The sequence below is a fragment of the Paenibacillus taichungensis genome (assembly GCF_003287275.1).
GTDB classification, from domain to species: domain Bacteria; phylum Bacillota; class Bacilli; order Paenibacillales; family Paenibacillaceae; genus Paenibacillus; species Paenibacillus taichungensis_A.
In genome coordinates this window covers 1-115,343 of sequence record NZ_QEVW01000015.1, presented here as the reverse complement: position 1 = coordinate 115,343, position 115,343 = coordinate 1, and the positions used below count along the sequence as shown (strand labels likewise).

The 115,343-nt window shown below is 47.9% G+C and carries 112 protein-coding genes and 1 riboswitch (1 of these 113 running past the window's edge); of the genes, 84 read left to right on the top strand and 28 right to left on the bottom strand.

Annotated elements, in window-relative coordinates; all coding sequences use genetic code 11:
- From DC345_RS22855 to DC345_RS22825, 9 genes are all read left to right on the top strand, one after another.
- Positions 1–245, top strand: the 3' portion of a protein-coding gene (locus tag DC345_RS22855) for an MTH1187 family thiamine-binding protein (protein WP_113055086.1). It extends 82 nt beyond the left edge of the window; 245 of the gene's 327 nt are visible here — the last part of the coding sequence; the start codon falls outside the window, past its left edge; the stop codon is at positions 243–245.
- Between the two features lie 213 nt (positions 246–458).
- Positions 459–827 (top strand): hypothetical protein, encoded by a 369-nt coding sequence (locus DC345_RS22850; protein WP_076290592.1) that lies wholly within the window; start codon positions 459–461, stop codon positions 825–827.
- A 24-nt stretch (positions 828–851) separates the two neighbouring features.
- On the top strand, positions 852–2,084 hold the full coding sequence (locus DC345_RS22845) for a sialidase family protein (protein ID WP_113055085.1): 1,233 nt from the start codon (positions 852–854) through the stop codon (positions 2,082–2,084).
- 102 nt (positions 2,085–2,186) lie between these two features.
- A complete protein-coding gene (locus DC345_RS31985; RefSeq protein ID WP_220095253.1) occupies positions 2,187–2,291 on the top strand; it encodes a YjcZ family sporulation protein in 105 nt (34 codons plus the stop codon).
- A 42-nt stretch (positions 2,292–2,333) separates the two neighbouring features.
- Positions 2,334–2,441 carry a sporulation protein YjcZ gene (locus DC345_RS31980; RefSeq protein ID WP_197521564.1) on the top strand — a complete coding sequence of 36 codons (108 nt, stop codon included), beginning with the start codon at positions 2,334–2,336 and terminating at the stop codon, positions 2,439–2,441.
- A 166-nt stretch (positions 2,442–2,607) separates the two neighbouring features.
- Entirely contained in the window at positions 2,608–2,913 is a 306-nt protein-coding gene (locus tag DC345_RS32520) for a hypothetical protein (RefSeq protein ID WP_425476095.1), read from the top strand.
- A 576-nt stretch (positions 2,914–3,489) separates the two neighbouring features.
- Positions 3,490–4,086, top strand: coding sequence for an RNA polymerase sigma factor (locus DC345_RS22835; RefSeq protein WP_113055084.1), 597 nt, complete (start codon positions 3,490–3,492; stop codon positions 4,084–4,086).
- Positions 4,083–4,985, top strand: a complete 903-nt coding sequence (locus DC345_RS22830; protein WP_113055083.1) for an anti-sigma factor domain-containing protein — start codon at positions 4,083–4,085, stop codon at positions 4,983–4,985. The genes DC345_RS22835 and DC345_RS22830 overlap by 4 nt, the downstream gene beginning before the upstream one ends.
- A 243-nt stretch (positions 4,986–5,228) precedes the next feature.
- Complete coding sequence (locus DC345_RS22825; RefSeq protein WP_113055082.1) at positions 5,229–6,752, top strand: HD-GYP domain-containing protein; 1,524 nt, start codon at positions 5,229–5,231, stop codon at positions 6,750–6,752.
- Here the strand turns inward: DC345_RS22825 and DC345_RS22820 are convergent.
- Positions 6,745–7,398 (bottom strand): phosphatase PAP2 family protein, encoded by a 654-nt coding sequence (locus DC345_RS22820; protein WP_113055081.1) that lies wholly within the window; start codon positions 7,396–7,398, stop codon positions 6,745–6,747. The two genes, DC345_RS22825 and DC345_RS22820, sit on opposite strands and share 8 nt — an antisense overlap.
- A gap of 232 nt (positions 7,399–7,630) precedes the next feature.
- On the opposite strand from DC345_RS22820, the gene DC345_RS22815 reads away from it, so the two are divergent.
- The 4 genes from DC345_RS22815 to DC345_RS22800 all read left to right on the top strand — a co-directional run bounded on the left by DC345_RS22815 (position 7,631) and on the right by DC345_RS22800 (position 11,635).
- Entirely contained in the window at positions 7,631–9,046 is a 1,416-nt protein-coding gene (locus DC345_RS22815; RefSeq protein WP_113055080.1) for a sensor histidine kinase, read from the top strand.
- Positions 9,047–9,254: 208 nt separating this feature from the next.
- Positions 9,255–10,412: an MFS transporter gene (locus DC345_RS22810; RefSeq protein WP_258530777.1), complete on the top strand. Its 1,158-nt coding sequence runs from the start codon at positions 9,255–9,257 to the stop codon at positions 10,410–10,412.
- Between the two features lie 20 nt (positions 10,413–10,432).
- Positions 10,433–11,113 (top strand): oxidoreductase, encoded by a 681-nt coding sequence (locus tag DC345_RS22805; RefSeq protein WP_113055078.1) that lies wholly within the window; start codon positions 10,433–10,435, stop codon positions 11,111–11,113.
- A 147-nt stretch (positions 11,114–11,260) separates the two neighbouring features.
- Positions 11,261–11,635, top strand: a complete 375-nt coding sequence (locus DC345_RS22800) for a RidA family protein (protein WP_113055077.1) — start codon at positions 11,261–11,263, stop codon at positions 11,633–11,635.
- A gap of 100 nt (positions 11,636–11,735) precedes the next feature.
- Here the strand turns inward: DC345_RS22800 and DC345_RS22795 are convergent, their stop codons facing one another.
- On the bottom strand, positions 11,736–12,494 hold the full coding sequence (locus DC345_RS22795) for a tryptophan-rich sensory protein (RefSeq protein WP_113055076.1): 759 nt from the start codon (positions 12,492–12,494) through the stop codon (positions 11,736–11,738).
- A 231-nt stretch (positions 12,495–12,725) separates the two neighbouring features.
- On the opposite strand from DC345_RS22795, the gene DC345_RS22790 reads away from it, so the two are divergent.
- Complete coding sequence (locus DC345_RS22790) at positions 12,726–13,673, top strand: arsenic resistance protein (protein WP_181586713.1); 948 nt, start codon at positions 12,726–12,728, stop codon at positions 13,671–13,673.
- 431 nt (positions 13,674–14,104) lie between these two features.
- Here the strand turns inward: DC345_RS22790 and DC345_RS22785 are convergent, their stop codons facing one another.
- Positions 14,105–15,736, bottom strand: a complete 1,632-nt coding sequence (locus DC345_RS22785; protein ID WP_113055074.1) for a response regulator transcription factor — start codon at positions 15,734–15,736, stop codon at positions 14,105–14,107.
- Between the two features lie 5 nt (positions 15,737–15,741).
- Entirely contained in the window at positions 15,742–17,568 is a 1,827-nt protein-coding gene (locus tag DC345_RS22780) for a cache domain-containing sensor histidine kinase (RefSeq protein ID WP_113055073.1), read from the bottom strand.
- 143 nt (positions 17,569–17,711) lie between these two features.
- Here DC345_RS22780 and DC345_RS22775 point away from each other — a divergent pair, with 143 nt between their 5' ends.
- From DC345_RS22775 to DC345_RS22675, 21 genes are all read left to right on the top strand, one after another.
- Positions 17,712–18,593 (top strand): carbohydrate ABC transporter permease, encoded by an 882-nt coding sequence (locus tag DC345_RS22775; protein WP_063567994.1) that lies wholly within the window; start codon positions 17,712–17,714, stop codon positions 18,591–18,593.
- Positions 18,594–19,430 (top strand): carbohydrate ABC transporter permease, encoded by an 837-nt coding sequence (locus tag DC345_RS22770; protein WP_053779743.1) that lies wholly within the window; start codon positions 18,594–18,596, stop codon positions 19,428–19,430.
- Between the two features lie 632 nt (positions 19,431–20,062).
- Positions 20,063–21,361 carry an ABC transporter substrate-binding protein gene (locus DC345_RS22765; protein ID WP_113055072.1) on the top strand — a complete coding sequence of 433 codons (1,299 nt, stop codon included), beginning with the start codon at positions 20,063–20,065 and terminating at the stop codon, positions 21,359–21,361.
- Between the two features lie 410 nt (positions 21,362–21,771).
- A complete protein-coding gene (locus DC345_RS22760; RefSeq protein WP_113055071.1) occupies positions 21,772–22,392 on the top strand; it encodes a TetR/AcrR family transcriptional regulator in 621 nt (206 codons plus the stop codon).
- Positions 22,393–22,469: 77 nt separating this feature from the next.
- A complete protein-coding gene (locus tag DC345_RS22755; RefSeq protein ID WP_113055070.1) occupies positions 22,470–24,482 on the top strand; it encodes an alpha/beta fold hydrolase in 2,013 nt (670 codons plus the stop codon).
- 240 nt (positions 24,483–24,722) lie between these two features.
- The gene (locus DC345_RS22750) at positions 24,723–25,673 is read left to right on the top strand and encodes a DUF1177 domain-containing protein (RefSeq protein ID WP_072734897.1); all 951 of its coding nucleotides are present in this window, start codon (positions 24,723–24,725) and stop codon (positions 25,671–25,673) included.
- A gap of 97 nt (positions 25,674–25,770) precedes the next feature.
- A complete protein-coding gene (locus DC345_RS22745; RefSeq protein ID WP_113055069.1) occupies positions 25,771–26,442 on the top strand; it encodes an AroM family protein in 672 nt (223 codons plus the stop codon).
- 19 nt (positions 26,443–26,461) lie between these two features.
- Complete coding sequence (locus DC345_RS22740) at positions 26,462–27,412, top strand: aminopeptidase (RefSeq protein WP_113055068.1); 951 nt, start codon at positions 26,462–26,464, stop codon at positions 27,410–27,412.
- Positions 27,413–27,640: 228 nt separating this feature from the next.
- The gene (locus DC345_RS22735; RefSeq protein ID WP_113055067.1) at positions 27,641–28,273 is read left to right on the top strand and encodes an aspartate/glutamate racemase family protein; all 633 of its coding nucleotides are present in this window, start codon (positions 27,641–27,643) and stop codon (positions 28,271–28,273) included.
- 395 nt (positions 28,274–28,668) lie between these two features.
- Positions 28,669–30,201 carry a PucR family transcriptional regulator gene (locus tag DC345_RS22730; RefSeq protein WP_113055066.1) on the top strand — a complete coding sequence of 511 codons (1,533 nt, stop codon included), beginning with the start codon at positions 28,669–28,671 and terminating at the stop codon, positions 30,199–30,201.
- A 312-nt stretch (positions 30,202–30,513) separates the two neighbouring features.
- A complete protein-coding gene (locus DC345_RS22725; RefSeq protein ID WP_170867904.1) occupies positions 30,514–31,524 on the top strand; it encodes an ABC transporter permease in 1,011 nt (336 codons plus the stop codon).
- A gap of 51 nt (positions 31,525–31,575) precedes the next feature.
- Positions 31,576–32,451, top strand: a complete 876-nt coding sequence (locus DC345_RS22720) for an ABC transporter permease (protein ID WP_063568004.1) — start codon at positions 31,576–31,578, stop codon at positions 32,449–32,451.
- A gap of 264 nt (positions 32,452–32,715) precedes the next feature.
- Positions 32,716–34,299, top strand: coding sequence for an ABC transporter substrate-binding protein (locus DC345_RS22715; RefSeq protein WP_113055065.1), 1,584 nt, complete (start codon positions 32,716–32,718; stop codon positions 34,297–34,299).
- Between the two features lie 98 nt (positions 34,300–34,397).
- Positions 34,398–35,735: a M20 family metallopeptidase gene (locus DC345_RS22710; protein WP_258530769.1), complete on the top strand. Its 1,338-nt coding sequence runs from the start codon at positions 34,398–34,400 to the stop codon at positions 35,733–35,735.
- A 58-nt stretch (positions 35,736–35,793) separates the two neighbouring features.
- Complete coding sequence (locus DC345_RS22705; RefSeq protein WP_072734891.1) at positions 35,794–36,771, top strand: ABC transporter ATP-binding protein; 978 nt, start codon at positions 35,794–35,796, stop codon at positions 36,769–36,771.
- Positions 36,768–37,730, top strand: a complete 963-nt coding sequence (locus tag DC345_RS22700) for an ABC transporter ATP-binding protein (protein WP_113055064.1) — start codon at positions 36,768–36,770, stop codon at positions 37,728–37,730. Before DC345_RS22705 ends, DC345_RS22700 begins: the two co-directional genes overlap by 4 nt.
- Before the next feature lie 255 nt (positions 37,731–37,985).
- Positions 37,986–38,438 carry a chemotaxis protein CheW gene (locus DC345_RS22695; RefSeq protein WP_113055063.1) on the top strand — a complete coding sequence of 151 codons (453 nt, stop codon included), beginning with the start codon at positions 37,986–37,988 and terminating at the stop codon, positions 38,436–38,438.
- A gap of 286 nt (positions 38,439–38,724) precedes the next feature.
- The gene (locus DC345_RS22690; RefSeq protein ID WP_113055062.1) at positions 38,725–41,928 is read left to right on the top strand and encodes a DEAD/DEAH box helicase; all 3,204 of its coding nucleotides are present in this window, start codon (positions 38,725–38,727) and stop codon (positions 41,926–41,928) included.
- 179 nt (positions 41,929–42,107) lie between these two features.
- Positions 42,108–42,803, top strand: coding sequence for a hypothetical protein (locus DC345_RS22685; RefSeq protein WP_181586697.1), 696 nt, complete (start codon positions 42,108–42,110; stop codon positions 42,801–42,803).
- A gap of 319 nt (positions 42,804–43,122) precedes the next feature.
- The gene (locus tag DC345_RS22680; RefSeq protein WP_113055060.1) at positions 43,123–44,094 is read left to right on the top strand and encodes a M15 family metallopeptidase; all 972 of its coding nucleotides are present in this window, start codon (positions 43,123–43,125) and stop codon (positions 44,092–44,094) included.
- A gap of 222 nt (positions 44,095–44,316) precedes the next feature.
- On the top strand, positions 44,317–44,733 hold the full coding sequence (locus DC345_RS22675) for a RidA family protein (protein WP_113055059.1): 417 nt from the start codon (positions 44,317–44,319) through the stop codon (positions 44,731–44,733).
- A 160-nt stretch (positions 44,734–44,893) separates the two neighbouring features.
- On the opposite strand, the gene DC345_RS22670 is transcribed toward DC345_RS22675, so the two are convergent.
- Entirely contained in the window at positions 44,894–45,955 is a 1,062-nt protein-coding gene (locus DC345_RS22670) for a copper amine oxidase N-terminal domain-containing protein (RefSeq protein ID WP_181586696.1), read from the bottom strand.
- Positions 45,956–46,251: 296 nt separating this feature from the next.
- On the opposite strand from DC345_RS22670, the gene DC345_RS22665 reads away from it, so the two are divergent.
- Both DC345_RS22665 and DC345_RS22660 read left to right on the top strand, forming a co-directional pair.
- A complete protein-coding gene (locus DC345_RS22665) occupies positions 46,252–46,728 on the top strand; it encodes a GNAT family N-acetyltransferase (RefSeq protein WP_113055057.1) in 477 nt (158 codons plus the stop codon).
- 38 nt (positions 46,729–46,766) lie between these two features.
- Positions 46,767–47,837, top strand: a complete 1,071-nt coding sequence (locus DC345_RS22660; protein WP_113055056.1) for a Gfo/Idh/MocA family protein — start codon at positions 46,767–46,769, stop codon at positions 47,835–47,837.
- Positions 47,838–47,951: 114 nt separating this feature from the next.
- Here the strand turns inward: DC345_RS22660 and DC345_RS22655 are convergent, their stop codons facing one another.
- The 3 genes from DC345_RS22655 to DC345_RS22645 form a co-directional block, all read right to left on the bottom strand.
- A complete protein-coding gene (locus tag DC345_RS22655) occupies positions 47,952–48,992 on the bottom strand; it encodes a zinc-binding alcohol dehydrogenase family protein (protein WP_397333721.1) in 1,041 nt (346 codons plus the stop codon).
- A 206-nt stretch (positions 48,993–49,198) separates the two neighbouring features.
- Positions 49,199–49,567: a hypothetical protein gene (locus DC345_RS22650; RefSeq protein ID WP_113055055.1), complete on the bottom strand. Its 369-nt coding sequence runs from the start codon at positions 49,565–49,567 to the stop codon at positions 49,199–49,201.
- An 85-nt stretch (positions 49,568–49,652) separates the two neighbouring features.
- Positions 49,653–52,310, bottom strand: coding sequence for a UvrD-helicase domain-containing protein (locus DC345_RS22645; protein ID WP_113055054.1), 2,658 nt, complete (start codon positions 52,308–52,310; stop codon positions 49,653–49,655).
- Positions 52,311–52,658: 348 nt separating this feature from the next.
- On the opposite strand from DC345_RS22645, the gene DC345_RS22640 reads away from it, so the two are divergent.
- Both DC345_RS22640 and DC345_RS22635 read left to right on the top strand, forming a co-directional pair.
- Complete coding sequence (locus DC345_RS22640; RefSeq protein ID WP_113055053.1) at positions 52,659–53,450, top strand: zinc ribbon domain-containing protein; 792 nt, start codon at positions 52,659–52,661, stop codon at positions 53,448–53,450.
- A gap of 68 nt (positions 53,451–53,518) precedes the next feature.
- A complete protein-coding gene (locus tag DC345_RS22635) occupies positions 53,519–54,310 on the top strand; it encodes a TrmB family transcriptional regulator (protein WP_113055052.1) in 792 nt (263 codons plus the stop codon).
- Positions 54,311–54,490: 180 nt separating this feature from the next.
- On the opposite strand, the gene DC345_RS22630 is transcribed toward DC345_RS22635, so the two are convergent.
- Positions 54,491–55,186, bottom strand: coding sequence for an NUDIX hydrolase (locus DC345_RS22630; protein WP_113055051.1), 696 nt, complete (start codon positions 55,184–55,186; stop codon positions 54,491–54,493).
- A gap of 79 nt (positions 55,187–55,265) precedes the next feature.
- Here DC345_RS22630 and DC345_RS22625 point away from each other — a divergent pair, with 79 nt between their 5' ends.
- Positions 55,266–55,568, top strand: a complete 303-nt coding sequence (locus DC345_RS22625) for a hypothetical protein (RefSeq protein ID WP_076290555.1) — start codon at positions 55,266–55,268, stop codon at positions 55,566–55,568.
- 286 nt (positions 55,569–55,854) lie between these two features.
- On the opposite strand, the gene mscL is transcribed toward DC345_RS22625, so the two are convergent.
- Complete coding sequence (gene mscL, locus DC345_RS22620) at positions 55,855–56,349, bottom strand: large conductance mechanosensitive channel protein MscL (RefSeq protein WP_113055050.1); 495 nt, start codon at positions 56,347–56,349, stop codon at positions 55,855–55,857.
- A 270-nt stretch (positions 56,350–56,619) separates the two neighbouring features.
- Positions 56,620–56,719: riboswitch (purine riboswitch) on the top strand.
- Positions 56,720–57,019: 300 nt separating this feature from the next.
- Between mscL and DC345_RS22615 the strand changes: the two genes are divergently transcribed.
- A complete protein-coding gene (locus tag DC345_RS22615; RefSeq protein ID WP_063567892.1) occupies positions 57,020–57,607 on the top strand; it encodes a xanthine phosphoribosyltransferase in 588 nt (195 codons plus the stop codon).
- A 1-nt stretch (position 57,608) separates the two neighbouring features.
- A complete protein-coding gene (locus DC345_RS22610; RefSeq protein WP_113055049.1) occupies positions 57,609–58,970 on the top strand; it encodes a nucleobase:cation symporter-2 family protein in 1,362 nt (453 codons plus the stop codon).
- Positions 58,971–59,288: 318 nt separating this feature from the next.
- Here DC345_RS22610 and DC345_RS22605 read toward each other — a convergent pair whose 3' ends face one another.
- On the bottom strand, positions 59,289–59,627 hold the full coding sequence (locus DC345_RS22605; protein WP_099858792.1) for a DUF4870 domain-containing protein: 339 nt from the start codon (positions 59,625–59,627) through the stop codon (positions 59,289–59,291).
- Between the two features lie 154 nt (positions 59,628–59,781).
- A complete protein-coding gene (locus DC345_RS22600; protein WP_113055048.1) occupies positions 59,782–60,063 on the bottom strand; it encodes a transposase in 282 nt (93 codons plus the stop codon).
- A gap of 397 nt (positions 60,064–60,460) precedes the next feature.
- Here DC345_RS22600 and DC345_RS22595 point away from each other — a divergent pair, with 397 nt between their 5' ends.
- Entirely contained in the window at positions 60,461–60,649 is a 189-nt protein-coding gene (locus DC345_RS22595) for a hypothetical protein (RefSeq protein ID WP_017690840.1), read from the top strand.
- A gap of 233 nt (positions 60,650–60,882) precedes the next feature.
- Positions 60,883–61,644 (top strand): type I methionyl aminopeptidase, encoded by a 762-nt coding sequence (gene map, locus DC345_RS22590; RefSeq protein ID WP_076290540.1) that lies wholly within the window; start codon positions 60,883–60,885, stop codon positions 61,642–61,644.
- Positions 61,645–61,698: 54 nt separating this feature from the next.
- On the opposite strand, the gene DC345_RS31825 is transcribed toward map, so the two are convergent.
- The gene (locus DC345_RS31825; RefSeq protein ID WP_181586695.1) at positions 61,699–61,878 is read right to left on the bottom strand and encodes a hypothetical protein; all 180 of its coding nucleotides are present in this window, start codon (positions 61,876–61,878) and stop codon (positions 61,699–61,701) included.
- 346 nt (positions 61,879–62,224) lie between these two features.
- Between DC345_RS31825 and coxB the strand changes: the two genes are divergently transcribed.
- The 7 genes from coxB (at position 62,225) to DC345_RS22555 (ending at position 68,161) form a co-directional block, all read left to right on the top strand.
- Positions 62,225–63,277, top strand: coding sequence for a cytochrome c oxidase subunit II (coxB, locus tag DC345_RS22585; protein ID WP_076290539.1), 1,053 nt, complete (start codon positions 62,225–62,227; stop codon positions 63,275–63,277).
- Between the two features lie 71 nt (positions 63,278–63,348).
- Positions 63,349–65,199 carry a cytochrome c oxidase subunit I gene (gene ctaD / locus DC345_RS22580; protein ID WP_376040367.1) on the top strand — a complete coding sequence of 617 codons (1,851 nt, stop codon included), beginning with the start codon at positions 63,349–63,351 and terminating at the stop codon, positions 65,197–65,199.
- The gene (locus DC345_RS22575; protein WP_053779710.1) at positions 65,196–65,822 is read left to right on the top strand and encodes a cytochrome (ubi)quinol oxidase subunit III; all 627 of its coding nucleotides are present in this window, start codon (positions 65,196–65,198) and stop codon (positions 65,820–65,822) included. The genes ctaD and DC345_RS22575 overlap by 4 nt, the downstream gene beginning before the upstream one ends.
- A 3-nt stretch (positions 65,823–65,825) precedes the next feature.
- On the top strand, positions 65,826–66,146 hold the full coding sequence (locus DC345_RS22570) for a cytochrome C oxidase subunit IV family protein (RefSeq protein ID WP_076290536.1): 321 nt from the start codon (positions 65,826–65,828) through the stop codon (positions 66,144–66,146).
- Between the two features lie 106 nt (positions 66,147–66,252).
- Positions 66,253–67,176, top strand: a complete 924-nt coding sequence (gene ctaG, locus DC345_RS22565) for a cytochrome c oxidase assembly factor CtaG (RefSeq protein WP_113055046.1) — start codon at positions 66,253–66,255, stop codon at positions 67,174–67,176.
- 37 nt (positions 67,177–67,213) lie between these two features.
- Entirely contained in the window at positions 67,214–67,678 is a 465-nt protein-coding gene (locus tag DC345_RS22560; RefSeq protein WP_113055045.1) for a DUF420 domain-containing protein, read from the top strand.
- A 111-nt stretch (positions 67,679–67,789) separates the two neighbouring features.
- Positions 67,790–68,161, top strand: coding sequence for a hypothetical protein (locus tag DC345_RS22555; RefSeq protein WP_113055044.1), 372 nt, complete (start codon positions 67,790–67,792; stop codon positions 68,159–68,161).
- A 106-nt stretch (positions 68,162–68,267) separates the two neighbouring features.
- On the opposite strand, the gene DC345_RS22550 is transcribed toward DC345_RS22555, so the two are convergent.
- A complete protein-coding gene (locus DC345_RS22550; protein WP_113055043.1) occupies positions 68,268–68,600 on the bottom strand; it encodes a hypothetical protein in 333 nt (110 codons plus the stop codon).
- A 230-nt stretch (positions 68,601–68,830) separates the two neighbouring features.
- Between DC345_RS22550 and DC345_RS22545 the strand changes: the two genes are divergently transcribed.
- From DC345_RS22545 to DC345_RS22515, 7 genes are all read left to right on the top strand, one after another.
- On the top strand, positions 68,831–69,571 hold the full coding sequence (locus DC345_RS22545) for a hypothetical protein (protein WP_181586694.1): 741 nt from the start codon (positions 68,831–68,833) through the stop codon (positions 69,569–69,571).
- A 92-nt stretch (positions 69,572–69,663) separates the two neighbouring features.
- Positions 69,664–70,053 (top strand): GntR family transcriptional regulator, encoded by a 390-nt coding sequence (locus tag DC345_RS22540; RefSeq protein WP_079695916.1) that lies wholly within the window; start codon positions 69,664–69,666, stop codon positions 70,051–70,053.
- 15 nt (positions 70,054–70,068) lie between these two features.
- Positions 70,069–70,965, top strand: coding sequence for an ATP-binding cassette domain-containing protein (locus DC345_RS22535; RefSeq protein ID WP_063567903.1), 897 nt, complete (start codon positions 70,069–70,071; stop codon positions 70,963–70,965).
- A 20-nt stretch (positions 70,966–70,985) separates the two neighbouring features.
- Positions 70,986–71,888: an ABC transporter ATP-binding protein gene (locus tag DC345_RS22530; protein ID WP_113055315.1), complete on the top strand. Its 903-nt coding sequence runs from the start codon at positions 70,986–70,988 to the stop codon at positions 71,886–71,888.
- Positions 71,881–73,176 (top strand): ABC transporter permease, encoded by a 1,296-nt coding sequence (locus DC345_RS22525; RefSeq protein WP_113055041.1) that lies wholly within the window; start codon positions 71,881–71,883, stop codon positions 73,174–73,176. Before DC345_RS22530 ends, DC345_RS22525 begins: the two co-directional genes overlap by 8 nt.
- 180 nt (positions 73,177–73,356) lie before the next feature.
- Positions 73,357–74,577: a TraB/GumN family protein gene (locus DC345_RS22520; RefSeq protein ID WP_113055040.1), complete on the top strand. Its 1,221-nt coding sequence runs from the start codon at positions 73,357–73,359 to the stop codon at positions 74,575–74,577.
- Between the two features lie 467 nt (positions 74,578–75,044).
- A complete protein-coding gene (locus tag DC345_RS22515; RefSeq protein ID WP_113055039.1) occupies positions 75,045–76,274 on the top strand; it encodes a family 8 glycosyl hydrolase in 1,230 nt (409 codons plus the stop codon).
- 258 nt (positions 76,275–76,532) lie between these two features.
- Here DC345_RS22515 and DC345_RS22510 read toward each other — a convergent pair whose 3' ends face one another.
- From DC345_RS22510 to DC345_RS22465, 10 genes are all read right to left on the bottom strand, one after another.
- Complete coding sequence (locus DC345_RS22510) at positions 76,533–77,858, bottom strand: 6-phospho-beta-glucosidase (RefSeq protein WP_113055038.1); 1,326 nt, start codon at positions 77,856–77,858, stop codon at positions 76,533–76,535.
- Positions 77,859–77,913: 55 nt separating this feature from the next.
- Positions 77,914–78,906, bottom strand: coding sequence for an N-acetylglucosamine kinase (locus DC345_RS22505; protein WP_113055037.1), 993 nt, complete (start codon positions 78,904–78,906; stop codon positions 77,914–77,916).
- A 33-nt stretch (positions 78,907–78,939) separates the two neighbouring features.
- Positions 78,940–79,947: a LacI family DNA-binding transcriptional regulator gene (locus tag DC345_RS22500; RefSeq protein WP_063567785.1), complete on the bottom strand. Its 1,008-nt coding sequence runs from the start codon at positions 79,945–79,947 to the stop codon at positions 78,940–78,942.
- A 131-nt stretch (positions 79,948–80,078) separates the two neighbouring features.
- Positions 80,079–81,461 (bottom strand): ABC transporter substrate-binding protein, encoded by a 1,383-nt coding sequence (locus tag DC345_RS22495; RefSeq protein WP_113055036.1) that lies wholly within the window; start codon positions 81,459–81,461, stop codon positions 80,079–80,081.
- A 54-nt stretch (positions 81,462–81,515) separates the two neighbouring features.
- Positions 81,516–82,400, bottom strand: coding sequence for a carbohydrate ABC transporter permease (locus DC345_RS22490; protein WP_113055035.1), 885 nt, complete (start codon positions 82,398–82,400; stop codon positions 81,516–81,518).
- Entirely contained in the window at positions 82,397–83,254 is an 858-nt protein-coding gene (locus DC345_RS22485) for a carbohydrate ABC transporter permease (protein ID WP_053779693.1), read from the bottom strand. Before DC345_RS22485 ends, DC345_RS22490 begins: the two co-directional genes overlap by 4 nt.
- A gap of 425 nt (positions 83,255–83,679) precedes the next feature.
- A complete protein-coding gene (locus DC345_RS22480) occupies positions 83,680–84,414 on the bottom strand; it encodes an IclR family transcriptional regulator (RefSeq protein WP_181586693.1) in 735 nt (244 codons plus the stop codon).
- Positions 84,415–84,632: 218 nt separating this feature from the next.
- Positions 84,633–85,091: a heme-binding protein gene (locus DC345_RS22475; protein WP_113055033.1), complete on the bottom strand. Its 459-nt coding sequence runs from the start codon at positions 85,089–85,091 to the stop codon at positions 84,633–84,635.
- The gene (locus DC345_RS22470) at positions 85,092–86,285 is read right to left on the bottom strand and encodes an MFS transporter (RefSeq protein WP_113055032.1); all 1,194 of its coding nucleotides are present in this window, start codon (positions 86,283–86,285) and stop codon (positions 85,092–85,094) included.
- 167 nt (positions 86,286–86,452) lie between these two features.
- Positions 86,453–86,746, bottom strand: a complete 294-nt coding sequence (locus DC345_RS22465; RefSeq protein WP_113055031.1) for a putative quinol monooxygenase — start codon at positions 86,744–86,746, stop codon at positions 86,453–86,455.
- Positions 86,747–87,068: 322 nt separating this feature from the next.
- Between DC345_RS22465 and DC345_RS22460 the strand changes: the two genes are divergently transcribed.
- Positions 87,069–87,425 carry a FlxA-like family protein gene (locus DC345_RS22460; RefSeq protein WP_113055030.1) on the top strand — a complete coding sequence of 119 codons (357 nt, stop codon included), beginning with the start codon at positions 87,069–87,071 and terminating at the stop codon, positions 87,423–87,425.
- Positions 87,426–87,574: 149 nt separating this feature from the next.
- Here DC345_RS22460 and DC345_RS22455 read toward each other — a convergent pair whose 3' ends face one another.
- A complete protein-coding gene (locus tag DC345_RS22455; RefSeq protein ID WP_113055029.1) occupies positions 87,575–88,930 on the bottom strand; it encodes an MATE family efflux transporter in 1,356 nt (451 codons plus the stop codon).
- A 167-nt stretch (positions 88,931–89,097) separates the two neighbouring features.
- Between DC345_RS22455 and DC345_RS22450 the strand changes: the two genes are divergently transcribed.
- The 10 genes from DC345_RS22450 to DC345_RS22405 all read left to right on the top strand — a co-directional run bounded on the left by DC345_RS22450 (position 89,098) and on the right by DC345_RS22405 (position 97,974).
- Positions 89,098–89,832 carry a class I SAM-dependent methyltransferase gene (locus DC345_RS22450; protein WP_113055028.1) on the top strand — a complete coding sequence of 245 codons (735 nt, stop codon included), beginning with the start codon at positions 89,098–89,100 and terminating at the stop codon, positions 89,830–89,832.
- A gap of 174 nt (positions 89,833–90,006) precedes the next feature.
- Positions 90,007–90,585, top strand: a complete 579-nt coding sequence (locus DC345_RS22445; protein WP_113055027.1) for an RNA polymerase sigma factor — start codon at positions 90,007–90,009, stop codon at positions 90,583–90,585.
- Complete coding sequence (locus DC345_RS22440; RefSeq protein WP_113055026.1) at positions 90,582–91,841, top strand: hypothetical protein; 1,260 nt, start codon at positions 90,582–90,584, stop codon at positions 91,839–91,841. The genes DC345_RS22445 and DC345_RS22440 overlap by 4 nt, the downstream gene beginning before the upstream one ends.
- Before the next feature lie 64 nt (positions 91,842–91,905).
- The gene (locus DC345_RS22435; RefSeq protein WP_113055025.1) at positions 91,906–92,364 is read left to right on the top strand and encodes a 2-thiouracil desulfurase family protein; all 459 of its coding nucleotides are present in this window, start codon (positions 91,906–91,908) and stop codon (positions 92,362–92,364) included.
- A gap of 264 nt (positions 92,365–92,628) precedes the next feature.
- A complete protein-coding gene (locus DC345_RS22430; protein WP_113055024.1) occupies positions 92,629–93,306 on the top strand; it encodes an NAD(P)H-dependent oxidoreductase in 678 nt (225 codons plus the stop codon).
- Positions 93,307–93,668: 362 nt separating this feature from the next.
- Positions 93,669–94,112 carry a MarR family winged helix-turn-helix transcriptional regulator gene (locus DC345_RS22425; protein WP_309304345.1) on the top strand — a complete coding sequence of 148 codons (444 nt, stop codon included), beginning with the start codon at positions 93,669–93,671 and terminating at the stop codon, positions 94,110–94,112.
- 182 nt (positions 94,113–94,294) lie between these two features.
- Positions 94,295–94,876, top strand: coding sequence for an NAD(P)H-dependent oxidoreductase (locus DC345_RS22420; RefSeq protein WP_113055023.1), 582 nt, complete (start codon positions 94,295–94,297; stop codon positions 94,874–94,876).
- Positions 94,877–94,969: 93 nt separating this feature from the next.
- Positions 94,970–95,281: an ArsR/SmtB family transcription factor gene (locus DC345_RS22415; RefSeq protein WP_053779673.1), complete on the top strand. Its 312-nt coding sequence runs from the start codon at positions 94,970–94,972 to the stop codon at positions 95,279–95,281.
- A 164-nt stretch (positions 95,282–95,445) separates the two neighbouring features.
- A complete protein-coding gene (locus DC345_RS22410) occupies positions 95,446–96,480 on the top strand; it encodes an LLM class flavin-dependent oxidoreductase (RefSeq protein WP_113055022.1) in 1,035 nt (344 codons plus the stop codon).
- 333 nt (positions 96,481–96,813) lie between these two features.
- The gene (locus DC345_RS22405; protein WP_113055021.1) at positions 96,814–97,974 is read left to right on the top strand and encodes an AI-2E family transporter; all 1,161 of its coding nucleotides are present in this window, start codon (positions 96,814–96,816) and stop codon (positions 97,972–97,974) included.
- A 141-nt stretch (positions 97,975–98,115) separates the two neighbouring features.
- Here the strand turns inward: DC345_RS22405 and DC345_RS22400 are convergent, their stop codons facing one another.
- The gene (locus tag DC345_RS22400) at positions 98,116–98,487 is read right to left on the bottom strand and encodes an ArsR/SmtB family transcription factor (protein ID WP_053779670.1); all 372 of its coding nucleotides are present in this window, start codon (positions 98,485–98,487) and stop codon (positions 98,116–98,118) included.
- 264 nt (positions 98,488–98,751) lie between these two features.
- Here DC345_RS22400 and DC345_RS22390 point away from each other — a divergent pair, with 264 nt between their 5' ends.
- From DC345_RS22390 to DC345_RS22360, 7 genes are all read left to right on the top strand, one after another.
- Positions 98,752–101,115: a heavy metal translocating P-type ATPase gene (locus DC345_RS22390; protein WP_258530768.1), complete on the top strand. Its 2,364-nt coding sequence runs from the start codon at positions 98,752–98,754 to the stop codon at positions 101,113–101,115.
- Between the two features lie 101 nt (positions 101,116–101,216).
- A complete protein-coding gene (locus DC345_RS22385; RefSeq protein ID WP_181586692.1) occupies positions 101,217–101,576 on the top strand; it encodes an SdpI family protein in 360 nt (119 codons plus the stop codon).
- A 249-nt stretch (positions 101,577–101,825) separates the two neighbouring features.
- On the top strand, positions 101,826–102,266 hold the full coding sequence (locus DC345_RS22380; RefSeq protein WP_113055019.1) for a MerR family transcriptional regulator: 441 nt from the start codon (positions 101,826–101,828) through the stop codon (positions 102,264–102,266).
- A gap of 176 nt (positions 102,267–102,442) precedes the next feature.
- Entirely contained in the window at positions 102,443–103,660 is a 1,218-nt protein-coding gene (locus DC345_RS22375; RefSeq protein WP_072734865.1) for an MFS transporter, read from the top strand.
- A gap of 19 nt (positions 103,661–103,679) precedes the next feature.
- Complete coding sequence (locus DC345_RS22370; protein WP_113055018.1) at positions 103,680–104,102, top strand: universal stress protein; 423 nt, start codon at positions 103,680–103,682, stop codon at positions 104,100–104,102.
- Between the two features lie 90 nt (positions 104,103–104,192).
- Positions 104,193–105,617, top strand: a complete 1,425-nt coding sequence (locus tag DC345_RS22365) for an aldehyde dehydrogenase family protein (protein WP_113055017.1) — start codon at positions 104,193–104,195, stop codon at positions 105,615–105,617.
- 379 nt (positions 105,618–105,996) lie between these two features.
- Entirely contained in the window at positions 105,997–106,812 is an 816-nt protein-coding gene (locus DC345_RS22360) for a MerR family transcriptional regulator (protein WP_113055016.1), read from the top strand.
- Positions 106,813–106,967: 155 nt separating this feature from the next.
- Here the strand turns inward: DC345_RS22360 and DC345_RS22355 are convergent, their stop codons facing one another.
- Positions 106,968–107,456, bottom strand: coding sequence for a GAF domain-containing protein (locus tag DC345_RS22355; RefSeq protein ID WP_064642430.1), 489 nt, complete (start codon positions 107,454–107,456; stop codon positions 106,968–106,970).
- 186 nt (positions 107,457–107,642) lie between these two features.
- Here DC345_RS22355 and DC345_RS22350 point away from each other — a divergent pair, with 186 nt between their 5' ends.
- From DC345_RS22350 to DC345_RS22330, 5 genes are all read left to right on the top strand, one after another.
- A complete protein-coding gene (locus DC345_RS22350) occupies positions 107,643–107,939 on the top strand; it encodes a hypothetical protein (RefSeq protein WP_063567811.1) in 297 nt (98 codons plus the stop codon).
- A gap of 196 nt (positions 107,940–108,135) precedes the next feature.
- Positions 108,136–108,708, top strand: coding sequence for a GNAT family N-acetyltransferase (locus DC345_RS22345; protein WP_113055015.1), 573 nt, complete (start codon positions 108,136–108,138; stop codon positions 108,706–108,708).
- 130 nt (positions 108,709–108,838) lie between these two features.
- Positions 108,839–110,347, top strand: coding sequence for an MDR family MFS transporter (locus tag DC345_RS22340; RefSeq protein WP_258530776.1), 1,509 nt, complete (start codon positions 108,839–108,841; stop codon positions 110,345–110,347).
- Positions 110,348–110,464: 117 nt separating this feature from the next.
- Complete coding sequence (locus tag DC345_RS22335) at positions 110,465–110,728, top strand: hypothetical protein (protein WP_113055013.1); 264 nt, start codon at positions 110,465–110,467, stop codon at positions 110,726–110,728.
- A 71-nt stretch (positions 110,729–110,799) separates the two neighbouring features.
- Positions 110,800–110,982, top strand: coding sequence for a hypothetical protein (locus tag DC345_RS22330; protein ID WP_113055012.1), 183 nt, complete (start codon positions 110,800–110,802; stop codon positions 110,980–110,982).
- A 90-nt stretch (positions 110,983–111,072) separates the two neighbouring features.
- Here DC345_RS22330 and DC345_RS22325 read toward each other — a convergent pair whose 3' ends face one another.
- A complete protein-coding gene (locus tag DC345_RS22325) occupies positions 111,073–111,534 on the bottom strand; it encodes a MarR family winged helix-turn-helix transcriptional regulator (RefSeq protein WP_062326256.1) in 462 nt (153 codons plus the stop codon).
- Between the two features lie 367 nt (positions 111,535–111,901).
- Here DC345_RS22325 and DC345_RS22320 point away from each other — a divergent pair, with 367 nt between their 5' ends.
- From DC345_RS22320 to DC345_RS22310, 3 genes are all read left to right on the top strand, one after another.
- Entirely contained in the window at positions 111,902–113,233 is a 1,332-nt protein-coding gene (locus DC345_RS22320; protein WP_113055011.1) for an MFS transporter, read from the top strand.
- A gap of 217 nt (positions 113,234–113,450) precedes the next feature.
- Positions 113,451–114,767 (top strand): hypothetical protein, encoded by a 1,317-nt coding sequence (locus DC345_RS22315; protein ID WP_113055010.1) that lies wholly within the window; start codon positions 113,451–113,453, stop codon positions 114,765–114,767.
- Positions 114,768–114,800: 33 nt separating this feature from the next.
- A partial coding sequence (locus DC345_RS22310) for a hypothetical protein (protein WP_146752152.1) occupies positions 114,801–115,343 on the top strand: 543 nt, incomplete at its 3' end.

Here is a 115,343-nt window from a genome sequence, read left to right as displayed (position 1 = left end):
TATTGGAAAACCAGCGGGGCATTACATATCAGTTGACCTCCATGAGTACCATTATCGAAGGCCCGCTCAATGAAGTATTTACAGCAATTGCGGCTCTGCATGAAACTCCGTTTCTATCGGGAGCTCAGCGTGTCTCCACTTCCGTCAAGATCGACGATCGCCGTGACAAACCTGACGCTTCGAGTGTGCAAAAGTTGCAATCTGTTCAAGACCAACTGGCTTCCCGTCAGGCGCGGCCCAATTAAGCAGCAGCTAGCAGAGAATAAAATAAATTTATAAAAAACTGTAAGTTTCCATTATATGGAGCTTGCAGTTTTTTGCATTTCTTTGAGCTTAATAAGGGCGGATTATTGTAAAGGGGCCGTGAGTTTTGCCGTGGCTGTTAACTTGAAACCACATATTTTATAGTAGACTGTCATGCTTTGTCGGCAGCTGTATTTGGGAAGGGAGGGATAACGATGCCGTACACTACAGGTCTTCTCTTTAACTCTCCCAATGGGAGTGATAGAGCTACTCAATTAATTGTCACCTGTTTGAATGATTCTCTCAATATTCCAGCCAATATTGAGCTTCAGGTCTTTCGCTGGGATACTTCACAGACAACCCGAATCCCCATTGGTCATGATCTGTTTCAACTGACTCCTCAGGCATCTAGAACGTTGTTATATACGCTAAACACAGCAGATTATTTTGAGGTTCAGAGCGATTATTTCAGTGCAACAAGCACGGTTATTCAAGTATTCAGTTTGGACTCCACCGGAAATATCCTGCAGCGTGTGTTGCAATCGGAGATGGTGTGGGTAGACCGATTCACAAATATTCCATAATCAAATATAACGGAGGTGAATGAGATGCCGGTTGTAAATATTACAGGAGCATTGGGTGGAAACCAGTTTGAACCGTCGATTGCAGTAAATGAATTGTTACCCAATATAATGTGTGTTGTGGCAGTCGATACAAGTACTGGGCCAACACTTACTGGATTATATCGCTCAATTGACGGGGGACAGACCTGGTCAACGACTACCTTGCCTCAACCTGTGGGATACGCCGGAGCTGAAGCCCCCACAATTGATTACACATTCCCCAGTACGTTTATTGTAACGGTTCATGTTTTTAATGGAGATAATGACGGGACTATTATTAGCTATACTTCAATGGATGACGGTCTCACATGGGCTCCCCCGGTGTTTGTAAACAGAGGATACGGTCTCATTGTTCACAATGATGAACCGTATATAGCGTGTGATCGTACACCGGGTAGCCCGTACCGCGGCAATGCTTATGTTGGATACACACCATTGGCAACAGCGGCATCATCTATCTTTTTGCAAAGGTCTCTGGATCAGGCTGCGACTTGGCAAACGCCAAGCCGGATTTCCAGTCCGAGAGGCTTTCATGATCGGGCGGCAATCGCAATTGGATTTACGGGTGAGGTCTATGCCGGGTATATAACCACGGGTCCTGACAGCCCTTATGCATTACTAAGAATATCTTACGACGGTGGTGCGACATTTCAGCCTCCAGTAAGTAATCAATCGACCCTAATCTCTTCGGTGGTACCTGCACCTTCTCCCTTGCCTGTACCCGATTATGCGTTCCGTGTTCAAACGAATCTGAGTCTGGGTGCAGATATTTCCAACGGTATTTATAGTGGGACAGTCTATGCGGTCTGGAATGACGCCCGAAATGGATATACGGACGTACTCATGTGTCAATCGCCAGATGGTTTGCTTTGGAGCGAACCGGTAAGTATAACGGGAGCACCTGTAGGATCACAAAATTTCTTTCCTTCGATTTCCGTATCACCATTTACGGGAATAATCCGCGTCATCTATTATTCCAACCAGATAAATGGTTTTTTGTTAGATGTATATGTGGCTGAGTCCTCTAATGGGGGAGCGACATTTACAAACAGGAGACTCACAACGACATCCTTCAACCCAAATGGGAATTCACCCGTACCAACAGTGCTCATTGGTGACTACATCACAGCTTATACACAGTCGCCTGATAATTTGGCCGCCGTTTGGATGGCGACAACACAGCCAACAGGGAAACTGGATGTGTATTTCGGTTCATAGTCATACCTCAATGATAACCTAGCCCATTTTTAACAGGAGCCCGGACTCCCGAGTGACTTTAGCATATAGTGAACTGTACCTCAAATAAAAGGAGGGTTTTGCATGAGTGGAGTTGTAGGTGGATACGGCGGCGCATGGACATCGACTGGTGCCATTTTGGTTCTCTTCATTTTGTTGGTTATCATTTCCAAAGCATTCTTCATCTAATAGACCCTTAACACCTAAACCACTGGTAAAGGAGGAATCTCCATGAGCGAAGTACTTGGAGGCGCAGGATACGGCGGCTGGACATCAACTGGTGCCATCTTGGTTCTGTTCATTCTTCTCGTTATCATCACTAAATCTTTCTGGGTATAATATGTTTGAACTCCGCCGGTTAACCGGTGGGGTTTTTTTGGTTTAAGGACAAGCCTACCAGAATAGTGAAAACGCCTATTTTGTCAAAGTAGGGCCATAGCCCGGTCCAGAGGTAGGCATAATACATAGCTTAGGGGTGTAGGCAAATGTTAAGGAGGAATGAACAATGAGCGAAGTTAAACCGAATTCACCGAACGGACAGGGACACGTATACGGATACGTGGGAGGTTATGAGCATATGCATGGATACACAGGTCATGAAATGCATGGGTACGGGTATGGATGTGGAACAATGCCAATGGGATATGGTTACGGGTATGCTCATCATCCCAATCATGCTCCAATGTTGCACGGTTATCACCAAGGTTGTGGAACTTCTTATGGACACGGCGGAGGAAGCTGGGGATCGATGGGTACAATTCTTGTACTGTTCATCCTGTTGGTTATTATCTCCAAAACAATGTTTATCTAAATTGTTCAACAGAAACTGTATCAGAGAGTTGATCCATACAACTCCGATGAAAGGCGCCGAGATTGTATCGGCGCCTTTTGGCTGTCTGTCCATCTTTTTATTAAAAGTGGACATGGAAAAACACCCGGAACCCAATTCCGGGTGCTTTGTGTATGTTTTCAATCTTCTCAAGAATAAGTGACATCCAAAACAACAAAAGCCCTACCTCTCTTTTGTCCTTGCGGCTCCGATGACCGCGCCAGTGTGAATGGGAACATCTTGTGAAACTCTGTACTACCGGGTTATTGTGATTCAGGTTCTTCAATCTTCATAGGTTAATGTGCATGTTCGCTGCGGTCGCAGCATGAAGAAAATATTCCGGGGTTTAAAGAAGACAGAAAATCATATGAGGTTGTTTAAATACCAACTCTTAGAGTATACCACAGGCTGTAATTTTTTGCAATAAAACGGAAAGTTGGAGCTTTTTTTGAAAACAATTACGAAAACATTTCAGATTTTTTCTTCCATAAGGTAATCCTCTTCAAATGATTCTGCGTAGGTTATAATAAGAGGGATGACACGGAAAGGGGCCCTCGCATGACTGAACCAATAGAGGACAGCAGGTTAATGCGGCAGATTGCAGAGCGAGATGCTTCCGCACTGGAGCTTTTATATGACCGCTATGAGCGGGCGGTGTATTCTTTTGCGTATCGGATCGTTGGTGATCCAATGACAGCAGAAGAGACTGTCCAAGAATTGTTCCTGCGGGTCTGGAACAATGCTGAACGATATGAGGCCTCACAGGGGAAGCTGACCACGTGGATGTTCGCCATTACGCGCAACATTGCAGTGGACATGCTGAGGCGAAAATCCAAAAGCGCAGCTACGACCTCAGTGGAAAATGAAACACTGGCGGCTTATGCCGATGAACATACAAATACAGAAGAAGAAATAGAGCGCAAATGGGAAGGTGTCCGGATCAAGAAGGCCTTGTCCCAGTTGAACGGTGACCAGCAACAGGTCATTGAATCGATCTATTATGCAGGCTTAACGCAACAGGAGGTATCCAGCAGATTCGGGATTCCGCTGGGTACGGTAAAGAGCCGTGTCAGGCTTGCGATGCGGCAGCTTCAGAAGCTGCTCGCCGATGCTGAAATGCATCCGGACGCGGGAAGGGAGGGCATACATCCATGATAGAACGACATGAGGAATGGTCTGATCTGGCACCGGTGTATGTGCTGGGAGGACTCGAAGCGGAGGAAGTGGCAGCATTTGAAGCGCATTTGGCCAATTGCGAGTCTTGTCGCCGGGAGGTGAGGGAATTGCAGGAAGTAACAGGCTTCCTGCCACTCGCGGCGGAACCTGTTGCACCGCCGCCTGGCATGCGAGCACGTGTGCTGAGCAACGTGCTCGGACATGCGCCGCAGCATGAGGCGGCGCAGCCCGGGCAAGGCTTGCAGCCGGAAACGGCGGTGCCTGCAGCCCGGGCAGAAGAGGCTGCACAGGCACAGCCGTGGCAGCCTCAAGGGCGCGCGCGTGCGCGCAGCAGCCGCGCCTGGCGCATAGCGAGCGCAGCCCTCGCGGCAGCGGCGCTCGTGCTCGGCATCTACGCCGGGCAGCTGCAAGGCCAGGTCAATTCGCTGAAGCAGCAAGCTGCAGGCTCATCGGCAGTGCAAGATCAGCTTGCTCAGGCGCAGGCACAAAATGCGCAGCTGCAAGAGCGGCTTGCTTCATCCATGCTGCCTGCACAGGGAATGCAGACAGGCGAAGCCGTCAAGCTTAGTCCTGCGACACAGGACATTGTGGCCCAAGGACTGGCTACCATCGTTATTGACAGCAAAGGCACTCACCTGGTCGTACAGGCGGAGAACTTGCCTACTCTGGAAGGGAATGAGGCGTTTCAGGTTTGGCTGATCAAGGGCGATACACCTCAAAATGCGGGGACATTCCTGAGTCATAATGGAACGGGAGCGGTCTACTATACGTTAGACTCTGCCAACGACTACGATACGGTCGCGATCACACTTGAACCGGATGCGATGGGTGATGAGCCGCGTGGAACAATGATTCTGGCTGCCAAGATTAAAGGATAAGAAATGTCTTGCCATATCAGGCTGTTTCCTACGGGGAGCAGTCTTTTTGGTATGGTTGTACGCGTACATATTAGTTAGATGAGCGATTCGTAGTTAAATACAGGATGGAGGTTTCCCCTCCGTGAAATGAATTAATTTTTTCAGTCCCAGTAACCGATAACAAATAGGAGGCTGTACCTTTAATCTCCCTCTGTCATCATCAATGGGGAGAACGGGTTTGCAGCTAGAGAGTGAGGGGTTAGGGTGGAAGTATACCGTTCATTTATCTTTCGTCTGATGCGAAATTATCTTATCGGTTCAATGGGAGCTGTTTTTGTGGTAGGTACAGTCGTTATGGTGTCTACCTTACAAATACCAAACATTCAATTTGTACGACTCATTATCATTGTGTTAATTTCACTATTGTTTATGCTTGTTGCTGAACTGATTACGTTATGGGCACAACTTGGCCCCATCCGGCAATTCTTTGCCGCCGAGCATCATGAAAAGGCCGAATTGACAAAGATGTATGAGAGCATTCACCGTTTTCCGGGGCAAACGATATATCGCATTCTTGGTCCGCATATGCTTGGGTTTTCCCTGCCTGCTGCCGGATTGACAATATGGATGATTTCTACAGGATGGCTGGAATTTCCGTATGGATATGTTGCAGTTGCAGCTGCGTGTGCCTTATTGATTGCTGTGATGCATGCCCTGATTGAATATTTTTTGACGGTCCGGACCGTGAGACCGCTGCTGCTGGAGGTTCGCCGCAGAGGTAAAGAACAGCATGGCATGGAGCCATCGCTCGGTGGGCGTGTCCTGGTGTCCATTCAGCGTAAATTTCAGTTGAGTACAGCACTGATCGGTTTATTTCCATTATTTCTATTCTTCCTGGCTACATCGATCCGTCTTCAGTATATGGATAGTGAGTTTGCGAAAGAGTATATTTTGTGGGCAGTTCTTATCGTTGTGCTAGGCGGGGGGTTCGCCCTTGTGGGCAGCTGGTTGCTGATCCGGGATGTTCGCGGACCGGTTGCAGAGCTGACTGAGGAGATGAACCGAATTCAAGAGGGTGACTTCGGTAGAAGAACTCCTGATCTATACGCGGATGAGTTTTCTGCACTCATCTCCGGGTTCAATATGATGATTAACCGGCTTGAGATGAGGCAGGAACGCAATCGACAGTTGCTGCAAAGTTATTTTTCCACCCTGGCGGCTGCTTTGGACGCTCGGGACAAATATACGGCCGGTCATTCCATGCGGGTGGCGGAGTATTCCATTATGATTGGCAAGCTGAGTGGCATGAATGAAGAACAAGCAGATCTGCTATACAAATCAGCACTGCTGCACGATATCGGCAAAATCGGCATACCTGATGAAGTGTTATTGAAAGATGGAAAACTCACCGATGAGGAATTCGCGATCATTCGCACACATCCTGTTCTTGGAGAGAGTATTTTGTTACAGATTGAACCGATTGATGCCATGGCAGATTTCCTGCCGGGTGTAAGGTCTCATCACGAAAGATATGATGGCAAAGGATATCCTGATGGTATAGCAGGCGAAGAGATTCCCCTGTTTGGCCGTATCATTGCCGTTGCTGATGCTTTTGATGCCATGACGTCTGATCGTCCATACCGGAACGGGATGAGTCATGAGAAAGCGCTATCTATTTTGGAAGAAGGAAAAGGGACCCAGTGGGATCCCTATTTTGCAAGTTTGTTTATTGATGAGTGGAGACGGCAACAGCATCTCCAGAAATCGTCGGAGCGAGGGGTCAGCTGATCCCCTCTGTCCATTTCGATTCTTTTCTGCGACGACGGTGCAGCGAGAGCCCAGTAATAATCGTGAAGACGCATTCGCCGAGTACAACCGCACCCAGGGCATCATAGATTACATGTTGTTTAATCATTAAAGTAGACAATATAATCAGTGCTGCCCCGGCAGCAACTAACACCTTAACATATTTACGAATGCTTTGAACCGAGAGAACCGCACGCATAACCAGGTAAGAATGAAGGGCATGAATACTTGGAAAGCAATTATATGGACGGTCCTGGCCGTAGAGCCATCCAAGAAGAGATGCGCCGAGACCTGTACCTGTTAACTCGGGACGCGGCACCATGGTCTGAAAATTAAAATAGATCAGGTAACAGATCCAGACACAGATGTTCATGGATAACAGGACGCGATAATAAGTGAGCCGATCTTTGGCACATAAATAAGCCAACACGCCGAAGACAAACGGATACCAACCCAGATAGGGTATGGACATGGATGGTACATAAGGGATGATCCGGTCCAATGGGGAATTCAGCACAGAGAAACCGCGTTCCGGACTATTCAGAATATCATAGAACATCCCCATGACAGCCAAGGAAAGCATCAAGCTTAACGACAGCCAGTAGGATTTGCTTTTTAATACGTGCACAACACCGTTTCTCCTTTCATCCAGGTTCGCAAGGAACTGGATCACAGCAAATAAAATCGAACAACAATATATTCTACTACGTTCAGCGCACAAATTGAATCCTGATTTGTGTATTTTTGTGCATTTTTTTGACGACGAAGGAATGTCGAAGGTTGAATGGGCATGATATGATAGAGATGCATACGGGCTAAGGGTTCTCTGTCAATGAATACACGACAACAGGAGTGAGTGAATGCAGTTTTCAAAAATGTTCGTATTAAATATGGGAATGCTCATAACCATTGCTTACCTTGCTAGTGTGTTCTATAAATACATCGTAATACGAGCTTCATCACGAGTAAAACAGATATGTTCGTTGTTTGTACTTATTTTTGCAGGCTGGATCAGCACGGTATTTGGATTTCAGCTTAATGATGAAGTTGTCTTCGATCTTCGTTTTGTTCCTTTAATTGTTGCCGTTTTGACGTATAGACAACCCTATAGCGTTATTATTGTGGGTGTTGGGATTGGGCTGACCCGGTTAACTTTTGGTATCAATGATGCTACGGTGGCTGCACTGATTAATATGTCCATTTTGGGCGTGGTGTGTGCAGGGTTGAATATATGGATGAGACGCAGTGACTATAGGTTAATTATTAAAGGTGTCATCGTCATATTGATTGTAAATGTGGTCAATAGTGTGAACATAGCTATCGTCGGCGTTATCCCGGCTACATATTTTTTCTCTCATATTATGCCGTATACCCTACCTTTGGGTATTCTGCTTAGTCTTGTTTTTGCTTTTATTTTACGAGACTTTCAGAATGAACAGAATCGGATTTTGCTCATCCAGAGTACCAATCGTTTATTGTCTGTGCAAAAAGAAGAATTGCAGAAGGCTCAGATTGTGCTGGAGGATCGTGCCAAACAGCTGATGATTGCTTCACAGTACAAATCGGAATTTCTGGCGAATATGTCGCATGAATTGCGAACACCGCTGAACAGTGTCATTAACTTTGCCCAGATGATCAGCGAGAACGGAGATACGATGGAACAGGAGGATATCGTACATTTTGCCACAATGATTGAGCATTCGGGTCAGGAGCTGCTAACGTTAATCAATGACATTCTCGATCTGTCCAAAGTGGAAGCGGGCAGACTGGATATCGTCTTGGAGGATATCAGTGTTGCACAACTCACGGAAGATGCCATGACTCATTTCCAGCTGGTTGCCGAGAAAAAGGGAGTAGAGCTGAAGCTGGACAAAAAGCCAGGGCTGCCAGAGACCCTATGGTCTGATCCCCAACGAGTCCAACAGATTTTGCGTAATCTCATGTCCAATGCCATCAAGTTTACGCATCAGGGGAAGGTCACACTGACCGTGAGCACCAAGCAAATGAAGAAGTCAGGCATTCTGAGCCAATGGATTGTGTTCTCGGTACAAGATACGGGAATTGGCATTGCCGAAGATAAACATCAATCCATTTTTGAAGCATTTCAACAGGCTGACGGGTCCATTAGCCGCAAATTTGGGGGAACAGGACTCGGACTGTCCATCAGTCGGGATTTGGCAAGATTACTGGACGGATCGATTGAACTTGAAAGCGCTGAGGGCAAGGGAAGTACCTTCTATCTCTATCTCCCGTTGAACCGTGAAAAAATGAGTTGACAACCCTCACGCTGTGAGTAGAATTTGGGGTGACAACTAGCATCGACCGGCACTTGAAACCCGGTCTAAGGAGTGTATCCCCATACAGAAGACGGTCAACGTTAACCCTCCTCCGTTTGCAGGCAAACCACGGCGCAAGGGTTCGACACAACGCACGAATTTATCCATCGCAACATGGGAGGGTGTACCGGCAATTATTTTGCAGACGTTGCTGGGAGGCCCATTTTTAACCGGATTTCTGCTGTACCTCGGGGCCGGGTCAAGACATATTGGCTTTGTGCTCGCCATTACGACGTTTGTCAATATCGCCCAGATTGGAGCGGCTTACTGGATGCAGCGCATTCGCAGCCGCAAACGCATGCTTGTATTGTTTGTAGGGATGCATCGCATCCTGTGGAGTTCGACGGGACTGATACCGTTCCTGTTTCCCAAGGAGTGGTGGGTAGGCATTTATATTGGTGTGTATACGGTTGCATTCATAGCCAATACAATTGGCGGTATGATCTGGACCTCATTGATTGGAGATATCGTTCCTGCCAAGGTGAGAGGGCGCTATTTCGGAATTCGTAATACAATTCTGAACGCACTTGGAAGCGTATGCTTATTTGCTGGAGGCATCGTTCTGGACCGATTCCCTGGGGAGATGGGCTTTTTGATCCTGTTCATTCCTGTGTGGATCTGCGCCATAGCCAATACGGTTATTTATTGCTTTTATCCAGATGTGCCGTTTGAACGTTCAACTGAAAAGGTTTTTTGGGGCATGTTCAAGAAGCCGTTTCAGGATCCTTCCTTTCTGAGGGCTGCACTGTTCCTCGCGGCCTGGTTACTGATCCAGACGTTGATCGTTCCGCTATTTTCATACGTGATGCTTGACCTGCTTAACATTAATTATCAGACGGTATCCATAATTACTGTGGTGCAGACACTCGTTATGATGGCCGGATTCTATATCTGGGGCAATCTGAACGCGAGATTCAGCAATAAAACCTTATTATTTTGGACATTACCGATCATCGCACTCTCCTGTCTGTCATGGGGATTGATGTCGTTTATGCCTGTTTTGATAGCGCTTTTTTTATCCCATATTTTTCTCGGTATTGGTGTGGGTGGATTCAACCAACTTGCTTTCAACTTCACAATTGGAGATACGCCAAAAAGTGAAAGACCGATGTTTGTCGCCGTGTATTCGGCTATGACCGGAGTGACCTCGTTTCTTGGACCGCTGATCGGTGGCTGGTTGTATGAGAGAATGGAAAACTGGTCGGACGCGATGAATTGGGTTTCCGCCTATGGATTCCAAGTGGGTGTTGGTGCAGCGATGCTGGTTCTTGCGTTTACACTTGGACGACGTGTACTTCTGAAATAGAGATATGTGGAGGGGTGTACTTGGAAAATCACGAACGGCAAGCCCTTGTGATTGGAGCTACTGGGCTTGTAGGTGGACTGCTGGTAAAGAGCTTGCTTCAGAATCCGGCTTATCGCCGAATTCGTATATTGGTTAGACGACCGCTTGAATTGGAACATCCAAAGCTGGAGCAATATGTCGTGGACTGGGAACAACTTGAAGAACAAAAAGATCTGTTTCGCGATATTGATGACTTATATTGTTGTTTGGGCACAACAATTAAAAAAGCGGGCAGTCAGGAAAATTTCCGCCAAGTGGACCTTCACTACCCCGTAAAAGCCGCCATACTTGCCAAGGAGCATGGGGTATCCCAGATGCTCGTCATTTCTTCCATGGGAGCCGATGCCGGGTCACGTGTATTTTATAGTCGGACCAAGGGAGAGATGGAAGAGGCATTATCGGCTATAGGTTTCCGTTCACTGCATATATTCCGTCCGTCGTTAATCCTTGGAGATCGCAAAGAAAAACGGTTGGGTGAGCAATTGGCAGCTCATGCCATGACTTTTCTGGATCGCTGGATGAAAGGCAGAGTGGATAAATACCGGGCAATCCAGGCTTCAACCATAGCTCGGGCCATGATGAACATTGCACTTGTTCAAACCAAGGGGAATCACGTGTATTCCAATGACGTTATTCATGTGTTGGGATTGGATGAGTCCTGAGATATCCATGGTTTGCCCATATCGGATTGAGAGGTAAGGATAGACGTTTCTTGACTGGGCGGGATCGTGGTATAATAAGCTTCAAAAATGAGTTCGAGGCTTGTCTCCTCGCGGCGGCAGGACAGCGAACATGAAGGAGAACTCATCATGAAAAAACCAATCTCTACCGATCAGGCGCCAGGCGCCATTGGTCCATACAGCCAAGCTGTTGAAGCAGGCGATTTCATCTATACTTCCGGTCAGCTTGGCCTAAATCCGCAAACAGGAGAGTTCGGAGCCGATGTACAGGAGCAGACCCGTTTGTCCCTGAGCAATGTAAAGGCCATTCTTGAGGCAGCAGGCACGAGTATGAACAAAATCGTGAAAACGACTGTTTTCCTGAAAGACATGAATGATTTTGTTCCGGTGAATGAAGTGTACAGCACGTTCTTCGAACAGCCTTATCCAGCACGCAGCGCGGTTGAAGTCGCTCGTCTGCCGAAGGATGCACTTGTGGAGATCGAGGTAATTGCCCTCAAATAGGGAAGACTGATACTTGCCAAGCAAGGAAAGTTACATAAAAAGCCGATTTCTGGTCAGATGACCGAAATCGGCTTTTTGAATTTATATGAACAGTGCCGGGTTAATCCCGATCCTGATTACGGGCGAAGAACAGCCATACCGCATAAATGGCTAGCACGATCGCAACGATAATTGCCGTATAATATACGGAGGTGACGTCTTTTTGTTTGAGTGCGATGGCAATGTATGCCCATGTAAAGACAAGTGGGTATACACTATCCCGGTAAGGGAAGCTCACCAGTACAGCCAGCACCAGGCCTACAATTAACATGATGATGGTCCAGGTAGGTTCACTGAGTCCAAAGCCATCCCAGCCGATTTTATATAATAAAACAGCTGCATTGATTATGGTTGCTACGCTAACCCATCCAAGATATATGCTGAACGGCAGCTTCACGAGCCAGATTTCAGCAGTTGTGGGAAGGGTGATTGCCCGCGTTTTTACATATAACATGATCAGGGACAACAGAAGCAGAACGATGACGACTAAGGCGAGGCCGATTTTGAGATTTTGAAAAGCGAAGATCCATGCTACATTAAAGGCGCAGCTTGCTAGAAACCAGTAACCGAGACGGGTAATGGAGTCCCTTTTCCAAGAAGAGGGAACGAACTGATAGATGACAAAGCCAGCGAGCAGCAGATAGATCAGTCCCCATATGGAGAAAGCATAACCTGAAGGGGTGAGCAATACAGGGTACATATCCGATACTTCCTTATTGGTCCTGCCTCCGATCGGCAGCGCGTTGGAAAGGTAGTTTACTACGATAACAGTGATGAATCCAATCGCGTTTAACCACTTGTACGGATTGTTACGTGACATTGTGTTTCCTCCTTGGTTTTACAAAAATGAATGAACCACGGGTCAGTCTACAATGAATATACCCAGTTCTTTCGCATTCTAATAAGAAACCGCAAAAAATTCACAGGATCGTTGTCTGCTATCCTGCGGTTTGCCGCTCTCTTATTTGCTGTGCTACGTCTCAATGTACGCTGGTTGAAGCAGAAATATGTTCACTTTGAAGGAGGAAGAAGGTTGTTTACGAGAGAAACGATGGAGAAGCAACAAACGTGGTTTTATGTCGTTGCTCTGTTCGTGGGAGCAGCGATTGGGCTGGGCACCCCTGAATGGGGGTCAGCGCTGCATTATACGGTTTCACCTGTGCTTGCCATTTTGTTATATAGCATGTTTGCACAGATTCCTTTTTTACAGCTCAAAGAATCTTTGTCCAACCTGCGATTTATTGGAGCTCTGCTGGTGGCTAATTTTATCGTAGTGCCTGTGGTCGTGTGGTTGTTAACCTTGGCGTTTCCGCAACCTCCTGCCGTGCTCATCGGCGTTTATCTGGTACTGCTAACCCCCTGCATTGACTATGTTATTGTTTTTACACAGCTGGGTCGGGGCAATGAGAAACTGATACTGGCAGCAACGCCAATTCTGTTTGTGATACAAATGGTCTTCCTGCCGGTATATTTGTGGCTGTTCATCGGGAAGGAAGCGGCACAGGTCATGCAGGTGGGGCCTTTTGTGGAGGCTTTTCTGTTTCTGATCGTCATTCCGCTGCTGTTGGCTATTCTTACGCAGGTTGTGACCAAAGGCAAAGCCGGAGGAGAACGGATGATGAACGCAACCGCCTGGCTGCCAGTACCCATGATGGCTTTGGCCTTGATTGTGGTTGTCGCATCGCAAATCGGGAAGGTTTACAATGACTTTGCTGTAATTGTGGGTGTTCTGCCTATCTACATTATTTTCCTGATGGCTATGCCATTCTTATCAAGAATTATTGCAGCTCTATTCCGATTGGATACGGGCGCAGGCAGAGCGGTCATTTTCAGTGCAAGCACCCGAAATTCACTCGTCGTTCTGCCATTGGCGCTTGCATTACCTCAAGAGTGGGCCACAATTGCTGCCGCCGTGATTGTAACCCAGACGATCGTCGAGCTGGCTGGAGAGTTGATCTATATTCGCATTGTTCCTTCCGTCATACTGCGGGATCGCTGATCTGACAGAAAAGAAAAATTCGGTTGTATTTAGTAGAATATATTATCAAACCTCCGAACAGCTACAGTGGATCTGAACGTGTGCGGAGCAGAGCTTGGACCCAACTTGCAACAAGCGCCGTATACTAATGAATTGGAGGCGTCTTATTCAAGGATTCGAAGTGACCGTAGAAACCTAAAGAACTTGAGACACGCTATATCAGAATAAACAGCCGTTTGCAGCGTTTTTATCAGGAATTTCAGGAATTAACGTGTCTCAGGTTCCTAATTTTGTTGAAATTGCGGACAGCCCCTAGATTACATTCATATAATAAGTAACAGGAAAGGGGCTGTTCCCGGAATCATGAACATGACGGGACGCCCCTTTTATCGTTTAACGAATCAAGCACGTTCTATTAGACGAACTTCTACAGTACCGACGGCTCAGATTAATCAAGCATTTCCGTCAGATAACGTTTTGCGATATTCCCCAGGTGTGATGCCCTCCATTTTTTTGAATACTTTACTGAAATACTTCTCATCCTGATAGCCGACCATCTCCGAGATCTTTGCAATTCGTAGTGAAGGGTTCTGTAACAGCAGCTTGGCGTTATTGATCCGAAGCTTACCCAAATACTCCGACCAGTTCAATCCGAACTGCTGTTTGAATTTGCGTGATATATATTCGCGACTCAGGTAGAACCGAGCAGCAATCTGTTGCAGAGACAGATCCTCCTGATAATGAGCATCCATATAACGTGCGATCTCACTCATCGGGTCCGGTGTGGCATGATGATGTGCAGTAAGGGCCTTTCCGGCTGCGAGCAACCGCTGCTCCAGCAGGGAGCGGAGCAAGGGCAGCGATAACAGTCCGTCACGGTCCAAAGGTAACTCGGCGAATGGAATGGATTGTTCATCTATCGCTTCATCTTCCTCCTTCGGTGGGGCGCCTGCAGCATCATCGAGCCAACGGCCAATCATCCATTCCATTTCATCCACCCATTGCTGTATCTGCTCGGCTGTTACGACATCGAGCCGGGTAATGGGATCAATCCATTCTGCAACCGCATTGGATACACTGGAAGCGCGCCCACTCATAGATGCCAGTCGTAAGGACTCCTCAAAGGTAGATAACCGAAGTCCCTTGTTTCCGTTGGAGGACTCCATTGCATCGTGAATGCACTGCTTCGTTTGCAGGGCATTGCGTCGCCACAACCGCAAACTGGCTTCCTGATAGGCTCCCGAGGTTCCGGTAGGATAAAACTCACAGCTGGAGATACCGAAATGAAGACGGCGTTGGATGGTCTGCTCCAAACCATCGTTTACTTTTTCGAGAATGGTTTGAAGTGTCGAGCACTGACCCCAATATAGGAGAACGACTTCATCCGGTTGATCAAGCTGGCGGAATACGACACCTTCGGCAGGTGGGGATAACATCTCCGCACAAATATTTAGCACAGAGAATACGAGCAAATCAGGCTGGCTGCGATATTTTGCCAAGCATTGGGCATCGAGATGGGAAAGGCTGGTGACGGCCACACTGCAACTATCGATTTGCTTGGGCAGATTTAATTCATCCCGTAGCCGTTGAAATTGGGTATTGTTGCTTCCGCGTCCCACGACAAGCTCTGTGAGCAGTCTGTCATGATAATGCGGACGCATCTGGTTGACCACCATGGATTGTCTTGTGGACTGCACACGAACAGCATCGTCTTCTTTCCAGGCGTCGACTGCTCTAAATAAGGATGAATTCAGTTCGTCGGCTTCAACTGGTTTGAGCAGGTAGTCCGTACCTCCATATCGAATCGCATGTCTGACCAGTTCAAAATCATCATATCCGCTGATGACCAGTACCTTGCTGTGAGGGGCATGAACAGATATCCATTCAAGCAGAGCCATACCATCCTTGCCAGGCATTCGCATATCGCTGAGTACAATTTGTGGTTGATGAGCCGTAATGGCAGCGACCGCTTCATGACCATCTGCCGCTTCATACAAGGTATCAATTCCTGCGGCTTCCCATTGACCAAGCAGCTTAATCGCATCGCGGACGTGTTTTTCATCATCGACAATCAAGGCTTTCATGTTGTTCACTCTCCCGCGTATATTTTGACTATGATCTGCACGCCATTCGGTTCCAGATTGCCAATCGTAAGCGTAGCATTGTATCCCGGAGGTGAGTTCAGTTGGAGTCTGCGCATCACATTACGCAGTCCAATTGACTCGGTCTCGTCAGGTTCCTGTGAGGACCCGGAAGATAGAGATGCCGGACGCAACCAACGCTGAATTTCGGACAACTTGTCTTCCGGAATGCACGGTCCGTTATTTTCCAGTTGAATCTGAATCCAATCGTCAGGCGTTCGCTGACTGGAAATTCGTATCCTGCCTTTGCCAGGCTGAACATCTGCTCCATGCTTGAAGTAATTCTCGATTAAAGGCTGCAAGGTCATCCTCGGCATTTCGGCGCGCAGGGTATTTTCGGCAAAATCCAGTTCAACCTCCAGGCGGTCACCGAACCGCTCTTTTTGCAGTTCCAGGTAGAGCCGTGCATGCTCGGCTTCTTCGTTCAAAGTGACCCGGGTCTGGTCACGCATGCTGTAGCGCAGCATTTTGGATAGGGAAGAGAGCAGCACATAAACCCGTTGTCCTTGCTGTTGAAGCGCCAGTGTACCGATGGATTGCAACGTATTATACAGAAAATGGGGATGAATCTGGGCTTGCAGCGCTTTGAGCTGGTTTGTTTTATTCGCAATCTCAAGGCGATATTCCCGCAAAATCAAGTTGTTCACCGTATCCATCATATCCCGGAAATGACGGGCCAGCACACCGATCTCGTCCCGACTCGTTAAACGGATATCCACATGCAGGCGTCCTGCCTGAATCTGGTTCATATAACGCATTAATTGCTTGAGCGGTCCGGTGATCCGGATCGAGATGAACAGGGTTGCTACAATGACTAACAACAGTGCAGCAATAGCGATCATGGCATTATTCCACGTTAAGGTGGTGGCGCTCGCGTACAGTGTTTCATTCGGAATCTGTTTAACAATGGTCCAGTCTGCAAATTGGCTGCCTAACTGCTGGTACACATACATGGAATGATCCTGTTCAAAATGACCTGAAGCGGTCTGTACTATCCCTGCACTGGAACGTGCCGAATTCAGCTCAGTTGCTGCTTCTTGCCGTAATGCATCCGTTCCACTGACTTCCGACTTTCCTTCAAAAATGATCTGGTTCTGATTGTCGATGACATAGATCTGTTCCTTTGTCGGATCATACAGTCTGCTGCAAATTTCGGCAATGGTATCCATGTTCAAATCGATGGCGAGCACACCCAACCGTTCGGTCGAAGGCACATCCTTGATCACACGGTGAAGGGTAATTACTGTTCTTGGAGGATCATCCGCTGACGCTGCCTTGAAGCCGTAAGAATGACTAAGGTGCGCCGATTCGACCCAGATATCCGGGCTTTTATCGTTAGATTTTCCATGAAGCGAGTCGGAGTAGGCCTGTTTGCGTTCTTCCCGCTTCGGGAAAGGATTCGCAATTAATGTCGATTGATTGGCAGCAAAGGAGTGCAGATACAGCTGAAATACATCAGGCACAGCCGAACGTATCGTCTGCAGAGTGGTGTATACCTCGGCAACTGCGCGATAATCGCCGGGGATTTTTGCCAAATTTCGCAGAAAATTCGGATCAGTGTACACAGCAAGCGAAGCTCGTGCCACGTTATCCACGTAATTGTTAAGATTGGTGGACGCCTGGAAAATCAGGCGTTTGTTCTCGGCGACGGCCTGTTCGCGCAGGGCAGTTTTGGTCTGGATAAACGTCATGCTGATGGATGCCAGTAGCGGGATCGTCGTGGCAATGAGCATAAAAGCGATTAGCTTGGTGCGAATGCTGTAGTATTTTGACATCGTGACACCCCTTCTGGTTGCAGGTTAAGAAAGGACAATATTTTACACCCAACTGTTCACTAGGGTCGGTGTTTCCCTGTGTGAGAATGGGGTTTAATAGAACAAGAGACCAATTTCATCCATCTATAGAAGGGGAGAACGATATGAAGCATCGCAAATCTTCACAGCTGTTACAGCAGCTTGTGTTCGTGGGTCCCTCCATCGTCTTTTTTATTCTCATTATCGTGGTACCTTTCCTGCTTGGCATGGTATATTCCTTTACCGACTGGAACGGGGTGTCGGCGAACATTCATTGGGTAGGATTCGACAATTTCAAGCAAATTTTTGCGAATGATCCCAAGTTTCTATCTGCGTTTTGGTTTACGGTGCGCTTCACCGTGGTTGGTGTAATTTTGACCAATGTTATCGGTTTTTTCCTGGCGTATTTCCTGACCAAGCCGCTCAAGACGAGAAACTTTCTGCGCACGATCTTTTTTATGCCTAACGTGATCGGTGGATTGTTGCTCGGCTTTATCTGGCAGTTCATATTTGTGAAAGGGTTTTCAGCAGTAGGCGACGTAACCGGATGGTCCTTCTTCAACCTCCCATGGTTGGGAGACGAGCCGACCGCCTTCTGGGGTATCGTCATTGTATTTGTCTGGCAGACCGCAGGATATCTGATGGTTATCTACATCTCATCATTGACCAACGTATCACCGGATCTGCTGGAAGCTGCCGAAATTGATGGTGCCAGCCGTTGGCAGGTACTGCGCAGCATTATTTTCCCGCTCATTATGCCGGGAGTCACAATCTGTCTGTTCCTTGCCATCTCCTGGTCCTTCAAAATGTTCGATCTCAATCTGTCGCTGACCAAAGGCGGACCGTTTGGATCAACAGAATCGGTAGCGCTGAATATTTACAATGAAGCTTTTGTAAATAATCGGTACGGTATCGGTACAGCCAAAGCACTTGTATTCTTCGTAATCGTTGCCATTATCACCATGATCCAGGTGCGTGTGACGAAGAGCAAGGAGGTGGAGGCATAGATGGAAACGTCAAAAAATTACCGCTTCAGTACCATTGTAACCGAGATTGTTATGGTACTCATTGGATTATTGTTCCTGGTTCCGTTTTACTTCCTGTTTGTCAATTCGGTCAAAACATTCGGTGACCTGCTTACCAATTCGGCCGCATGGCCGGAGGTGTTCCAATGGGGCAACTATGCAAACGCTTGGGAGAAAATTAAATTCCCGTCAGCGCTGATGAACTCGCTCATCGTCACTGTAGTCAGCAATCTGCTGCTGGTGTTGATCAGCTCCATGGCCGCCTACCGAATGGTACGCAGCGATACGCGCTTCAACCGGATTTTGTTCGGCATGTTCATTGCTGCCATGGTGATTCCGTTTCAGTCTATCATGATTCCACTCGTTACTGTAACCAGTAATCTTGGACTGATCGACAGTCTCTTCGGACTCATCATCTGTTATCTCGGTTTTGGCGCACCGATGTCCATCTTCCTGTTCCACGGATTCGTCAAATCGGTTCCGCTCGAAATTGAAGAAGCAGCTCGGGTGGATGGAAGCTCCGCCTACGGCGTGTTCTTCCGGATTGTGTTCCCGCTCATGAAGCCGATGTATGTTACCGTCATTATTCTGAATACACTCTGGATCTGGAATGACTATCTGCTGCCATCCCTGATTCTGCAAAGCTCCAATTTGCGTACAATTCCGATTGCGACCTTTGCGCTCTTCGGACAATATACGAAACAATGGGATCTCGCCCTGCCTGCACTGGTGCTTGGCATCATGCCAATTATCATCTTCTTCCTGCTGATGCAGAAATACATCATTCAGGGGATTACTGCTGGATCTGTTAAAGGGTAAGTGCGAGAACGGAAGCTCCGAGATCATGTGCACTTACGGTCGCTGTTGTTCCTCGGTGGCCTGAAAGAATTCAGGTAAAGAAGCCACCGGGTATCAAAGGCGAACGCTAAGCTCCTCCAGCGCATCATGATCCCTCCGCTCCGACCTCGCACGGAGGTGTGCAAGGGAGTCATGCCTGCTAAGCATGGGGCCTGACTTTTGGGCAGGAAGAGCAGGGCGATACAGTGAAGAGACACATCGCCTGAGCACTCCTTCTGAGGAGGAATGATAAAATCTCGGGTCAAAGTTCTAACGAACTCACCGCATCTTATGAGGTGAATAATTGAGGCATGCAAAGTTTAACGAACCTCAGTAACGTTATTTAGGTACAAACAAGTGTCAGAACCTAAAAATCGATAAAACCGACAAAATAACGTCGCTATGATTCGTTAAATCGCATACCTACTGCAAATGGGAGCGAATAGCATGCGCTCGGTTCGTTGGGCTAGGAAAGAACCAGGTACTTAGCATGGTGTAGGGGGAAACAACAATGCGGGAACGGTTGTAAATCAATCGCCGCCTGCATCCCGGCGGACTGAATAAAAAATGCAACGAAGCTGTTATACTGAAACTACTATAGGGAGAGTGTATGTATGAAAAGAATGACCAAGTTGACGTTGCTTATGCTGATTGCTTTTTCTGTAATGCTTGCGGGTTGTGGCAACGGAGATAAGAGTGGAAGTCCTGTCAACACTGACACCCAAGGTGGCGGAGAAGCTGCTGCTGGAGACAAAACCATTAAAATCTTTCAATTCAAAGTCGAAATTGCGGAAGCGCTTAACCGTCTCAAAGCGGAATATGAGTCCTCTCATCCAGGCATCAAATTGGACATTCAGACCGTTGGTGGCGGTAGTGACTACGGCGCTGCATTGAAAGCCAAGTTCGCTGCTGGCGAACAACCTGACATTTTCAACGTTGGTGGGTATCGTGAACTGGATACATGGCTCGAATATCTGGAAGATCTGTCAGGTGAAGCATGGGTAAAAGATGTGCTTGATGTTGCCAAAGAGCCGATGACCAAAGACGGAAAACTGTATGGACAGCCGCTGGCACTGGAAGGCTATGGCTTCATTTATAACAAAGACCTCTTCCAAAAAGCAGGTATCACTGAAATTCCAACGACACTGGAACAGTTGGATCAGGCTGCACAGAAACTTCAAGCCGCAGGCATTACCCCGTTCTCCAATGGTTATCAGGAATGGTGGGTACTCGGCAATCATAACGTAAACGTGGCATTTGCGAATCAGGCAGATCCGGTGAAATTTATTCAAGGTCTTAACGAAGGTACGGAGAAAATCCCTGGCAATCAGGTGTTCACAGACTGGATGAACTTGCTCGACTTGACGCTGAAATACAGCAACAAAAACCCGCTCACAACCGACTACAACACACAGGTAACCCTGTTTGCCAGTGGGGAAGCAGCGATGATGCAGCAAGGGAACTGGACGCAAGTACAAATTGATGGCATCGATCCTGATCTGAATCTTGGCATTCTGCCGATGCCAATTACGAATGAACCGAACGACAAATTGTTTGTTGGTGTACCGAACTACTGGGTTGTGAACAAGAATTCGCAAGTGAAGCCGGAAGCGAAAGAATTTCTGGAATGGCTCGTGACATCCGATACGGGAAAACAGTATATGACCAAAGAATTCAAGTTTATCCCGGCGTTTAGTTCCATTCAGGCATCCGAAGAGGATCTGGGTGACCTCGCAACCGATATCATGAAGTACAGCCAAGAAAACAAAACATTAAGCTGGAACTTCAATCGTTTCCCTGAAGGTGTTCCACAAGAATTCGGTAGCACGATTCAGGCATATGTGGCAGGCAAATCAGATAAAAAAGCTCTGCTTGATGCATTGCAGCAAAACTGGGATAGTCTGAAAAAATAATCACTCGGATTAGCTATCTGCATAAGTAAAATAGTGTCATCTCATCCTTGAATGGATATCCACATACTAATATCCACAGGCTAATGTAGCCCAACGCAAATGATTTGGATGAGTAGTCAACTCAAATAGGTCAACCAGAATTGTATTCTGGTTGACCTATTTTTTAGTTTTGGGACTACGTTATACAGATTGGATGAATAACATGCGAACATCATGTTCTTGAAATGTGGATAACCCCAACATATTTAGAGGCCCAATGACATATTTAACACAGAGTTAATACTATATGTGGATATCCTGTGTGTACAATGTTCTAAATGTGGACAAGTGCGAGAAATATTGGGGCAAAGATCATCTTTTGTTAACAACATCACTTGTGTTTGTTTAATTAGTACTGTATAGTTCTATTTATGACAAATCAAAAATCGATCTCGGGTTCTGTAAAATCCAAAAGTTCCAATCCGGTTAATCGGACCAAGGCAGTCGAAGTGGCTGCTCAGTTATTTTTGCGTCAGGGATATAGCTATGTCAGTATGGATGAGGTCGTGCGGGCAAGCGGGGTATCCAAATCGAATATCTATTACCATTTCAAAAACAAGGAGGAATTGCTCCAGGCGGTGGTGCAATACTGGATTGCCCAGTATGAATCTGAGCTCTACCTGCTGCTCAGTCAGCGTGAACGAGAAGTCACAGAACGGATCTATTCGTTCATGGCGTTACTGTCCGCAGGAATGGAAGGGCGCGATTATAAAGGAAGTTGTCCGTTTATTACATTGTATATGCAGACACCAGCCAGCGCACCCGAAGTGAAAGAAAGTATAGCCCGTTTCTTCCGTGAGCTGCAGCCGATGATGGAAAAGCTGTTGCAGCAAGGGATGGATCGTGGCGAATTTCGTAAAGGGATTGAGCCGGGACCCGCGGCTGCATTATTTATCGCTGCATTGGAAGGTTCACTTGTACTCGCGGAGACTGCGCGTGATATAGGGATTATTGAACAATCAGCACGTACATTTTGTCAGATGCTTCGGTAAACGAAGCTCTTTTTTTGACCAAAACTAGTACTGTATAGTACTAAATAAAAAATGATAAAAAGGGAGAGAGATTAGAAATGAGTATACATAATTCATCATCATCATCATTAAACGCAGAACGTGAGACTGACCTCAATACAGCTAAGAACAACAATGCGACTGATTCAACCACTATTTTGATGACGGGCAGTACCGGGTTTATCGGCAAAGAGGCAGTAAAACAACTTGGGAACAGTGAAGCGCAGTTATTATTGCTTGTACGTTCTAAATCCAAAGCGAGGACGGCTCTAAATGCATACGGAGTAACGGATTTCAGCCGAATAACGTATATTCAGGGCGATCTGTCAGCTCCAGGCCTCGGTCTAACCAAAGCTGATCGTGAACGTGCTCTTCAGGCCAATATCATAATTCATGCAGGTGGGACGATGGATGTTACATTGCAACCAAAGGTGGCAGAACAGATTTTTATGAATGGAGCAAGAGGTATGGCCGAACTGGCGGAAGATATCCAGCGCACACACGGATTAAGGCATTTTATCCACGTGGTTGGTTTTATGAGTCCGTACGGGAGGAATAATTCCCCGTCCATATCATCACCTAATGAAGATGCTGGGGATAAGTCGAGCGGGAAGAAGTCAGTGATAAGTAAAGTGTTCCATTCGGAAAGTGCGTATGAACATATGAAATTCGAAGCGGACCGCTATATTCGACAGCACGCTGAGCAGCATTCGTATGTCTTATCTGTTGTTAATCCGAGTACAATCGTGGGTCCATATCCTACAGGGGCAACTGAACAAACGGGCGGAATTGGCATGATGATACAGGCGATGAGAAGGCGTAGAATGCCGGTGATTCCTGGTGGTCAACAGCACTGGCTGCCCCTTGTATCCAATGATGTGGTTGCACAGACCCTCGTTTTTCTGACTCAGGATAGCAATCCATCTGGCGGCACATATCCCTTGTTGTCCAGAAAAGCGGACAGTCCGGATATGAAGGAACTGATTCGTTTACTGGCGGCTGAGTTGGATGTATCTGCACCTCGATGGTCAGTGCCCCTGCCCATGATTCATGCAGCGATGAAGGCTGGTGGCACAAAGATCAGCGGGATACCGCCTGAATCAATCGCGTTTATTACCAAACAGGAGTTTGAAGTGCAGCAAACGGAGCGGTTGTTTCAGCGAATGGGACAAAAATTGCCTGAATTTAGCGAGTTATTACCTTATGTGACAGCAGATTTGGATTATCGTTTCAGCTACCCCTCACAGGAGGATTTGCCTCAGGGTTGGACTCGGACGCGTAAGGGCAGTCTTGCGGTGCTGGTCCATGAGGGTGAGGGGGAGCCATGGGTGATTGTTCATGGTTTGATGAGTAGTGCTGACGATATGATCCCGCTGGGAGATGTGTTATGGAGTATGATGGGAAACCCGATATGGCTTGTGGATCTTGCCGGATTCGGGCGTTCTCCGGTTCATCGCAACAAGATAAAAGGGACGGCCTTCAAAGGGCAGGTGGAAGCGGTGCGAAGTGTGCTGGATGAGATACAAGGTCCGGTCAAACTGGTAGGACATTCTGTTGGGGCAGCAATAGCCGCGGCGGTGCTGCAGGAGAGCGGGCGTGAAAATATCCAGCTGGCCATGCTGCAACCCGTATGGGGGGCTCCGAAGGATGGAATGCAGCGCCTGATATCAAGGTTCCCGAGAAGAATGCTGCAAGGACTGTTATCTCGGATGACTCCACAGCAAGTGACCGGGCAGTTAAAAAGGGCAGAAGCTTCGGAGATCAATCCAACCCTGCTGGAAGGCTACGCGAGAAGAGCTTCTTCTGGTTTGAAGTCTCCTCGCATTGCAGGAGCGAATGCTGATTTGCTCCACTGGATAAAGTCCCATTCAAGCGATATAGTGCCACAGACCAGTGCAGATGCGCAGCGCACACTCATGGTTTGGGGGACAAACGATAAGGGATACTCGCGCCCCGAAAATATCCATTCATCCGTTCAACGTGCGGAACTTCCCTATGGGCACCAATTTCCCCTGTTCCAGGCGGAAGAAGCAGCTTCACTGCTTGTGGAATGGCAAATGAAGAGACGGTAAGCAAAGAAACGAAGTGTGCGTTCCAAAAAATGCACAATATTCAGGCCGCTCAATAATAAAATGTTAAATTATATTACACATACAGTTAGATAAACTGAATGAAAACGTTATTTTCACTCCCATTTATACTTGTCGCACAATAAAACGATGCTCATTTTGGCAAGGCAGTACATTGTGACCCTCTTCTGAACTGCGATAGACTTGATTTCAAGATCAACAGCTAAGAGGAGGATGTGTAGGATGCCACTTCAAAAAACGTTATTGGCACTGGACGCGCTGGACAGCGCTTATGTAAATGGTGAGAGTGTAAAGCAATTGTTTGTTCAATATCCACAGGTTTCGGTTGAAGTGCTGACCGTACAAGGGGAAAAAGGAAGTACGGATTTTGTTAAAATTATCATCCCTGGTACAAACGGGAAGTTGTCAGGAGGGCAGGCCCCGACCATGGGGATTGTCGGACGACTGGGTGGAATCGGTGCCCGTCCAACACGCATCGGACTCGTTTCGGATGCCGATGGCGCCGTCGCTGCTGTCGCAGCAGGGCTGAAACTCGCCGATATGCAGACCAAGGGTGATTCGCTCAAAGGTGATGTCATTGTGACTACGCATATCTGTCCGGATGCCCCCACGCTTCCGCATGAACCAGTTGATTTTATGGACTCTCCGGTCGACATTTTGCAGATGAACGAACATGAGGTTCTGCCCGAGATGGAAGCTATTTTGTCCATCGATACAACCAAAGGAAATCGGGTGATTAACCATAAAGGGATCGCCATTTCTCCCACGGTAAAAGAGGGATACATTTTACGGGTGAGTGATGATTTGCTCCGAATTATGGAGATGACCACAGGGCAGCTGCCTGTGACTTTCCCGATTACGACGCAGGATATTACGCCATACGGCAATGACTTATACCATATCAATTCCATTTTACAACCAGCAGTGGCTACACATGCACCTGTTGTAGGCGTAGCTGTAACTGCTCAATCCGCAGTTCCGGGATGCGGCACAGGAGCCAGTCATGAGGTTGATATTGCAAGCGCAGTTCGTTTGGTGGTGGAGACAGCCAAGGAATTCACGAATGGCACCTGTTCTTTCTACAATGTGGAAGAATATAACTTGATTACTCGTCTGTATGGATCAATGAAAGTGCTCCAGACCCCAGGGATCCAGGCAGCTCCGTCTGCATAGTTTAGTCGAGAAGGTCACGGTTGAAGTGGCAGGTGGAAACACTGCTGTGGACATACGTGGATTCTACAGCCGATCTGATATGTTAGGGGGCAATAAGATGACCAAACAGCTTGGCATGATTACGATTGGACAAGCTCCGCGAACCGATGTTGCACCTGTCATAGAAAAGTATCTTGAAGGGCGGGCGGAACTCCTTCAGGTCGGGGTGCTGGACGGACTGTCGGCAACTCAGATCGCTGCGCTGGCCCCGGAACCTGGTGAATATGTTTTGACTTCCCGTCTGCAGAATGGCAGTGCCGCTATCATATCCCGTGAAAAAATCAGACCGATGCTGAATCAAAAGATTCGTGAATTCGAAGCCATGGGTGTCCCCAATATTCTGCTGCTTTGCACAGGCTCCTTTCCGGGTCTGCGTTCAGCTAAGGTACACCTTATTGAGCCTGATCGTATTATTCCTCCAGCCGTACAGGCGATGGCCGATGGCCGTCGTCTGGGGCTTATCGGACCATTGCCAGAGCAAGCGGGACAGCTTGATTTGAAGTTTTCTTCCCTGGTCCAGCCTGCGTTTGCCGCTGCTTCTCCTTATACTTCCGGCGAGTCTGAGTTCCGGCAGGCGACGGAATCATTAAAGGGGCGTGTTGAACTCATTTTACTGGATTGCATGGGGTATGATGAGCGTCACCGACAATGGGTAGCCAATGCCAGCGCAGGAATCCCGGTCATTTTGTCGAATGCTCTAATGGGTAAACTAGTAGCGGAAATGGTCTGACACAGGAGGAGACGAACAAATGAATCAGCAACGAATTGACGTCAGTAAAAATGTTTTGGTGGAATGCCTTGGGCTTCGCAGTGGTGAGACACTGGCTGTCGTAGCGGATGATGCCAAGAGAGAACTGGCCGAATCCATATATGAGGCAGGCAAGGCACTGGGAGCAGATGCGGTGCTTATGGTGATGAAAGAACGGAGCAAGTCCGGTGAAGAACCGCCTGCGCCGATTGCCGAAGCAATGAAGCGTGCAGATGTCGCGGTATGCGTAACTCGTTATTCACTAACCCATACGCAAGCTCGTAAACAGGCGGCCGCTGCTGGAACCCGGGTGGCAACGATGCCGGGCATGACGGATGATATGTTCATGAACGGTGCCATTACAGCAGAATATCCCAAAGTGAAGGCCTTGACCGATAAGGTTACAGGCATGCTAAGTGCAGGGAGAAGTGTCCGTATCGAGAAAGATGGACACCAGCTGTCGTTCTCCATTCAGGGACGTAATGGCGTGCCAAGCACAGGTATGTACCTCAATCCGGGTGAGTCCGGTAATTTGCCTTCGGGTGAAGCTTACATCGCTCCCGTTGAAGGTATTGGAGAAGGTGAAATCCTGGTGGATGGCTCAATTGCCGGAATAGGTGCGATTGGTGAACCTGTTCTATTGACGGTTAGAGAGGGCCGCCTTGTTATGGCAACTGGCGCTGAAGGAGACAAGCTGTTATCCATGCTTGGCGAAGGTGATGGTCGAATTCTTGGTGAGTTCGGCATTGGCACCAATGACAAGGCTCGAATTACAGGTGTTGTCCTGGAGGACGAGAAAGTCTACGGTACGATTCATGTTGCTTTTGGAAGTAACAATACCTTTGGTGGCACAGTTGCAGCAGGCGTTCACATTGATGCTGTTGTGCAGAAGCCGGATGTTTACATTGATGATGTGTTGATTATGCGTCAGGGAGAACTGCTCGATCAATAATAGAGCAGAACATTCAAGAGATAACATTGTGAAGCAAAAAAAGTGAATGATAGCGTATGCACAACATATCCACAGTGGGGACCAGTGCGTAATTTACGCGGTAGTTTTAGAGACAAATACACAACATATTCACAATATTTAAAGAGATATCCACATATCTGGGGGTAACTATCAACAGATTGTGGGTAACATATGCACAAGATATCCACAGCCTGGGGAGGAATGCCAATGTTGGGTCTTATCAGAGTGATTACGCTTCATTATGAAGAGGATATCCACAGACACGGGGCATTAATCGAAGGACGTTATGGCATCCAGGTTCGGAGTCGCTGCATTCCCGATCAACCGCTGGGGGTATATGATCAGTCCACAGAGCTTGAATCGATTCCCAAAATTGTGGATCTGGCACGAAAACTGGAACAGGAAGGCTGTACCTCTATTGGTATCAGTTGTGCAGCGGATCCGGCTCTTGCAGAAATGCGTGCTGCAGTGCACATCCCAGTCTATGGAGCAGGGTCATGTGCTGCTCATCTTGCACTCACATCAGCGGCGCGTGTAGGTGTATTGACCATCCTAGAGGAAGTGCCTCATCTGATTCGAGGAATACTAGGTGATGCCTATATTGGAATGGAGCGTCCCGAAGGTGTGGTAACTACGCTGGATCTCAACACACCACAGGGGCGAATCGCGGCTATGGAAGCAGCCAGGAGACTGAAGGCGGAGGGCGCTGAGTCTATCGTTCTTGCGTGTACCGGTTTTGCAACGATGGGTTTCGCCATGGAAGTGGAAAAAGAACTGCATATCCGGGCGCTTGATCCGATCTATTCATTAGGGGCAGCTGTGTCTGCATTGAAGGTCTGACCAATGAAATGCCGGATATAGGTATTGGGTGATTTTATATTTGGGTTAATTTGATTTTGACGCCGATGCAGTGTGTATTACTGCCATCGGCGTTATTTGTGTTGGATGAGATTATTGGGGTTCTTGGAATAGCATGGCGTTGGTCTGCAAGGAGTGAGAGGATAACTTTTCTTATTTTCTAATGTGAAGCGATAAAGTAATAAATTTATTTTTTTGGTATTAACTACGACTAACAACGAATTATTATTACTTTATTTTATGAAATTAAAATATAACATACGGATATCACAGAAATTCCCGTTTTTTTTGATCAGATAGTCTGGTAAACTATCCAAAAAAATTAGATACAGTATGCAAAAATGATTTGCAAATCTGGCTCAGGGTGGTCGATAGGTTTGAAAACGACAGGTATAACATTGAAAGAACTGTTGAATATTCCTATACTCAGCAAGGCCAAAGTCATTAGTGGGCACCAAGGATTGGATCGGGTTGTAAGGTTTGTGGATATTATGGAGGTGCCGGATCTGCAAGGATGGTTGCGAGAAGGCATGCTAATGCTGACGACAGCCTATTCGATTCGTGATAATCCCGGTTTGCTCGGAGAACTGATCTACACGCTTAATGAAGCGGGGGCGGCTGCTTTGGCAATCAAGCCTGCGCGTTTTCTCAAAGAAATCCCGGAAGAAGCCGTTGCAGCCAGTAATGACTGTGGCCTGCCCATCATTGAAATTCCTCCGGAGATACCCTACATGGATATTACGCAACCTGTTATGGAGTTGGTGCTGGATCGGCAGGCCGCACTGCTCCGCAGATCAGAGGAAGTATATCGCACACTGATGACGATGGTGCTTGAAAACAGCGGAATTCAGGCAGTGGGGGACAATGTGGCAGAGCTGCTTCAGGCACCTGTGGGTGTTATCGACAATGCTGGTCAGATGATTGTGTCTTCACCGCCGGATTATAACTGGAAAGAAGCTGTGGACCCACTTGTATGGGAGATAAATCTGGATAGACGGAAGGTTGCCCGACTGTTGGTGGACAAGGACTCCTTGGATGAAATGGAACAAGTCGGCATTGAGCAAGCCAGATTAGTATTATCCCTGGAATTGATGAGAAACAAGGTGGCGGAAGATACCGAATTGCGTCTTCGGGGAAATTTCATTGACGAACTGCTGACACCGCCTCTGCTGTTGCCGCATGAAGCCGAATCGAGAGGTCGCAAGCTTGGTATGAATCCAGAGCATTTATGGGAAGTAGCTGTGATGGAAGGGGGGGCTGCTCCGGATGAAGACCTTTTGACCGAATTGCTTGGTCAGGAAGCCAGAAAACGGAGGGTAGCGCCTCATATTGAGTTTCGGACCAACCGGGCGGTGCTCTTTTTGCCAACATCGGAGTCTCGGGATGCGGCATGGATGGATGATGTACAATCCTGGTCTGATACCATTGGATTATGGCTCGAAGATCCAGCCAACAAGCTTGGACAATTCAGGACAGGCGTAGGCACTCAGGTTCCACTTTGGAATATGCACCAAAGCTATGGTGAGGCCAGAAATGCCCTGCTGGTATCTTCCCGTTTGTCGGGTGGGCGTACAACCCGGTTTGAGGATGTGGAGGTATATCATTTGCTTAGCGAAACGGCGAATGAACCAGGTTTTGCGGCATTGTTTGAGCGGAAGCTGGGGAAATTGCGTGCTTATGATGATGAACATAGTGGGGATTTGCTGCGAACGTTCTTTTATTATCTGGAGAGCCGGGGCAGCCTGATCGAGACAGCAAATCGCCTCTATATTCACCGGAATTCCGTGAAATACCGATTGGAACGAATACGGGATATTACTGGCTTTGACCTGAATCATCCTCGTGAACAATTTGTCTGTCATTTGTGTCTTGTGTATTACTACATGAAGCAGGACAAACAAGAGGTGTAGGTCCTGCCAATCGGATACTTGCTTCTACAGCAAAATCAACAATGGATGATATGGTAGATATAGGTCGAAAAATAGCGAACTATGTCTTAAGGTGTAATTTAACATGACATAAATAGGAGACATTAGTGCACAATCGACAAACGGTTGTGCTTTTTTTTAGCTAAAAGGGACGTAGTTCGACGCTCGGATTCTAGGTAAAATAAGCACAATTACAAAGAAGAGACGGATAAACAGACAAGTTTTCAAGACTGGGCCGTCCACAGAGAACCGTAAAACAGCAAGTGAGACATCAGAGTTAAAGGGGTTGATCGATTGTTTGCTTACACGCTCCGAAGGCTGCTGCAGATGATTCCGGCGCTGATCGGCATTGTGGTGATTACCTTCATCCTGTCCCGTGTTCTTCCGGGAGATCCGGCCATTGTCATGGCTGGGGAACAGGCCACGGATGATGTTATTGCCAAAATCCGAATGGACATGGGATTGGACAAGCCATTATTTGTACAGTTTTTTAGTTACGTGGGACAGTTGCTTCAAGGGAATCTGGGATTCGCCTACCATACCGGCCATACGGTACTGAGTGATTTCGCTACCCGCTTTCCGGCAACCATTGAGCTGACGTTGGCTAGTGTGATTATAGCCATCTGTGTTGCGATTCCGGTAGGCATTATCGCTGCAACTCGAAAAGAGTCCTTTATCGACCACATCTCCAGGGTGTTCTCATTGATTGGAGCATGTGTACCGATTTTCTGGCTGGGACTGCTGTTTATTTACATCTTCTATTCCATCCTCGGCTGGGCTCCAGCTCCAATGGGGCGCATCAGCGGAGACCTCAATCCACCTACGCATATCACCGGATTGTATGTAGTAGACAGTCTGATGACCGGAGATATGGTTGCACTCAAAAGCAGTCTTGCCCATTTGCTGCTTCCGGCCATCTGTTTGAGTACAGGGACAATGGCGATTGTGGCGCGTATGACCAGATCCAGCATGCTGGAAGTCATCGGACAGGATTATGTGCGTACCGCACGAGCCAAGGGCTTGAGTGAGACTGCGGTCGTCGGCAAACACTCCCTGATTAATGCTCTAATCCCCACGTTGACCGTTCTTGGCCTTCAGTTTGGCGGATTACTCGGTGGTGCGGTAATCACGGAGACGATCTTTTCCTGGCCAGGCGTCGGCGGTTATGTCACAGATTCCATTCTGGCTGCCGATTATGCACCAATTCAGGCATTCACACTGGTAAGTGCCATACTGTTCAGTTTTATCAATCTGGCGGTGGATCTGGTTTATGGATTGATTGATCCACGAATCCGTTATGAATAGGGTCGCCGCGAAAGGAGGAGTACCATTGTGAGTACTGCCGCACCGACTTCCATGGGAACCAAACCTGCACCAGCAGTTGTTCCCAAACCCAAAACCTTCCTGAGACTACTGCTCCGCAATCGGCTCGCTGCCATTGGTCTGGCCTTTATCGTCATGTGGACTGTCATTGCAGCTATTGCTCCCTGGATTGCCCCTTATGATCCGTACGTGACGAATACGGCTGTGAAACTGGAATCCCCATCAGGTGGCCACTGGTTTGGTACCGATAACTATGGCCGGGACATTCTGAGTCGTGTTCTGTATGGCGCCAGAATCAGCATATGGACGGGCTTGATTGCCGTTAGCATCTCGTTTGTTATCGGGGTTCCGCTGGGCGGAATTGCTGCTTACTACGGCGGACGTACTGGAAATATCATCATGCGGGTGATGGATGTATTGCTTGCCTTTCCCTCGCTGGTACTCTCCATGGCAATCGCGGCTTCCATCGGTAACGGTCTGACGAGTGCCATGATTGCTGTAGGGATTGTGGGTATTCCCGAATTTGCCAGATTGATGTATGGGCAGACCGTATCCCTGCGCGAAAAGGAGTACGTCGAGGCCAGCAGAGCCATTGGTGTCAGAGACAGAGTGATTCTGTTTCGCCATATCCTGCCGAATGCTTTGGCACCGCTGTTGGTACAGGCCACACTTGGTATGGGTTTTGCCATTCTGACAGCATCCAGCTTGAGCTTTCTCGGTCTTGGCGTCAAACCGCCTACGGCCGAATGGGGAGCCATGATCTCTGAAGGACGGGAGTATATCATTTCCGGACAATGGTGGCTCGTGACATTCCCTGGACTGGCTATAGCCACATCCATTCTTGGCTTTAACCTGCTCGGAGATGGTTTCCGTGATGTACTGGACCCAAGGTTGCGTTCGGGAAAATAGGGGTTGGTGATCACTGGTCTCTATAGAACCGATTTATAGATAGCTGGATGGTGGAACCGACTTGCGGGGAATGCCTTGAGTTAAAAGGCCTGCAAGGTTTCATCACTGGCAGTAGGCAGATTGAATGCTGCTGCGGTTGGTATCAGGAATATGAGTAAGTTACTTTTCGGGTATTGGTCCACACATTTACTTTGTCTAATAAAAGCTGCAACGTTTTACAGTATCACATCATAAGACTGGTTCAAAAAGGGGAGGAAACTAAAAATGAAAAAGCTCAAATGGTTTTCTGCAATGATTGCTCTTACCGTTGTTCTTGGTGGCTGTGCCAGCAATGCCAACCAACAGCCTGCGGCATCCGGCTCAGGAGGGGAAACAAAACCTGCGCCAACGCTGACGGTTGCTTACTCTGAGGGGGGAACCACGATGGACCCGGCGGAGGCGAATGACCTCACCTCGGACACATTGGTACTGGCAACCTATGACCAGTTGGTAACCTATGGTGTCAAAACGGTGGATGGTGCTGATGTAGCCAATACAGAGGATATTCAGCCGATGCTCGCCGAGAGCTGGGAAGTGTCTGCTGACAATACAACGTATACATTCAAAATCAAAAGCGGTCTGAAATTCCAAAGTGGAAATCCGGTCAATGCGGATGCGGTTGTGTACTCTTTTGACCGTGTGGCGAAGTCCAGCTCCGGCAGCTTTCTATATGGAATGGCCGACATCAAGAGCGTGACCGCCAAGGACGACTCCACCGTTGAGATCGTACTGAATAAAGCAAACCACATGTTCACCCAGATCATTGCCATGTATACCTTCTCTATTGTGGACCAGAAGCTCGTCGAGGAAAAAGGTGACGACTATCTGAAAACAAATGCTGCGGGATCAGGCCCGTTTACACTTGAAAAATGGGACCCAGCCAGTGAAGCGGTCTTCCAGGCCAACAACGACTACTGGCAGGGAGCACCAAAACTCAGCAAAGTCACGCTGAAATTCACGAAGGAAGCCTCCAACCGTGTTCTGCTGCTGAACAAGAGTGACGTGGACATGGCGATCGAAATTCCCCCCAAAGATGTTGCGGCTTTGCAGGAGAACAGTAATTTAACCATCAAGTCGAATGCGAGTAACCGCATTTTGTTCTTCGCGATGAACAACAATGTCAAACCATTTGATAATGAAAAAGTACGTCAGGCCATCAACTATGCGATCCCTTATGACCAATTGATCAACGATGTTATGTACGGTCAGGCCAAAGAGATGAAGAGTGCTGTAGCGAGCAACACACCGGGCTTTACGGATGCTGGCTATGTGTATGAATACAATCTGGACAAAGCCAAGGAATTGTTAAAAGAAGCAGGTTATGCGGAAGGGTTCAGCTTTGACTTTACCCTCGGTTCGGGCTTTGACGATTGGGAATATGATGCGGTTCTGATTCAAGCGGAACTGGCCAAGATCGGTGTCAAAATGAACATTAACAAAGTTGCGCGTGCGCAGTTCCTGGAACAGCAAAAAGATGGGGATTTAGTCTCATACATCTCCAAATGGACTTCGTTTGTTAACGATCCTGGATACCACCTGGGCTTCCTGCTTTACGGTGAAGGCTCTTCCAACTACATTCATTACAACAATGCGGAAGTAAACAAACTGTGGGAAGAAGCTGGCGCCGAACCGGATCAGGCGAAACGCAACGAGCTATACATGAAGGCACAGGAGATTATTACGACAGAAGCACCGTGGGCGTATCTTTACGAATATAACCGGGTTGTCGGCATGAATAACAAGGTCAGCGGATACGTGTATTACCCGGATGAAGTTCTGCGTTTCTACCCGCTTAGCAAAGAGCAGTAAACGAACGGACGACGATTTTGGGGACAGGCAATCATGCCTGTCTTCTGACGATTCGCATTGAACACAATACAGCCCATATTGGAAGGAGCCTGAACAGGATGGATTGGAAACAGAAGGTACTTGATGCAATCGAGGAAGGTCAGGATGAATTACTGGAGCTTTGTTCACAGTTGATTCGTTTTCCGACGGAGAATCCTCCAGGGGATTCGCGTGAGATTAGCGCTTTTATTATCGAATATCTGCATCAGGCTGGAATTGACACCAAAGTACATGCGGCAACGGAAACGATGTTTAACCTGATCTCTACGTTGAATGGAGAAGGAGCGGACAAGTCAGACAAACATCTGATTTTCTGTGGACATACGGATGTTGTGCCAGCTGGTGATCTTTCTCGTTGGGACTTCGACCCGTTCTGCGGTGAAATCAAGGACGGATATATGCTTGGACGCGGGGCATCCGACATGAAAGGCGGGCTTGCCGGCCTGATTTTTGCGACGGTTATTCTGGCGAAGCTGGGTGTGCCTTTGCGCGGAGATCTGTCGCTGATGATTGTTCCGGATGAAGAAACAGGCGGTGACCTGGGAGTACCATGGGTTCTGGAGCGTGGTCTTGCAACCGGAACTGCCGCGGTAATTGCAGAGCCGTCCAGCCCGCAGCATCCAACCATTGGACAAAAGGGGAGCTGCTGGTTTGAGTTTACGGTGGAAGGCACACCGGGTCATGGCAGTCTTCAACCCATTGTAGGCGATAATGCGATTGTGAAGGCAGCTAAAGGTATTGAAGCATTGCAGCGTCTGTGGGACATCAAGCCGGACATCCCGGAAGAGGTGAGGGATATTATCCGCATCTCGCAGGAATATGCGCGTGATCGGGAGAAGGCAGGTCTGGCCTATCAGGTGTTCGACCATGTAACGGTAAATATCGGTTCAATTCAGGGTGGAACCAAGGTGAATGTGGTAGCGGATCGGTGCACTGTTCAGGTGGACTCCCGCGTTCCATTTGGTGTGGATTACCGCGATGTATTGGACCGTGCCCGCTCGCTGCTGCTTGAAGCAGGAATAGAGTCGGAGCTGAAGCCGTTTGGTTTCCAGGGTAACGCAAACTGGACTCCAGCGCATGAACCAATTGTGAGCCAACTGGTGGAGAGTATCAGCGAAGTCAGTGGCCAAGAGGCGTACGGTGTGCTGCAATGGGCATCCAGTGATGCACGCCACTTCCGTAATCATCGGATTCCGGTATTGCAATATGGCCCAGCAGAGCTGTCCACGATTCACAATTTTAACGAAAAAGCACCTGTATGGCAGATTATCCAGTGCGCCAAAGTGTATGCGCTGAGCGCGCTTAAATATTTGGGCGTGGAAGGTATGGAAGATGAGACGTCATTGAACAATTCGAAGGGTGCGGCTTCCGAAGAAGCCACGACGTCCAAGCGTTAATTTTTTAGAAGGAGTAAAGCTAAAGGTTCAGAACGTAATGGCATGGGAGGGGAACAACATGACTGAACTGCTCGAAGTTTCGGATTTGCGGACAGAGTTCATCACGGATGCAGGCGTAATTCGTGCCGTGGACGGGATCAGTCTTTCCATACGGCAGGGTGAAACGCTGGGTATTGTCGGAGAATCGGGATGCGGGAAAAGTATTACATCGTTATCAATCATGCAGTTGCTCCCCAAAAAGATCGGCCGCGTGGCGTCAGGGGAAGTCCGCTTCCAGGGGAAAGACATGCTCAAGCTGTCCGGGCGAGAAATTCGCCGAATTCGGGGAAACCGAATGGCCATGATCTTTCAGGAGCCGATGACCTCACTCAATCCGGTATTCAAAATCGGCAAACAAATCTCGGAAGCGGCACGATACCATCTGAAGCTGGGCAAAAAAGAGGCTTGGGCACGGTCTGTTGATATGCTTCGCAAAGTCGGTATCCCCCGTCCTGACAAAATTGCAGAACAATACCCGCACCAGCTCTCAGGTGGCATGCGCCAGCGGGTGATGATCGCCATGGCAATGGTGTGCAGCCCGCAGCTGCTCATCGCAGATGAACCAACAACAGCACTGGATGTCACTATCCAGGCACAGATTCTCGACTTGATGCGTGATCTCCAGCGGACGGAGAATATGGCAATCATGATGATCACCCATGATCTCGGTGTTGTAGCTGAGATGTGTGATCGTGTCATGGTGATGTATGCCGGACAAGTGGTGGAAGAGACGGATGTCAAAACCCTTTTTGCCGATCCCAAGCATCCATATACTCGCGGTCTTTTAGCTTCGCTGCCGCAGCTTGCGGGAGATCAGGATCGTCTTCAATCTATTCCAGGTCAGGTACCGAATCCCGCCCATATGCCATCCGGCTGTCGTTTTGCTCCTCGTTGTCCGGTTAAGGAAGCGCGATGCGAGACGATACAGCCCGAATTACTGGAGACAGCACCAAGTCATAGCTGTCGCTGTCTGCTGCAACAGGAGGGGATTATATGAGTGCGATATTGGAAGTCAGAAACCTCAAGAAGCATTATCCTATCCGCAAGGGCCTGTTTTCCAAACAGGTCGGTGCCGTCAAAGCCGTCGATGGTGTAACGCTGTCTGTGGAGCGTGGGGAAACACTCGCCGTGGTTGGAGAGTCTGGCTGCGGAAAATCCACCACGGGGCGTGCCATCCTGCGTCTGATTGAACCGACGGATGGCGAGGTGTTCTTCGAAGGCAAGGATGTACGGAAGCTTCCGCCAGAAGAGCTGCGCCGTTTCCGTACGGATATGCAGATGGTGTTCCAGGACCCATACGCTTCACTTGATCCTCGATGGACAGTACAGCGTACACTGGAGGAGCCGCTGCTCACCCACCATAATTTGAAAAAAAACGAGTTGAAAAGCCGAATCGAAGAGCTGATGGAGGTGGTTGGATTATCCCCCTATCAGGCACACCGCTTTCCGCACGAGTTCTCGGGTGGACAACGGCAACGGATCGGGATTGCCCGTGCTCTCGCTTTGAATCCCAAGTTCATTGTGTGTGACGAGCCCGTGTCAGCGCTGGATGTGTCCATTCAGGCACAAGTGCTGAACTTGATGCAGGATCTGCAGGAACAATTCGGGCTGACGTATATGTTCATCTCTCATGACCTGTCCGTCGTCAAGTTCATCAGTGATCGTGTGGCTGTCATGTATCTGGGCAAAGTGGTCGAGCTTGCGCCCACTTCCGAGCTGTTCACCGAGGCGCTGCATCCATATACCAAAGCATTGATGTCCGCTGTTCCTGTTCCTGATCCGAATGTGCAAAAGGAACGGATCGTCTTAAGCGGCGATGTGCCCAATCCGGAAAATCCACCATCCGGCTGCACGTTTCATACCCGTTGTCCGTATGTGAAGGACGAATGCCGCTCTGTTATCCCGGAGCTGCGGGAGATTTCACCAGGACGCCAGGTGGCGTGTCATTTGTATTAGAGTGATCATTTGAGCTGAAAAATACGTTCAGAAAATGCAAACAAACCTCCAGTTTACTTGGGTTCTGTTTGCGTTTTTCTTTTTTTATCTTTTCTGCTGCCTTTATTTCTGACGATAGTATCTGCATATTAAGAAATGGGTAAAAATTTTTCTCTCTTCAACCGATATAAACACAGAGAATGCAACATGAAATGTAATTATTCATGATCAAGATGACGATAAAAAGCTTCTATTGAAACTGAAAACAAGAAGGGTATGAAAACATCTATGGATGAGGAAGTTCAAATTCAATACATTAATTTCTCGGTCGGAAATCAGATTTGTGCGCTTCGTATTGATGAAGTTCATGAAATTATCAAAATGCTCCCGGTAACCACCGTTCCTTTTGGCAGTCCTGAGATTAAGGGGTTTACGCCCTTGTACGGAAAAGTAGTCTCTGTTGTGAGTGTACGCGTCCTGCTGGGGTTGCCTGACGAGGAGGCTACACCTTCCACTCGTATCATTGTTGTGCCGTACCACGACGATTATGTGCCGCTCGTTGTCGATTCCGTGGATTCCGTAGTGATGTATGATCGGTTTGAAGAGCCTACAGAAGAATATCGTCGTTACACAACGGGAATATTCAAGGAAATCGCACACAATGACGATCATGAGGCGGGCATTCTTAATTTGGATGTATTGCTCGGTAATTTAACCAAATCGCAGTAAACGCAACGTTGAAATGTTATATACAAAGCACATATCCGCTTGGTTATAATAATGCTCCTTACCCCTTTGTGGGGATGAGGGGCATTTTTTATTGTGATCACCCTATCCTTGAATGCAATGACGCGGTGTGTTTCACCTTTTAACAGCCATTCATAATATAGTATGAAGTGGTTTGAAGATGGTTTTTCGAAGTATTGTAGCACTTTTTATCCGTAAAAGTTTTTAAATCCGAGCATTTTCGTATATGATGGAGAGTAACAATGCGAAGGGATGACGGGAGACTGTAATGATGCAATCGCTGTATGGAGTATGGCTTGGTGACGTATTTTTTTGTTTTTCCGGTGAAACATCGGAACCACGTGTGGATGCGTGGAGCCACGTGGTACGGAAGCTGAATTTTGGCGACGGGGGTCGTCTGTTTCAGCCTGCCGCTCTGCGTCTTGCGGAGCTTCGTTGGCCCAATCCGATGCGTAATGCCGCGGAAGCGAAGGGTACGAAGCGACGTCAATTGCTCGGACGGACGTTGGAAGGGCTCGCAATCTCGCCCAAAGATACATTCAAGCTGCTGCTCCATTGGGACGACAGTATATTGAACGCGGCAGGAATTCAGGGCGGAGAAGAGATTCGCTACTGGGTAAAAGCAGCACAGTTTACACAGGAACTGCTGCTGCGCGGAGAATTTGCTCCGTCCGCTGAGTTTGCGGCCAAGACGGGGGCACGTCGTCGTACCGGACAGGAAACGTTGACAGGTGTTTGGCGTCCACGTCTGTTGCAGGAAGCGGATGTAGAACGATTCCGGGAGTTGGCGGAATCCATGCCGCCGATCGGATTGTCTGCTCCTGGAGCATACGCATCTTCTGAACCGGAATCACGGGAGGAAGCGGGAGCGGCCGTATTATTTTCATTTATGAGCGGAATGATCCATGCGGTTGTTACGGGTGAGATGGAAAGCATGGACAGTGAGCTGTCTCGTTACCGCACGCCATTCCGGCGTGGGTCCTCTCCGGTAGCAGAGCTGTGGTGGAATAGTCTGATCTCGATGTTCCGTCCGGTGACGGTGCAGGGACCTACGGAAGAAATGGCAGAACTCATTGGAACGCTGCAAGAAGCTGGTGGTACAGCGAAACCCGTGCTAGGCAGTGAAGAAACGGCTCCCACGGAAGGTGAGTTGAAGCTGGTACTGCGACTGGAGCCGCCTCTAGGTGATCATGAATCATTGTGGGGGATTACCTTCTGGGCAGACAGTGTGCAGGAATCTGGCCTGAGATTGCCTGCACGCACGATCTGGGCTCATCCGGAACGAGATCTGGACCGAGGCAAAGTGCGTTATATTTCAGTTGCAGAACAGCTCCTGATGGCGCTGGGGCATGCGTCAGAATTGGCACCGGAGCTGGAAACGGCGCTTCTTCATGCACGACCGGAAGGAATGAAGCTGGAACAGCAAGCCTTTTTTGAATTTTTGACCTATGCGGTGCCTCGTCTGCAGAAGGCGGGAGTAACCGTTTTAATGCCTTCCCGCTGGAGCCGTGCTGGGAAACGCCGCGCTGGACTACGTCTGCAAATGCTCAATCGTGGAATAGAAAGACCGGTTGGGGCCCCGTCTGCACTGGGTATGGAGCAGCTGGTTGCCTTTAAGGCAGAACCGATGCTGGACGGCAAACCTGTTACGGCGGAGGAGCTGGCTGCGCTTGCAGAAGCAACGGTACCTTATGTGATGTTCCGCGGCGAATGGATTGAAGTGGATACAAAAGAGATTCGCCAGGTTCTGCGTTATATGAAAAAGGAAGAAGAACAATATATGCCGCTCTCCGAATGGCTGCATCTGGCAGCGGAAGAAGGCGAAGATACGGCATGGAAGGGGCTTTCCGTCTTTGGTGCGGAATCCGAGGGGCTACTGTCCTTTTTGCTCGATGGACAGGTGCTCCGCAGTATTGAGCCTCGGCAGGTTCCTGCAGAGCTGCATGGCGAGTTGAGACCCTATCAAGAGCGGGGCTACCAATGGTTATCCGCCATGCGTGAGCTTGGGTTCGGAGTATGTCTTGCCGATGATATGGGACTGGGGAAAACGATACAGGTCATTACCTGCTTGCTGGACTTGAAACATGAGGAACAGCAAGCCGCGGCGGAGGAAGCACGTGAGCACGAAGCGTTTATGGGGATGGAAGAAGAGTCTGCGAACGGTGAACAGCCGCACGTACATGATGCGCATCTACCTGCACTTATTGTGTGCCCTACCTCGCTGCTTGGGAACTGGCAGCGTGAGCTGAAGCGGTTTGCCCCGAATCTGTCGCTATATATTCATCATGGCGGACAACGGTTGCACGGCAATGCCTTCCAGGCGGAAGCACAGTCCCATGATATTGTGCTGACGACCTATCATCTGGCTGGCCGGGATGGCCCGGATCTGGCTTCGTTGCACTGGTCTACCGTTGTGCTGGATGAGGCGCAATATATTAAAAATTACCGTACAAAGCAAGCACAAAGCGTCATGCGTCTGTCTACGCCGCATCGCATTGCGATGACCGGTACGCCAGTGGAGAATCGACTAAGCGAGCTGTGGTCCATTTTCCAATTCCTTAATCCGGGGTATCTGGGTACGGCTTCTTCATTCCGCCAGCGCTATACCGGACTGGGTCCATCCGAAGAAAATGCGGCTTCTTTGCGTGAGCTTCATCGGCTTGTATCCCCCTTTATGCTGCGCAGGCTAAAAAGTGATCCGGATATCCGCAAGGATCTGCCGGAGAAGCTGGAACTGAAATCCTATTGTTCCCTGACACCAGAGCAGACCGTTCTGTATCAGCGGGTGGTGGATGATCTGATGGGCGGATTGGATGGACGAAACGGTATCGCCCGTAAAGGAATTGTGTTGTCATCACTGACCAAGCTGAAGCAAATCTGTGATCATCCGGTGCTGGCGGACAGCAGCCGGAAGGAACATGGTAAGGCTGAGGCATCCGGCAAAATGGAACGTCTTCTGGAATTGGTGGATGCGATCCGTGACAACGGGGAATCTGCGCTGATTTTCACTCAGTATGTGGCGATGGGGGAACTGCTCGTATCCAGGCTTACACAGCGGTATGAGGAAGAACCGTACTTCCTGCATGGCGGTGTTTCGAAGTCGCAAAGGGACGATATGGTGGAAACCTTCCAAAAAGGGGAGGGCCCATCCTTGTTTGTCCTTTCTCTTCGTGCCGGGGGTGTAGGCCTGAATCTGACGCGTGCCAGTCATGTCGTTCACTACGACCGGTGGTGGAATCCTGCGGTGGAGAATCAGGCGACAGACCGGGTATTCCGGATTGGGCAGAATCGAAACGTACAGGTGCATAAGCTGATCTGTCAGGGTACCCTGGAGGAACGGATTGATGAGCTGATTGAGAGTAAAAAGGCTCTTTCTGAGCAGGTGGTCGGTTCTGGTGAGAACTGGCTGACCGAGATGTCGGACGATGAGCTGCGTGGCCTGATCTCGCTTCAAGGCGAGACATGGCTGTAGGTTGCGAGAATAAATAGTATATGCAAAATATAGTGACAGGAAGGGGGATTGTTGTGAGCGAAAAATGGAATGTAGAGCTGCATATGTCCCCCGGTGGATGGACAGCAGAAGTAAGTGCAGTGTCTGATGCAAGTGAAGAGGCAGTAGACGCCGCAGGCAAGACCGAATCAGCCAAAGGCTTGTTCACAGTAACAGGCACGCTGCCACAGCTCAGTGAAGCTGAACGCGAGGCCGTGCTGGCACAGCTGCGCAAGCGTCCGCTGGCGCTGTACGCGCTGCTGCGCGGCGGCCCTGCCCCGGCGGAGCTTGACGGGCTGCTGCCGCGGCATGCGCCAAGCGAGGCTGAGCAGGGCACAGCCTCGCTTGGCGGCTCGCTGAGCGCTGGCGGTGCAGCGACGTGCACCTGCGGCCGCCCGGAATGCGCGCATGCCGCGGCCGCTGAGCGCGCCGTTGCCGCGCGCTTCGCGGCCGAGCCGCTGCTGCAGCTGGCGCACGCCGGCCTGCCGCGCGAAGCGCTGCTCGCCGGCGTGCTGGGATCATGGGCGGAGGAACTCGCCCATGATCCCAGCGGCCCCGGCCGCGCAGCCGAAACGGCCGGCCGCCCGCAGGCGCGGGGCGGCGAAGGCGGCGCAGCCGTCGGCGAGTGGATCGCCGAGGCAGCCGCGGACGGCGCCATGCACCAGCCGGGGCCTAGCTTCGGCGCCGTGAAGGTACGGCTGGCGTTGCCGGGGAAGCCCCCGGCAACGCCGGAGCTGGCGGCGCTGCTGCCAGGCGTGCCTGCCACCGCAGGGCTGGCATTGATCCGCGAGCGCGTAGCTGCGCGGATGTGGGAGGCTGTCCAAAAGAAGAAGAAGGACAGCCCGGCAACCAAATGACGCACCACTCGGAGCGGGGGAGATCTTAGATCATCCCCCGCTTGTTTGTGATGTGCGTCGGCGCAGTCCTCTTTATCCAGAATAGATATATTCATTTCCAATTCGCTTTTATGGGGTTGAACCTTGGGATAGGGCTCTAAAAGTCCAAAAAACGACCGTACAAGCTGTACACCCGGCATATCTTTAGGGTGACCTCCTCTCAAGGAGGTCTTTACCGGTGGAGCTTCGCTGCAATTTAAGGTATACTGTCGCAGGGGAAGACAAGCCCTCATGCACGAATACTGCAATCATTATTACAATATGCGATAGGAGTTTTTACATGAAATTACGTACAGGACGACAGCGCCAAGTTGCGGTTATGCTGTCCTCACTTATGATATGCGGAGCTTTGTTATCCGCTTGCCAGGACGGTTCGGGCTCAGAGGAGAACCAGAATCTGAACGCAGCAGGAAGCGCACAGCAAGAGTCAGACGGTACCACGGTTCATTTGACGGAGGATACTGGCAAGGATGGCAACAACACAGGTGGGAATGACAGCTCATCTTCGGATAATAACAATGAAGGTACGGATAGTGGTTCCGGTGATGCTTCAACTGGGGCAGACGGTTCTTCTGACGCAGGCAATGGAGCCACAGCAGAAGACCCCCTGATGGAGAAACGCAGTATTAGCGCGCTGCAAACGACGATTGATGTACAAGCGGTAGTGACCAATTCAGAAGCGATGACCGTGATCGTTAACAAACAGCGCAGCTTGCCAGAAGGATACGAGCCGGATGATCTGGTGGAGCCTAACGTACCGTTTTCTTTCGACGGCCCGCATGAAAAGCGCCATATGCGCAAGGAAGCTGCCGAGGCGTTGGAGAAGCTGTTTGCCGGTGCCAAAGCGGACGACATTGAACTTCGTGCGGTATCTGGATATCGTTCTTATCAGCGTCAGGTTTCGATCTATAACAACAATGTCAAAACCAAAGGTCAAGAATACACGGATCGTGTTAGCTCTGTGCCAGGCCACAGCGAACATCAGACCGGACTAGCAATTGACGTTTCCAGTCCAAGTGTAGGCAATGCCATAGAAGAGGTGTTTGGCACATCGAAAGAAGGCCAGTGGTTGGCTGAGCATGCAGCAGAATATGGATTCATCATTCGTTATCCAAAAGGTGAGGAAGCGATAACCGGTTATGTGTACGAGCCATGGCATATTCGCTATGTCGGCACGGATCTGGCTCCTGATGTTGTGAAAAGTGGACTGACACTTGAAGAATACTTTGATGAGGCTAATATCAAGCTGTAAGCCTGGTGCTTCATCTTTTGATTGGGACTAGGCTCTCAATTTCATACAGCCTCTGAATGATTCACCCTTGCCCAAGGCACGGGAGATCACTCAGGGGCTTTTTGGTTTGAGCTAAAATCAGTTATATATGCTATTTTATTTGCTTGTTCAGCAGGTCGGTAGACTGATATAATTCATGTTTAATCAGGAGTTCAAATCACACTTAAAGCGAGGGAAAGCAGAATGAACAGACAGCAGGTGTTTACCGGTTCTCCATGGGAGCCGCTTGTAGGATATTGCCGTGCCATTCGTGTTGGCAACCGGATTGAGGTTGCGGGTACTACAGCCATGCAGGACGGTGTTGTGGTTGGAGCAGGTGATCCATATGCACAGACGAGACTTATTTTGCAGACCATTGAAAAGGCATTGAAAGAATTGGGAGCAGACATGTCTCATGTCGTGAGAACCCGCATGTTTGTAACCGACATTTCCCGGTGGGAAGAAGTGGGCAAGGCTCATGGTGAATATTTTGGTCAGATCCAGCCTGTCGCCACGATGGTAGAGGTTAGTGCACTCATTGATCCTTTGCTGATGGTGGAGATTGAGGCAGAAGCAATTGTTGAAGCACAAGCTGAGGTTGATGCCGAAATAACGGAATAGAGCTATTATATATAGATACATACAAAATGCAGGATCGAAAAATAACCTTACCCCAACCCCCATGAAGGAGGAAACGCGGGATAAGGTTATTTCTGCATTGAAATAGTATGATCTACTGTTTTTTACACATGAATCAGGCTAGCTATTTTATTCAGCCAGTTTATTTTGCTTCAGGTTGATCGGCTGGTGTTTCGATGACTACTTTCCAAGCCGTTCCGATTGGCGGCAGGCTGCGAGTCAGGACTGGGCTATAGAATCCAATCACTTTGGCCCCTTTGGTCAGTTCCTCTGGTTTGATCGTTTCCCCTTGATGATTTACCAGTTGTGTATCCTTGCTAATGTTCAGGATAACATGGTCAGGTGCTGTCTCTGTCAGACGGGAGCCGGAGATCTCGATCTGAGTACCGTTATCGTCTATTGTTTTTACATTTTCAATTGTGCCTGCTGTACCCAGAACTTCTTTTGGTTGTACTTCGGATTCCGAAGCAGCAGTATCCAGTACAGTGACTTTGTAAGTAGGTGTTTGTGGCGGTAAACTGAGGGTTGCAAACTCAGCATGCTCAGCTTCAACGTTCATGCCAATAGTCAGATCAGTAAGCTTGATATCCTTGCCATCCGCGGATTTGAACACGGTGTCTTCACCAACATTAAGGACGATACCATCTGTACCTGCACCGCCGATATGGATGGATTGATACTTGCCTTCACTGTTAATTCCCGTAATGACTCCACGCTCCGTAACGGTTTTCACTTCCTCTTCACTGGAGATGGTTACTTGATTACCTGTTGTATTCACTTGTGCGTGGAGTACTTTATCTGCAAACGAAGCGGGTACAAACAGTGTGCCTTTTGTGATTTCAGGCGCTGTTCCCAGCTTAAGCAGCATTTTATTAACGGAATACTGGTCTTTGCCTGTGGTGACAATTGTCCAGAGGGTACCTTTTGTCAGCTCAGCAGATTTGTTTTCCTTGTTCCATTTCAGTTCAATGCCAAGTGCTTCTGTGAGATCACGCAGTGCGATCATCGGTTCCTGACCATCCTTGTTCCAATAACCGTCAGTCATCGATGCACCGTTCACAGATACTTTTACGGCTTCAGTTCCTTTGCTATCGGCTGAAACGGAAGTTGAATTGATGGGCTGAATGCTGTCCAGGTTTGCTGCGTATGCGGCTCCCCCACCCAGGGCCAAGGACAGGACCATCAGGGCGCTAACTTTTTTCATGTTGTTGTTCATCGTTGATTTCATCCCTTCTCATCTTGGTTATGACGCGGTAAACTCCTATATAAGGCCACGTTCCAAACTTATAGACGGGACAACTTCGTCCAGTGTTGCACTTTGAGGTAATTAATGTGAGCAGTATGTTAGTCTATGATTTGAAAAACAGACCACATTGCCGGTTATAAGAAGCAGGATGCGGTTAAGGACCATTGAGTGGAAGTTGTGTGATTCGGAATTTGAAATAACCTTGGATTACATGGGGTTTTGGAGCATCCAAATATGAGAAGGGAGGCAATCATATGAGTGATATGTTGGTTGCGCTTTACCATTTGCCAGAGCAAGAGAGTGGACTGAAAAAGTTGGAGGAGTCCTCCATTGTCATCCGCAGAGCCATTGCACCAGAGAAGCAGGTTGTACTGGACTGGGTGAGATCCCATTTTAGCCAGCCCTGGGTGGATGAATGTGATGTAGCTTTTGCACGTCAACCCGTGACTTGTTATATTGCACTTGAGCATGGGAAAATGATCGGATTTGCTTGTTATGAAGCAACGTGTCGTAATTTCTTTGGTCCAACAGGTGTTAGTCAGGAGGCGAGGGGCAAAGGTGTCGGCAAAGCGCTGCTGATGGCCTGTATGCATGCCATGAAGACAGATGGTTACGCTTACGCCATTATTGGATCGGCGGGACCCGTGGATTTCTATGCTCAGACCCTGGGGGCCGTGAAGATCGAAAATTCAACACCAGGGATTTACAAAGGCATGCTCCGGGCAGACTAGACGATATTCATGTTCTGGAAAAGGAAGGGAGTAAGAAGATGACCACGAGCAAAATGCTGCATATCGGCATGATCGGTACAGGCTCCATCTCGGATCTTCATATGAGGTGTTATGCCAAGAACGAGAATGCCGTCATTTACGCCATCTGTGACCTGAACGAACAGCGTGCAGCCGCGGCGGCTGAGAAGTATGATGCACAATCGGTGTACACCGATTACCGGGAGATGTTGAAGGACCCGCATGTGGATGCCGTTAGTATCTGTACGTGGAATAATACGCATGCCGAATTTGCCATCGCTGCCCTGGAGGCAGGTAAACATGTGCTGCTGGAAAAACCGGTAGCAACCAATGTGGAGGATGCGCTGCGAATTGAAGAGGCTGTGAAGAAAAGCGGATGTACTTTTGTCGTGGGATTTGTGCGTCGGTATGATAACAATATGCAGATGATGCGCAGTTTCATTGATGCGGGTGAGTTTGGTGAATTGTACTATGCCAAAGCTTCTATCCTGCGTCGCTTGGGAAATCCCGGAGGATGGTTTGCGGACAAAAACCGTTCTGGCGGTGGCCCGATCATTGATCTTGGCGTACATATTATCGACCAATGCTGGTATCTGATGGGCAAACCGAAACCTGTTTCGGTGAGTGGCAATACGTATCGAAAATTGGGCAATCGTGCCCACATCGAGCATCTTTCTTTTTACAAAGCCGCAGATTACAGTTCTGCTGTCAACAATGTGGAGGATATGGCGAATGCGCTGATTCGCTTCGAGAACGGGGCTTCTTTGGCGGTAGAGGTAAGCTTTACCCTGCATGCACGTGGGGAAGAATCTTCAGTCAGATTGTACGGTGAGCGTGGTGGAATTGAGCTGGAGCCGGAAACGCTAATTGTCACCGAGAAACACAATACGATTTTGAACATTGAACCTCAGACAGACTATAAAGGTCTCGATATTCACGGTGCCTTCCAGAATCAGATTGATCACTTTGTTGATTGTTGTCTGAATGGTACCGAACCCATCAGTCCCATTGCGGATGGTGTGGCTTCGACAAGAATGCTGTGCGGAATTTACGAGTCAGCCGAAAAAGGTCAGGAGATTCGTCTGGACTGATGTAGGTTTAAATCTAACGTAATATTAAAGGGTGTTGTTTCTCCATCTTATCATTGGAGAGACAACACCCTTTGGTTGATTCATTGATCGTGATCAGATAAAACGGATATATGTTTACTTTTCAAACCCTTCCAATACGATTTTGCCAATCGCAGTGCCCGATTTGCTCTTTCGGTAGGCTTCCAGCAAGTTAGCTGCATTAATTGGTTCAATCCGCTCTGCCATCGTTGTATGAATCTTGCCGGCATCCACCAGATCTGCGATTTCATTAAGTAGATGATGTTGTTCAATCATATCATCTGTCTGGAACATCGGACGGGTGAACATCATTTCCCAAACGAGTGTTACACTTTTTGAGAATAACTTTTGAAGTTCGGCTGGTTTCTCAAAAGGCAGAATGGAACAAATTTTTCCTTGCGGCAAAATAACTTCTGCCATCTCATCCATATGCTCATCTATATGATTTAGCACGAAAATATATTGTACACCAGCGAGTCCGAGATCTTTAAGTTGTGGTCCAAATGGATGGCGATGGTTGATCACATGGTCTGCTCCGTTTGATTTTACCCAAGAGACTGATTCGGGACGAGAGGCAGTTGCTATAACTTTAAGTCCAGAGAGCTTGGCTAATTGAGTAGCGATCGATCCGACGCCTCCCGCTGCCCCGATAATAAGCATACTGTTGCCTTCGTTATCCGATGCATTCCTTGAAATGCCCAAGCGATCAAAAAAGGCTTCTCCTGCCGTAAGGCTTGTTAGAGGTAAAGCTGCCGCTTGGGCGAAATCCAGATTTTTCGGCTTTCTGCCGACAATTCGTTCATCCACTAAATGAAACTCACTGTGTCCGCCTGGGCGCATATTGCTCCCCGCATAATACACTTCGTCACCAACGTTGAACAAATTGCAATCGGAACCGATGTCTACTACTACTCCAGCTACATCACGACCAGGTACGGTCAGGGATAAATCGTCCGGATGTTTGGAAATATGCGATCTCCAATCCGTCGGATTGACAGACACCGCCTTCACCTCAACGAGTAAATCCTTTCCTGTAGGTTTTGGTTTCTCAACTTCTACCTCCTGAAATGGTGGTATATCGGTCTCTAGCCCAGGCTCGTAATATCCGAACGCTTTCATCATGATTGGATTTCCCATCGCTATAGTTATCCTCCTCGCAGAAATAAGTTTATATATAAAATATATAGTATAATATCAAAAATAAACAGTAGTATCATTTTTGGTTTATAGTATCAATAATGATACTAATGGAGTTTGATTTGTAAAAAAATAAAGACTCCCGTTACTCCTGAAACAAACCATTGGTCTGAATTCATCGGAGAGGAAGTCTTTGTGATAAGAGTTCATTTATTTAGCGGTGAGTTCTCATACCCCGGATCATCATAATCCGTATCTTGCAGCCGTGAAAGTACGTTCATGCTCTCAATCGCCTGGCGGGTATCCGTGGTGCCATGGTCGTAAAGAAACGTGTACAGCAACGTCATACCATCTGAGAATTGTTCTGTGGCCTCGTCATGATCAGCCGATTTGTAGGGTACCGGAGCTCGCTGCAATGTATAGGCATCTTCATCCTCCAGCACTTTCATCAGGTCTTTCAGCCGATTTAGCTGTTCATCGTCCACCATGACTTCAAACGGTGTTGATTCGTTCTTGGTCTGTTCAATGAGATTATGGGTTACCGATACATAGTAATGCTTTTTGCCGTCCTGCATAATCCAACCTCCATTCTAAAATGGAAAAAAGACGCTTCTACTGTTAATAAACAGCAGGAAGCGTCCTGAAACGAATGGCAATCGTTTATCTTCCGAACCGCCCGGTCACGGGAACCTTACGGGTGCTGGCCTCCATGGTGCCTGAACATAGCGGGCAGGGTGGAGGACCAGAGGTCGCCTTTTTGGATGACTTGGCAGAAGCACTATCCGGTTTCTGGCGCAGCCATGCTTTGCAGGTGGAAGAACTGCACTTCCAGATCGCTACGGTCTCTGTACGTTCTGCACCCGAAGAATGGGACCCCGAACTGCTGGAGGACGAAGTGGTCTGACTTATACCCGTGGTGCTGAACGCCGTGTGATTGCGAATCACCCCGCTGCCGCGCCGCTCACCGAGACGATCTTCGTCTCGTTCATCGAGTACTTCAAAATCACGCCGATCACTTTGACGGATTGCGCTGCGCTGATCTGCACCACGCTGAACTGGACTCACTGCATCCCGTCCCTGCGGCCGCGAACCTGAACGGGCGTATGCTACATTTCCATTTCTACTTTCATTGCCGTTAGCTTTACCATTCGTGTTCCCGTTACCCTTCCAGTTGCTGCTACCGCTGCCATATGACGCGTGATTGCCAGTCGGGCCATCCTCGCGTATTTTGCGTTTGTCCGGTACCTCCATGCCGAAGGCCTCCAGCAGAAAGCGGGAAACGTCCGCCGGTTTTCCGTGATGACTGGCGGGAGAAGTGACGTATAAATACTGTTTGGCCCGCGTGATTGCGACATAGGCGAGTCTTCGCTCTTCTTCCAGTGCCATGTCGAGTTCGGCATCAGTCTGCTGCACCGTAAGAGCAGCCTTCTGGTCTTCAGGGATATCCTGCCGCAGTGCCGTGCTGTGAGGCACGATTCCTTCGCTGGCCCCGATCCAGTATACACATGGGAATTCAAGTCCCTTGGCCCTGTGAATCGTCATTAGTTGGACTGCATCGCTGTCCTGTGAACGGCGCAGTGATTCCATCTCGCGGTGTCTGCGGGATAGTTCATCGGCGAATTGGATGAACTCTTCAACGGTCTCGAATTTTTTGGCCGCAGCTTCAAATTCGTCCAGTGTCTCCAGCATCGTTTCCTTATAATGGGTAAAGATGCTGGGATCACCGCTTTCCATATACTTGTCGTAAAACTGGCGGCGCATCTCCTGGATCGCGATCACCGGTTTCAGCTTTGTCAGTGATTTGATCAGCTTGATGCGTTCCTTGACCTGCTCCTGTTGAAAAGGCTTTAGCTTGTCCCATTTGGCGAGATGAATGAGCGGATATTTCTTCGCTTGCTGCTCTTCACTGCGTTGAATCCACTCCAGTCCTGCATCGCGGGAAACATAGAGAGGCCCAAGTGCACTCGGCAGAGCATCTACAGCACGTGGATTCAGGGACAAGCGCATATGATCCATCAGCGGTCGAATCAGTGACTGGTCGTAGAAGACCGGAGAAGCGCCGTGTTGTACAAACGGCACATCTTTCAACACAAGCTGCTCAAATATTGCCCGACTGCTGCTGGCAGTCCGGTGCAGTATCGCGATATCCCGATACGTATGCAGACCTTCCTCGACTTGCTGACACAACTGGTTAACAACCCAAGCTGCTTCTTCCTCGGCATTGGAGGGGGTTGCGAACCGGGGTGCATCTCCACGATGTCCGGCTGCGCGCAGCCGCTTGTCACGTCTTCGCTTGTTCCTGGCGACCAATTCACTGCCCAGTCCCAGGATACGCGCATCGCTGCGGTAGTTGATATCCAGCGTCACGATGCGTGCACCGGGGTAAACTTTATCGAATTCCAAAATGGATTCCTGCCGTGCCCCATTAAACGTATAGATCGTCTGGTCATCGTCTCCCACAACCATCAGGTTGCGATGGGCGGCAGCCAGTTTTTGTACAATTTCATATTGCAGACTGTTGGTATCCTGGAACTCATCGACCATGATGTACTGAAAACGCTGCTGAAGCGGCCCCAGTACAGCAGGATCACGAAGCAGAGCGGCAGCTCGCAGCAAAATATCATCAAAATCCATTTTGTTGCGATCCCGTTTCCAGGCTTCATAACCAAGGAGAACACGTTTGGCATCCCGTTCCTCCTGTGATTTCTCGGGAAGATCGCTCGTCTCTGAGCCTTGCATTTTCCAAGCGGACAGCATAGCCAGCAGACTCTCAGGCTGAAAAGCCTCACTCATGCCACTCTGACGCAGAAGCATCTTAAGCACCGTATGCTGCGCACGGGACTCACCAAAAATTTCCTCCTGCACGCCGTAATGACGCAGCAGCGTCAGCGCAAACGAGTGGAATGTACGGGCCTGCACCGCTCGTGCGGCTGCGGGACGAATACCAGGCAGCGATGCAATGCGGTCCTTCATCTCCGTGGCAGCTTTGTTCGTGAACGTCACCAGCAGGATGCTTCCCGCGTGAGCACCACTAACCTCCATCAGGTAGCCGGCTCGTGCAGCCAGTACGGTTGTTTTGCCGCAGCCAGCTCCTGCGAGAGTCAACAGGGGGCCTTTGCCATGGCGGACCGCTGAGATCTGGGGTCCGTTCAGACGGATGCCCACCTCTTCCAGAGCGCGAAAATAAGGTGCATCCCGTTCATCGCTGGCAACGAGTTGCCTACTGGTCTCCAGCGGAGCTGAAGGGGACTGGGGCAGGGATGCTGCCGGGGTAACCCCAAGCGGACGGGGGTAAAACGTTGAGTTCGGACTTAACATCATTCATCCACCTCTATATGCATTCAGGGATAGGACTATCCCGGCTTAAAAGTAATTCATTTGCCCTTTTCACAATCGCATTGTAAATTGGTATGATAGGGATAACCGCCCAATTAGGCGGATCAGCAGGGCCAAAGCTTCATTATACCCGAACGTATGGTCCTGACGAAAGCCCCCGAATTCATCCAGCATCGGCAGAAAACGGGCATTCACGCGAGATTTCGCAACTTTTTGGCATGATATCGTATAAGTTATATACTATAAAAAAATCAAATGAAAATGAGTTTTGGAACAAATGGGTGTTGAATCAAAAGATTCAACTTCTGACGGGACAGAGGAGGAGAAGTCATGAAACTGCTTCAACGGATTAAGAACGGAGCAAACAAAGCAACAGAGCGTGCCCAGCACGCCGTTGAAATCGGAAAAATAAATAATCAGATTGTGGGCTTGCAGCAGGAACAGGAAGTCCATTTTACAGATATGGGTCGTATCTTCTATGAAGGTTATCGCGCACAGGACATGACGCGTGCCGAAAAAGAGATGGTGGATCTATCGGGGCTGTGCGATGAATTGCAGGATGAGATCGATGGACTGCGCAACAAGATTGCACAACTCAAAAATGAGCGCTTATGCGAGTGTGGTCACGTCGCTTCACTGGATGCCAACTTCTGTCCGAAATGCGGACGCAAGCTTGGTGAATTCAAACCCGCAGCAGCATCTGTAGGGGCGACAAACCCTGCGAGACAGGAAGCAGCCGTGGCCCAAAGCCCGGAGCGACCAATCTATGATGCGCCAGTTGAAGAGGAACTGGAGGAAGCTGAGCCGTATCACACAGTAATTCCGTCCATTGCGGACCTGGAGACCGAATCCGAGTATAACAGTACGGAGTTTACCCAAGAGGAGAAGGAAGCATTCGATGCCGAGTGGGAACGCCGTCGGGATGAAGAAATGCAACGGGAGCGTGAGCGCCAGCAGGAGCTGGATGAGCGCATTCGGTACTGGAAAGAAAATAATCCGATCGTGAACACAGTGGAGGTACAGACCGAAGTGCCGCGCGAAATGGTGAATTGTCAGATTTGTGCAGCAGAGCTGCCTAAGGGTTCGAAATGGTGCCCACGCTGCGGAGCAGAACAGATCTGATGCAGTAGATGCGCTGCCGTATCATTGTGTGGCAGCGCTGGTTGCTTACAGCATGGGGGGACGGGAATATGGACCAACTGCTGCATCATTTGCGTCATCTGGGGTTTACCGAGATGGAATCTAAAATTATGGTGGAACTCGCTCGTCAAGGCTCGGCCTCGGGATATGAGGTTGCAAAAAGGCTGGGTGTGTCCCGTTCCAATGTATATGCAACCCTGCAACGGCTTGAACAGCGGGGATTCCTGCGTTGCAGCGCAGGCGAGCCTGCGAAATACAGTGTCTTGAAGCCTGAGGAGATGACAAGCATGATCTCCGGTCAGATGCGTGCATCTCTTGAATATGTGCAGAGCAGCATGCCGCAGCATGAGCCGGAGAAGCCGGTCTTTTACAACATTGAAGGCGACAAAAATGTATTTGAGAATCTAAGCCGTGAACTGGCTGAGGCCAAACATGAGATTGTGGTGGACGTGTGGCGTGAGGAAGCGGAGTTGTTGCGTGCCGACTTGCAGCGTGCTGAAGACAGAGGCGTGCGCCTGTTATGGTCATGTGATGGTGGAGAGGGGATTTTGGATCAGCCCGCTCCTTGGCCTGGTTTGCCTTCATACGGAGCAGGTAATGGCCGAAAGTTCTCTTTAGTGGTAGATCGTCGTTGGTGCATGTTAGGGATGCGCGGGGAATCTTGCGCCACTCAAGCGATGGTAACAGAACATCCGGTCATGACCGGACTGCTGATGAATCATTTTGCTCAGGAATTGGTGTTGTATGAACTGGAGCAGGACATGGGGGAGGAACTGGAGTCACGGTACGGGCCTCGATACCAAAACCTCTCGGCACGTTATTGGTCAGTACCTTCAGAGTGAGTATGAACTCCAAAATACATGCTTAAAGGAAGCAGGCGTTGCCATGAGGCAGACGCCTCTTCATGTTAGTTAACAGAAGCAGTGATGTTCATCACAGCAAATGTTCCCTGTTGAGCTAATGTAATAGGGTATGAATTCATGCTATTTTTGAGAAAATGAAGCTATGAACGTAACTTTATCCTAGGCAAATTGGTTAGTTTTGGGCAAGTGAACTAACGCTTCAAGTACATCAATATAATATTCCGTACCGTGTGGCACGAACTCGGCTGCTCTAATCTCGCGCATGTGACGTGTTTGAACGGGAAGAGGAACAGAATTACTATTTGCCTGATCCGCTGGGTCGGACGCTGGCTGAGCGGCTTGCACACCTGCGGCTTGAATCACATGGATTTCGCCACGGAACAAGGCAATCAGGTCATCCAAAGGCACTTCGTAGAGGCTGTCGACTTCGCTTGCCTGCAAGGTATAGGCTTCGAGAGGCTGGTTCAAGCACAGTCCAAAAACAGAGCTGAATTCCCGATCGAAAAAATGTACACCACGAACCTGCCCTTCAAGTTGCTGTCTTGCCTTCAACAGGTAGGTCAGTGTTTCAAAAGGCGCTTGTACGCCGAGTTCTTCCTCGAGCTCACGACTGGCCTCATGCAACTGTTCGCCGGCTGTGAGGTGTCCTGCTGCGGTAATGTCGTAACATCCGGGGAAGGTATCCTTGATATCCCGTCTTCGCTGAAATAGAACCAACCGCTGTGAGCCTTCGTCTCGCACGATCCAGCAGTGGAATGAACAGTGCCAGAATCCCTTGGCATGGACCACGCTGCGCAGCTCTGTACCTATCCAATTTTGCTGATCGTCGTAAATGTCGAAACGTTCTGGGGTCATGATACGTATCTCCTTATATAGCAAGTTTTAAAGTTCAAAATTTCACAAAGTATGTTTTAAACGAAAGGGGAACCATCTTATGGAATGCATTGTACACTTTCAGGTCATTTATCCGCAACCTCAGGAACGTAAAAGTCTGAGAGGTCTTATATTTGTTGGACAGGGTCAGGAACCGGCGAATAGCCAGCTAACCACGATGTTTAAGGATATGGGATTCAACGTACGTTTGGAAGACGAGAGCCAATTGTTGTTCAAACCTGTGGATGCCTCGATGAATTTTGATTATATCCGAGTAACAGAGCTCGATACTGGGGAAGAGGTTTATAAGGAAGATCGGGATTTGAAGTCGATTTTGGAACACTTGTTGCCGCGTCGATTCTAGTTTGTAAGCATGGTGAGCGTAAGATAACAATGACAGTAGAGCAACATACCCTGCTTGTGAGATAAAGAAAGGCCCCACCTTTACGGTGAGACCTTTCATGTGGGAGCCGATTTGATTCCACCCGCCCCGTGCGGGATTGCAACAACACGGATGAAGAAGCATGACGGACAGATCGAGCAGGAGTTCTTTTACATAAACCTTTATATATTCACAATTATCCGCTACTGTTCTCTATACAGAGTTTGGGTACACTTTAAATTATGATGAACTTGAAGCATGGAATCGATTAAGCTGTTGCTCCGCTACCTTCTGCTTCCAGCTGTGAAGTACAGTGCGAACAGCGAGTAGCTGCAGCCGGAATTTCGGACAGACAGTATTTGCAAGCCTTGGTCGTTTTTTGCGGCTCGGGCTTTTTGTGTTCTTTGCTTTTGATGTAATTGATACCTTTCACCAACATGAAAATACAGAAAGCGACGATGAGAAAATCAATCATCACGTTGATAAACTGCCCATAGGCAATCACCGTAGCGCCAGCCTCATTGGCTTGAGCAAGAGTTGTGATCTCCTGTCCACTGGCTGTTTTCATATCCCGATCCAAATTAATGATCTTCTGACTGAAATCAATGCCTCCAAGCAGTTTACCTACCGGTGGCATGATAATATCATTCACGAGGGACGTGACAATTTTACCAAAAGCAGCCCCGATAATAACACCGACCGCCAGATCAATGACGTTGCCACGTACAGCAAATTCTTTAAATTCCTTTAGTACGCCTTTCATGTCTGCAAATCTCCTTTACCAAATATATTCATAATACAGGCGGCGTTTCCATCGATTCTCCGTTCGGACACGCGCTTCCGTTCTCATATTGTACATAAAAATACCGCAGCAATCATCCCTTTAATGCAAATTAAGACAAGTTTCCGCAACTTCCATGAAAATACTTCTTTATTTCACGCCGCCGATTCGGTATACTTCTAACATTATCAGTTCCGTCTACACTATTACATTCAGGTTCGCGATCATACATTGTAACGAATCATGGAGCTCTAAAAATTTAATATGCCGACTCGTATATGTGCAGGAATAGGCCTGCATGTTTCTACCCGATCACCGGAATGATCGGACTACGGGAAAGATCCTGCAACGTTGTTAAGGTATGGAGAGAGATGATTATCGGGCAGTGTGTCTGAAAAAGGATGTTCAGGTAGCTTCATATCCCTTCTTGAATAGGGAGTTTGAGGTTTGCTCTAGTTATCCTGTTATCATGCTTTTCCACTACATTATACTTGCAGTATCCATGCGGCTTGTCCACATATGTACAAGTCCGTCTTTTCCCGTCTCCGGTTCTTCCGCAGCGTGTAAAAAGGCGGGCTTTTTGTTTTTTTACTGAGGAGATCGAGGTCATGCAGGCTTCTGTACGGGATGGCGCACAGGGGGAAGAATTACGATGCAATTGTTAAAAGACAAGGTAATACAGGAAGGCATTGTCCTGTCCGAGCAGGTACTCAAAGTGGATTCATTCCTGAACCACCAGATGGACCCGGTTCTGATGAAGGAAGTCGGCAAGGAGTTCATCCGCCGTTTTGAAGGGGAGAACATCACGCGTGTACTGACGATTGAATCCTCAGGGATCGCACCAGGCATCATGACTGCGCTGGAACTCAACGTTCCGCTTATTTTTGCACGGAAGCAGAAGTCACTTACGCTCACGGAAGATATTTTGGTGGAGAAGGTGTACTCCTTTACCAAGCAGGAGACCAATGAAATTACAGTTGCGAAGAAGTTCATGCAGCCTGGTGACCGTGTACTGATTATTGATGACTTTCTAGCCAATGGCGAGGCGGCATTTGGTCTGGCCCGCATTGTAGAGCAGGTAGGCGCGGAAGTAGTGGGTATTGGCATCGTGATTGAAAAGGCGTTCCAACCAGGAGGCCGCTTGCTGAAAGAAGCAGGATACCGGGTGGAATCGCTGGTTCGCATCGGGGCGTTATCAGACGGAAAAGTTACGTTTGCGGACGAGGAGGTCACGATCTAATATGGCACGCGAACGTATTTTTCAGCGGCATCGGCATCCCATCAAAACGTTCTCGCTAGGTCTCCAGCACGTGCTGGCGATGTATGCAGGAGCTGTCGTTGTACCGATTATTGTCAGCAAGGCCCTTGGTTTTACAACGGAGCAGTTAACCTATCTGATCGCAATTGACCTGCTCGCCTGTGGTGTAGCAACATTGCTTCAGGTATGGGGCAATCGTTTCTTCGGAGTGGGGCTGCCCGTCATGCTCGGCTGTGCATTCCAGGCGGTATCACCGATGATTTTAATTGGGATGAAGAGCGGCGTGTCTGCTATTTATGGTGCGATTATTGCGTCAGGGATATTCGTTGTATTGTTCTCGGGCATTTTTGGCAAATTGATTCGGCTCTTTCCACCAGTCGTCACCGGATCAGTAGTAACCATTATTGGTCTGACCCTGATTCCGGTTGCGTTCAACGATCTCGGCGGCGGTCAGGGTGCAGAGGATTTTGGCAGTGGTGTTCATCTTCTGCTCGGCTTCGGCGTATTGGTGTTCATCATTCTGATGACACGCTTCACGACAGGATTCGTTCGTTCTATTTCTGTGCTGATCGGCCTTCTCGTGGGCACAGTGGCAGCAGGGCTTATGGGTGAAGTGAACTTTGCGCCCATTCGCGAAGCAAGCTGGTTCCATGTCGTGCAGCCGTTCTACTTTGGTACGCCGACGTTTGAGATTGTGCCGATTCTGACTATGATTCTGGTGGCGATTGTCAGCGTGGCTGAATCCACGGGTGTATTTATGGCTCTTGGCAAAATTTTGGATAAAGATCTGTCCTCCAAAGATCTGGCCCGTGGCTATCGTGCAGAAGGCTTGGCCATTGTGCTGGGTGGTATTTTCAACTCATTCCCTTACACGACCTATTCACAAAATGTGGGGCTTGTGCAGATGACTCGTGTCAAAACGCGCGATGTTATCGTTGTAGCGGGTGGACTGCTGGTGGTCATCGGCTTTGTACCGAAGATTGCTGCATTGGCACAGCTTGTTCCAGGTTCTGTTCTTGGCGGGGCCATGGTTGCTTTGTTCGGTATGGTGGTATCGTCTGGTATTCGTATTCTGGGCAGCCAGGTTGATCTGAACCGTCATGAGAACCTGTTCATCATCGCCTGCTCTGTAGGCATGGGGCTGGGTGTAACGGTTGTGCCTCAATTGTTCGCAGGTGCGCCGGACTGGGCACAGATTATGCTCGGTAATGGAATCATTGCAGGTAGTTTTACGGCCATTTTCATGAATTTGCTGTTTAATGGTCTGGGTACTCAAGCAACGGCTGACAAAATGGCTGAACGTCAAGCGGATGTGATCCTTGGAGATAACGGCAAGTCGGCGTAAAAAGTACTACATCGTCGTTGTTATTACCCGACACCTTCAACATGTATATTATGTTAACTTTAAATTCCTCATGGATTGAATAATAAATGTTGTGAATAAAAAAGTTAAACAGCCTGAACTATTCAGGGGATGAATCATCTATCCAGTGAATCGTTATTGAAGACATAATAAATGAAATAAATGAAACACCGGAGACCTTGCTCGTTAGAGAGCAGGAGATCCGGTGTTTTTTCTTTTTTTTGCCGAAAACAAGATGGATTATTATGTAGACTCACAGGATGAATTACTTTGGGAGGAAGCCTATAGACACGTTACATCTTACAGATGCCGCATCTGTTTCTCTGCAAAGTCTCCGACCCACGGCAGCTTAAGCCATTTGCCTTGCAGACTGGTCACCACCATGAGAAGCCAGACCACCACACCAAGCAGGGACAATAGCGATGCCAGCAGTGGCCCAAACAGTGGGAGAAATGCACACAACACATGACCGACCATAATGAGGCCAAATACCGTGACGGATTGAAGTGCATGAAACAGAACGAATCGGCTGCGTTTTTCTACAGCCAGAAAGATGATTCCGCCTACAAAAGTGAACAGATAACAGAGCATGCCGGCAATATTTTCATCCAGACCGCTTGATGATTTCATGGGGGACATTCGGTCCAGCCTCCTTTGTCCTTTTTAACTAGGTTATGAGGAAGGTGGACAGAACTGAACCAGATGGGACGAAATGTATCTTTGCTGGATGAAAAGGGACATGTTCCTTTTGCTGCTTTGGAACATGCCCCTTTTCATGCATCATTAATATAACTTAACGGTCGCCACGCTGAAAGTGTCTGCGTGGATGTGTGGTCTTGCCAATTTTATCGGTGTCATTCTCTTTAGGAACCAAACGCTCGTCAGTACGACCTTCGTGATGGTTGTCAAAGGCGAATTCTGTCAGTTCCCATTCTGTCTTGCCTAGAACGGGATCGGCAGGGAAGTGTTGTCCCCGATGCAGATGTTCTTCTTGTCCAGCCTCATTGGTGTATATTCCGTCCACTTCCACCTTTTCATGTGAAAGGGGCAGCATTTCTTTATCTTTCTCAGCCATGAAACAACGCCTCCTTAGATCCCAGTAATTTAACTGTATGGGTTGTCCGTGATAATATCCCCCGAATAGTACAGTGTTATGCTGGATATATTAATTCCGTATAGAAGCAACGTATTTATAACATATGATTCGGAATTAAACTTTTTGGGCATAAAAACCGTTATAAATATTAGGTAAAATCGTCAAGTCGTAAGATACTTCCGAATATGCTACAATAAGATTATGATTCATTCCGAATCATATCGGGTATTTATAGTGTCAGGTACTTGCTTAAGCAAGGGTTCCCGACCTAAAGCTTGCTTTGAGCCGCGCACACAACTTCATGGATGGCATTTAAGACTTATTCGGCATTCTCTAAACGGAGCATTCACTTTCAACGTTTTGGGAGGGAATTACAATGGCAACGAAAGGTCACAATGAGGTCAAAGAAAGTTTGAGGGAAATGACTCGGATTTTCCGTCCTAAAGATCCAAAAAAATTCGTGAAGGAGTACGTGAGAAAATACCGGATTACGGGTGGATACGAGGAAGAATTGACTTCTGTGGTTGAGCACGAGCTTGTCAAGATGGATTCTTCCGTGTCCTGAAACACACACAACTCTGATTATACTGTTCCGATATGAATAGAACCGTCTCCCGGGCATCACGCTCCGGCAGACGGTTTTTTTTGTGTAGAAAATGATGTGTATATATTTCCAATGCTTACATCGTTCATCTAAAGTAAGCACAATAAGGCTGTAACCTTTATCTACACTTTTTGGGGGCTTTGTTTCGTTCCTACTGCATATACATGGAAGTACAGATATGGCAGGAAGGATGAATGCAAGTGGACCCTATTTTGAAAACAAAAGAAGAGATTGGCTACATGCGGGAAGCGGGGCGAATTCTGCGAAGCTGTCATGAGCATATTGAAAAGTGGCTGGCCCCCGGTGTAACGACAGGAGATATTGACGAACGGGTGGAGGCTTTTCTGGCTGAAAGAGGAGCTACACCTGAGCAAAAAGGGTACAAAGGTTATCCTTATGCTACATGTGCTTCAGTTAATGAGGTGGTTTGCCACGGATTCCCTAATGACCGGAAACTGGCCGAAGGGGATGTGGTGACTATTGATATGGTGGTGAACAAAGACGGCTGGCTTGCCGATTCTGCATGGACGTATGGGATCGGTGAACAACGCAGGTCCATACGCAAACTAATGAATCGAACGGAAAGGGCGCTTCATAAGGCGATAGCACAGGCTGTGCCAGGAAATACGCTGGGGGACATCGGTAACGCGATTGAACGGACAGCAAGGCTGTATCGTTATGGGATTGTGAAGCCTCTGATTGGTCATGGGATTGGTCAATACATCCATGAACCCCCAAACGTCCTCCCTTATGGGAAGCGCAGGACTGGCATGATGCTGACAGAAGGCATGGTCATCACCATTGAGCCCATATTTACAAAAGGCAGCTCTGGAGCGGTTGTATGGGATGAGGATGGCTGGACGGTAAGAACAGTGGATGGAAGCTGGGGCGTCCAGTATGAGCATACGATAGCCATAACAAGTGATGGTCCTCTTATACTAACTGACGGTACTTAAACGCTGTATCTATGGAAAGCTGGTAAGATAGTACGTTAATGGTGTCCGGGATGTTCATAGGTCAGGCTCCATGCCGTTTGGTTCTAAAAGGGAGCGGTATGGGGCTTTACTGCGGCTTCCAGTAGTTGTAAGAGAGACAACCTGATGCATGCTTTTCTTTTTTGCATAATACTGCATGTTTTCAATGTGAGAAATATCGGCAAAAAAATCAATTTCATCACCGAAATTTGGCAAAAATTTTCAAAAGTAGAGAGTAATATTTTTAACTGAAATCGGTTACAAATCAAGTTGTGGTGCGGTTTTTTACATATAGTGAACAATTTGTGAACATGTGTCCAAAGATTGACAAAATCATACCCTCAACTTATATTTAATAAGTGATTGAACCATATAGAATGAATTGGAAGAATGCGCAGACATGCCCTTAGCAGGAAATGACGGGAGTGGTGGAAGCGTTATTTTTGTAAGCATTCTGTATGTCGGACAGGATTACGGTGTATTGTCCTGAAATGGGTTAAATTGAGTTTATTTCGGACGTCCACGGCAATCTACGAAAATGTTAAAAAAGTGGGGTAGATCAATGATGAAACAGTGGCAGGTTGCAAAGCGAATTCTCCCCTTGCTGGCGGTGTTCTCTTTGCTGCTATCCGCATGCGGGCGGGAAGACTTGTCGGTAATGAAACCTCAGGGTCCTGTGGCGCAAGGCCAATATGATCTGATGAAGCTGTCCATTACGATTATGATCGTGGTGCTCATCATTGTATTTGCTATTGCTGCGTATGTGTTGATCCGGTTTCGCAGACGAGCCGGGCAGAATGAAGTGCCCGAACAGGTTGAAGGTAATTTCAAGCTGGAAGTAATATGGACAGCCATTCCGTTGTTGCTTGTTATCGTTCTGGCAGTACCGACGGTAAAAACGATTTTTGCCCAAGGCGAAGATCTGTCCAACGACAAAAATGCAATTCAGGTCAAAGTCACCTCGCATCAGTACTGGTGGGAATTCACTTATCCTCAATATGACGTAACCACCGCTCAAGATCTCATCATCCCGACCGGAAAGAAAATCGCATTCGAATTGAAAACCGCTGACGTGCTTCACTCCTTCTGGGTGCCGTCACTTGCGGGTAAAATGGACACAAACCCGGATGGAACGCTTAACAAGTTCAGCTTCTCGGCGCCGAATGAAGGCGTTTACCGAGGGAAATGTGCTGAATTATGCGGCAGATCACATGCCTTCATGGAATTCAAGGTAAAAGCGGTCAGTCAGGAATCCTTTGACAAATGGGTCAATGAAATGAAAGCTCCGGCAGTACTTCCGGAAGATACCCAATTGGCTGAGAAGTTCAAAACGAACTGCCTTTCTTGCCATGCAGTTGGGGATCAGGGCGGGCCAGTTGCGCCTAACCTCACAGGTATCGGTGGCAAGCAATCCGTGGCAGGTATTCTGCTGAACCAGGGCGAAGGCCAGGAAGACGGTAATCCGGTGCTGGACAACATGAAAGAATGGCTCCATGATCCACAATCCGTGAAGCCAGGCAATACGATGCCCAATCCGAAAGACCTTGGACTCACAGATGAAGAAATCGACGGAATTGCCGAATATTTGGCCAACTACAAATTGGACTATGAATAGAACAGCAAGGACGAAGAAGGGGGTACACAACCTTGGCTCATGCTCATAGCGTCAAGCGGTATAGGGGCTTGATGGATTGGATTACCACCGTCGATCACAAAAAAATTGCCGTGCTCTACTTAATTGCAGGTGGATTTTTCTTTGGAATCGGCGGCATTGAAGCCATATTGATTCGGATTCAGCTCATGAAACCGATGAATGATTTTGTGTCGGCGCAGGTCTTCAACGAATTGATTACGATGCACGGAACAACAATGATATTCCTTGGTGTCATGCCTATTATTTTTGCCGTTATGAATGCCGTTGTGCCTTTGCAGATTGGGGCACGGGACGTTGCTTTCCCTTTTGTTAACGCGCTTGGTTTCTGGACGTTCCTGTTTGGCGGACTGCTCTTGAATCTGAGTTGGGTGATGGGAGGGGCACCGGATGCAGGCTGGACTTCGTATACGCCACTCTCTGGCAGCGAGTACAGTGGGACGCACGGTGTGGATTTCTACACGATAGGTCTCCAGATCGCCGGTCTAGGGACACTCATCGGGGGTATTAACTTTCTCGCGACCATCATTACGATGCGTGCGCCGGGAATGTCCTATATGCGGATGCCGATGTTTACCTGGACCACATTTATTACATCAGCCATCATCCTTTTTGCATTCCCTGCCATTACGGTAGGACTTGTACTGTTAACGTTTGACCGTATACTGGGAGCGAATTTCTTCGATGTTGCAGGTGGCGGTAACCCGGTACTCTGGCAGCATATCTTCTGGATCTTCGGGCACCCTGAAGTATACATTCTCATTTTGCCGGCATTTGGTATTATCTCGGAGGTTATTCCAACCTTTGCACGTAAAAGATTGTTCGGTTACAGCTCCATGGTGTTTGCAACCATCCTGATTGCCTTCTTAGGATTCATGGTATGGGCGCATCACATGTTTACGACAGGTCTGGGAACAGTCGCCAATGCATTGTTCTCGATCTCAACCATGCTGATTGCTGTACCAACAGGGATCAAAATATTTAACTGGCTCTTTACGATGTGGGGCGGACAAATCCGTTTTACAGCAGCAAACCTGTTTGCTGTTGGATTCGTTCCAACCTTCGTTATGGGTGGGGTAACTGGTGTCATGCTGGCCTCTGCGCCTGCGGATTTCCAGTTCCATGATACGTATTTTGTTGTCGCTCACTTCCATTACGTTATCGTTGGTGGATTGGTGCTAGGTTTATTCTCGGGACTACATTACTGGTGGCCGAAGATGTTCGGTCGTGTCCTGAGCGAAACGCTTGGGAAATGGACGTTCTGGACGTTCATGATCGGTTTCCAATTAACGTTCTTCGTACAGCATTTCCTTGGGTTGATGGGGATGCAGCGCCGGATCGTTACATACTTGCCGAATCAGGATTTTGACCTGCTTAACCTGGTCAGCTCCGTTGGTGCATTCCTGATGGGTGTTGGGGTTATCATGTTCCTCGTGAACATCGTGATCACAACGAGAAAACCAGCGGACGCACCGAATGATCCGTGGGAAGATGGTCGTACGTTGGAATGGTCGATTCCATCTCCACCGCCGGAATACAACTTTAAGCAGACGCCTCTGGTACGTGGAATCGATGCGTATTGGAAAGAAAAGATGGCAGGACATACGGAGATGACACCGGCGGAACCTGTAGGTTCGATCCATATGCCGTCAGCGACGCCACTGCCGTTTGTTATGTCTGTCGGTATATTCATTGCCGGACTTGGTCTCATGTTCAGCAAAGATGATTTTGGCAATGCGTTTATGAACGGATTATTCAACAATTATATTGTGGTCATTATTGGCCTTCTGATTACATTTGGTGCGATGGCACTGCGGTCACTTTACGATGACCATGGCTGGCATATTGAACCGGAGGATCAGGATGAGAAGGGGGTTAGAACATGACAACTTCACATGCCGAACCGGTAAATGGCAAATTGCCGCATGAGCCGGAGAAAGCAACGCTCGAAGGACGCAACAAGCTTGTCGGCTTCTGGTTGTTCCTTGGCGGCGAGACCGTATTGTTCGGAACCCTCTTCGCAACCTTTTTGGCCCTCCGTGGCCAAACGAATGATGGACCGACAGCGAATGAATTGTTTCATCTGCCACTCGTGGCTGCCGCAACATTTATTCTCTTGGTCAGCAGTTTGACAAGTGTATTTGCCATCCAGGCTATGCATAAGGGCAAGCGCAATGCTCTTGCTCTCTGGCTTGGCATCACCGTTGTACTGGGTCTCGGATTCCTCGGTCTGGAAATCTACGAGTTCTATGAATATGTGAAACATAAAGAGTTCGGCATGACCACAAGTGCATTCAGTTCAGCATTCTATACGCTGGTTGGGTTCCACGGAGCGCACGTTGCATTCGGTATTATGTGGATCGGGCTCATTATTGGGCAACTGTTCAGAAAAGGATTAACGGTCGTAACTGCACCTAAAGTATACGTCTCCGCAATGTACTGGCACTTTATTGACGTGGTCTGGGTGTTTATCTTTACGGTCGTGTACCTGCTCGGAAAGGTGGGGTAACACATGTCGGTACAGGATAAGAGTGATCAGCAGCCTGTGAAGCATCGTCACCGGGCGGAAGGGCCACAGAAACACGTCGTTGTTTTTATTTTCTCGATCGTTCTGACGCTAATTGCGTTCGCGGCTGCTGCCGCGGGAGGAGTGAATACGACCTTTACCATTATTATATTGGTGGTTATGGCGATCCTGCAGGTGTTTGTACAGCTTGGTTACTGGATGCACTTGAAGGATAAAGGGCATTTGATGCCGATCCTGTTCATGTGTTTCGGATTTTTCGTAGCTTTTACGTGCATTATTATGGCACTCTATTGGGTTTGGTGGTAAAAGAGATGGCGGCGGCGCAGTGTCGCCGTCTTTTCCCCTTTTAGGCGAACCAATCCGTCAATGGATTCAGGCAACAACCAAATCAGGTCACGGGGAGGTTTCCCGTATGCTCGGGTTGCAATATTTTAGTTTCAACGATTTATGGAGTCCACTTATTCTGGCGTTGTTTCTGCTCATTGCCGCAGCTTATCTGGTGCTCGTTGGTCCTTTCAGTGAGCGGATCAAGGGGGCAGATCAGGCCACGGTTGCACAGAAAATGATGTTTATCACAGGGCTTACGGTGTTGTATCTTGCACAAGCGGGGCCATTCAATCTGCTGGGTCATGTAATGTTCAGCTTCCATATGGTGAGTATGGCTCTGTCCTATCTGGTAGCTCCACCGTTACTGATGAAGGGATTGCCCCTCTGGGTATGGCGCGGGATCATCCGGTGCCTGCCGACACGGCAGTTATCTTTTTTGGCCCATCCAATCGTGGCTGCTGTGCTATTTAACGGGTTGTTCTCGTTATATCATTTGCCCGTAGTCCATGATTACGTAATGTTAAATTTTACGGTTCACCGTTTGTATTACATTGTACTTTTCATTACTTCCATGCTGATGTGGTGGACGTTGCTCAATCCGTTGCCGGAAGGTAGACAAGCGTCGGGATTGTCCAAGATTGGATTTATTTTTCTGAACATGGTGCTTCTGACACCAGCTTGTGGATTGATTATTTTTGCTTCCGAACCGTTGTATGCAACCTACAGCAATCCTGCCGTATGGGCTGAGGCAATGCGGTATTGTGTATCTGGCGATTCCACGGCATTGCTGCGATCGTTCGGTGGACCGGCGTTCTTCAACTTCCTATCCTCTGCCAAGGAGGATCAGCAGGTTGGCGGTATTTTGATGAAATTCATACAGGAAGGCATCTTCGTTTCCATGCTGGCGTATGTCTTTTTCCAATGGTACCGCAAGGAGAAACGGGAAGATGATGATGATCCATACCCTGTAGAGAATACGGGAGGACCGCTTAATCCTGCAGCGAAATAACACAAGTTTTTGTTTGGACAAGAGGGGGAAACACACGATGGATATGTATTTTCTGCTACCCACGATCAGTACTTCTTTCATTGTGATTAGCGCGGTGCTGGTTGGAATTGGCTGGTTGCTAATTATCCGTGGCAAACGGGAGGCGCACCAAACCGCGATGATTGCAGGGGCCATTGCTGCCCTTCTGTTCTTTGTCATTTATATGTCTCGTACCATCTTTGTCGGGAATACCGCTTGGGGTGGGGACCCGGAGATGGAGATCTTCTATCGAATATTTCTGATTTTTCATATTATCCTCGCCACGGTGGCAGCAGTCTTTGGCATTTCCACTTTGGTACTTGGGTTCAAAAAGAAATTCAAGACGCATCGCCGCTGGGGGAGATTTACGTCCATGATCTGGTTTAGCAGTGCTATCACAGGCGTAATTGTATACGTTCTGTTGTATCTGCTGTATCCTGGTGGACACACACGCCCGGTATGGGAAGTCATCCTGGGTGTTTAATGCGATGAATTGAATTCTTTGAAAATATGAAAATGGATGAATCCACCCGTGGATTCATCCAAGCTTCCTCTCGCATTCAATCATAGAATGAGATCGAGAGGGGGAAAACAAATGAAAAAAACAGTCCATGTCAGTCAAACGTATCCACGTCTCACAGTGTATTCAGAAGAAAACTTCGTTGGTAGAAGCCGGATCTACCGTGGTAACACGGGTCTCCGTAATCTGGACAACATTCTGGGTGGGGTAGAGAGCCTGCGTTTCTTCTCGACAAGTTCGAATGCAACGCTGGTTGTGTTTACGAGACCTAACTTTCAAGGCGGATTCCGCGTCTTTCGTGGGAACACCAACTTGAGAGATTTGGATGATCTGATTCGTGGCAATGATGTGGAATCTTTGATTTCCACCAATCAGCGGCTTACTTTGGCCGAAATTCGTGCGATTCGCAGTAATCGCAGCCTGCCAAGTGGCTACAACCTCGTTTAAGGATTAAACCTCTTCTGTATTCAGGTGCCGGGAAACAGGAAAGAGCTGTTCCGAATTGTGTTCGCACAATATCGGATACAGCTCTTTTTTTGTTTGAGGAGTTATCTTAATCTCCACCGCCGCCGCTGTCACCACCACCACTATCTCCACCACTATCGTTGCTGCTTCCGCTATCGTTGCTGTGATGATGATTAGATTCCGAAAAAGAATCACCATCATGATGCTTGTGATCGTGTGTGTGTTTGGAATGATGAGTGTAGGAGTCATCATTGGTGGTAATGACCGGGTACGCCGGAGATGAGTCGGTGTAACCGTTGTTACGCCGCACACGATGTCTGCCTTTTTTGGCAGAATGCCGTTTGGGTTCGTCGCGAACAATGAGCCAGATGACCACGATAAGGAAGAGGAGCACAAACCCGATCTCAACTAGCCAATCCATAGGTAAATCAATCCTTTCTATGTATCTCAGCAGTATCTCTATAAGTTGAACGAATGATTTTACAATGAATCATTGTATGTTCAGAATCAAGTTTTATTTTATCGTAACTCTAACCTGAATCCCATCCATTCTTCCTGATTCAGGAAAATAAGGGGTTGACGGGAATAGGGAGAGGTCTGTATACTGTGTATATTGATATATACAGTAGATACAGTGAGCAAAGTGTTCCAATGACAGATGGAAAGGCAGGCAATGATATGAGCGCATGGAAGCAGGCGTGGTGGTTGACCCGCAGCGAGATGAACAAGGATAAGCTCCAATGGCTGTGGACTGCAATTTTTATGATATACACTGGTGGCATGAGTGGTGTGATGTTATTAGGACAACAGAAGACCGATTTCATTAACCCTGTTGTAGATACTTTCTTTTTGATCATGGTGCCATTTCAGGGGTTTGTGTTCAGCAGACGATCTTTCCGGTACATACAGGAGGATTCCTATACACAGATGCTGGCCTACTACCGCAGACTTCCCATTCCTAACGAGACGGTGATGTGGTCAAGACTTCAGCAGTCTCTGATGGCGTTTACCTATAATGGTATCTTTTTTTATGGGTCACTGTACGTGGTTGGGTTGCACGAGGAAGGGTTCCGGTGGGATCAGTACCTGGCCTTTGGCATAACTTGTACAGGTTACGGACTTCTCATGACAGGCTTATATATTTACGGAGAGTTTCTGCACAGTGGCAAAAAATATTTGCTTCTCAGTTCGCTGTTCTTGCCGCTTACGATCATCATATCCTTGCTGATCCGAACGTCGGGCAGTTACGGATTTTCGATTGTAATTGATGTGAGTAAATCATGGGGGCTGCTTTCCCCGATTATGTGGGTTGCTTTGGTGGCTGGCATAGCGGGATTATGGCTTTTCAGTCGATTGACGCTGAAGAAACTTTCCACTAGGGATTTGAGTTAACGGTATGAGAGATGAACGCAAAAATGAAAACAGGATGAAACCGGCACGGACAGGTAACAGACTGGAGTGTACCGGAGGGCGAGGTGCAAGATGTGAAAATACCCATTCAAATTAATGAAAATAGCGCTGAACCTTTATACCACCAAATTGAAAATCAGTTAAGATCGTTAATTGTTACAGGTCAGTTGGGGGAGGGAACACATTTGCCGTCCATTCGCGAATTCGCCGGATCACTGAATTGCAGTGTTATAACGGTTAGACGGGTCTATCAGGATCTGGAGAATGAAGGCCTGCTTCGTACGAAGCAGGGGACGGGTACATTTGTGGCCCAGGTAGAAGCCGGCGACAGAGAAAATTATAGATTGAAGGCCGCACAGGAAGCGATGCAGGCAGCGGTGCAGTCCGGAAAATCGGTAGGATGTACGGAAGAAGAACTGGAGAGTCTGTTCCGGGAAGTCCTTAGGGCAGTTTACTCGAAGTGAGGGAGTGATTCATAGATGGAACCCATCGCAGTTCAGTTGAACGGTGTATCCAAAATGCGAAAACGCAGAGTTATTGGCCCGATCGATCTGACCATCCCGGAAGGGTATGTAGTTGCTATTCTCGGTCATAACGGTTCAGGCAAAAGCACACTTCTTAACATGCTGCAACAAGTGGTACTGCCTGATGCCGGGCAGATTATATGGTTTGGGAAGGAACATGAGGGGCCGCTTCCCATTGAATTGAGACAACAGATCGGTTTTGTGGCTGATAACGCGGGGCTCGAAGAGAACCGGATTACTGCACAGGAAGCAGCTGATTTCCGGGCCTACTGGTACCCGCGTTGGGATATGAAGTTGTTCAACCAACTGATTCACGATATGGAAGTACCTGTTGATGTGAAGCTGAACAAGATGTCCAAGGGAGAACGACGGAAATTCGAGATCGCTGCTGCAATTGCAGCTCGCCCAAGACTATTGCTTTTGGATGAGCCTTCATCAGGACTGGACCCCTTTGCCTGGAAAGTGATGGTCGAGCAGTTCCGTACCTTCATGGCTGAAGGAGACACCACGATCCTGATTGCCACCCATATTGCGGATGAAGTCAAAAGGCTCGCAGATTACATCGTATTGATGCACCGTGGTCAGTCGCTGGGGATGGCCGAGAAAGATATGGTGCTCGATCAGTGGAAAGAAGTCTGGTATGAAGGGGACTTGCGACCAGAGAGCATTCCTGGTGTTGTGGAATCTTCTTCTGAAGAGAGAGGGCTGGTTCGTGTCATTACAACCCGGGTCAGTGAAGCGCAGGAAAGGCTGGAGCTGGCAAATAACCGGGTATTGAAAATCCGGAACTTGGAACTGGATGAAGTATTGGCTTTCTGGATTGCCGGGTATGCACCCGTACAGTGGAAATAACCGAAGGGAGACGATAAATGATGAACCGATTGGAATTGAAGCAGGTAGTCAAGCAATACGCAGACAAAACAGCAGTGAATGGTGTGACACTTAATGTACAAGAAGGGGAGATTTACGGTCTGCTTGGAGCCAACGGTGCTGGTAAAACAACAACGATGCGTATGGTGCTGGGGCTGATCCACCCGGACGGCGGAAATATCAAGTACAACGGCAAACCCTATAGCACAGAATTACAGCAGATTATGGGATATCTTCCGGAAGAGCGCGGTTTGTACCCAAAGGTAAAGGTCAGTGAACAGATCAACTACTTGGCCCGCCTGCGCGGCATGAATGGAAAGGATGCGGATCAGAGCCTGAAGTATTGGTTGGACCGATTCGAAGTGCCGGAGTATTACGACAAAAAGATTGAGGAACTATCCAAAGGGAATCAACAAAAGATGGGCTTTATTGCCGCAGTGGTGCACAGACCGCAAATTCTCATTCTGGATGAAGCCTTCAGCGGACTCGATCCGGTAAACGTGGAATTGCTGAAATCCACGGTGAAGGAGTTGCGTGACGAAGGCACAGCCATTCTGTTCTCGACACACCGTATGGAGCACGTTGAAGAATTATGTCGTCAGATCACAATTCTGCATCGCTCCAATACAGTTGTGCAAGGAGAGATTAAAGAGATCAAGAGCCGTTATCCACGTGAGCATGTATTCCTGAGCACTACGGGTAATGTGGGTGGTCTGGAACAGCTGCCAGGTGTGAAAAAGGTAGAGCAAAATGAGCGTGGATACCTGATCCATATTGGTCAGATGGAAGCTGCTCAGGAAATTCTGAGAGCAGCCATGGCTCAGACGACTGTTGAACATTTTGAAATCAAGGAACCAACGCTTAACCAAATCTTTATTCGTGAGGTAGGTGAGTCGAATGAATAAAATGGGGACAATTATCGGATTTACGTTCAAAAATAAAGTAAAAACGAAGTCTTTCATGGTGACGACTATTGTACTTGCACTTTTAATTACGATTGGACTCAATATTCCATATTTCATTACGTTATTTAATGGGGGTCCCATTGGTGGAGGCTCAAGCGCGAATCCGGTGAATATCGGTCTGCTGAGCACGGGACAAACGGAGGTAGCCGAGAAGCTGGAGACATACGCCTCCGCACAAGGCAATCAGACGTATCGTTTTGTTAACGACGCGAGTAAAGATGAAGCGGCCCTCAAAGCTGATGTGGAGTCGGAGCTTTTGGATGGGTACCTGAAGTTTGAACCTGTTGCAGGGCAAGACTTCCCACAACCTGTCTTGTATTCAAGCGAAGATATCTCCCCGCAGGTTATAGCACCGATTGAAGCTGCACTGCAAATTGTGAAGCTGGATGTCGTGGTGAAGGATACACTCACGGCGGAACAAAAACAGCTCATCAGTACGCCAGTAAAACTGACAGAGCAAAGCCTGGATTCTGGCCAAAGCGGAGCTGCTGCGGAGTCGGAAGGTACGATGAGTGGCATCAACTACATTGTGGTATACCTGCTGATTATCCTGTTGTTCACATCAACGATGATGACAGGTAATATGATTGCTTCCGAGATTACGGCCGAGAAGAGCTCGCGTATCATGGAGATTTTGATCACGAGTGTATCCCCGCTCAGTCAGATGTTTGGTAAAATCATCGGTATTTTCATGGTAGGTTTGCTGCAAATCGGTATTTTCGGTGCAGTAGTTGCCGGCAATATGCTGTTACCGCATAACCGTGATGTATTGAGCGATTTCAATATGAATCTGAGTGATGTGAACATCGCAGTCATTGTATATGGACTTATCTTCTACATTCTGGGTTACTTCCTGTATGCCGTGATGTTTGCGGCCATTGGTTCCATGGTGAGTCGGACAGAAGAACTGGGTCAGGCCGTGCTGCCGATTACGATGTTGTCCCTGGTTTCCTTCTATATTGCGATCTTCAGTATTGCTACACCGAACATCCTGTTGTTGAAAGTAGCAAGCTTCATTCCGTTCACATCGCCAACGGCAATTCTGGTTCGGATTGGGGCAGGCGTTGCGCCAACCTGGCAGATCTGGACGTCACTGGCCATTCTCGTGGTATCGATTATGATCTTCGGCTGGCTGGCAGCGAAAATCTATCGTACAGGTGTGCTGATGTATGGTAAACGCCCAACGTTCAAGGAATTGTTCAAAGCGATGAAGGCTTATAAGATCTGATGATTCAAGTTTACGAACGAACGCTGCTGCTTGCGTGTAGTGTTTGGATTTCGCAGTAAAATAATTTAATAGGAGCAGGTGCTGCACTAAAGAAAGTAGGTGTGGCACCCATCTCTAATTTCTCTTCTAGTGAATATATCTTTTCATTATTTCATTCTTAAAGGAGAATACATACATAATATGAAAAACTGGAAACGCATGCTCTTATCCCTAACTATATCGGTCGGTTTGCTCGCATCCGCAGTACCGGCTATGGCCTCTCCGCAAGAGACATCGGTAAAGGTGAATGACGAAACGGTTGAATACACGACGGGTGCACCGATTAACAATAAAGGAACAACACTTGTTCCGCTGCGTTCCACGCTGGATGCGATGGATGTGAAACTGACGACAGCAACAGATGATACGATTACAGCCGTAGTTAACGGCAAAACGATTACTTTGAAGAGCAAGCTTACACGCATTAATGGCGTAACGTACGCGCCAATTCGTATTGTCGGGGATGCAACTGGTTATGAGGTCCGTTGGGATGCTGCTACTCGCACAGTGCTGCTGGTTTCCAAAGGTGACGAAACAGAAACTGTTCAAACCGGTGGACGAGGCTTCATGTGGGAAGTCGAAAGCAACGGCAACACCGTGTACCTGGTCGGTTCTATGCATATTGCGGATGAAAGCTTTTATCCATTGCGTAAGGAGTTTGAAGAAGCTTTTGCCGAGGCTGATTATCTGGGCGTAGAGATCGATATCAGCAAAGCGGCTGATGAAGCGCAACAGAAGATTGTTCTGGATCTGGGCTCGTATCAGGATGGCTCAACACTGAAAGATCACATCTCCAGCGAGACGTATACTCAACTGGGCGATATTTTGAAGCAAAGTGGATTGGAAGCGAACGCCCTGGATACCTTCAAGCCTTGGGTGGTGGAGAGTACACTGGCCAGCCTGAAATCCATGAAAGCCGGTTATGACGCATCTGCGGGGGTTGATCTGTACTTCATCCAGAAGGCAATCGAGCGCAAACTTCCGGTGATCGAATTGGAATCCTATGAATCCCAATTGGGAATGTTCAATAAATTCTCGAAAGAGTTGCAAGAGAAAACATTGAAAGCGACTTTGGACAATTTCGATGTGTTGGATGACAGCGTGAATCAAATGGCCAAAATGTGGAAAACGGGAAATGACGAGCAACTGCTGAAGCTGACGAACAGCTTCTCTGATGACGAAGAATACAACAAAGCAATGCTAATCGACCGTAATGTGGGAATGGCTGATAAGATCGATGGTTACCTGAAAAACGGCAAGGGTGAAGAGTATTTCATCGTGGTTGGTGCAGCGCACTACTTGGGCGATCATGGGATCGTGAAGTTGCTGGAGGATAAAGGATATACAGTGAATAGAAAATAAGAGAATCAGAGCTCCTTTTTTTTATGGGAGCCTGATATTCTTCCCACCTGGTAGACAATAGTGAAAAAAGAAGATCGTTAAAATCCCCTCAAGCATTGGAAGCTTGAGGGGATTTTTGTATGCCTGCGAAGAAAGTAGTAATCCATACGTGAGTGAATGAAGGCTTGATATTAATTAGGGTAAGAATCCTTGTGCATTGATTCCCGTTTTTTTTACTGCCAAAATGTCGAATCAGGACTTTAGAAGCAATCTCGGAAATGTCTATTTACAAATATTAGAAGAACAATTAAAATAAATGTAAGCGTTTTAAAAGTTAAAGCGCTTTAACTTTAGGGTGGAGGTGATTGTATCTCGCAAGGCCAATAATGAATCACGCTTTTTCCTTCACGATGCCGCATTTGAGTTTTCGGCTTAAAGGTTATGTCATGGATTAAGACCCATTTGGACCTAAAAAGGAGCGTAAATTTATGAAAAAAAATAGGAGATTTTCGGTTAGCAGCAAGGCTGTTATGATGTGTTGTCTCGCTTTTCTTCTGATTCCGGCGAGCTTTGCTTTCGCCGCTCCAAACAAGCCGTTTCCGCAGCACACGACATATACCAGCGGCTCGATCAAGCCTAATCATGTTACGCAAAGTGCGATGGACAGCTCCGTTAAAGCGAAATGGGACAGCTGGAAATCAGCTTATCTGAAAACGGCGGGCACAGGCAAGTATTATGTGAAATATCAGTCCAACGGGGATACCGTATCTGAGGCGCATGGGTACGGAATGCTGGCAACGGTTCTAATGGCTGGTTATGACGGCAATGCACAGACCTATTTCGACGGACTTTATCAATATTATAAGGCTCATCCGAGCGCCAACAATTCGAAACTGATGGCATGGAAACAAAATAGCAGCTTCCAGAACATTGAGGGCGCCGATTCAGCCACGGATGGAGACATGGACATTGCTTATTCGCTCCTGCTTGCGGACAAGCAGTGGGGGAGCAGCGGCAGTATCAACTACCTTCAGGCCGGCAAGGACATCATCAATGCCATCATGCAAAGTGACGTGAATCAGTCCCAATGGACGCTGCGTCTTGGCGACTGGGCAACGGACAACACGTTCAAAAATGCTACCCGTCCATCGGACTTTATGCTGAATCACTTGAAGGCGTTCCAGGCGGCAACGGGTGATGCCAGATGGGCGAACGTGATCGACAAAACCTACACCATTGTCAACTCCTTATACAACGGGTACAGCTCATCAACCGGATTGCTTCCAGACTTCGTCGTTCTGTCTGGCTCGACATACAAGCCGGCTTCAGCCAATTTCCTGGAAGGGGCGAATGACGGCAGCTACGATTACAACTCATGCCGTACGCCTTGGCGGATTGCAACGGATTACCTGATGACTGGTGACAGCCGGGCACTCAATCAGCTCAATCAAATGAATAGCTGGATCTCAGCCAAAGTAAGCGGTAACCCTAGCAACGTAAAGGATGGTTATAAACTCAACGGCACGGTTACAGGTTCCGGCGGCAGCGGCGCGTTCTATGCACCGTTTGGTGTCAGCGCTATGACCTCGTCCGTGAATCAAAACTGGTTGAATTCCGTCTGGACCAAAACGGCCGGCAGTTCCAATGAAGGCTACTATGAAGATAGCATCAAGCTGTTCTCCATGATCGTGATGTCCGGCAACTGGTGGACATACTAAGCAGCTTATAATCCGTTGATTGCTCCTATGCAAGCAGACAGGGGGATTAGCTCTCCCTGCCTGCTTTTTTATGGGATGGAGCTAGGCTACGGAGAATGATTTAATGATTGATTTGAGCAAGTGATATAGATATGAAAATGCCTAAAAACAACAAACCGCCATATCTCAGGAATCCTGGAATATGACGGTTTCGTTTAGGGTGAAAGTACGTCCATAGACGTTTTCTTAGGGTATCAGGACGAATGGATGATAGCCGAATTATGCATTAGCTGCAGATTCAGTAAAGAACTGCGGTAAATATTCCTTGTTGGCTTCGAGCATTTCATCCAGCATCTGAATCGCCACTTCGACCGAAGGGACCAAAGGATGATGGGCCAATGCCTGTATGGCCAATCCACGATCGCCGGTCACTGCAGCATCGATGGCGAGGCGCTCATAGGTTTTAACCGCATGGATCAGTCCAACGGCCATTGGAGGAACCTTGGTTAGCGGCAGGGGCAGTGGACCGGTTTTGGTGACCACGCAGTTGACTTCAATGCTGGCATCGTCTGGCAGGAAATCAATGATGCCTTGATTGGCTACGTTCAACGTCTGAATGTCATTCGTTCCGTTGTACAGTGAGCGCATCAGGTTTACGGCTGCTTCGGAATAGAAGGCGCCACCCCGCTGTTCCAACTGTTTCGGTTTATCTTTCAGGTCCGGGTCATTGTAAAGCTCGAACAGTTCTTCTTCGACGCGTTTAACCACTTCCGCACGGTTGCCGCCTGTTTGTAAAGATTCCAACTGCTCTTCAAGCATGGCATCAGTCATATAGAAGTATTTTAAATAGTAGGAAGGTAGGGCATGCAGGGATTGCAAGAATTCCGGATTCCACTCCCGTGCAGGCACGTTCTTCGCGCTGTAACCTGCCGTATCAGCCAGCATGTCATCCAGTTTGTCTTCTCCGTTCACATCAATACGCGTAATCCAGTGGAGATGGTTCAGGCCAACAAACTCGGCATAGATGCGGTCCGCTTCTACGCCGTATTTGGCTGAGGTTTGCTTGATTAGGCCGATCGGTGCATTACAGAGACCAATGCTTTTAACGTTGGAATACTTCAGAATGGCTTCTGTGACCATACCCGCCGGATTCGTAAAGTTCAGCAGCCAGGCATTAGGAGCGAGTTCTTCAATATCACGGCAGATATCAAGCAGGACCGGAATCGTCCGCAGCGCCTTCATCATGCCTCCGGGACCAGTGGTTTCCTGACCGATTACACCGTATTTCAGGGGGATGGATTCATCGCGGCCACGGGCGTCAAGCATGCCGACACGCATTTGAGTACTGACGAAGTCCGCACCCTTGATGGCTTCGCGTCGGTCGAAAGTCAAATGAACTTCAATCGGCAGACCCGATTTCTCCACCATACGTTTGGCCAAGTTGCCGACAATATTCAGTTTGCGCTCTCCCGGCTCAATATCTACCAACCACAGCTCTCTTACCGGAAGCTCGGCATGATGGAGGATGAACCCCTCAACAAGCTCCGGAGTATAGGAAGATCCACCACCGATTACCGCTATTTTAAGTCCTTGTTCATTTTCCATTTTTGCACACTCCAGTCTTATAAGAATTATTTATGATGACAGTATTTATAGACGTTTATCTTGTGGTTTGTTTAATATATTCGAAATCGCGGAAGGCCCGCATTTTGTTATACACATCCTGGCTTACCGCATGTCCGCCTGCATCCATAGCAGACCATAAGGCACCGACAACGGGCTCGGTTGCCAAAGTTACAATGGTCGCATTCGGAGCGACGGTTGCAACAGCCTGTTCAACCTTGTTGCGAATCCAGCCTCGATCTCCCCTTGTTAGCAGACTTCCTGCCAGTATAACGTCAAAGGCGTCATTTTCCATTCCAAGTTTGTGGATCACCGCAGCCGCTGATTTGCCAAGCTCTACACCTTGACGGTTCAGAATTTCCAGAGCTACAACATCGTCCTCGGCGGCAGCTTCAAACAGCAGCTTCGCTGCATGGACAGGCACTTGCTTGCCGTGATCCTGGAAGTCATCGAACATATCGCTGACACTGTTATATCCAAGGAAATTCAGCAGCAGGGGAGTCAGGAGTGTTGGCTGCTCCCGGCCGTCCCAAGAACGGATGACAGAGCGGAACACCTCAATATTGAGGGAACCGCCACCGCCGAAATCGCCGTACATATAATCAAAACCGCCGACCTGCACATGTTCTCCTGCCGGATTGCGGCCTGCGGAGTTGGTACCTGTGCCGCAGATCAGTGCGACCCCGTAAGGTCGGTTTGTACCTGCGCGCAGGCTGATCATGGTATCACAGTTAATCGAGTAATTCTGGGTGAATCCGATTCCCTGAACCAGAGGGTGCAGGATTCGGTAATCGACTTCCCGATCTGCTCCTGCAAGTCCGAAATAGGTGTGCGAGATTTCATGAATCCGCAGTCCTGCCTCGTTCAGAGCTCCTTCTGCAGCTTTCCGTATGCTTTGTGCGGCCAAGGCGTGGTCAATCTGGTGATTGCCGTTGCCGCCCACGCCTTTGCCAAGGACATTGCCGAAGTCATCGGTCAGCAGGGCGTATGTTTTTGTTCCTCCCCCATCGATTCCCAAGTAGTAAGCCAATGGTCGTCACTCCTATATATAAGTTTATATTTTTTATCCGGTCGTACCTTTTGTTGGTGATCCAGTAGATTCTCTCACGATGAGTTCAGGATCGATCCTTACATTAGCCCCACGTTTCATCGTACCGTCCATGCGTTTCAGCAGCATATCCGCAGCGGCGACCCCAATGCGGTCGGCAGGCTGCCGGACCGTTGTCAGATGGGGGTGCAGCTTGGATGAAATATATTGATCGTCATAGCCGACGATAGCTACCTGTTCAGGCACCTTGATGCCTTCTTCCATTAGGGCGTTCACGACCCCGAGCGCAATATGGTCATCGCCCGCGAACACCGCTGAAGGCAGGCGTCCCTCACGCAGCCATTTGCGGCAGATGTCATAACCAAAATCGATTTCGAAATCGCCCGTGATCATTTCAAACGGAGCCAGATCTTTCTCCTTAAGTGCCTGCAGGAAACCGCTGCGGCGCTCCCTCGTACTGCGGAACATATTCTGTCCGCTCAAGTGCGCGATAGAGGTATGGCCGAGATCAAGCAGATGCTTCGTAGCGGCATAGCCGCCTTTATAGTTATCAATTGTTACCGAAAAAGTATCATTCTCCGGCTTCTGATTGTCGATGAGGACATAAGGAATATTGCGACGCTTCAGTTCCACAATGTAGTTATCCTCTTCCATCGGCGAGAGCAGAATAAGTCCGTCTACCCGGTCCTCCTGGATTAGGTAATGGGTTTCATCGGAGCCAATGCCGGTAGAGACCGAAACAGCAAGAAAATAGCCGTGAAGTGCAAGCACTTCGTTCAGCTCTTTAACGACGGTGTCGAAGAAGGAGTCCTGTAGAGTGGTCATGATCAATCCGACGATTCCTGTTTTACCGCGGGCTAAACTCCGCGCAGCAGCGTTGGGATGGTAATCGAGCTCCTTGATAGCCTCCAGAACCTTTTGCCTATTTTTCTCTCGCACGGATTCTGCACCGTTTAAGACGCGAGAGACCGTTACGACGGACAGCCCTGATTTCTTTGCAACATCAAATATACTAACCTTCATTGTTTATTCTCCTTGCGGCAGATTTTCCGTACTTTATATTGACTTAACATTAGTATACATGTACGGAGGCTTAGCCGCGAAGCTAATTTGATAGATGCACCGCCCCTTGTGGGACGGCACAATGTTTAGCATTAACGTTTGATAATTTCCATGACTTTTTTCTGAATCGTCGGCATCACTTCTTCAACGGTGCTGTGTCCGGTATCGATCGGCTGCATCTCGTTGATGAACATGTCGTTGATCTGAGAATAGTGGGTGATCAGGTGGTTATAGGACTCAAATCCGTATTCTACAGCACCTTCGTAAACCTTCTTCACATCAGCCGCATCGATGCCATCAAAATGCTTGTAATAGGTTTCGGCTGCTTTCGTATTTACAGGAGGGTTGCCACCGCTCAGTTCGATGGATTTTTCCTGAATTTCGTCGCTGACGAGATACTTGATCCATTCAAAAGCTTCCTTCGGATGTTTGGAGCCCTTCAGAATCAAGAGTGGATCGACGAAAAGCACGCTGCGGACCTTGTCATTGCCGCCGGCAGGCACTGCAGCCACGCCAACCTTGAAAGGGAAGTCATTGGAGCCCGCAAGACTCCATGAGCCGCTGACGGTCATACCCACCTTGCCGGTTACGAACGCATCGCCGTTTTGCCCCGCTACGCTTTTGCTCCATTCCGTTGTCGGAGACACTTTATCTTTTAAAATCAGGTTGAACAGCTTGTTATAGGCTGCGATCACTTCAGGCGAATCGAAATGAGTCTCAGATGGTACGCCGCCGTTGGTCCAAGTATCCTGGGAGTAGGGTTCGGCTCCGAAATAGAGCGGGCGCATATCGCGCTCGGACCATGTGAAGTCAACGCCATACTGGGTTTTGGCAATGTCATTGGATACATGCGTCATTTGCTTCGCGTCGTCGACCATTTTGTCAAACGTCCAGCTCTTGTCCTCGTAATCGCTTGGAGGGTAAGGAACATTGGCAGCGTCAAACATGTCTTTGTTGTAGAGCATCAGAGAGACGTACATGTTGACCGGAATACCGTAGACTTGGTCTTTGACGGTGTAGATTTTCATAAGATCATCCGGGATGTTGTAGTCGGACGCTTTAAATCCGTCTTCCTTAATAATGTCGTTCATGTCGAGCAGCATGTCTTTGTTGTAATACTCTGCAAAACCGCCGTATCCATAATGGCTTGTGACGTCAGGTGATTTGCCCCCGGCAATCAGTGTTTGGAGTTTACTGTCGAACTGCTCGTAAGGAGCTTTCTCGATTTTTACCTTAATATTTGGATGTTGGGCTTCAAAATCCGGAACGAGCTTTTCGATAAAGGTGCGATCCTCGGAATCGATGGTGTAGTGCGTTATGGTTACTTGCCCACCTGAGTTAGCGCTATCGCCATCGTTACCGGGTACGACATCCCCCGCTGATTTGCCGCCGCTACAGCCGGACAATGCCAATACGACGAGCATGCTGGTCGCAAGCAAAAGTGTAAAAGACTTTTTGATTCTTATCGTTTTCATGAACGACAGTCCCCCATTTATTCAAGTTTTTTTGCCGCCCCTGCGGCGGAGCCTTTACTTGATGCCTGTAAGTACAATTCCTTCTACAAACCGCTTCTGGGCTATCGCAAACAGAGTCACGATCGGCAGCATGGCGAGTACGGAGGCAACCATGAGCAGATGCCACGGCGGAATTCGGAAACGCGAAGATGTGAAGGAAGACATACCGACCGGAAGCGTAAACTTATCCGATGAGCTTAAATAGAGCACTGGTGTCAAAAGATCGTTCCAGCTGTAGATGAAGGCAAAGATCGCAACGGTTGCAAGTGCCGGACCGGATAGAGGCAAAGCGATCTGTCGCCACATCCGGAACTCGCTGCAGCCATCGATGCGTCCAGCGTCAAACAGCTCATCCGGAAGCGTGGAGAAGAACTGTCGCAGCAAAAAGATGTTGTATGCCGAACCAAAAAACGCAGGGACAATCAGCGGCAGGAAGGTATCGATCCAGTTCAGCTTGGAAAAGAGAATGAACTGCGGAATCATAATCGCCGGATATGGAAGCATCATGGTGCTGAGCATGAGCATGAACCACAGGTTGCTGCCCTTGCCCCGATATCTGGCGAAGCCGTAGCCTGCAAGCGCTGACGAAAACAGGGTGCCAACAACGGTCAAAATGCCGATAATGAGACTGTTCATATACATTTGACCGAAGTTCAGCGTATCGAAAATTTCTCTGTAGTTACTCCACTGCCAGGATTCTGGCAGAAAGGTCGGAGGAAACGTCAGCAGTTCCTTCTTTGATTTCAGGGAGGTCGAGACCATGAAAAACAAAGGGAGCAGCATAAGAAAGGTTGTGACCACCAGGGCAATGAAGCTGGCAATGCTGAACGCGTCAATTTTGCGCCGGCGTTTATTCACAGAAGGTGAAGCCCCTGGTCCGGCAGTCGGAATCGTACTCATTTGCGTCCGCCTCCTTCATAGTGAACATAACGGTTCGAGAGTTTGATAATGAGCGCCGTAAACGCCATGACGACGATCAGCAGCACCCAAGCGAGTGCCGAGGAGTAGCCTGCCCTGTATTCCTTGAAGGCGCTGGTGTACAGGTTGTAAACATAGAACCAGGTCGAGTAGTTTGGACCCCCTTGGGTCATTACATACGCCTGTGTGAATACCTGGAAAGAATCAATGACGCCCATAATCAGCTGGAACAAAAGTACCGGTGAAATCATGGGCAGCGTCACATTCAGAAAAATTCGAAAGCGTCCCGCACCGTCAAGCCTGGCGGCTTCCACGAGACTTGAAGGAACCCCCTGAAGTCCCGCAAGGAAGAGAATCATGCCTGAGCCCACCGTCCAGAAGGACATAATCATCAGAGCGTAAAGCGCATAATCGGGACTCATGAGCCAGGCTGGGCCGCTAATGCCGAACCAGGACAGCACGTAATTGAACAGACCGATTGATGGGTTGAAAATCCAGTACCACAGCAAGGACATGGCGACGCCGGATACCATGCTCGGAAAATACATGGCCGTGCGGAAAAATCCGCGGAACGGTATTTTCGCATTGAGCAGGAGAGCGAATCCGAGTGCCAGCAGCAGCTGGATCGGTACACTGATAAAGGTATAGCGCACCGTTACGACAACAGATTTCCAAAACAGGTCATTTTGAAACATTTCTTTGTAATTCGCGAGTCCGACATATTTCGGCGGGTGGATAATGTCATAGTCCGTGAAGCTGTAATAAAGGGATGACAGAATCGGATACAAGGCAAACACGAAGAAACCGATAAGCCATGGAGAGATGAAGAGGTACATGTAAAATGTCTGCCGCCGGCTTTCGCGATGGGTCACATAAACACCAACCTTTCTATTTGATATAAAGTTATAACGCTTTAACTTTCAGAATTGAGTTATCCCATAAATAAAAGGTTTCATTTGATGTTATGTAGTTGAAAGTTAAAGTGCTTTAACTTTATTATCCGGACTGATGAGATTATCATAGTGGATGGTTTCTCAATTAGCAACCCTTTTTTTGGATGTTTGTAAGCGCTACCTTTTAGTTCCTTGGAAATTAAAGAAATTTCTTTGGAGGAATTTTCTCGAAAGGACTGTATTTTTAGGCCAAGTGTCTTAAGACATTTTTATTTTGAACCTAAAAAGTTTACTACGCAGTTCAGGTTACGTACTCTATGGACTGCAATTATCACAATGTTTGGGCTGTATTTTAGCAGGTGAGCGGGTCAAAGTAGGCCGGTAATTTGTGCACTGCATTCCTTCAATTTTTTACTTAACGCACGGTCTCTCTTTCGACTTAATCGCGCGGCAGGGCCGGATATAGCCAATGCTGCAATCACTTTACCATTATAAAATATTGGAGCAGCAACGCAGCGTAAACCCACTTCTGTTTCTTCATCATCAATGGCGTATCCTTGTTGACGTATTACGTTTAGATGCTCTTTTAATAAATGGTTGTCGTCAAAGGTATGCCTTGTTGCTTTGTGCTGGGTGAGGTGTGTAAGCATTTTTTTTAGTTGTTCATCACTTAGGTGCGCCAAGATAACTTTCCCAAAGGCACTTAGATGGGCATAAGCGGAATCACCTACACGTGTATGGCTACGGATGGCATGATTGCCCTCCACCACTTGAACTGTCATGACTTTCATTCCATCTAAAACTCCGATATAGGCAGTTTCGCCAAGATCCTGTGCTAATTGATGCAGGGTTGGAACAACTAACCAATTAAGTCGAGTGTTAGCAGACGATGAATGGTGTCCCTTTAATTCAGAAGCTTTGTACGTGTGACCATCTTTTTGAATAAATCCTGTCACTTCCAGCGTATATAGCAGACGGAAAGTTGTAGACTTGTTAAGGTTAAACCGATGCATGATCTCAGTCAGTCTCATGGGTACACCTTGTTGCAACGCGTCTAGAATGAGTAGTCCTTTTTTTAGGGTTGCAACCTCATATTGATCCATTTTTTCACCTCTAAGCATCCTTTAATTTTGTCTTTATGACTAACGATGTAGTTTCAGTTTTACTGAAAGCGGGAAATTATTATAATTGAATTATTGACATATAAACTGATTACATTCTTTATGCTGACCTCATTACAAATGAAAAAGAGAGGGAAAGAGCTTTACGCCCAAACCCTCTCCGGTATATTTAAGTGGTTATGACCATAACCATTGGACACTTATTCTCCTTTTAAAAACAGGCGAATGCCCTCAACTGCGTAAGCATGATCCAACTCGCCGGTTAATCCGCCAACCGTTACAGATCCGACTACGCCAACACCCTTGACACGGATAGGAATAGAACCCCCAACTGCTTGATATTCTGCAATAGAAAGCAGGGAGTGTTCTGAATGAGAAGCACCACTTTGGATAAAGCGCTGGTCGATGTAGGCAGAACTGCGGTTATAGTGATCAACAATCCGTTTTTTGCGAAATAACCATACGTAGTTCTCCTCCGAAGTACCATCCATGAGATGGGTAAACACGGGAACTCGGTTACGTTCAATATGCACGGCCACCGCTACGTTGTTTTCTTGAGCATACTGCACAATCTGGTTACCAATGACAAGAGCATCTTGATGGCTAAAACTTGTAAATTCTAATTCTTCCTCTAATAGTTCTAGTGATTTTAAATCCATTTATCCTCTCTCCTCAACAAAAAGATTCTGTTTATTATCCATTCTGTAGTTTATAGCTGCCAGTAAAAAGGCGAATCCTGCCATAATTGCACCGATCCAAGCCGTGTCCATCATATGCAAGTGGTCTACTGCAAGCCCACCCAATGTTGAACCAGCAGCGATCCCAATATTAAATGCAGAGATGTTTAATGCAGAAGCGACATCCTTGGCAGAAGGAACCAGCTTTTCTGCGAGCATTAGAATGTAAGCCTGTACGCCAGGAGACATCATAAAAGCGAAGAAACCCATTAATATGAGGGACAAAATGGTGAGCGTCTTGTTTGGCAATAGCCATATTTGGAGCAGCAGAGCAATGCCCTGAAACAGAAATACGAATCGAAGTGCCTTTACAGGATGTCCATTTGCTAATTTACCCCCGATAATATTTCCAATGGCTACAGCAACTCCGTAAATCAGCAGTAGCCATGAAATAGACGAAGATGAGTAGCGGCTAATCTCTTCAAGGATAGGAGAGATATACGTGAATAAAGCAAAGGTTCCACCGAAACCAAGAATCGTCATTAACAAGGCAGTGATGATTCGAGGATTAACAATCAAACTTCCAACAGCTCTTAAGGTCGGTGAGTGCATTGAACGTGGGACTTTTTCTACTGCCACAAGACTGACCAACAAGGCTATCAGCCCTAAAACTGCGACCACGGCAAATGACATACGCCAACCAAATTCCTGCCCGATATAGGTTCCAAGGGGAACACCCAAAATGGTAGCGACGGTTAACCCGGTGAACATAATGGAGATGGCGGTGCCTTTCTTGTTAGCAGGCACCATATCTGCGGCCACTGTAGCTGCAACAGCGAAAAATACACCATGTGCAATAGCTGTAATTATCCTAGATAAGAGCAAAAGGAAATAGGTGGAAGATATTGCTGCTAGAGCATTCCCTAAAGTGAAGACAATCATTAGGAACACCAGATATCCTTTTTTAGGTAATTTCCCGGTAATAACTACGACGATTGGGGTTCCAATAGCAAGGGCCACTGCATACCCTGAGACCAGGGTGCCAGCTTGCGTTACCGATATGCCAAGATCGGTGGCTACCTCTTGCAGAATACCGACAATAACAAATTCTGTCGTTCCAATAGCAAAAGCACTTATTGCAAGTGACATTAGTGCTATAAAAATTTTTGAATTCATACTTTCACCTCCTTATGTAGGCCAATATTAAGTGAGAACTTAATTGAGTTCAAATAAAGAAAAAAAGTTTCTATAAAAGAAACTTTTCTCGTTGGATACAATAATAATACCAATTGGAGAATCGATTGATTTTTACATAAACAATAACAACGTACTTAGCTTTGACCTTATGTCTCAATGCTTTCCAAATGATACACATCCATGCTGTCAATTATGGTTTCTATATTTTTCTGGTATGTTTGATAATGCTCGGTATTCACATGTGCGATTATGGCATTTTCGTCAGCCCAAGACTCATAAAAAACATATGTGTCTTCTTTTTCATGCGATTTATGCAGCTTGTATTGTATACAACCTTTCTCTGCACGAGACGGTTCAATAAGTTTGATCAATTCATCGCGTAGCTGTTCCTCTTGCCCAGGTTTTGCTTTTAGAATCGCACAAATGGTAATGACATTCATAAAATACACCTCTTAATAAAAAGTTTTGTTGATCTCTTGTTGATAAAACCTAAACAATAATTGAGTAACGATATTACTGTGTCTCTAAGCCGATATTTTTTCTGTACAGTGATTCTCCAAAGGGGTTAAAAGGGAAGATCTGTTGCTGAAATATGAAAAAAATGCATGCAGCATGGCCTATCATAGGTGAATCATAGGAGATTTTCAAAAAATGTTAGAAAGTTTCTAATAAAGAACCCATTCAGCAACCTTTCAGTTGAATTTAACGTTCCTATCGTCTGTATGGGATATAGTGGAACCAAGAAAGAGGAGGAGATCAACGATGAATATTTCTTCAGCAGCAAGTTCCACGACATCCTACATATCCACATCTTCATCGAGTTCGAACAGCACAAGCGAGCTAGAAAAACAAAAGACGAAGCTTGAGGCCGAATTGGAGAAAGTGCAATCCAGCAAGGACGATGAGAAAACCAAGGAGACCAAAACGAAGCAGATACAGCAGCAAATCAAGCAAATCGAAGCTCAAATCTCGCAGCAAAGTTCCCAGAGCAGCGGTACAACCGCAACCAAAGAAGCGCCGCCGGCCAAACCACCAGCCAATGGAATGCAAGCAGCATCCCCGCAAGAAATTGCCAATGCAACGACGGACAGCAATGGCCGATTTGATATTCGGGTATAAGATGTAATACAGAACCTACTATAAAACTGAATATAAAATATTTTAAACGAGCGAGCTAATTCATAAGTTATAGCAGATTGGCTCAACCAAAAGACCTGCCTGATCTCTTTAGATCAAGCAGGTCTTTTGGTTGTTCACATGCATATGCTTTATTCAATCGTTAAACCGTTTATCCGTTCAGAGACGGCTCTTTTTTTGTAGTACATGCCGATAGTCACCAGAACTGCCAACTCGGATAGCGGAACGGCAAGCCAAACGCCAGTGACACCCAAGAATGAAGGGAGGATCGCAATCAATGCAACCATAATAATCATCTCGCGTGCTGCTGTAATCCAGATGGCCATTTTGGCATTTCCGACAGATTGGAAGTACGTACTCATAACAAAGTTAATACCCATGAACAAGTATGCAAAAGTAAAGATTCGCAAACCGTACACGGCGTTATCCGTCACGCTGGCACTGAAGTTCCCGAAGATTTGCACAAAATAAGGTGCGCCCAGTTGTACAACGAGTAACAGCAGAACCCCACATGCCAGAGCCGTTCTGGAGGCTAAGCGAATGGTCTGTTTTTCCCGATCCATCTGTTTGGCTCCGTGATAATAACTGACCAAAGGTTGGGCAGCGGAGGCCAGACCAAGAAATGCCAGCAGAACAACACCATGAATATAGTTCAAGACTGTAAAAGACGCTACGCCATCCGTGCCCGCAATCCGATCCAGTGAGATGTTGTGAGAGATGGAGAAGACGGACATGCCCAGTTCAGCCAGGAAGCTGGGAAAACCAATGAGTGCAATGGAAGCCAGCAGTTTGGTACTCCATTTGAATCGGGTGAATTTGAGATTGTTATTTTTCCTGAAAAAGTGAGTTAGCAACACTAGAAGTGCCAGAGATGCCGATACAATTGTACCCATCGCAACACCACGTACACCCCATTCCAGCACGTATAACGTTATATAGTTAAGCACAATATTGGCTACTGCAAACGTAATCTGAGCATACATGGACGTATTGGGATTTCCGTCGTTCCGAACAAAAATAGTGAGTGCATTCTCAATGGTAAAGACAAAACCGAACAACAGCATAATATTCATATAGTCCGCAGCAAACGGGAATGTTTCAGTATTGGCACCAAGCGCGAAGACAAGTTTATCTCTAAAAGAATATGCCGTATATCCAATAACCATCGTAATCAGCAAAATAATCGTAATGGATTTGGTGAAGAGTTGTCTCGCTGTCGTGAGATCCTTCTTACCCATATAGGTGGAATACAAAGTTGCCCCGCCCATTCCAATCCATAGCGACATGGCTACAAAAAGCGTATAGACAGGAGAAGCAATCCCGATTCCGGCGAGCGCTGTAGACCCAAGCTTGTGACCAACCATAATACCGTCGATAATAAAGTTGAAAGCGATAACGAGCATCCCTAATATGGAAGGCACGAGGTAGCTTACAAATGCCTTACCTACAGATTGCCTTTCTAATGGATGCGTCCAATTTGTGTTCATGATGACCTCCGTTATTATACTGAACGTTCGTTCTATATTATATTATACTGAACGTTCGTTCTGTATAATAACATACCGTGAATTTGGTTGGCAACTTTTCCAAAAGATGACCGTTTATATGGTAGAGTTAATAGAGCACCTTTTATGATACGGGAGGGAATCTCTTTATGAAGCAAAACAAATACGATGAAGCCGAGTTTTTCAGCAATTACAGTCAGATGGCCCGGTCAACCCAAGGGCTGGAGGCCGCAGGCGAGTGGCATGAACTGCAAACGATGCTACCGGAATTAAAGGGCAAGAACGTACTGGATCTGGGGTGCGGCTTTGGTTGGCACTGTCGATATGCACGTGAGCAACAGGCTAGTTCTGTGGTTGGCGTGGATCTGTCTGAAAATATGCTGCAACGTGCACGCGAGATGACGGATGATCCTCAGATTGAGTACCAGCGTATGGCGATTGAGGATATCGATTTTGCACCTGGACAATTTGATGTGGTGATCAGCTCCCTGGCTTTGCATTATATTGAGCGTCTGGATCAGGTATACGCAAAAATAAATAAATATCTTGTCCAAGGAGGGACGTTTGTCTTGTCTGCGGAGCATCCCATCTTCACGGCGCGGGCGGAGCAGGACTGGCATTATGGACCTCAAGGTGAAATACTGCATTGGCCTGTGGATCATTATCAAGAGGAAGGGCAGCGGGTAGCGAACTTTCTGAACCAGGACGTGGTGAAATATCATCGGACGATGGCGACTCATCTGAATGAATTGATTCAAGCTGGTTTTGTCATTCAACAGGTAGCCGAGTCCAAGCCATCCCCTGAGATGATGGAGCAGGTTCCAGGTATGCGAGACGAGAATCGTCGACCGATGTTTCTGATGATTGCCGCGGTTAAGGCTTGAGCAGCAGCTTCGGCATCAAAATGAAGTTTATGAGTTTTATATTAGATAGACCAGCGCGTTCAGTACAACTGGACATTGCTGGTTTATTTTATTTTGCAGGATAGGGAGAAGAAATAAACCGTTTGGGAACCAAACCCGAATGGACGCAGTCTTATTAAGTGAGGTGAACATCAGTTGGACTATCAATATCTGGCACACGCTCAGACGATCGACAATTACACACTTAGCAGCATGATGGATGATTACGGGAACGATGTATGGAACTATGCGTACTTTCTGACCAAAAGTACCGAGCAGGCAGATGAATTGTCACAGGAGGTGTTTATCCGGGCATATTCCGGGATCACCCATTTTCGAGGAGAATGCTCATTGAAGACATGGCTGCTGACCATTACTAGGAACACAACATTTACATACCGAAAGTCCAGATTTTTTCGCAGCAGTTTATGGGGAGAGACACTGCCAATCCATACGGAACAGGTGAATACGAGCCAGGGTGAGATGAAGCCTGAAAAATGGGTTCACCCCTCTGCCGAAGCAGAGGCGATCAGCAGGGAGCACGTTCATGAAATCTGGGACATCATCATGGCTCTGCCGGATAAATTCCGGGAATTGCTTTTGCTGCATCTGAAGTATGAGCTTACGACGAGTGAAATTGCGGAAATGCTGGGCATCAGCGCAGGAACGGTCAAATCGCGACTGTCCAGGGCGAAGGCCAAAGTACGGAAACAGTGGGAGGAACGAAGCGAATGAAACATGTGGATGATGAATGGGAAAAAGTAGTCAAACAGGAGCCGTTTGCGGCGTCTCCTTTTACCGAGGGGCATAAGCAGAACGTACTTCGCCAGGTAGCCTGGCTCAAATCGGGATCTGCACAGGAAATCAGCGATGCTGGGGACAAGTTCATCGAGCCAAAAAAACTGCTCAATCAACATAGACGCCGTCTTCGCTCCCGCAGAGCTGTTATGGCGTGCACGACGATTGCAGCCGTGGCAGCGGCGGTCATTTTCTGGAACGGGCAGATTGTGGACCCTGTAATCGAAAAAGTATATCCCACAGCAGCGCTGCAATATACGGATGATGCCGGCATGAGCCTGCTCACAGACAAGATGAAAAAGAATGTAGCCGTCACGATGCGAGACTATCTTGGCAAACAATTACTCATAACCAAAGTGCAGGATCTGCCTGTTTCTGGAAGAGTGTATGTCGAGGCCGGAAAAGAAGGCGATGCAGAATATGCGTTGATCTGGCTTGATGCGGCAACAGGCAATCTGCGTGAGGTACAGATGAGACGGGAGATGGCAGCTAATGAGCTGGAGCATCGTTATTTGCGTCAAATTCCGTCACTGCTTGAAGGGATAAAAAGTGACCCTACGCTAAAACCGATCTCAGCCAGACGTTATGTGAAAATGAAGCAGGGCCAGGAAAAACCGGTATGGTTCACAACAGTGTTTTTGGAGAATAGTAGGGGCAGTGGCAGTATCGAATGGACAAGGGATGAAGCGGTATCCGTTTCTGGTAGTGTGAGTTCGGATAATGTATCACAAGATTTAATAACAGAAGCCAGAATGTCGATTGAAGCCTTGTCTGGTGAGCCTGCACCTGATTTGAAAGATATAATTTTTGAACAAAATGGCAAGACGATTGAAGATACAACGGAACTGTATTTTGGAGATCGTTATTTAGTAAGTAGAATTGGTGGGATGTTTAGCGATAAATATACTGTTATGGATTTCCAGAGGGGGGTTCCAGAACTTGAATCTGGGGAAGAGTATGAGCTTTACTTTGAGAAGTTACGTAATATGAAGGAAAGTGTAATCAGGCAGAATGCAGCACCAATAATCAAACAAATGTTCAATATTGATCTTGATAAATATAAACTAAAAAGAGACCCTAACGCGCTTGGAATGGTCACATTCAGTTCATCAGAGACAAAGATCTACAATACTTTTAAGGTTCGATATGAAGATGATGCACGGATTACAATGATTACAAGAATTGACCTCTAAGATTTGGTTTCATATGATACAATCAAATTAATAGATGGATGGATGGAGCATAAGGAGCATAACGATGAAATATTTGGTGAGTTCATGTCTTGCTGGCGTAGCCTGCCGTTACAACGGAACAGCGAGTCTGGATGCAAAGATTCAGGAGCTTGTAGAGCAGGAACAGGCAAAGATGGTCTGCCCGGAGCTGCTTGGAGGATTTTCTACCCCGCGGGAGCCGGCTGAAATTATCGGCGGTACGGGTAAGGATGTGCTGGCAGGTACAGCCAAGGTCATGGAGAAGAGTGGTAATGACGTCACGGATCTGTACATCAAAGGAGCCTATCAGACACTCGAATGGGCGCAAAAACTGGATGTCACCTGTGTGGTGCTCAAAGAATTCAGTCCTTCCTGTGGTACACAGATGATCTACGATGGCAACTTTGCCAACCACAAAGTCGTGGGCGAAGGGGTTACTTCTGCTTTGCTGCGGCAAGAGGGGTTTAAGGTTATCTCGGAAAATGAGTTCATGGAACAGCTCTAATTGTTGTAATTTTAATTATCTCTGACATGAATCATAGGTAAGTCGCCTGGGGGAGCAGCAGATCCATGGCGACTTGTTTTTTGTTACAGCAGGGCTGGCACTTTATTATTGAAAAACCTTGCTAGAAATAATGGTTACTTTTATATACTAAGAAACATTATTGTGCGTACTTTTATATTTTGGATATAAACTCTAAAATAATACTCAGGTATTCAGGTGAGACCATAAACATGAACATAAACAAGAAAAGGATGTGCAGATTATATGGAATTCTCGGCAAATGCCATTACAAAAGAAAACGTCTTGAACGCTTACCATTTTCGGCATGCAACCAAACAGTTTGATGCTTCACGTACCATTTCAGCAGAAGACTTCGAGTATATTTTGGAAACGGGACGATTGTCGCCAAGCTCCATCGGATTGGAACCATGGAAATTTCTGATTGTGCAGAACCCGGATTTCCGCAAGCGTCTGTCCGAAGTTTCTTCCGGGGCTCAGAAACAATTGGCGGGGGCAAGCCATTTTGTTGTCATTCTGGCGCGATCCGATGCGAGTTATAACTCGCCATACGCGGAATATATGTTGAAAGAAATCAAGGGCATGCCGGATGACGTATTTGAGTTGACTCGTGAAGCTTATGGCAAATTTCAAAAGAACCAACGAATGCTTGAGAACCCGCGTACTTTATTTGACTGGGCGTCGAAACAGACTTATATTGCTCTCGGTAATATGATGACTGCGGCAGCTCTGATTGGTATCGACTCCTGCCCAATTGAAGGGTTTAACTATGAGGCCGTACATCATATTCTGGAAGAGGAAGGTCTGCTGGAGGATGGACTATGGGATGTTTCCGTCATGGCAGCCTTTGGTTATCGGGCGGAAGATCCGCCACGCGAGAAATCCCGTCAGTCTCTGGATAAAATCACGCAGTGGATTGATTAAAATTTAACGTGTGATCTGCTATTTATATATAAAACATAACGGGGGCGGTTCCATATCGTTGTTCAAAAAATGATATGGGACCACCCTTTGTTATCTTATTCTAATGAACCGTGCACACGTTATTCGCTTCTATATACATAGGTCTGAGATGTAACGAATTACAGAGAGGTTATTTCGTCCAGTGGGTCGATTTTTACGTTTCGGGGCTAAGTTTATGAATGAATAACTGTCCTGAGGTTCGTTACATTCTGAGTTCCTTGATTAATTACCTTTTAAGGTGAGGTAGGTTCGTTAACGCTTTGGTGCGAGAGGGAAAACCCATTGGAAAGATTCGAGCGATAAAAAGGCTTGAAAATACATAGATGTCTATGTATAATAAACTCATGCCAAAATACAACGCAATTGCACTGATCGCAAGAATCAGAGATCACATTAACAAACAGATTGTTCAGGAGCTGGAGAAGCACAATGTTACAGGAATTGTCCCGTCCCACGGTGACATCCTGATGTTCCTCTACCATGAAGATGCACTGTCCATCAAGATGCTGGCGGAGCGAGTCCATCGGACCCAACCAACCGTCACCGTATTGGTGAACAAGCTGGAGAAGTTGGGATATGTAGAACGCAGTAAGAGTGCCGAAGACAGCCGAGTAACGATGATTCGTTTGACCGAGCAGGGGCGTCAACTGGAACCTGTATTTCGTCAGGTATCACAACAGATTAACGGGATGGTGTATGGTCATTTGACGGACGATCAGGCGGATCAGCTGGAGAGTTTGTTGACCGGTATCGTTCGCAAGTTATAACGATAACCAACTTTAAGCATTTTGCATAATTAACAAATCGAGACAATCGGACGATATAAAAATGCAAAATGCTTCGCCTCCCTTTTTTTACCCATATATATAGATGTCTATGTATATTGCGAAGTACTATTCAAGATTTTTTGGCAGTGAAATTTAATATTAACCTGGAGGGATTATTTCTAATGAAACATCTAATCGTATATGCTCACCCGCACACAGACAGCTTGAACCACGCCATTTTGAAAACCGCAGTGGAAACACTTGAGGCTCAAGGCCATGAAGTTGTTGTACGCGATCTGTACGCACTTGGATTCCAGCCCGTATTGAGCGCTGTGGACACAGCGTCCATGCGTGCAGGACAAACGCCGCAAGATATTGCAACCGAACAGAAATTTGTAGCGGAAGCAGAGGCCATTACCTTTATTTATCCCATCTGGTGGACAGGTCTTCCCGCCATCATGAAAGGGTATGTCGATCGTGTATTCGCCTACGGTTTTGCTTATGCTTCCGGTGAAGCCGGCATTGAGAAATTGCTGACAGGCAAAAAAGGTCTGATCATTAATACACACGGCACGCCAAGTGAAATTTACGATCAAATCGGCATGACTGCCAGCATCAAAATGACTTCCGATATCGGTATCTTCGATTTTGTAGGTATTGAAGCGGTAGATCACTTGCTCTTCGGTAGTATCGGTTATTTGGAGACATCGGCTTATCAGTCCATGCTGGAACAAGTAAAAGAAACGGTCAGCACCAAGTTCTAAACGTATACACATGTATTTATTGGCAGGCCGGTTCGTTCATCGAATCGGTCTGTTTGGTTTGCAAAATGAAAGAAAGGCGGTATAATCTTACCCATGGAACCTATACTCATATTCAAAGCATTATCCAACGAGACACGTCGACAGATTCTGTTGTGGCTCAAAAACCCGGAGCAGCACTTTCCACCGCTGGAGTTATCCCAGCATCCGGATGCGGGAAAAAACGGCATATGTGTTGGAACGATTCAGGTGAAGGCCGGACTGGCTCAATCCGTCATATCCAGCTATCTGCTGACCATGCTCAAAGCCGGGTTGCTGATCTCCGAGCGTAGGGGACAGTGGACGTATTATCGCCGCAACGAAGAAACCATTCGTCAATTTGCCGAGTACGTACAGCATGAGTTATAAGCCGGACGCCGAGACGGAAGCAAGAATGCAGGTGCAGGCGGGTATTCCGTCCGGATGTAAACGGCTTGAGGAGTAGCTCTGCCACATCATTTTTTTGTGCTTTTACATCTATATATCTGGATATACAAAAATAAAAATATAATCACAGAGGAGAACTTTCTATTATGTCTACCGATAACACAGCTTCATCCCATAAAAAACATATTAACGACGTTAAATTGTCCATTCTGGATTTGGCTCCTGTCGTTGTAGGTGCCACGCCTGCGGATGCGCTTCGCAACAGTCTGGATCTTGCTCAGCACGCAGAGCGTTGGGGTTACCACCGATACTGGGTAGCGGAACACCACAACATGCCCGGAATCGCTTCTTCCGCGACCTCGGTTGTCATTGGTTATCTTGCGGGTGGAACGAAGAGCATTCGTCTCGGTTCAGGCGGAATCATGCTGCCTAACCATGCGCCGCTTGTGATTGCCGAGCAGTTTGGTACACTGGAATCCCTATATCCAGGCCGGATTGACCTTGGGCTGGGCCGTGCACCGGGGAGTGACCGACGTACGTCTCTTGCTTTGCGTAAAGACCTGAACAGCGGTGAAGATTTCCCTGAATTGCTGGCTGAGCTTAGAGCATTCTTCGATGCTTCTGCTACATCGTATCACGCGCCTGTTCGCGCTGTACCCGGTGAAGGATTGAATATCCCGATTTACTTGCTCGGCTCCAGTGATTTCAGTGCTCGTCTCGCCGGACAGCTGGGATTGCCGTTTGCTTTTGCCAGCCATTTCTCACCGGATTACACCCGGATTGCACTTGAAACGTATCGGAGCAGCTTCCAGCCATCCGATCACTTGAAGGAACCCCATGTTATTGTGGGTGTAAATGCTGTCGTGGCGGATACCGACGAAGAGGCAGCATGGCTTGGTACAACGATGCAGCAGCAGTTCCTGAACATTATTCGTGGGACAACCGGATTGGTGCAGCCACCAGCGGATATGGAGGGCAAGTGGACAGATCGTGAGAAAGCGGGTGTAGAGCAGACGCTGAAAGCAGCTGTGAACGGTTCTCCAGAGACTGTGCGTGGTCAACTGGAATCATTTATTGCTCAGACCCAAGCGGATGAGCTGATTATTACGTCGATGATTTATGATCATCAGGCACGCTTACACTCGTATGAGCTGATTGCTCAACTGGCGGGAAAAGCATAAACGTAAGTAAAAGTATAAAGTAAAAGCTAAAGCGCAACATCCGACGTAATCATAGATGCGGATGCAGCTGACATATGAACGGTTGGCCTCTTTGGAGGCGAGCCGTTTTTTGGTAGGGATATTTTTCAAAGGAATCGTATGGGGCATAAGGTTCATTTTAGGGTAAAATGAACTTACCGCTCTAATTTGAAACGGTTAAACAGCGCCATACGTATAAACTCAATGTGTTATACATATGTTGGCTTGTACAAGCAACTTTATGCGCCGTCAAGAAACATGCAGGTTTACAGCTTATGCTTGGATAAAGGATACATAAGAGAGGAAGACACGCCTATGGAGCAACCCGAGCAACCCCGCATTTGGCCGGATCGGTTTAAACGATTTTTTTTGAATAATAAGTTTGTCCTTTTTCTGTTAATTCTGCTGCTGGTAGGACTGAACGTGATGGTTCTTACCAAAGTATCCTTTGTTTTGCACCCGCTCGCGGTGCTGATCAAGACGATTGTGCTGCCGATTATTCTGTCGGGTATCCTCTATTACCTGTTGAATCCGATTGTGGATGTGATGGAACGATGGAAGATCAAGCGCGGCTGGTCCATTTTGATTTTATATCTTGCTATCGGAGGTATTCTGACAGTTGTCGTGCTGGCGGTCATTCCGGTCGTACGCAACCAGATCATGGGGCTGATCGAAAATTTCCCAACATATAGTGAGACGGTAAAGCATCAGTTTGAGGAACTTACGGGCAGCCAGCTGTTCAGTCAGTTCCAGGAAACGGTGAATCTGAATTCTCAGGACTGGTGGGGCACGATTTCCCAGAAAGCCACTGAAATTTTGAACTCGACCTGGACCAAATTGGGCGGATTCCTCGGCGCGTTCACCGAGACGGTACTGTCCATTGTAACCGTTCCGTTTATTCTGTTCTATCTGCTGAAAGACGGCAAGAAACTTCCGTCCAAAATTTTGTCTTTCCTGCCAATCAAGAGCCGTACAGGTGCAATGCATGTGCTGGAAGATATCAATCACCAGATCAGTTCGTTCATTCGTGGACAGATTATCGTCAGCTTCTGCATCGGTATTCTGCTCTACATCGGGTATATGATTATTGGTCTGGACTATGCGCTGATTCTTGCGATTATCGCATCGTTCACGAGTGTTGTACCGTACCTCGGACCTGCAATCGCGATTACGCCTGCGTTGATCGTGGCGCTGGTGACTTCCCCGGTGATGCTGCTGAAGATGGTGGCGGTGTGGACGATCGTGCAATTAATTGAGGGTAAATTCATCTCACCTCAGATTATGGGCAAAACGCTCAAGATTCACCCGATCACGATTATCTTTGTCATTCTGACATCAGGCAATCTGTTCGGTGTAGTGGGCATTCTGTTAGCCGTTCCGGGATACGCGGTGCTGAAAGTGTGTGTGTCGCATATCTTCAACTGGTTCAAGGAAAGATCCGGCCTGTATGATCCGAAGAATAACAATCTACTGTAACTGGAGCGGGCATATCCGTAAGCTAGATCCATGATAAACTTCTTTTTTTGGCAAAACGGTGCCCTTATACAACAGAACCCCCGTCCATCGGCTAACAGCCGAGAGGCGGGGGTTCTGTTGGTTGAACAGGCAGGCTAATGCCTAGCCATGTTTAATATGCTGAAGCGTCTGCAGGAAGATCTGCTCAATGTGTGCATCATCCAGAGAATAATACACGGTCTTGCCTTCTTTGCGCCGCTTGACAATCCGCATGTTGCGGAGTGACCGCAGCTGGTGCGAAATGGCCGACTGTCCCATATCGAGCAGCACCGTCAGATCGTGCACACATAATTCCTTCTGCAACAGCGCATCAATAATACGAAGCCGTGTCGGGTCGCTGAAAGCCTTGAACCAATCAGCCATCTCGGAAGAGGTCTCGCGATCCATGAGAGAAGCACGAATGGTTTGCACATCAGCCTCTGTTCCAGAGCAGGCTGCGTCGCATTCGGCTGGAGCTTTAACCGGTTGTTCCATTTCCTATCACCACCTATATTAACTCAACCTTTGATTTGATCAAATGTTCTTCGATAAGCCTATTATATCCAAAAAACGTCTAAAGCGAAATGATTACTATTAGCATATTCTGTATGAAAAATCAACTGGAATTGTTGACACTCATGTTTAAGCGTGCATATAATAGGGGTAACAAAACATATGAATGATTGCTCATATATTGATTGTAAGATCAAAAACATTACGGATAATTTTGTTTTACGTACTGCAAAGGGGAGAGTTCACATGGGAACCGGACAGGAACAGGTGAAAAGGGAACTGCTGCTGGATGGATTGGATTGCGCGAACTGCGCATTGAAGATTGAGAATGGTGTCAAAAAAATTAAAGGCATTACCGATTGCTCAGTCAATTTTGTGACCAAAACCTTATCCATGCACACCACCTCCGATATGGATGAGCAGGTCGTGGAAGAAGCGAAGCGCAAAGTGCTTCGGCTGGAGCCGCATATTCGTATTTCGGAAAAAGGTAAATCATCACAAGGCAGTCGTGGTGCTGTAGATTCAATAAACCAAGCTAACGGCAATGTGCACGCACATGCAGGTAACGGGGCTCACGCGCATGGGCATACTCCGAGTGGGCACGATCATGCTGGGCACTCTCATGACCACGGTCATCATCACGGAGCCCAAGATCACACGCATGATCATGGAAGTCATGCCGGACATGATCACGGTCATGCAGACGGTCACGATCATGACGCGCATGCCGGACACTCGCATGAACATGGCGCCGGGCAGACGAAGGTGCTGCTGGCACGCCTTGCGGCAGGCTCCATTCTGGTGGCAGCCGCGATCTGGTCTCCGCTGGAAGGATGGGCACAGCTTGCGCTCTACATTGTTGCTTATCTGATCGCGGGGGGAGATATCGTTCTCCAGGCATTCAAAAATATTATTCGCGGTCAGGTATTCGACGAATACTTCCTGATGTCCGTGGCCACCATCGGTGCTTTTGCCATTGGCCAATATCCCGAAGGTGTTGCGGTTATGCTCTTCTATCAGCTCGGTGAGCTGTTTCAGGGGCTGGCGGTTAATCGCTCAAGAAAGTCGATCCAGTCGCTTATGGATATTCGCCCGGACTATGCCAATATGCTGATGGGTGCGGGAGAAGAGACCAAGCGAGTGTCACCGGAAGAAGTACGTATTGGAGATCGCATCCTGGTTAAAGCGGGTGAGCGAGTACCTCTGGACGGGATCGTTAAGGCAGGTCGTTCCATGGTGGACACTTCCGCTCTGACAGGTGAGTCCGTTCCGCGGGAACTGGAACCCGGCAGTGATGTACTGAGTGGGTTCGTAAACAAAAACGGGATGTTGACGATCGAAGTAACCAAAACTTTTGGTGAATCCACGGTATCCAAAATTTTGGACCTGGTGCAGAATGCGAGCAGCCGCAAAGCCAAAACAGAACATTTTATTAGCAAATTCGCCCGTTATTATACACCGGTTGTCGTCATTCTCGCCGCGTTGATTGCATTCGTTCCGCCGCTGGTGCTCAGTGGTGCAACATTCGCCGATTGGATTTATCGTGCACTGGTCTTCCTCGTGATCTCTTGTCCATGTGCGCTGGTCGTTTCCATTCCGCTTGGTTTCTTTGGCGGCATCGGGGCTGCATCACGTAACGGTATACTCATCAAAGGAAGTAACTACCTTGAAGCATTGAACGATGTCAAAGTCGTTGTTTTCGATAAAACGGGTACACTAACCAAAGGTGTTTTCAAAGTAACAGCCATTCGCCCTGAAGGCGGGCATACGAAAGATGAATTGATGGAGCTTGCTGCCATTGCCGAGGCCCATTCCAATCATCCGATTGCTGAATCCATTCGCGCAGCTTGGGCAAAGGATATCCGGACCCAGGGCGTGGATGATTACGATGAGGTTGCAGGGCATGGCATCAAGGTCAGTGTGGATGGACGTGAAGTGCTTGCGGGTAACGCCAAATTGATGGAACAGGCAGGGATCTCCTACACGACTCCGCAAACCGTGGGTACGGTGGTGCACGTTGCAGAATCGGGTACGTATGTCGGTCATCTGATCATTGCCGATGAGGTGAAGGATGATGCAGTGGCAGCCATTCAGGCACTCAAGAAGCTCGGTATCCGCAAAACGGTAATGCTGACCGGGGATGCCAAGGCTGTTGGTGAAGCTGTTGGGCGTGAGCTGGGTGTCGATGAAGTATACGCTGAGCTGTTGCCACAGCATAAAGTCGAACAGCTGGAGCGTCTCGAAGCTGCCAAATCGCCGAAGGAGAAAATGGTGTTTGTCGGTGATGGCATTAATGATACACCGGTGCTGGCGCGCGCCGATGTTGGTGTAGCGATGGGGGGACTTGGTTCGGATGCCGCAATTGAAGCGGCAGACGTTGTCATCATGACGGATGAACCATCCAGACTGGCAAGTGCGATCCGGATTGCAAAACGGACACGAACCATTGTCTGGCAAAATATCGGTTTTGCGTTGGGTGTCAAAGCGATCTTCCTGCTGCTGGGTGTGTTCGGAATCGCAACCATGTGGGAAGCGGTATTCTCTGATGTTGGGGTGACCGTGCTGGCTGTCCTGAACGCCATGCGTGTACTGCGAGTGAAGGATATCTAAGTTTTACGAAACGATCCGGACGGCTCTTCGTATATACGTAGAGCCGTTTTTTTTGTTTTAATATCTGTGGTGTATTTTTAATGGAGTTAGGGGAGGACATTGTGGCAGGAGCAATTGTTGGGATTATATGCGGAGTGTGCTATTTCATTCTGGGATTAATGGTGTACAAAAAGCCGCCGAAAAGGATTAATGGCATATATGGTTATCGTACTCCGCGAGCAATGAGTAATCCGGAATTATGGGAAGAAGCACAACGATATAGCGCCAATCTGATGATGCAGTTTGGTGTGATTATTACGGTATTTGGCATAATCGGTTTTTGGCTTACGGATGTACGAGCTTTGGTTCTAAGTCTTGTGGCTACAGGATTCTATACATTCAGGCTGTTTACCAGAGTCGAAGGCCGTTTGAAGCAAATGCAGCGTGTCCAGCAACAGGAACAGAAGGAGCAAGGCGCGTAGAGTAGGCTGTGAAATCGCAACTGAACGAAGATCCGCTCGCGCGGATCTTTTTTTGTATTTTATAGAGGTGGAGGACAATAGAATACTACTTTTAACAACGAGTTTTAAATGTTTACACTGAAATATTCTACCCATGTTTGAGACATACTATATATTCGATCTTAAAATCTAACGTTGACGTTAACGTTAATAGTATATATAATTATGTACATAACATTATAGACATATAATTAAAGTGAGGTGAAGGAAATGAGTTTATATAAAATCGATGACGTAGCCAAGGAATGTGGTTTGACCAAGCGGACCATTCGGTATTACGAGGAGATCGGTGTGATGCCTTCACCTCAGCGGACGGACGGTGGCACACGATTATACACCCGGGAAGATATCGATTATCTCAAAAAAGTGGTTAGGGCCAAGGAAGTGCTTGGTTTCTCGCTTCAGGAGCTGCATACCTATGTGGCAACGGCGGATGCGCTGAACGAACAGCGTTTTGACTACCAGCAGACCACTGAAGTGATAGAACGAATTGAGAAGCTCACCAAGATGGAAACGACGTTGGATGACCAACTGCAACTGATCGAGCAGAAACTTCAGAGCATTCATGCCGTGCAGGAGGAACTTGAGGAATTGCGTGAACGGGTTCAGAACGGCATTCGACGATTGGAAGGGCTCGAGAACGACACATAACTGATGAATGCATCGAATTATGAAAAATGCTGAATGAGTATTCCACGATAAGCACCGGGAGAACCGGTGTCATTTGTGCCGTTTTCTTTCCTATATTTCTGAAAATAAAAACGAGAATTTCATTGTTTTTCATCATTTGTTTCACAACATAAATCATGAACCAGGAGGAATCACGTATGAAAAGAGAACCCTCATTACCTGACGAATTGCCGTCATCCCGTGGAGGTCTATTATCCCAGCCTAGAGCTGTATGGGCCGTAGCCTTCGCCTGTATCATCTCCTTTATGGGACTGGGATTGGTTGACCCGATTCTGCCTGCGATTGCAGATCAGCTGCATGCTTCCAAAAGCCAGGTATCTTTATTGTTTACAAGTTATAACGCGGTTACTGGGGTAGCCATGCTGATTACAGGTGTTGTATCCAGCCGGATTGGTGTGAAGTGGACACTGCTCAGCGGCATTTTGCTGATTATTGTCTTCTCTTTCCTCGGCGGGACCTCTGACACTGTAGGTGCTCTCGTTGGTTACCGTGGTGGTTGGGGATTAGGGAATGCCCTGTTCATCGCAACTGCATTATCCGCTATTGTAGGACTGTCCACTTCGGGGACGGCCAAAGCGATTATTTTATACGAAGCAGCGCTTGGTCTGGGGATTGCTGTTGGTCCATTGCTCGGTGGTGAACTGGGTTCCATCTCGTGGCGTGGCCCTTTCTATGGTGTAGCTGTTCTGATGGCGATTGCTTTTATCAGTATCACGTTTATGCTGCCTAAGATGGCCAAACCGAAAACGCGGAGTTCCTTGTCCGACCCATTCAAGGCTCTGGGTTATCCTTCACTGAAAACATTGGCGATTACGGCCTTCCTGTATAACTTTGGTTTCTTTACCTTGATGGCTTATTCGCCTTATGTCATGAATCTGGATGAACACGGACTCGGTTATGTATTCTTCGGTTGGGGTTTGATGCTGGCAATAACGTCTGTGTTTGTTGCACCAAGACTGCAACGGCGATTCGGATCGGTTCCTTCCATGAGCGTTATGCTGACCCTGTTCGCCATTGATCTGCTGGTGATGGCGGTGGGTACGGTAATGGGATCATCCACAACGGTTATTGTGGCCGTTATCGTTGCCGGGATTTTCCTCGGGATTAACAACACATTGATTACAACGGCAGTTATGGAAGCTGCACCAGTCGAACGTTCTGTGGCATCGGCTGCATACAGCTTTGTCCGCTTCCTTGGAGGTGCGCTGGCACCTTGGCTTGCAGGTAAATTGTCCGAGTGGTTCCTGCCGGAGACACCGTTTTATTTTGGCGCATTGATGGTTCTGATCGGGGTCGTTGTGCTGCTGGTACGCCGCAGACATCTGCGTGATATCGATGCTGCCATTACGCATTAATGAACAGGAGGAATGGAAAATGGTGAAACGAATATTGGTTGCTGTCGATGGATCGGATCATGCACAGAAAGGTCTGGAGCAAGCAGTTGTTCTGGCAGAAAGTCTGAAACAACCAGCTTCCCTGATAATCGTACATGTTAATCCTTCGATCTCGCTGAATGAGCCCGCACTGGGTGTGGATCTGGAAGCACGGATCGCAGAAGAAGGACAGCATATTATACAACCTGTTAGTGAATTGTTAGCTGCGCGTTCTGTTATTTATGAAACTTTGCTGATAGCTGGTGATCCCGTGAATGAGATCTGCCGTGTAGCGAAGGATAGAGACTGTGATCTCATTGTGATGGGGACGGCCGGGAAAAGCATGCTCGCTGAAATCGTAGTGGGCAGTGTCAGCCACGGCGTCTTGAAACATGCAGGATGTCCGGTGATGACTGTCAAATAGAGGTATGACTTTCTTGTGTTGATGATGCTAAAGTGGTGTATAAATAGGTAGGGGTTAAGGCTGCATTAAATATGAATGGAGGATACAACAATGAAAAAACAACATCTGTTCATCGGGGGCAAGCCCACCGAATCAGTAGACTATATATCACTTCATGCACCGTACTCCAAAGAAACACTGGCAGACGTATCCTCGGCGACAGCGGAGGAAGTGGAAGCCGCGATTGCGGCCGCAGTTCAGGCAGGCAAAGAGATGCGCAGAATGCCTGCCCATCAGCGTGCAGACATCCTTTACAAGCTGTCCACCCTGCTGGAAGAACGGAAGGGAGAAGCAGCACAGATAATTGCGCTGGAGGCAGCGAAGCCGATTACCGCAGCGCTCGCCGAGGTTGATCGTACGGTGGAAACGTATCGTTTTGCCGCAGAAGAAGCCAAGCGGCTTACCGGAGAGACAGTTCCTATGGATGCAGCCAAAGGCGGTGAAGGACGCGTAGGCTACACGATGCGGCAGCCTTTGGGCGTTATTGGAGCCATTACGCCGTTTAATTTTCCGATGAACCTGGTGGCTCACAAAGTAGGGCCGGCGCTGGCAGCAGGCAATACGATTGTGTTGAAACCTGCGGAGCAGACACCGTTGTCTTCGTACTATATTGCCAATTTGCTTCAGGAAGCGGGATTACCGGATGGCGCATTGAATGTGGTGAGCGGTGACGGCAAAACGATTGGTGATGTGCTTGTAGAGCATCCGGACGTGGCCCATATTACGTTTACAGGCAGCCCGGCTGTAGGTACCAGCATTCGCAGCAAAGCCGGACTGAAACGCGTAACATTAGAGCTGGGGTCCAATGCAGCCGTCATTATAGATGCGGATGCCAATTTGGATAAGGTAGTACCGAGATGTGTGACCGGGGCTTTTACTTACCAAGGTCAGGTATGTATTTCGCTACAGCGGATCTATGTGCATAGCGCGATTGCGGATGAGTTCATTCGTCGTTTTGCTGAAGCAGCCCAAAAAGTCGTAGTTGGAGACCCGTTGAATCCGGATACCGTTGTCTCTGCGCTCATCACATCCAAAGATGTACAGCGTACACTGGACTGGATCGATGAAGCGAAGCAGGCAGGCGCTGAGGTGGCAGCAGGCGGCGAAGCCGAGGGAGGCGTATTACGTCCAACCGTGCTTGTTAACGTTCCGCGGGATGCCAAGGTGTCTTGTCAGGAGGTCTTTGCCCCGATCGTTGTCATTAATACGGTGGATTCGGTTGAAGAAGGCATTGAACATGTGAATGATTCCGTCTATGGGCTTCAGGCGGGTGTGTTCACCAATGATATTCATACTGCATTGCATGCAGCGGACCACATTGAAGCTGGCGGCGTGATGATTAACGACATTCCCACTTTCCGTGTGGATCATATGCCTTATGGTGGTGTGAAGCAGAGCGGGATGGGACGTGAAGGTGTTAAATATGCTGTAGAGGAAATGACGGAATTGAAGTTTGTCATGTTTAACAAAAACTAATTATTCAATCCTAAGACGAGCGGATATTAGCGGATATTCGAGATAAAATAGAACAAGTTGATCCTGTGCCCAAGTTAGCGGGTGCAGGATTTTTTTTCATTTCCACATTCAATCCTTATCGTAAAAAAATACATAGCCTTTCTCTATTGACCCCGGGTTCACATCTGATGAGAAGGGTATAAATACTTATCATACCGCAAATCTACCAATGACATGCCGTTCATATCACCGAAGCATTGTGTATCCATCCAGAGAAATGAACGGATTACTGGGGTACAGAATTGTTGGAAGTCTTATAATATCTCGCTTAAATTTAAATAAAATGCAGTATGAACAAACCTGAACCTTAAGTATCAGGCCAGATAGGAGGTGTATTCAAATGGCATATTCCATGGTTGATGTATCCGGGATGTCCGGTGTAAGTCTGAGTGAATTGGGACAGTACGCAGAAACAGGTCTGCTGAATCCAGCCTTCGTAGGTCAAGATGAGGATATCTACTACGAGAAGCCAGAGCTGCTGAGACTACAGCAGATTCTGTTCTGTAAAGAAGTAGGCATGGAGGAGGAAGAGATCGGTCCGATGCTCAGGGATACTCCCCGTGACATGATCCGTATTATGCAGCAGCATCGGATCGAGATGCTGGAGAAGGCACTTCATCTGCACGGAATGATTCAGACGCTGGACAAAACCATCTCCTACTTACGTGGGGAACAGGAACTGGATGAGTACGAACTGTACGCTGGGTTTTCCAATAAGGGGCATCACCAGCTCTTGAATGAACCGATTTCTGACCATGCGTCAAAGAATGATAATTCTGAACAGTTGATGACAGAGAACAGTCAGAAGTACAATGCCAATTCGTCGGAGCAATCCACAATGCCTGATGGTCAGGAGATGAAGACGAAGGAAGATTTTCTCGATTCACAGGCGAAGATTGACCGGATTCACTTGGACTTGCAAGGCGCTATTGAGGAAGGGTTAGAACCCGGCAGCTCGGAAGTACAGCAGATTATTGGCAGACATCTTGATTGGATCAAGGATTATTACACCCCAACAGCAGAGATATACCGCGATCTGGGTAATCTGTACGTCGAACACAAAAATTTTCGCCAGATGTATGATGGCTACCACCCCAAGCTGGCCGAGTTTTTGCGAGACGGGATGATGATTAAGGCGGAACAGGATTTATCCTAGATGCATAAAGTATCTTGGGCGAGCAGAACATGGGTGTGAAGAAAAATAATCATAACAAAGAGCGCAGATCCTCTAGGAGGAGTGCGCTCTTTGTTATTGCATATCATCGTAAGGCCGATGAACTCTGCATCGGCTTAAGACCTTATTTCAGGCAGTTAGGATAATTCCAGCTGCTCTGTAATCAGGCTTACCGCCTTTTCCAGGAAGACGCGGTCTTCATCGTCAAAACGGTTTTTGAGCGGGCTATCGATGTCAAGCACCCCATACAATTCGCCGTTTTTGATAATGGGAACAACGATTTCACTGTTGGATGCGGCATCACAGGCGATATGGCCTGGAAAGGCATGAACATCTTCAACGACCATCGTACGTCGTTCCGCAGCAGAAGTGCCGCATACACCGCGTCCAAGTGGAATACGGATGCAGGCAGGCAGTCCTTGGAATGGACCGAGTACAAGTTCTTTTCCATCATACAGATAGAATCCGACCCAATTGGTGTCGGTCATAAATACATTGAGCAACGCCGCAGCGTTTGCCAGATTGGCAATGGCGCTAGGTTCATCGCGGATCAGAGCACTTAACTGTCCCAGGACGGCGGTTTGCTGCTCGCTTCGTGTTCCTTCATAAGAAACAGCTTGAAACATGATGAATCACCCTCCCGAGCAAAAATGGTACTTATTTTCAAGATAGTGCAGAGCATGCGGTTAGTCAAGCGGAGGATTTCGGAAAGGGCAGGTCAGGCATGAATATTCCTCCTGTTTCTCATCTTCCTGCGCGGGGTAATTACTTAGCAACCACGGCGGGCTACAACCCGGGAAGGAGCTTGGCTTATGCATGCAGAGGTACAGAATCTTTTTGTACGAATTCATCTTCTATATTTGGCCCAAAATCAGGATTTAACCGTTAGCGACGCATTGCCTCTATTGGAAGAACGGGGGTATCGCGTTGGAGAACGGGAGATTAAGCAGGAGCTTGAGCATCTGACACAGGAAAACTTTCTGACCGCCCATGGAGATCAATGGAGCCTTACCGGGACTGGCATTGAGGAATTCAAGGAAATCATAGCCGTATTTGGCCGGGTTAGTGAGGAATTGCTGGGGACGGGTAAAAAGACGTCTACGGCCTAAACCTAAAGTGGATAAGGTATCCCGAAATAGGATGCAAACTTGAGTTGATCCATATGTACAACAAGACCGGGAGCGGAAGTGGCCCGGTTTTTTGACGTGATAATGATGACTGAACAGTTGCCATTCGGTGCAGGTTATGGTTAGATGGCTATTGAATATGAGGTCTGTGGGATAGATCGGATCGGAGTGTCTTTTCATGTATAAATGCAAAGGGAGAATTCCCGAACTAGAGACAGGGCGGTTGCGTCTGCGCAAATTGCGCCGCCGGGATGCGGCCCAGATGTTCGCTTGCTGGTCTGACCGGGAAGTGACCCGTTATATGAATTTGGCGCCCATGATCGGGACAAGTGAGGCCGCGGATATGATTGGGCTGCTGAACCATATGGCAGGAGAAGAGGAGGCGATTCGCTGGGGTATTGAACTTAAGGAAACGGGCCGGCTCATCGGAAGTTGCGGTTATAATACTTGGCAGCTTGAAGGCGCATTCCGTGGGGAGATCGGTTATGAACTGGGGCGCGACTACTGGCGTCACGGTTATATGACGGAAGCATTTTCGGTTATGCTGCCGTTTGGGTATGAGACGATGGGTCTCAATCGGATTGAGGCGCTGGTTGATCCGCGTAATCTCGCTTCGGGTGAGTTTCTGACGAACCGCGGCTTCACGCGGGAAGGCCTGCTGCGTCAGGTACAACATACGTCTACCGGGTACAAGGATATGGTGATGTATTCCCTGTTGTACGATGAGTTTTTGCGTCAGAGAGATAAATAAAAGATGAAAAAAAATCCGGGGATAACAGCGATAGAAAGATTGTTCTGGTTCGTAGCGGGCTGGGTAAATCAATGTTCCAAATATATAGAGAATTGAAGAGAGAAGGGTTTGTGTGAATACAACCGGAGGTTTGAACCGCAGTTTCATTCTGGCGGGATTGCTGCTCGCGACTTTTTTATCTGCAATTGAAGGTACAGTCATTGGTCCAGCAGGGCCAACCATTGTCAGTGAGCTGGGAAGTGTGCAGCTGTTGAGCTGGATTTTCACTGCGTATCTGTTAACGATGGCTGTGAGCACGCCGATTTTTGGCAAAATCAGTGATATATACGGACGAAAACCTGTATTCCTGATTGGCTGTGCCTTATTCTTATTAGGCTCGCTTCTGTGCTGCCTTTCGCAGAACATGGAGCAACTGATTATTTTTCGTGCGATTCAAGGGATTGGCGCAGGTGCGGTTGTGCCTGTTACGTTTACGATTATTGGTGACATCTACCGCCTTGAAGAACGGGGCAAAATACAGGGCTGGATCAGCTCCGTGTGGGGCATTTCATCTCTGGCAGGACCGCTGCTTGGCGGGTATTTCGTAGACAATCTGGGCTGGCAGTGGATCTTTGGTTTCAATTTGCCGTTCGGACTGCTGGCGATGTGGTTTGTGTTCCGTTATTTGAAGGAAGAAATGTCTCCGCGTACCGCGAAAATTGACTATATGGGTGCGTTGACTTTTACAGTCGGTATCACGGCATTGCTCTTTGTATTGTCCGCAGGTGGACAGTATTATGCCTGGAGTTCCCCTATGATTGTGGGACTGAGTATCGTGGCTATTTTGTTTATGATTTTATTTTTTGTGGTGGAAAAAAGAGCCCAGGCCCCGATGGTACCTCTTCATCTATTCCGTATCCGGGACATCCGGGTGGCGAATATCGCCGGACTACTGACCAGTACCCTGATGATTGGCCTAACCAGTTATTTGCCACTATGGGTACAGGGGGTTCGAGGCGGTAACGCGACCGAATCAGGGTTACTGCTTGCACCGATGTCTGTTGGCTGGCTGATCGGTAGTGTACTTGCAGGGCGTCTGCTAATGAAAATTGGATCACGCTTAACAGCGGTAATTGGCTTAACCGGGATTGCCATTGGATCGGGTGGACTCTTCTTGGTTGGTGGAACATCACCTCAAGCCGTACTGTTTATTTTGACCTTTATTTACGGACTCGGCTTCGGATTTGCTTTTACAATCTTCACGATCATTTCACAGTCGTCTGTTGGATATAAGGAGCGTGGATCTTCCACGGCGCTACATACCTTTATGCGTACGCTTGGACAAACCATGGGTGCAGCAGCCTTCGGCACATGGTTAAATTACCGGATATCCACGTTGTCGAGCGAACAGCATCTGGCAGAGGCGGGGATCTCGGATGGGGACCTGAATCAACTGCTTGCTCCGCATACGGAAGCTGCTCTGTCGGATGACAAATGGGCGCTACTGCGGAATGTGCTGGAAGGAAGTCTGCATTCCTTGTTTGTCATCATGTTTGTCATTGCCATTATCTCATGGGTGACGACACTGGCCTTGCGCAAACGGCTAATCGTTCCCGAAGATGCAGATGCTCCGCCGCAAGCACAAGCTTCAGGGAATTAAACGAAGTGAAAAGAATAACATTGGATGAAGGCAGCTGTTTCTCGGCTGCTTTTTTGTTTATTATTTTCTAGAAGGGATTTTCTGTGACTTATATAATAGAATGGGAGGTGAGTTAAGATGAGCAAGCAATCGCTGCAAGCGTTCAAGTTTGTATACGTTCCAATCAAGTTGCTGGCAGTACTTGCGACCTGCATTTCGTTTTCCATCGTTGTCGGACTCATGAAATATGTTCCCTTGGCAGAACGAGCAGAACATACATATTACTTTCCCTTCTGGTATACATTGATCATAAGCATTCTTATAAACTTGGCTCTTCTTCTGTTTCTGGTCTTGCCTTTGTTTTTTACTGTGGCAATCAGGTCTGGGATGGATCTTAAATAAATTCCGTAAGCAGAAGCAACAGACCCGCGCAGGATAATATAGATATCTCATTTGGAGTAGGGGTGAGGATGATGTTTCCCAATAATCTGAATTCGTCCAAGGAAGATGAAGCCAAAAGAAAGTACGAAGAGACTCAGAGGGAGATCGAGGGTCACAGCCGCTCAGGTCTGTCCAGTTACATTGTCGATTTGCTGATTGCAGGTGGACTGGTTGTTGCTGTCCTCACGGTGTTGATGTGGATTCTGTACTTTTGACTAGATTAATAAAGAAATACGAATAACCGGTACCGCCTATTTAGGCGAACCGGTTATTTTTAATTTGGATCAGGTGATACGGGAATGGCCTTAACCGTTTGCGGATAAACGATCCGCACCGAGTGCAAGCCTTTCCAATAACTCAGAGAGCAACGTCTTATCATCTTCGCTCAGACCGCTGACAGCACGATCTATTTTGTGAGCGTAGCCTGGATAGATGTCATCCATCGTACGCTGGCCTTCCTCGGTTAATTCCACGAAAATGATGCGTCTGTCTTGCGGACAGTGTTTTCGATGTAAAAGTCCCTTTTGCTCCAGCTTGTCAATGACATAAGTGACATTTCCGCTTTGCAGCAGAAGCTGTGCACCGACTTGTTGAATAGGCTGTGCTCCTTTCATATATAGCACTTCGAGCACCCCGTAAGCGGTGGGGTTGAAGCCATGCACTTTGCTTCCGGATACAGCGTGTTCATTCACGCTCTTAAATGTCTGGGCCAAGGTGCGGTACAGATGAAGAGAACGTTCGGTTCCGATTTCCTGTAATTCCAGCATACTGATCCCGCCTTTTCAGATTTATTGGAGTTGATGAATTTACATTTGACGATTCAAAGGTTCGCCATATTTATATTGTAAGCATCTGTTTGGACGAAAAACATGCGATATGTCACAAGATTTGCATTTTTAGCAATTAAAATTTAATCATTTTTCGTCTATATAAATTTTCAGAAAGCTTTTAGCTCCACTTCTTCAGGTTATTTCTGTCCTCTCCGTTCTCGTGTAAATGTTGAGTTCAATATGTACTGGAAAAATCATCCTGAAGGCTTCGCGTCTTCTCCGTCTCTGGCAGGAGGTGGGGGCACAGCCTGCTCTCTATAATAAATTCATATCATGAATGGGTTGAGGGCGGAGGAGAAGAAGGATGACAAGTGGAGTAACGATGCAGGAACGAAGACCCTTGAAGCATAATCGATCTTTTATCACTTTGATGGCTGCGCAGGCTATCTCCAATTTGGGAGACTGGCTGCATCTGCTGGCGATTCTTACGCTGGTGGGCATTCGCTGGAATGCTACGCCGTGGGAGATTACGTTCACCACACTGTGTGCAGCATTGCCTGTATTGCTTACTGGGCCATTTGCAGGGGCACTGGCGGACCGGGTCAATCGGAAGTGGCTGATGATCGGTGCAGACGGTGCGCGAATTGTGATCGTTGGAGGGCTCATTTTTGCGGATCAAATGTGGCATGTATATGTATTGCTTATTCTCAAGTCGTTATTCGATGTGGTGTTCTCACCGGCCAAGAACGGCAAGCTTAAGGAGATTGTGCCGCAGGAGCAATTGGGGCAGGCGGTGTCCATCAGTTCGGTGATTGAACAGATGTCCAAAATCATCGGTCCGGCCCTCGGTGGGCTGTTGGTGGCTGCTTTTGGAATCACCTGGTGTTTCGTGTTGGATTCCGCGTCCTTTTTGATTTCCGGCATTATTTTGCTATGGATTCCTGGAGCTCGGGTGATCCAATCTGCGAATCAGCACGTAGAACAAGTAAGGGAAGAGACAGCAGGTGTTGCTCAATCAGGTGAAAAAGCTACGTTTTTGAAAGATACCATGGAGGGCGTCCGCATGCTTGCATCTCTTCCTCATGTGGGTACTTCTCTAATCCTGCTTGCGTCGGCCCTCCTGTTTCTGCAATTTGCGGATTCACAGACCGTAGTCCTGTTCAGGCAGCTTCCTGGCATTTCAAGTGATCTGCTCGGATGGTGCGTCGCGGCTAGCGGTGTTGGAACGTTAATTGCAGCGATGAGTGTTCAGAAGTGGAAAAGGGCAGGTCATGTGATCAAGATGGGGCTTGGAACATCATTAATGGGTCTTGTCATTGGTGGTGTAGGAATGATCGTAGGAGTATGGCCTCATGCCGGGCTTGGCGCCAATTTGCTGCTGATATCGTTATTTGCTCTGGCGGGTGTGGGGGTTGGCTTTGCCATTGTTCCGTTCCAAATTCTACTGCAGGAACAAACACCTGAATCCATGACGGGGCGTGTGTTTGGAACGGTTGGCAGCATCATGACAGCCAGTAACATCATGGGTCCGGTGGTAGGTGGATTTTTGGTAACCTCATTCGGAGTTATTCCGGCCTTTATCAGTTCAGGCATTTTGCTAACGCTGCTTGGTGTGATTTATGTAGTGATTCGCAGGCAAAAAAAGAACAATATGGACCAGAGTCTTCCCGCTAAATCCGTGATTACAGGTAAGTGAAACGATTATGCAAATGATCTGGTTTCAGAGGTGGAAATAGGGAAAATTATTGGTATGATTTTCATTAAAATTTTAACTTTTTAAATGAAAAGCGTTTGAGTAAACGCCTTCACGTTTAATGAGGAACAGGCAGAAATCCCTGTATTCTAATTATTCCTAGGGGAAAACTCATATGTCTTGTCCCACCAACGCAGTAGCGGAAAGGGGGTGAAGCAACTTGAATGTAAAGTTACCAAAATCGATTGTTCGACTTAGCAGCATACCACTGGCTTTACTTGCATGGACGCTGATTTTTGGACTGGGATCGTCGCATGTATATGCGGATAATGCTCAGACATCTTCAGCTAACAAGTCCAGTGGCTTATCGCTGAATTTGTTTTCACAAGATTCGGATGGCGGGTTGAACCTGACTCCGTCAGTATCTGTATCCACACCATTGCTGGATGTTGAAGTTCCGTCGATCAAAGCGAATGAATCACCAGGCAAGCTGAGTGTATCGGAACTAAAGGTAGATACGCCGCTTGGATCGGCAGGAACATCAGAGATCGGTATTGATGCGAAGCAAGGGAGCGTTGGACTTCCGTCTGTAAAGGCGGATACACCGATATTCAAAGCGGATGTATCGAGCAGCGAGGTAAACCTGAACGAAGGGACAGCTTTCTTGCCTGGTGTTACCGCAGAGGTACCCGAGGTCATCAAGGCAGAGACATCTGCTGTGAATACAAATCTTCGGCAAGGTAAGGTTGAATTACCTTCCGTTAAGGTGGATGTACCTGAAGTTACTTCGATCAATGTCTCCTCATCAAGTGTGGATCTGACTGAAGGTGAAGTTCAGCTTCCTTCGGTGGAAGCCAACGTGCCTGTTGTGAATCTAAAGCCGGAACAACCAGTGATTAAGCCGGATCAGCCTGTGTTCGTTAAAACGCCGCAAGTTGAGAAGCCTGCTATTGGCAAAACGGATTCGGTGGATCAGGTTTCACAGCATACCAATGAAGATGGACAGAATGCCGTGCAGGTTACGGGCAAAGTGGTTGACGTCGATCCTGAATTGGTAGTACGTCCACAACAACCGGATACTCCACAGACATTACCTGTAGAACCATCCAACCTGAAGCAGGATTCCAATGCAGTATTGCCAGTTGAGGAGCAATTCCTGATGGACGAGCCAACTGTTGAACCTTCTGTTACCGATCAAGTGCAGAATAACGAAGATGTCAATTTGCAAAAGGATGATTCCGATAAGGCGTCACCATTGCAGCCACGTACAGAACGATTTAATGATTGGCCTGTCATGGCAACATCTTCAGGGGCAGCAAATGCTGCCGCAGTTGGAAGCTCCGGGACTTCCGGTGTATCGGGTGGAGGAGCAATCGCTCCCGCTGTTGCCCTTTCAGGAACAACAACCGGACTGGTGACGCCAGATTACGATTATGCTTTCAGGATGGAACGATTGGATGGTTTCAGTCAATGGTCTCAAGCACCGCCAGGGCGGCCGCCGCAATATACCTCTTTCTCTCAAACACAATGGCGTTAATTCAACCAAAATGGAGAAGGAGTGTATATTATCATGAAAAAAGTGAATCGTTGGGTGAAATTGTCGGTATTGTCGGGTACGTTGGTCGCTGGATTGCTGGGAGCTTCGCAAGCAACTTACGCAGATAGCTACAGCAATAACAGCAGCGGAAATCTGGATTTGAATGCAGGTTTGCGACTGGAGCTGGGATCTCTTCTGTCAGGACACCGTGACGCAGATTACGGCAGCAATGGCAGCCACGGAAGCTCGTCCAGTGCATCTGGAGCATTGAATCTGGATGTTGGTTTGAATGCCGGCCTATCCACAGAGAGCATGAACCGTTACAATGATCGTTCTTCCGATCATACTGCTGAACACAGTAGTTCTGGTAACCTGGGCCTTGGGCTCAATGCCAATGTATCGGGAGAAGGTACAACGATGAGCGACTATTCACGAAGCGGTGAGCATCGTAACAACAGCAGCAGCTATGCGAGCGAAAGCCGCGGCGCGCTGGATCTGGGCCTGAATGCTAAAGCCGAAGGTGAGAGTGCAACAATGGCTCAAACTGAACGCAATAACAGCGTGAAAGGTGATCGT

Coding starts and splice junctions, on each gene's coding strand:
- DC345_RS22815 (WP_113055080.1), top strand. CDS start 7,631: ATGCAGTTTTCAAAAATGTTCGTATTAAATATGGGAATGCTCATAACC.
- DC345_RS22400 (WP_053779670.1), bottom strand. CDS start 98,487: ATGGAACAACCGGTTAAAGCTCCAGCCGAATGCGACGCAGCCTGCTCT.
- DC345_RS22330 (WP_113055012.1), top strand. CDS start 110,800: ATGTTTCCCAATAATCTGAATTCGTCCAAGGAAGATGAAGCCAAAAGA.
- DC345_RS22410 (WP_113055022.1), top strand. CDS start 95,446: ATGTCTACCGATAACACAGCTTCATCCCATAAAAAACATATTAACGAC.
- DC345_RS22350 (WP_063567811.1), top strand. CDS start 107,643: ATGCATGCAGAGGTACAGAATCTTTTTGTACGAATTCATCTTCTATAT.
- DC345_RS22675 (WP_113055059.1), top strand. CDS start 44,317: ATGAACAGACAGCAGGTGTTTACCGGTTCTCCATGGGAGCCGCTTGTA.
- DC345_RS22765 (WP_113055072.1), top strand. CDS start 20,063: ATGAAAAGAATGACCAAGTTGACGTTGCTTATGCTGATTGCTTTTTCT.
- DC345_RS22660 (WP_113055056.1), top strand. CDS start 46,767: ATGACCACGAGCAAAATGCTGCATATCGGCATGATCGGTACAGGCTCC.
- DC345_RS22705 (WP_072734891.1), top strand. CDS start 35,794: ATGACTGAACTGCTCGAAGTTTCGGATTTGCGGACAGAGTTCATCACG.
- DC345_RS22520 (WP_113055040.1), top strand. CDS start 73,357: ATGAAAAACTGGAAACGCATGCTCTTATCCCTAACTATATCGGTCGGT.
- DC345_RS22670 (WP_181586696.1), bottom strand. CDS start 45,955: ATGAAAAAAGTTAGCGCCCTGATGGTCCTGTCCTTGGCCCTGGGTGGG.
- DC345_RS31980 (WP_197521564.1), top strand. CDS start 2,334: ATGAGCGAAGTACTTGGAGGCGCAGGATACGGCGGCTGGACATCAACT.
- DC345_RS22640 (WP_113055053.1), top strand. CDS start 52,659: ATGAAACTGCTTCAACGGATTAAGAACGGAGCAAACAAAGCAACAGAG.
- DC345_RS22345 (WP_113055015.1), top strand. CDS start 108,136: ATGTATAAATGCAAAGGGAGAATTCCCGAACTAGAGACAGGGCGGTTG.
- DC345_RS22770 (WP_053779743.1), top strand. CDS start 18,594: ATGGAAACGTCAAAAAATTACCGCTTCAGTACCATTGTAACCGAGATT.
- DC345_RS22360 (WP_113055016.1), top strand. CDS start 105,997: ATGGCATATTCCATGGTTGATGTATCCGGGATGTCCGGTGTAAGTCTG.
- DC345_RS22775 (WP_063567994.1), top strand. CDS start 17,712: ATGAAGCATCGCAAATCTTCACAGCTGTTACAGCAGCTTGTGTTCGTG.
- DC345_RS22465 (WP_113055031.1), bottom strand. CDS start 86,746: ATGAATGTCATTACCATTTGTGCGATTCTAAAAGCAAAACCTGGGCAA.
- ctaG (WP_113055046.1), top strand. CDS start 66,253: ATGCTCGGGTTGCAATATTTTAGTTTCAACGATTTATGGAGTCCACTT.
- DC345_RS22575 (WP_053779710.1), top strand. CDS start 65,196: ATGACAACTTCACATGCCGAACCGGTAAATGGCAAATTGCCGCATGAG.
- DC345_RS22320 (WP_113055011.1), top strand. CDS start 111,902: ATGACAAGTGGAGTAACGATGCAGGAACGAAGACCCTTGAAGCATAAT.
- DC345_RS22735 (WP_113055067.1), top strand. CDS start 27,641: ATGTTGGGTCTTATCAGAGTGATTACGCTTCATTATGAAGAGGATATC.
- DC345_RS22515 (WP_113055039.1), top strand. CDS start 75,045: ATGAAAAAAAATAGGAGATTTTCGGTTAGCAGCAAGGCTGTTATGATG.
- DC345_RS22655 (WP_397333721.1), bottom strand. CDS start 48,992: ATGGGAAATCCAATCATGATGAAAGCGTTCGGATATTACGAGCCTGGG.
- DC345_RS22760 (WP_113055071.1), top strand. CDS start 21,772: ATGACAAATCAAAAATCGATCTCGGGTTCTGTAAAATCCAAAAGTTCC.
- DC345_RS22720 (WP_063568004.1), top strand. CDS start 31,576: ATGGGAACCAAACCTGCACCAGCAGTTGTTCCCAAACCCAAAACCTTC.
- DC345_RS22845 (WP_113055085.1), top strand. CDS start 852: ATGCCGGTTGTAAATATTACAGGAGCATTGGGTGGAAACCAGTTTGAA.
- DC345_RS22605 (WP_099858792.1), bottom strand. CDS start 59,627: ATGTCCCCCATGAAATCATCAAGCGGTCTGGATGAAAATATTGCCGGC.
- mscL (WP_113055050.1), bottom strand. CDS start 56,349: ATGAAAGGCGTACTAAAGGAATTTAAAGAATTTGCTGTACGTGGCAAC.
- DC345_RS22830 (WP_113055083.1), top strand. CDS start 4,083: ATGATAGAACGACATGAGGAATGGTCTGATCTGGCACCGGTGTATGTG.
- DC345_RS22715 (WP_113055065.1), top strand. CDS start 32,716: ATGAAAAAGCTCAAATGGTTTTCTGCAATGATTGCTCTTACCGTTGTT.
- DC345_RS22650 (WP_113055055.1), bottom strand. CDS start 49,567: ATGCAGGACGGCAAAAAGCATTACTATGTATCGGTAACCCATAATCTC.
- DC345_RS22370 (WP_113055018.1), top strand. CDS start 103,680: ATGGTGAAACGAATATTGGTTGCTGTCGATGGATCGGATCATGCACAG.
- DC345_RS22700 (WP_113055064.1), top strand. CDS start 36,768: ATGAGTGCGATATTGGAAGTCAGAAACCTCAAGAAGCATTATCCTATC.
- DC345_RS22525 (WP_113055041.1), top strand. CDS start 71,881: ATGAATAAAATGGGGACAATTATCGGATTTACGTTCAAAAATAAAGTA.
- DC345_RS22375 (WP_072734865.1), top strand. CDS start 102,443: ATGAAAAGAGAACCCTCATTACCTGACGAATTGCCGTCATCCCGTGGA.
- DC345_RS22755 (WP_113055070.1), top strand. CDS start 22,470: ATGAGTATACATAATTCATCATCATCATCATTAAACGCAGAACGTGAG.
- DC345_RS22490 (WP_113055035.1), bottom strand. CDS start 82,400: ATGAGTACGATTCCGACTGCCGGACCAGGGGCTTCACCTTCTGTGAAT.
- DC345_RS22355 (WP_064642430.1), bottom strand. CDS start 107,456: ATGTTTCAAGCTGTTTCTTATGAAGGAACACGAAGCGAGCAGCAAACC.
- DC345_RS22470 (WP_113055032.1), bottom strand. CDS start 86,285: ATGAATTCAAAAATTTTTATAGCACTAATGTCACTTGCAATAAGTGCT.
- DC345_RS22440 (WP_113055026.1), top strand. CDS start 90,582: ATGAAACATGTGGATGATGAATGGGAAAAAGTAGTCAAACAGGAGCCG.
- DC345_RS22460 (WP_113055030.1), top strand. CDS start 87,069: ATGAATATTTCTTCAGCAGCAAGTTCCACGACATCCTACATATCCACA.
- DC345_RS22630 (WP_113055051.1), bottom strand. CDS start 55,186: ATGACCCCAGAACGTTTCGACATTTACGACGATCAGCAAAATTGGATA.
- DC345_RS22600 (WP_113055048.1), bottom strand. CDS start 60,063: ATGGCTGAGAAAGATAAAGAAATGCTGCCCCTTTCACATGAAAAGGTG.
- DC345_RS22480 (WP_181586693.1), bottom strand. CDS start 84,414: ATGGATCAATATGAGGTTGCAACCCTAAAAAAAGGACTACTCATTCTA.
- DC345_RS22710 (WP_258530769.1), top strand. CDS start 34,398: ATGGATTGGAAACAGAAGGTACTTGATGCAATCGAGGAAGGTCAGGAT.
- DC345_RS22365 (WP_113055017.1), top strand. CDS start 104,193: ATGAAAAAACAACATCTGTTCATCGGGGGCAAGCCCACCGAATCAGTA.
- DC345_RS22430 (WP_113055024.1), top strand. CDS start 92,629: ATGGAATTCTCGGCAAATGCCATTACAAAAGAAAACGTCTTGAACGCT.
- DC345_RS22785 (WP_113055074.1), bottom strand. CDS start 15,736: ATGAAAGCCTTGATTGTCGATGATGAAAAACACGTCCGCGATGCGATT.
- DC345_RS22325 (WP_062326256.1), bottom strand. CDS start 111,534: ATGCTGGAATTACAGGAAATCGGAACCGAACGTTCTCTTCATCTGTAC.
- DC345_RS22420 (WP_113055023.1), top strand. CDS start 94,295: ATGAAACATCTAATCGTATATGCTCACCCGCACACAGACAGCTTGAAC.
- DC345_RS22455 (WP_113055029.1), bottom strand. CDS start 88,930: ATGAACACAAATTGGACGCATCCATTAGAAAGGCAATCTGTAGGTAAG.
- DC345_RS22750 (WP_072734897.1), top strand. CDS start 24,723: ATGCCACTTCAAAAAACGTTATTGGCACTGGACGCGCTGGACAGCGCT.
- DC345_RS22535 (WP_063567903.1), top strand. CDS start 70,069: ATGGAACCCATCGCAGTTCAGTTGAACGGTGTATCCAAAATGCGAAAA.
- DC345_RS22635 (WP_113055052.1), top strand. CDS start 53,519: ATGGACCAACTGCTGCATCATTTGCGTCATCTGGGGTTTACCGAGATG.
- DC345_RS22740 (WP_113055068.1), top strand. CDS start 26,462: ATGAATCAGCAACGAATTGACGTCAGTAAAAATGTTTTGGTGGAATGC.
- DC345_RS22690 (WP_113055062.1), top strand. CDS start 38,725: ATGATGCAATCGCTGTATGGAGTATGGCTTGGTGACGTATTTTTTTGT.
- DC345_RS22415 (WP_053779673.1), top strand. CDS start 94,970: ATGGAACCTATACTCATATTCAAAGCATTATCCAACGAGACACGTCGA.
- DC345_RS22450 (WP_113055028.1), top strand. CDS start 89,098: ATGAAGCAAAACAAATACGATGAAGCCGAGTTTTTCAGCAATTACAGT.
- DC345_RS22380 (WP_113055019.1), top strand. CDS start 101,826: ATGAGTTTATATAAAATCGATGACGTAGCCAAGGAATGTGGTTTGACC.
- DC345_RS22665 (WP_113055057.1), top strand. CDS start 46,252: ATGAGTGATATGTTGGTTGCGCTTTACCATTTGCCAGAGCAAGAGAGT.
- DC345_RS22495 (WP_113055036.1), bottom strand. CDS start 81,461: ATGAAAACGATAAGAATCAAAAAGTCTTTTACACTTTTGCTTGCGACC.
- DC345_RS22560 (WP_113055045.1), top strand. CDS start 67,214: ATGGATATGTATTTTCTGCTACCCACGATCAGTACTTCTTTCATTGTG.
- DC345_RS22500 (WP_063567785.1), bottom strand. CDS start 79,947: ATGAAGGTTAGTATATTTGATGTTGCAAAGAAATCAGGGCTGTCCGTC.
- DC345_RS22595 (WP_017690840.1), top strand. CDS start 60,461: ATGGCAACGAAAGGTCACAATGAGGTCAAAGAAAGTTTGAGGGAAATG.
- DC345_RS22695 (WP_113055063.1), top strand. CDS start 37,986: ATGAAAACATCTATGGATGAGGAAGTTCAAATTCAATACATTAATTTC.
- DC345_RS22405 (WP_113055021.1), top strand. CDS start 96,814: ATGGAGCAACCCGAGCAACCCCGCATTTGGCCGGATCGGTTTAAACGA.
- coxB (WP_076290539.1), top strand. CDS start 62,225: ATGATGAAACAGTGGCAGGTTGCAAAGCGAATTCTCCCCTTGCTGGCG.
- DC345_RS22570 (WP_076290536.1), top strand. CDS start 65,826: ATGTCGGTACAGGATAAGAGTGATCAGCAGCCTGTGAAGCATCGTCAC.
- DC345_RS32520 (WP_425476095.1), top strand. CDS start 2,608: ATGAGCGAAGTTAAACCGAATTCACCGAACGGACAGGGACACGTATAC.
- DC345_RS22485 (WP_053779693.1), bottom strand. CDS start 83,254: ATGTACCTCTTCATCTCTCCATGGCTTATCGGTTTCTTCGTGTTTGCC.
- DC345_RS22545 (WP_181586694.1), top strand. CDS start 68,831: ATGACAGATGGAAAGGCAGGCAATGATATGAGCGCATGGAAGCAGGCG.
- DC345_RS22335 (WP_113055013.1), top strand. CDS start 110,465: ATGAGCAAGCAATCGCTGCAAGCGTTCAAGTTTGTATACGTTCCAATC.
- ctaD (WP_376040367.1), top strand. CDS start 63,349: ATGGATTGGATTACCACCGTCGATCACAAAAAAATTGCCGTGCTCTAC.
- DC345_RS22390 (WP_258530768.1), top strand. CDS start 98,752: ATGGGAACCGGACAGGAACAGGTGAAAAGGGAACTGCTGCTGGATGGA.
- DC345_RS31985 (WP_220095253.1), top strand. CDS start 2,187: ATGAGTGGAGTTGTAGGTGGATACGGCGGCGCATGGACATCGACTGGT.
- DC345_RS22425 (WP_309304345.1), top strand. CDS start 93,669: ATGTCTATGTATAATAAACTCATGCCAAAATACAACGCAATTGCACTG.
- DC345_RS22475 (WP_113055033.1), bottom strand. CDS start 85,091: ATGGATTTAAAATCACTAGAACTATTAGAGGAAGAATTAGAATTTACA.
- DC345_RS22555 (WP_113055044.1), top strand. CDS start 67,790: ATGAAAAAAACAGTCCATGTCAGTCAAACGTATCCACGTCTCACAGTG.
- DC345_RS22625 (WP_076290555.1), top strand. CDS start 55,266: ATGGAATGCATTGTACACTTTCAGGTCATTTATCCGCAACCTCAGGAA.
- DC345_RS22610 (WP_113055049.1), top strand. CDS start 57,609: ATGGCACGCGAACGTATTTTTCAGCGGCATCGGCATCCCATCAAAACG.
- DC345_RS22835 (WP_113055084.1), top strand. CDS start 3,490: ATGACTGAACCAATAGAGGACAGCAGGTTAATGCGGCAGATTGCAGAG.
- DC345_RS22510 (WP_113055038.1), bottom strand. CDS start 77,858: ATGGAAAATGAACAAGGACTTAAAATAGCGGTAATCGGTGGTGGATCT.
- DC345_RS22645 (WP_113055054.1), bottom strand. CDS start 52,310: ATGTTAAGTCCGAACTCAACGTTTTACCCCCGTCCGCTTGGGGTTACC.
- DC345_RS22435 (WP_113055025.1), top strand. CDS start 91,906: ATGAAATATTTGGTGAGTTCATGTCTTGCTGGCGTAGCCTGCCGTTAC.
- DC345_RS22530 (WP_113055315.1), top strand. CDS start 70,986: ATGAACCGATTGGAATTGAAGCAGGTAGTCAAGCAATACGCAGACAAA.
- DC345_RS22795 (WP_113055076.1), bottom strand. CDS start 12,494: ATGTCACGTAACAATCCGTACAAGTGGTTAAACGCGATTGGATTCATC.
- DC345_RS22790 (WP_181586713.1), top strand. CDS start 12,726: ATGGAGAAGCAACAAACGTGGTTTTATGTCGTTGCTCTGTTCGTGGGA.
- DC345_RS22780 (WP_113055073.1), bottom strand. CDS start 17,568: ATGTCAAAATACTACAGCATTCGCACCAAGCTAATCGCTTTTATGCTC.
- DC345_RS22550 (WP_113055043.1), bottom strand. CDS start 68,600: ATGGATTGGCTAGTTGAGATCGGGTTTGTGCTCCTCTTCCTTATCGTG.
- map (WP_076290540.1), top strand. CDS start 60,883: ATGCAAGTGGACCCTATTTTGAAAACAAAAGAAGAGATTGGCTACATG.
- DC345_RS22800 (WP_113055077.1), top strand. CDS start 11,261: ATGAAAAAACCAATCTCTACCGATCAGGCGCCAGGCGCCATTGGTCCA.
- DC345_RS22680 (WP_113055060.1), top strand. CDS start 43,123: ATGAAATTACGTACAGGACGACAGCGCCAAGTTGCGGTTATGCTGTCC.
- DC345_RS22745 (WP_113055069.1), top strand. CDS start 25,771: ATGACCAAACAGCTTGGCATGATTACGATTGGACAAGCTCCGCGAACC.
- DC345_RS22615 (WP_063567892.1), top strand. CDS start 57,020: ATGCAATTGTTAAAAGACAAGGTAATACAGGAAGGCATTGTCCTGTCC.
- DC345_RS22850 (WP_076290592.1), top strand. CDS start 459: ATGCCGTACACTACAGGTCTTCTCTTTAACTCTCCCAATGGGAGTGAT.